Genomic DNA, 115343 nt, shown 5'->3' on the forward strand with positions numbered 1-115343 from the left:
GTTCGACTCCGATATTCTCCACGGACCACAGAATGGCGCAGATTTTTTGCCGATCCTGTACATAACGAAAAAGGCCACCTAGCTGAGGTGGCCTTTTTGTTTCCAGGCTGAGCCGGTTTGCCGGACGGGCAGATTATTCTGACCGCCCGGCGTTTACGAAATCCGGGAAATCCGAAATCACCCCGTGCTGATCCGTGATCAGGAGAACAGGCCCTCGACCGACAGGTACCGCTCGCCGGTGTCGTAGCAGAAGGTGAGCACGCGGCTGTTCTGGGGCATGTCGGCCAGCTTCTGGGCCACGGCGGCCAGGGAGGCGCCGGAGGAGATGCCGACGAAGATGCCCTCCTCGCGGGCGGCGCGCCGGGTCATGTCGGCGGCATTCTGCTGGCTGACGAGGATGGTACCATCGAGCAGGTCGGTGTGCAGGTTTTCGGGGATGAAGCCCGCTCCTACTCCCTGGATGGGGTGCGGGCCGGGCGCGCCGCCGCTGATAACCGGTGACAGCTCGGGCTCGACGGCAAACACCTGCAGGTTCGGGAATTTGGGCTTCAGCACCTCGGCAACGCCCGTCAGGTGGCCGCCGGTGCCTACGCCCGTAATGTAGTAGTCGAAGCCTTCGGGGGCATCGGCCAGAATTTCGCGGGCCGTGTGCTCGACGTGCGTTTTGATGTTGGCGGGGTTGTCGAACTGCATGGGCATCCAGGCATTAGGGTCGGCCTGCACCAGCTCGTGGGCGCGGGCAATAGCCCCCTTCATGCCTTGCTCGCGGGGCGTGAGTTCGAGGTTGGCCCCGTAGGCGGCCATCAGGCGGCGGCGCTCTATGCTCATGCTTTCGGGCATCACGAGCGTAACCTTGTAGCCTTTCACGGCGCCCACCATGGCCAGGCCCACGCCGGTGTTGCCCGAGGTGGGCTCGATGATAACGCTGTCGGGCGTGAGGGTGCCGTTCTTCTCGGCTTCCTCAATCATGCCCAGCGCAATACGGTCTTTGATGCTGCCGCCGGGGTTGGCCCGCTCCAGCTTCATCCATACTTCCACATCGGGGCGGTCGGCGAACAAGCGGTTGAGGCGCAGCAGCGGCGTGTTGCCGATGGTATCGAGAATGGTGTTGGCTTTCATTGTTGAGAAGTTAAAAGTTAGGAGCAAAGAGTTAGAATCGAGAGTAGAAAAAACGGCAATTCTGGCTTTGAATTAATGACGTTCGATTCTAGCTCCTGGCTTCTAACTGCTGGCTCCTCAAATAGAAAACATGATATCCCCGGCCGGGTCTTCGGCGCGGGTGACGTGGATGTGAGCCTTGTGGTAGACGCGTGAGTGCGAGGGTACGCTTTCGGTGAGCCAGACGTTGCCGCCAATGATGCTGTAGCGGCCGATGGTGGTGTTGCCGCCCAGAATGGTAGCCCCTGCGTAGATAACTACGTCGTCTTCGATGGTGGGGTGGCGCTTAATGCCCTCCAGGTGCTTGCCCACGCTCAGGGCGCCGAGCGTAACGCCCTGGAAAATCTTCACCCGGGCCCCGATAACGCAGGTTTCGCCAATAACCAGGCCCGTACCGTGGTCGATGCAGAACGAGGGGCCGATGCTGGCGCCGGGGTGGATATCGATGCCGGTGCGCTGGTGAGCGTACTCGCTGAGCAGGCGCGGCACCCGCGGCACGCCCCGCCGGTGCAGGCCGTGGGCGAAGCGGTGCAGCGCCGTGGCATAAAAGCCGGGATACGTGGTGATGACTTCCGCCAGATCCTGGGCCGCCGGGTCGGCGGCCACGATGGCGGCGGCGTCGAGCAGCAGCGTGGCGCGCAGGGCGGGCAGCGCCTGCATCGAGGCGGCCGCGAGCCGGGCGGCCTCGCTGGGCGCGGCAACGGCCCGCAGCAGCTCGCCCAAATCGTCCTGGAGCAGGCGCAGGGTGGCGGCCAGCGCATCGGCGTCGCGCAGCGGGCGGGCCGACCGCTCGGGGAACAGCAGCTCCAGCAGCTGGTCGGCCAGCTGGCAGAAGCCGGCGGCGGGCAGCGGGGCGGCCGTAGTCTGGTGGGCGCGGGCCAGCTGGTCAAGAAAATCGGGGTCGTAGGAAAGAGCCATGCGCGGAGTTGGAAGCGGGCCACCGGCCGAGAGGTAGCGTTGGGGCCCGGGGGAAGTAACCGCCGGCCGGGGCCGAAGGTTTGGCCTGGCGCCCGCGCCGGCCGGCAGCAACCCCGGGTCGGCGGGCTGCGTTAGCGGGTAAGTAAGCGCAACTTTTCCACTTTTCTATTTACCCCCTATCATGGCCGATACCACCATCACCAAAGTAGACTCCCAACATTCGCCCAAAGGCCCCGAGGGCGAGAAGTACCTGGCCTCCGGCGTACACGTTTCCATGCGCATGTGGGAAAACGAGCAGCCCGGCGAGCCGAAACAGCCCTCAGCCAGCGCCTACGAAACCGTAGGCTACGTGCTGAAGGGTCGCGCCGAATTACACGTTGAAGGCCAAATGGTGCTCCTGGAGCCCGGCAACTCCTACGTAGTGCCCAAGGGCGCCTCGCACACCTACAAAATTCTGGAGGCCTTCTCGGCCGTAGAAGCCACCACGCCCCCCGCCCAGGCCCACGGCCGCGACGACAACAAATAGCTGTTAGCTGTTAGCTGTTAGCTGTTAGCTGTTAGCTGTTAGCTGAAAAAACGAAACCCCGCTCTGGCAGTTGCCGGAGCGGGGTTTTTGGTGGGTGGCGCGGGAACTGAGGTGGTCTAGCAAGATAAACGCGCTTCGTTTGGTGAAAGGAGCATGTATCTTTGTGAGCCTGACTTACTGACCCATCATGCACCAGATTCGGCTACGCCCGCGTTTCTACCGCTGACCAGACGCTGGAACTGCAACTCAACGTTCTGATCCAGACCCAGCTTACGCTTGCTGGCTGCGCTGGGGTAAAGGGTCCCAGGAAAACCTACTCACCGGGTCAGCAGGAAGTTTGTAGCGGGTGGATGAGCCACCATATGCCGGAGAAAGGTATCTTTGGGCAGAACTCAACTTCTTTTTATATGACGACCAAAACCACCAAGGCCGACACCACCCCGGCTGCTACGCCTCAGCAGACTAACCTCACCCGTGAGACCATCCACCGCCGCGTAAAGCAGGCTCAGGAGCGTCGCCGCCGGAAGCTCAAGCACGTGAACCCCTAGTTCCCGCTGGCTTTCGCCGCAAAAAAAGCCCCATCTACACGAGTAGGTGGGGCTTTTCTATAGCAGCCCTGGCCCCATCCCGCCAGTGCCGTCTCCCCAACCCTCGCGCTTGCTTCATTGCGCGCCTATCGTCCCAGCCGGTCCGTGAAATCGGATATCCGGTAGCCGCTCACGAATACTTAGTGGTGGGACGTGGGAATCAGTTCCAGCCTGAGGTCGACAGCCGAATAAGCCGGCACGGTGCGGATGGCGGCCGAATGCACCTACAGCAATTTTCAGGTTGCGGTTCAGAATGTATAGACGCAACATCTTGCGTCTCGTCGTTGCTGACGTTGTGCTACTGAGCTGTTCAACGACGAGACGCAAGATGTTGCGTCTATACATTCTGTTCAGGGACTCGAAATTTGCTTTAGTTTTCGTAGTTCACGTATTTTTCCAGCTTGTCATTGACGAAGAGCAGGTTCCATTCTTTACCCTGGAAGCGGGAGTAGTACCAGGTGGTGAAACGGCCCTCCTCTTCGAGGCTCTCGGAGCGGCTGCGGGGCTTGCCCATAATCTGCTCCACCTCCCGGGTGCTCATGCCTTTCACCAGCGTGCCCTGCTGAATGGCCTTCCAGTTGGAGTCTTTGCTCTGGCTGTTCTGGCTGCGCGGGTCGGTAAAGCTAAACGACTGCTCGAACGTATTGTCGAGGGGTTTGCCCCCCATGTAGGTCAGTTGGCTGTTCGTACCGCTCAGGATGTAGTCCTGCTCCTGCACCTGGCGCGGGTTCACGCCCACATACTCGAACGTGAGCCGCACGGGGGCCAGGCCGGCGCCCATCTCCACTTTGGTGAACTTCACGGGCACGAACTTGGGCAGGTACTGCACATCGTCGCGGGTGGAGGCCTGCCCGATATACGACTTGAGGACGTAGGCCGTGCGGCCCAGCAGCAGCTTGCGCGCCTTCTCGACCTCGGCGGTGTATACCAGGCAGGGGGCGCCCACAAAGTTGCCCCGGCTTTTCACCTCGGCCATGGTGTTGTTGATTATGTAGGCGTACTGCTTGCCATTGGCTGCTTTAAACACCACGGCCACCTTCTCGTAGCCGTTGCGCTGGTTGTCGTGGCCTTTATCCTGGAAGGGTTGCAGCCCCACGAACGTGAAGCTGGTGCCGGCCAGCTTTTTATCGTCCGATTGTTCGCCATACAGGTCGGTTCCCTTGAAAGTCGGCCCCTTGAGCGGCCGAAACTGGCATTCTGCATGGATGCTGGCTTCCTTAACGGGCATCTGAAAGCGCATACCCGGCTTCCAGTCCAGGAGTTTCTGCTGCGGAAACTCCCGCTTCATATCAATACTCTGGGCTCCGGCCGCAACCGTGAAGCCCAGCAGAGTGAGGGAAAGTAAAAGGGTTTTCAGCATAAAAAGAAGGTTGGAGAAGAAGAAAGGAGAAGTGGCAGATAAAGGCCGGCGGCTTACCGGATACGACCGGAGCCACCATATATCAACGGTCAGGCCGGTGCATTCCGCCCTACTTCACCAGCTCCACCTTATCAATCCGGTCCCCGATTTCCAGGCGGCTCACCACGTCCATGCCCTCAATAACCTGGGCGAAGATGGTGTAGCGGCCGTCGAGGTGGGGCGTGGGGCTGTGGGTGATGAACCACTGGCAGCTTTCGGTGTCCTTGCCGGCCGAGGCTAAGCCCACGGCCCCTTCGCCGTAGTGCAGGTCGGCAAATTCGGAGCGCAGGTTGTAGTCGGTGCTGCCCCAGCCGTCGCCGCGGGGGCAGCCGCCCTGAGCCACGAAGTTGGGCACCACCCGGTGGAAGTTCTTGCCATCATAGAATCCCTCACCAACGAGCTGCACGAAGCTGGCCACCGAGCCAGGCGCCTCGTTCAGGAGCAGGCGCAGCACCACGTTGCCCTTGCTGGTGCGCACCACCGCGTGCGGGGCGGCCGGCAGCGCCATCACCACGTCCCACGGAATGGGGTGGCTGGCGGCCCGCGCCACCGGCACCGGCGTAGGCTTGGCCCCGCGCAAGAAGTCAATGGTCTGCTGCAACGACTGCCAGGCCTCCAGGTCGCGGGGCAGCACGAGCTTGGCGCGGGCCGCCACCAGAAAATCGGTGTTGGGCAGCAGGCGGCGCAGGTTCAGCTTGGGGTCGCGGATAGCTTCGGCGGCCAGCCCCAGCTGGGCCACGTCGCCGCCGAGCACTGCCTGGCGCAATGTCAGCGCGAAATCGGGCTGACGGGCGGCCGGGAAATCAGCCAGCCGGCGCTGGGCAATGAGGGCCTCCATGCCGTAGGTGCCCACCACCAGCGCGTGGCCGGGGGCGAACGTGGCTTCGCGCACAAAGTCGAAGGCGGCCGGGTCTTCGCCCAGCGCCTTCAGCAGGTAGCTTTTCTCATAGGCATCGGTGGCAGCCGTGTAGCGCTCCTGCACGGCCCCACGGATGGCCTCGCGGCCGGCGCCGGGCTGGCGCAGGGCGGCGGCCAGCAGCGTGGCCCGCACCCGCCACTCGGGTAGGGCCTGGGCTTTTTCGAGCAGAGTCGGGCCGGGCTCGTTGGCGGCATTGGCCAGGAAAAACTCGGCCGCCGTGAGGGCCACCTGCGCATTTTCATCGGTCAGGGCTGCCCAGGCCGCCTCCTTCACCGGCGCAAACATGGGCCCCGACATAGCCCGCAACGCACTCAGGCGCACCCGGTAGTCGGGGTCGCGGCGGGCCAGGGCAGCCAGGGTGGCGGGCACGCTGGGGTCGGCGGCGGCTTTGGCCAGTGCCTGGGCCGCGCCCGCCCGCACGGCGTAGTGCCGGTCGTGGCGGGCGGCCGTGGTGAGGGCGGCGGTGTAGGGCGCCAGGTTGAGGCCGCGGGTACGGGCCAGGGCATTGGCGGCGGCCAGCCGGGCGCTGGTTGTGTTTGGGGCGGCCAGCAGCTGCACCAGTCGGGCCACGGCGGCTTCCGAGGTGAGGCCCCGCAGCCCGGCCCGGTACAGGCCCCAGGCCTGCCCGCTGAGCGCGGCCGTATCGGTGGCCAGGGCGGGCGGCAGTTTAGTGAGGCTGGGCAGGCCGGCGCGACTGGTGCAGCGGCCCAGCGCTTCGAGCACGTAGTGGCGGGTGGCCGCGTCGGTTTCGTGGGGCAGCTGCTGGTACAGCCCGGTTTCGGCCGTCGAGTCGGCCGACTGGCCCAGGGCGTAGGCGGCCAGCTGGCGGACCCGGGGCGCGTCGTCTTCCTGCAATAGCAGCAGCAGGCGGGGCGTGGCGGCTTTGTCCTGCACCGAGGCCAGGGCTTCGGCGGCGGCCTGGCGGTAGCGGGCTTCGGCGTGGCCCAGGTAGGGCAGCAAAGCAGAGGTGCGGCGCTCGTCCTGCAGGGTGGCAATGCGGCGCAGGGTGCTGTCGAGGGCGAACTGGTTGGCCGGGGCGGTGGCAGACGAAGCGGTGGCCGGGGCGGTGTTAGCCGGACGAGTTGCGCAGGCGGGCAGCAGCACGGCGGCCACGGCCACGGCCGCCGTGGCCCGGCAAAGAGCGGAGTAGGTCATGGTAGGCCCAAGATAGAAACTCCGGCCCCGAAGGCAACCCCGGCCGGCCGAAAAGCATCTGCCCTGGCACCTGCAGCCGGGTTCGGGCCTGGTTGAAATTTCGGTCAAACCAGCCGAACGGGTGCCGCGGCGGCGGGCAAAGCGGCGGCCCGGCCGGGGCGGTGGAGAATAAAACCGCGCCGGGGGCTGGTGAAACTTATTAATCCTCGCATATTTACAGCGTTATGCTATTGATCCTAATGGTTCGCCGCGTACCCCTGCTCCTGCTCGCGGGTATGCTCCTGGCCAGTCTAGCCGGTCGGGCGCAGCAAGCGTCCAGCCCCCGGGCACAGGCCCCTAAACCGGCCCTGCCCCCTCCTCGCCAGCAGCGGACGCTCACGGTGCATCTGCCACTGCCCACTCTGGTAGCCCGCCTGGGCGAGGCCACCGGTTTGCTCGAACGGCCGGCCGCCAAAAACCGCCGCGCCGGCGCCGCCGAACCTGTACCCGACGACCCGGTGCTGGTGTTCACGCTGCCGCTGCCCAAGCTGTTCAGCTCGCGGCCCGCCGCCGCGCCGACCACGGCCACTGCTCCCTGACGCTGTTTTTAAACCTGCTTCCTATGGCCCAGCCCACTGACACCATCCGCATCCGCAGCAAGTTTTACAGCAACGACATCGTCATCACCAAGCAGGACAGCAACAACGCAACGGTTTCGTTTGTGCCCACCGATTCAACCGAATCCAACTACCGGATCGGGCCCAGCGCGGGCAAGAAGGCTGTTCAGTCGGGCGGCAGTGTGTTTTTCCTGGTGGTGCTCAGCATCGTGGTGGTGCGGTCCGTCAGTCGCTTCGCCGATCTGCCCGCGCGGCTGCCGCGCTGGAGCTGGTTCTACGTCCGGCTCTGGATGCTGGGCGGCCTTTACTTTCTGGGCCTGCTGGCGCTGCGCATTCACGGCGGGCAGGTGGTCAACCTGTATCTGCTGCTGATGCTGGGCTCTACCGTGGCCGTGCTGGCGCTGGTGCGCGACTACCGCCCGGCCCGCACCCTGCTGGTGGCCTTCCTGCCCTGGACGCTGCACACGGCTGCCGAGCTGCTGATGTCTGCCCTGGTGCCCAACACGCTGCACTACTACCGCGACGAATTTGACTCGGCCCAGGGCTTTAGCGTGCTGTGGCTGATTGCCTTTGCCTTCGTGGCCCGCAGCCACAAGCGCCAGGCCGAGAAGGAACGGCTGGAACGCGAGGCCGCCGCCCTCGAAAAGCAGCGCATCGAGGCCCAGAACGCGGTTCTGGAGCAGATGGTGGCCGAGCGCACGGCCACGCTCACCCGGCAGGCCGAGGAGCTGCGCGAAACCCTGGAGGAGCTGCGCGTGACCCAGGACCAGCTTATCCAGAGCGAGAAGATGGCCAGCCTGGGCGAGCTGACGGCCGGCATTGCCCACGAAATCCAGAACCCGCTCAACTTCGTCACCAACTTCGCCGATGTGAGCACCGAGCTGCTGCACGAGCTGGAAGAAGAGCAGCAGCGCCCCACCCGCGACCTGGCGCTGGAAACCGAGCTGCTGACCGACCTGCGCCAGAACCTGACCAAGATAACCCACCACGGGCAGCGGGCGGCCAGCATCGTGCGCGGCATGCTGGAGCACTCGCGCGCCAGCACCGGCGAGCGGCTGCCCACCGACCTCAACCAGCTCGCCGACGAGTACCTGCGCCTGGCTTACCACGGCCTGCGCGCCAAAAACAAAAGCTTCAACGCCAAACTAACCACCTTCTTCGACCCACAGCTCAAGCAGGTAGAGGTAGTGCCCCAGGACCTGGGCCGGGTGCTGCTGAACCTGTTTACCAACGCCTTTTACGCCGTGCAGCAGCGCCAGCTGCTGGGCGAGCCCGGCTACGCGCCCACCGTGGAGGTAAACACGCTGCACCGCGCCTCGGGGGAGGTGGAAATCCGGGTGCGCGACAACGGCACGGGCATTCCGGAGGCCGTGCGCCAGAAAATCTTCCAGCCCTTTTTCACCACCAAGCCCGCCGGCCAGGGTACCGGCCTGGGCCTCTCGCTCAGCTACGACATCATCACCAAGAGCCACAATGGCACGCTCAGCCTCGAAACCGAGGAAGGCCAGGGCACCGAGTTCATTATCGAGCTGCCGGGCTGAGTGAGGCGCCCGGCGGGCCGTCATCAGCACGAGCCGGCTGGCTGTTTCAGGTCATCAGCATCCCTGCCTTCTTTCTCCCGTGCCTGCTCATGAAACTGATTATTTTTCCGCCCATCCCCAGCATTCTTGTTTCGCTGTTCGTGTTTCTGGCGCTGCGGCACTTTCTGGAGCTTCGCGAGCGGGCCCCGCGGCTCAACTGGCTGCTGAAGTATCTGTGGGTGCTGGCTTTGCCGCTGCTACTGGTGGTACGAATTACTGGCAGCCGCTGGGATACGGGCGTTTTTTGGCAGATTGATGCCGTTTACGTTGTGTTGATGGTAGCACTCGCCGGCGTGGTGCTGATCCGGCTGCGGGCCCTGCAGCCAGCCCGGACACTGCTGGTAGCCCTGGCCCCTTTCGCCCTCTATGCACTGGCGAAAGTGCCCGATGTGTTCCTCGACAATCTTATGGTTTTCAGCTTCGGAAATCCCGCCGATATCTACTGGCTTTTCAGCATCGCGTGGCTGGTAGGGGGCACGCTGGTGGCCTACAAACAGCAAACCCTTCTGCAGCAGCAACGGCTGGAGCACGAGCTTGAAGCCCGTATAAAGGCCCGCAACCAGGAGCTGGAGCAATTGGTAGAAGAGCGCACCGCCTCGCTCGTGCGGCAGGCCGGGGAGTTGCGCGAAACCCTGGAGGAGCTGCGCGTGACCCAGAACCAGCTCGTGCAGAGCGAGAAGATGGCCAGCCTGGGCGAGCTGACGGCCGGCATTGCCCACGAAATCCAGAACCCGCTCAACTTCGTCACCAACTTCGCCGACGTGAGCACCGAGCTGCTGGGGGAGCTGCGCGAGGAGCAGCAGAGGGGCCAGGAAGCGGACCCGGAGCTGGAAGCGGAGCTGCTGACCGATCTGGAGCAGAACCTGACCAAGATAACCCACCACGGCCACCGGGCAGCCAGCATCGTGCGCGGCATGCTGGAGCACTCGCGCGCCAGCACCGGCGAGCGGCTGCCCACCGACCTCAACCAGCTCGCCGATGAATACCTGCGCCTGGCTTACCACGGCCTGCGCGCCAAAAACAAAAGCTTCAACGCCACGCTCGACACCGACCTGGCCCCCGACCTGCCCCTGGTTGAGGCCGTGGGGCCTGATGTAGGCCGGGTGCTGCTCAACCTGTTCACCAACGCCTTCTACGCCGTGCAGCAACGCCGCGAGCAGCAGCCCGGCCCCGATTACACGCCCACCGTGCGGGTGCGCACCCGCCTGCTGCCCGGTGGCAGCGTGCAGATCAGCGTGCGCGACAACGGCACGGGCATTCCGGAGGCCGTGCGCCAGAAAATCTTCCAGCCCTTTTTCACCACCAAGCCCACCGGCCAGGGCACCGGCCTGGGCCTATCACTCAGCTACGACATCATCACCAAGGGCCACAACGGCACGCTCAGCTTCGTAACCGAGGAAGGCCAGGGCACCGAGTTCATCATCGAGCTGCCGCTGAGCGCCCGGAACAGTCCGGCGCCCACTCCGGGCGGGCCGGCGGTTAACCCGGCCCCCCAAACCGAACGGTCTTCGGGGTAAGCTGCTGCCTGCCTGGGGCGCGGCTGGCGCCGGGCGGCATGCTTTCTAGCCAACAACCCGATATATTTACTTGCATGAACATACTGGTAGTGGATGATGAGCTGGATGTGCGGGCGCTGTTCGAGCAGCGGTTCCGGCGCGAGATTCGGGGCGGGCAGCTGCGGTTTGCCTTTGCCCACTCGGGCGAGGAGGCGCTCGACTACCTGCACGAGCACGCCTCGGAAGTGGTGCTGATTCTGTCCGACATCAACATGCCCGGCATGAGCGGGCTGGAGCTGCTGGGCCACATCCGGCAGGAGTACGCCGCCCCGCCGCCCCCCGCCCCGCCCCAGGTGATGATGCTGACCGCTTACGGCGACGACGACAGCCGCCGGCAGGCGCTGGAGCTGGGCGCCAGCGACTTCCTGACTAAACCCGTCGATTTTGTCGCTCTCAAGCAGAAATTGCTGCAACTTGCCGCCCACGACGATGCCCCGCCCCTATGAAAACGAAGATTCTGGTAGTTGACGACGAGGCCGACCTGGAGCTGCTCATCAAGCAGAAGTTCCGGCGCAAAATCCGGGAAAACGTGTACGAGTTCGTGTTTGCCCACGATGGCCAGCAGGCCCTCGACCGCCTCGGCGAGCAGCCGGATTTCGACATTATTCTCTCCGACATCAATATGCCGGTGATGGACGGGCTGGAGCTGCTCAGCCGCCTGCCGGAGGTCAATCCGGTCATCAAAACCGTGATGGTGTCGGCCTACGGCGACATGCACAACATCCGCACGGCCATGAACCGCGGGGCCTTCGACTTCGTGACCAAGCCCGTCGATTTTCAGGATCTGGAGCTGACGGTTGATAAAACGGCCCAGCACGTGCAGCAGCTGCGCCAGACGCTGCGCGCCATCCAGGAAAACAACATCCTGCGCATGTACGTCGATGAAACCGTGCTCAACTTTGTGGGCCGGCCCGAGTTCAAAAACACGCTCATGGCCTCCGAAACGGTGCAGGCCACGGTGGTATTCATCGACATCTGCGGCTTTACCTCCCTCTCGGAAGTGCTGCCGCCCACCGACATCGTGACGATGCTCAACCGCTACTTCGACCAGATGGTGAAGGAAATTATTGCGCAGGGCGGCTACATCGACAAGTTTATGGGTGACGCCGTGATGGCCGTCTTCCGCAACGAGTACCACCTCGACCGGGCCGTGGATGCGGCCCTGGCGGCCCGCGCCGCCGTGCAGGCCAACCACGACACGCTGCCCGACGGCCGCCCCTACCAGCCCCAGGTGAGCATCGGCATCAACACCGGCGAAATGGTGTCGGGCAACATCGGCTCGGCCTCGCTCAAGCGCCTCGATTACACCGTTATCGGCGACAACGTGAACGTGAGCCAGCGCCTGCAGGCCGCCGCCCAGCCGGGCCAGATTGTGGTAACCGAATCCACCTACGAGCACCTGAAAGAGTCGTTCCAGTGCCGCCCGCTGCAGGAAGTAGCCCTCAAGAACAAGGCCGAGCCGGTGATGATTTACGAGGTGGTAGCTTGAGGTGAAATGGTGAAATAGTGAGATGGTGAGTTGATGTTCTGAGGCCCTGATTGCGCCACTTGCGCCGATAGGACCTCAGAACATCAACTCACCATTTCACCATCTCACTATTTCACCACTCCCGCCTCGTTCTGCCTTCTCAGGCGCTGGCAGAGCACGCGCAGGATGTTGCGGAGCACCTCGGGGCGCTCCTCCATCACGTCGTAGAAATCCTCTTGGTCGAGGCGGAAGGCCAGCGTGGGCGCCAGGGTGCGGGCGGTAGCCGAGCGGGGTTCGGCATCGAGCAGGGCCAGTTCGCCGAAGAAGTCGCCGGGGCCGAAAGTGGCCAGCTGACGGGCCCCGGTGAAGATGCCGACTTCGCCCTCATGCACAATGAAAAGCGAGGTCCCCAGGTCGCCTTGGGCAAAAATCTGCTTGTCGGCCGCCAGCGGCACTTCCTGCATAATGGGCACAATGGCGCTGAGCACATTGGGCGGCGTGGCGGCAAACAGGGCGGTGCGTTGCAGCACGGCCACTCGGTCGGCGGCAGAAACGTGGGCGGCGGCAGCGGCGTGGTCCATAAGCTGGTCGGCTAGGGCTGGAGTTTGGGTGAGGGCCGCCTGGTAGGCGGCGGGGCGGCTGGAGGCCCAGCGTATCAGCGCGTTCAGGGCACTTTCGCGCACCAGTTCGCTGGCCGAGGCCAGGTGGGGGCGTAGCAGTGCAAACCGGGCCTGCGTGGGCGGCAACTGGCGCAGCGCCAGGCTCACGGTCCAGTCGGTAAAGGTGGTTTCGCCGCGCTCCACCACGGCCATGGGCAGCGCCGTGGCCATTGTGGGGGCCGGGGGCAGCAGCCGGTCGAAACGGGCCGCTTTGGCCGCGGGCGAACCCACTTCGAGCAGGGTTTGCAGGGCCTGGTAAGTGGGGCGGTCGATGAGGTTATCGAGGATTTCGAGGGCGTTGGCCTGCCGCTCGCGGGCAGCGTGGGCCACGTGGCGCTGGGCGTCGCGGATGGGTTGGGGCGGATAGAGTTGCTGTAGCAGCCCGAACAGCCGCTCTTCCACCCGTTTGAGCTCGTAATCGAGCGCCAGATGCAATGGGCCGGCCGCCAGCCGGGCCTGGCCGTGCAGCAGCTCGCGGGCCAGCTGCAGCTCCTGCCCCAGTACCTGGCGCAGGGCGGGCTCGTCGGCCGGGTTGGGGGCATGGAAGCGCAGGGCGCGCAGAGCAGCTTCACGATACGCCAGGGTGGGCTCGCAGGCCAGCTGCACCAATGCCCGGCGGCTTTCGGGGCCCGTCAGCTGCCCGCAGATGTACGCCACGCGCCGCACAACCGCTTCTCCGGCCGCGCCGGCCTGCAGAACTTCATGCAGCACAGGCAGGGCCGTTTCGCCCAGGGCCAGCAGCTGAGTGGTGGCCGCGGCGCGGATCTTTTTGTCGGCCAGGGCCGCTACCAGCGCCGCTACTTCCGCTTCGGCAGCGGCGGCTTGGGCGGGGGGGCCGGCAGTGGCTGCCGTGAGCGGGCGGCCGGCCGCCAGCGGGTCGGGCAGGTCGGCGGCGCCGTCGCCGAACCGGCGGCCCACGGCGTGGTGCAGCTCGGCCAGGTAGTGGCCGTAGGTGCGGAAGAGCAGCAGGCCACCCCCCGCCGTGAGCAGCAGCATCCAGCCGATCTGCCAGCTCAGGCCGGCGGGCAGGCCCAGCAGCAGCAGGGCCCCGAGGCCCAGGCCCAGCGGCTCGTACACGCCCTTGGCCAGCGTGTGGGCCTGCAGCCGCTCGGCGGCGGGCAGCGGCTGAAACAGCACCAGAAACACCGGGTCGAAGAAGGCGCGGCGCAGCACTTCCTGCACCAGAAACAGCCCGCACAGGTACAGCAGCAGCCCCGAACTGCCTAACTCGTCGCGCAGCCCAAACAGGGCAAATCCGGCCAGCAGCACCAGCGGCAGCGCCAGCAGCACCGGCCGCGGCCCCAGCCGGTCGAGGGCCCGGCCGGTGGCCGCCAGCTTCAGCAGCATGGCCACCAGGTAGGTCAGGGCCAGTACGGTGCCCACGTAGCGCATCACCTGGGCCTGGTCGTGGAACTGCTCCTTCACGTTGATGAAAAAGACGTACTCGATGCCCGTGGTAACGGCCGCCAGCAGCAGCATGCTCAGGCACATTGCTCCCACCAGCCGGCTGCTGCCCAGCCAGCGCCGCAACGGCGCGGCCACGGCCTCGGCCCGCACGGCGCGGGCCGCCGAGCGCACCTCCACCAAATGGCTGCGGCCGGTGGCCTGCACGACCAGCAGCGCGCCCGCATAGGCCCCGAAGGCCAGCAGCAGCAGCCACAGCAGCTCGGTGTGGTGGTGCACCAGAATGGCCAGCACGGCGCCCAGGGCCTTGGCCGGCATATCGCCCGAGCTGATAACGCTGAACAGCCGCCGCCCCTGCCGCACATCGAACACCACCGCCGACACACCCCAGAATTCGAGGTTGGTGAGCAGATAGATAACGCGGTAGCCGGCCATAATAGCCACTGCCGCCGCCACCGAGCGGCCAAACGCCACCAGGAAGCCAATGACCACCATCAGCACCACCACCGCCAGCAGCACCCGCACCGCTACTTTCTGCAGGCCCAGGTGGTGCTCGTAGTGCGCGTACACCTGCCCCGCCCCCAGCATCGCCAGCGCCGAAGCCCCGTAGGCCAGCGGCAGGCTGGTTTCGGGGTGGTTTTCGAGCAGGATGACGTTGGCCGCCACGTACACCAGAATGGTGCCGATGCCGAGCAGGAAGTTGTGCAGGAAGAACAGCCCTACCGAGCGGCCTTCTTCCGGCCGAATCCCTAGTAGTTGCTGCCAGCGGGCAAGAAGAGTCATTTGGTTTTAGGAGCTGCAAGCTACAAGCCGCAAGCTACAAGCTTTGGGCTACATGCTGCAAGCCGTTCGCCGGAATCTTAGGCCACGGCAAACGGCAAGTACACGCTAATTTCGGCTGCTATCCTCGCTGTCAATTAGCCCGAAGACTTGTAGCTTGCGGCTTGTAGCTTGCAGCTCCCTAACTCATGGATTGCCTCCGCGCCGAAACCTACGTGCTCGACCTCCTGCGCCGTCACCTTGCTCCCACGCTGTTCTACCACGGCCCGCACCACACGCTCGATGTAGTGGAACAGGCCGGGTCGCTGGCCCGGGCCGAGGGCATTACCGATACGGAGGAGCTGGCCCTGCTGCGCACGGCGGCCTTCTACCACGACGCGGGCTTCCTGAGCGCCTACCAGGGTCACGAGGCCGCCGGCTGCGCGCTGGCCCGGCAGGTACTGCCCGGTTTCGGCTACTCCGCCGAGCAGATTGAGAAGATCTGCGGGCTCATCATGGCCACCCGGATGCCCCAGTGCCCCGGCGACTCCCACCTGGCCCAAATCCTGTGCGATGCCGACCTCGACTACCTCGGCCGCCCCGCCGACTTCTGGCCCATTAGCCAGACGCTGTTCGAGGAGCTGACCACCCGCGACCTGATGAGCGACGAAACCGCCTGGCTGGAGTTGCAGGTGCGCTTTCTGAGCAGCCACCGCTACTGGACGCCCACCGCCACCGCCCGCCGCGAAGCCGCCAAGCAGGAGCGGCTGGCGGAGGTACGGCAGCAGTTGGAACGTTTGTAAGCCGGGAATCCGCCTGTCATCCGGATTCACTTACTTATTCACCCCGGCCAACACCTCTTCCAGCGCCGCAAACAGCTCCTCGTTGCCACGCTGCTCATAGGTTTGCAGGGAAGCTTCGAAGCCCGATAAGTCGTAGAGGAAGGCCTTGAGGTTGTCGGGCGTGAGGCTGGCGAAGTGGCGGCCGTAGCCGAGCTTTTCGACCTGGGCGGCGTTGAGAAACTGCTCGAACTGGGCCGGAATGGGCACCGCGCAGATGGGCTTGCGCAGGTACACGGCCTCGCTGATGAGCGAGAAGCCGCCGTTGGTGACTACGGCCCGGGCGCTGGCCAGATCGGCCAGGAAGCCGCCTTCGCTGAAGGCCCGCAGCTGCACATTGCCGTGGCTTTCCTCGCGGTTGAAGCCGTACACCCGGAACTCCTGGCCCGGCAGCTGCTGCAGCTGGGCCACCAGGTTCTGCTGGGTGGTGGCCGACTGATACACCAGCACGTGCCCCCCGCGGGTGGGCTCCAACGCCAGCACTTCGGGCCGCAGGATAGGTGGCACCAGCGTGCTGCGCTCCTTGCAGAGCGGCAGCCGGAAAAACGTGCTGATGAGGTAATGGTGGCTGCGCGGCAGCTTGGCCTGCACAATGCGGCGGGCCAGCAGCAGGTTGCCCCGCTCGCTTGCCGGCACGGCTACGTCCAGCGTCGCCCGGCTGATTATCTGCATGTTATCGATGCTGACAACCGGCAGGCCCTTCCACTGGGCGTAGTAGTAGCTGAACGACTCGAAGTCGGAAATCACCACCTCGGGCTCGAAATCGCGCAGCAGTTCGCGGTACTTGCCGAAGTTGACGCGCAGGCTCTCCGGTGCCGAGCGCAGCGTCAGGGCTGCCGTGCGCGACTTCGATACCGTAATGTTCTTGTAGGCCAGGTGAAAGCCCCGGATTTCGTGCACCAGCCCGCCCGGGAAGGCGGCGGCCAGCAGCTGGTAGGCGCGGGAGCTGCTCACCACCTGCACCTCGTGGCCCTGCCCGAGCAAGTGCCCGATAACCACCTTGCTGCGGGTGGCGTGCCCCAGCCCCTCGCCGGGCACTCCGTAGAGAATTTTCATTGAGTGACGAATATATAGCTGTCATTCTGAGCAGAGCGAAGAATCTCGCGTGCCATGCTAACTTTAACGTCAGGGTTACTGTGGCACGCGAGATTCTTCGCTCTGCTCAGAATGACAGGCTTTTTTTGCGCGAAAGAACGGCCTCCGGTTACCGCGCCGAGGAACCCGGGATGCGGAACTGCAGGCCCAGGCTCGGAATGAACGTCATGCCGCTGAGCTTGGCGGTTTTGTTGTTGAGCAGCTGATACTCGCCGTAGTTCTGGTAGTAAACCGACAGCGCCGGAATCACATACACGTAGCGGTAGCCCAGCTTAGCATTGAAAAAGGCGCCGTACGAACCGAAACTATGGCGCACCGTGGGCAGGTCGGATACCGGCACCGTCCCGTTGAACAGGCTGCCCGGCGTCAGGCCGTAGCGCAGGAAGGTATGGGCGTACACCAGCCCGTAGGAAATGGCCCCGATTTCCTCCTCGGCCCCGAGCGACTGGCTGAACACCAGCGGCACTAGCAGGTCGTGGCGCGAGGCCCGGAAGCCAAGCAGCGTGTTCAGGTCGTCGAGGAAGGGGACGCTGGGCAGCTTGGTGCGCTGGGTGGCGTACTGCAGGCCGATGCTGGCGTAGGTGACGCCGGGCTGGCGGGTGCCGGGGTTCTCAACGGTGCCCACCGGCCCCAGAAACTGGTACATGGCATCGAAAACGTGCGAGCCGAACGCGTACTTGTACCCCACATCGAGCCGGTCGATAACGCCGTAGCGCAGGTACAAATCGGAGGAAGGCCGCACCGGGTCGAGGGCGTAGGCCAGGGCCGCCACCTGCAGCTTCTCGATGGTTCCGTTGTAGCGCACCGTGTCTTTGCGGGCCAGGTCGCGGGCGGCCGATTTGAGCGTGGAGCCGGCCTTGTCGATGGTTTCGGTGGGCACGTTGAAGGCCAGGTTGCCGCCCACCCGAAACTCGCCCCGGGGCGTTACTTTGCCGGTGCTCACAATGGCCCGCGGCGCGGTGCAGGAGGCCGTGGCCAGCAGGCCGGCAGTGCCCGCCAGCAGCCCGGCGACCCAGCGCCGGAAAAAAATCGTCTTCATAAAGGGGCGCAGAAAAAGTCCGTTGACCCGCGGGGCCAAAACCGGGCCGAAGGTACTTTTTATTGCGCAGAGCGAAAATTCAGCGGCCGCCCCTACCGCCGGCGGCCTGGCTACGCCGCCACCCGGGCCGGCCGGGACTCCCGGGCCGTGGCCCAGGCCCCTGCCCCCAGCCGCCGCAACACCCGGCGGTGCGACTGCAAGGCGCCCACAAACGTGGGGTTTTCCAGGTAAGGCAGGTCGAACTCGTGGGCCGTTTCGCGCACAATATGGGCCAGGGCGGGGTAATGGATGTGGCAGACCTTGGGAAACAGGTGGTGCTCAATCTGGCGGTTGAGGCCGCCGCACAGGAAGCTGGCCAGCCGGCTGTTGGGCGAAAAGTTGGCGGTGGTACGCATCTGATGCACGGCCCAGGCCTCGCGCATGTCGCCCTGCTCGTCGGGCAGCGGGAAATCGGTGCCCTCCACCACGTGGGCCAGCTGAAATACCAGTCCCATCGTCAGCCCCTTCACCAGGTGCAGCAGCAGAAAACCCAGCGCCCACTGCCACCACGTAATATCGAGCACCAGCAGCGGCAGCACAATAAACAGCGCGTAATAGATGGCTTTATAAAAGAACAGGTTGAAGTACTCGCGGCGCGGATGGTTGGCCACCTGCTGCCCGATTTTGGGCTGGAAGAACTTTATGTAGTCCTTGCGCAGCACCCACGAGAGGGAGGCCAGCCCGTACAGCAGAAAGGCGTACCAGTGCTGAAAACGCTGAATCCAGCGCACCGGCTCACTTTCGTCCAGCCGGATCAGGCCGGGAGCCACTTCAATGTCCTCGTCGTGGCCGGCAATGTTGGTGTAGGTGTGGTGCACCACGTTGTGGGTGATGTTCCACACGTAGGAGCTGGCCCCAATCAGGTTGAACAACCACCCCAGGCCCTTATTCACGTTTCGGTTGGCCGAAAACGAGCCGTGCAGCGCATCATGGCAGACATTAAACCCAATGAAGGCGCACAAGGCGCCCAGCAGCGCCGCCAGCCCGGCCATAACGGGCACGCTGAACTGATTGGAAATAATCAGCCCGTAGGTGAGCACGAAGGAGGCCAGGAAGAACACCGTTTTGGCCCACATGGCGCCGTTGGCGTGGCGCGAGAGGTGGTTGTCGCGGAAATAAGCGTCGGACCGCTCGCGCACCGTGGCAAAAAACGTGGAGCGCTGGATGTTGGTAAACTTCAGGGGCCGGGCCATGCAGGTGCATTGCTGCGGTATAGCAGCGGGGGCCACTCTGCCACAAGGGTGAGGTTAGGCGGCCGCCAATGGGCGGGCCGTTGCGAAGGTAGTGCTATTCCCCCGGCCCAATGGCCGGCGTACTGGGCGCCTTCTGGTATTCGGGCCCGGGCCGTATCCGGCCTCCAAGCTGAACCTTAAACCAGCAACCCGGGAGTTTAGTTCGCCGGCCGGAGTCGGGGCGCTAGTCTTCGTCGAGTCCGGCGGGACTCTGGCCACTCAGGTAACCGGCCGTAAACACGTGGTACTGGTCGAAGATGGAGCGCACCGAGCGGCGCAGCACCACCTCGCCCCGGGGGCCGGCCGGCACGCTCACGCCCGAGGCATAGCCGTTCCAAATGGCCCGGTGCGAGCGGTTGTCGATGAGCGTAACCAGCAGCGTACCTTCCGAAAGCAGCAGGCGCACCGGCTGGTAGCCTTTGCGGGCCTCCCTGGGCGTGTCCTCGTCTTCGGCCGAGCCGTTTGCTACCCACTTCGTAAAATCTTCCTGCTGATAGCCGCGGAAGCGCATGTCGCCCTCAAACAGATGAAAGTTCACCAGCAGATCGGGGCGGCGGCGGGCCAGGTGGTAGCCCTGCACCTTCAGGCGGGTGCGGATGGCGTCGCGCACGGCCGCGCCCAGCCGGCTGGTGTCGGAGTTGAGGCCCTCGCCGCGCACGAATTCGTAGCTGCGGTAGCGCCGGAACTGCCCGCTGTAGCTATAGTCAGATTCGACGCGGGCCTCCTGCGAGAGCAGGCAACCCGACAGCAGCAAAGTGCCGCCGGCCAACAGTGTACTGGTCCATTTCATAAGCGTAGAAAAAGTTGGTGAGTCGTACGTACTAAAATACGAAACCCAACCCGCTTATCGATTGACTGTCAGCCTAAAAAGCCGGTATTTTATCATCACCCTGCCGCTTCTCCGCCTGGGCAGCTACCGGCCCGCAGGCAGCCGGGTACCTACCGGCCGGAGCGGGCGTGGTAGCGCAGCTGCAGCGCCTTTATCTGCCCCAGCAGCTCGCCGCTACCGGGGCCGCGCACCTCCAGGCCGGCCACCAGTTCCTGCACCGGCAGAAACGTAATGGGCGCGGCCGGGGCGCCGGCTTCCTGCAGCCACTGCTGCAGCTGCCCAGCCGAGCTCAGGTACACAATGGGCCCCAGGCCCAGCCAGCCGTGGGCGGCCGCGCACATCGGGCAATGCTCGCCGCTGGTGTACAGGGTCGCCCGCCCCCGCTCCTCTTCCGACAGATTTTCGCCGGCCCAGCGCACCAGCTCAATTTCAGGATGGGCCAGGTTGTTCAGTTCATTCACGCGGTTACGGGCGGTGGCCAGCACCTCGCCGCTGCTACTCACCAGCACCGAGCCGAACGGCTCGTCGCCGGCTTCCAGCGCCTGTTCGGCCAGCGCAAGGCAGTGGCGCAGGTGGGGCAGGTCGGTTTCGGTGAGGGGCTGGGGAGTGGTAGGCATGACTGGTAGTAGATAGGTGCGCTATAGGGACTTACTGGGGCCGTGTGTGGGTGTTTTATGTGCAGCAGGCATAACGCACCTACCTCGTACTGTCGCCGCTAACGGGCAGGGCTTTGTGCAGGTGTGGAATTAGCATTCCGTCCGCCCGGAACCGCTGCCTGGCTTTTTGATAAAGTTAAATAGTTAGTACCAAAGCTGGGCTTTATTCGTCAAGCCACGAACTGAAGTACACGAAAGTTACTGCTGCTGATTGTTATTCCGTCAAGCCACACTTGCACAAAACCCAATGTAAGCTGCAGTTTTGGTCGCACAAACCGTCATGCTTTTTGTCGTACTTTTTCAATTAATGCCAATTGTCCTTCAAGTCTCTCTGTCGTTATATTTTTGTCCCAATAAGGTTTGTTAGAAATGAAATTAATCCAATTGTCTGTATGTTTAGAAACCAAATTGGTCTGATTTATTCTGTCAAGATAAGTCAAGGCTTCCATTGCTTCTCGTTGGTCGAACCATAAGTCTGGTTGTGATAAATAATATGTCAAATAGCGGTCTAAATAATCAATGCTTTTGTCCGTGTTGAAAGATGCAAAAGTGTAAGCATAGACTTGTCCAGCGTAACAAACCTCACTTTTTAGAAAATGAATTCCAATAATGTCGGTCAAGTCTGTGAAATTTTTTATAGCGGCAAAAAAAGCGCCTGCTTGTCGTGTCCGCCAATTAAAGTCGCCAAGTAATTTTACAATGACGTCTTTTGTTATTTTGTCATTTGCCTGTAATAGTTGGTTCGCCCAATTTTCGTCTGTGTCACCAATTCTCATGTAAAATGGAGCAGTCCAAGTGTCAATAAAATCCTGCGATAATTCGTCAACGTTTTTATAGGAAGGCAAATCTGCAAAAGTCGATTTGTGTCGAACTGTTGCACCTGCCGAATGAAGTCTTATCTGTTCGTTGAGGTCGTCCATAAAATTGCAGCTTACATTATAATACCCGCTACTCAGTGGGTCGTTAGTTGCGTAAAGCATACCACCGTTGGTACGCTTTACGCAACTTAGCCTCATTTCTCGGTTTCGCCAACCGGCTACTGATACCCGGCCGCCTGCAACTTAAACAGCTCGGCGTAGCGGCCGCCTTTGGCCGTATTACTCCCGCGGAATAAGCAGGTTGCGGTTCAGCTCCACGAAACTATACTCCGCGAAAAGGAGCAGGATAACAGGCAGCTGGTCGGACAGGAGTTGTAGTAGCTCGGAGTTGCTGATGTTGCCAGTGGTGATAAGCAGTAGTTGCCGAGGCTGCTTATTGGCCAGGTAGCTGTATAAAAAGTCGCTGTCCTTGGTGATGACGATGCGGTCAGTTTCCGTTGCCAGCCGGCGAATTTCCGTGTCAGTAGTTCGCTCGGCGTGCGGCAAATCGTCGGTATGCAGGCAATCGAGGCCCCGGTAGCGGAGCAGATGCGCTACCCGGATAGGTAGTTGAGCATCCACTAAGAACTTCACGAAGCAGCGTAGGGCAGCGTTTTCAGGTCGCTCAGGCGCGCTCCGTACACCAGACATGCCCGGATGTCGGCCTCTTCCAGCGCCGGATAATCGGCCAGAACTTCGGCGTGGCTCATGCCAGATGCCAGCAATTCCAGCACTAATGATACGGGGTAGCGCATACCCCGAATGCAGGGTTTACCGTGGCAGATATCAGCCTGAACTGTAATGCGGGGTGTTTCCATAGAGGTGCGGCTAATTGGATGAGGCTGGCTAAAATACGAAATGCCTACTGATACCCGGCGGCCTGCAACTTAAACAACTCGGCGTAGCGCCCGCCCTTGGCCAGCAGCTCCTCGTGGCTGCCGACTTCCACGAACTGGCCGTTTTCGATGACCAGGATGCGGTCGGCCATGCGCACGGTGCTGAAGCGGTGGCTGATGAGGACGGCGGTTTTGCCCAGGGTCAGGTCCTTGAAGCGCTGGAACACCTCGTACTCGGCGCGGGCGTCAAGGGCGGCGGTGGGCTCGTCCAGGATCAGCAGCTGGGCGTCGCGCATGTAGGCGCGGCCCAGGGCGATTTTCTGCCACTCGCCCCCGCTCAGGTCCACGCCGCCGTTGAAGCGGCGGCCAATCATCTGCTCGTAGCCGGCGGGCAGCTTGGCAATTACCGAGTCGGCCAGGCTTTGGGCGGCAGCCTGCTCGATGCGGGGGCGGTTGTGCTGCTGCTCGATGCGGCCCACGGCCAGGTTCTGGCCGGCCGGCAGCTGGAAGCGCACGAAATCCTGGAAAATGACCCCGATTTCCTGGCGCAGCTCCCGCGGGTCGTACTCGCGCAAATCGTAGCCGTCGAGCAGGATGCGGCCCTCGGTGGGGTCGTAGAGGCGCGAGAGCAGCTTGACCATCGTCGTTTTGCCGGCCCCGTTTTCGCCCACCAGCGCCAGTTTCTCGCCGGCCCGCAGCCGGAAATTGAGGTGGCGCAGGGCCCATTTCTCGGCGTTGCGGTACTGGAATCCCACGTTTTCAAACGTGAAGCCCTCCCGGATAGGATTCGGGAAGGGCCGCACCGGCTGGCTCTCGTCGCGGCGGATGCGGGGCTGGAGCTGGAAAAAGTCGAAGAAATCCTGCAGGTACAGCGCCCCCTCGGCCACGGCGCTGAAGCGGCTCAGGATGCCTTCAAGCAGGCCGCGCATGCGGGCAAACGAGCCGGCCAGAAACGTGAGCTGGCCAATACTGACCGCCCCGGCCACGGCCTGCATAATAATATACACGTAGGCCGCGTAGTAGCCGGCCGCGCCCACCGCCGCGAAGAACGTGCCCCAGCCGGCCCGCTTCACTACCAGGGCCTTGTTCTTGGCGTAAAAATCGTCGGAGAGTGTGCGGAACCGGTCGGTGAGAAAGGTCGAGAGGCCGAAGATTTTCACTTCCTTGGCCGTGTCGTCGGAGGCGCCGGTCTGGCGCAGGTAGTCCAGCTCGCGGCGCTCGGGCGTCCAGCCGTGCACCAGCGAGTAGCTGCGCTCGTTGAAGTGCGACTCGCCCAGAAACGCCGGCACCACGGCTACCAGCAGCAGCACCAGCAGCCAGGGGTTGAACGCCACCAGCCCCACGGCCAGAAAACCCATCGTAATGGCATCCTGGGCCTGGCTCAGCACCTGTGACATAAGCACGGTGCGCGAAAGCGTCTGGCGGCGGGCTCGCTCCAGCTTGTCGTAAAACGTGCTGTCCTCAAATTGGTCGAGGTCCAGCTCGGCGGCGTGCTCCATCAGCCGGATGGAGGTCTGGTTGGCGAACAGGTCGCCGAGCAGCGAGTCGAGCAGGGCCACGCCCCGGCCCAGGGCATCGGAAAGGATGGCCAGGCCGAACTCCAGGGCCACCAGCGTGAGGACGGGCGTCAGTTCGCGGGCTTCGGCCGGCTGGCGGCTCAGGCCGATAATGGCGTCGAGGATGAGTTGGGCCACGTAGAGCATGGCCACGGGCAGGGCCGCCCGCAGCAGGCGCAGCGCCACGTTGCCCAGCGTCAGGGCCGGACTGGTCTGCCAAATCAGGCGCAGAAAGGCGGGCAGGTTTTTAAGCGCCGAAAACCGCTCCCGCACCGAAAGAGCGGGCTTACCGTCGGCGCGGGGCTTTTTAGCAAAAAAAGAATCAGAAGGAGAAGCCATAGGCCCGGTGTACGGCACACTTCGGGCCGGGGTGCCGGGGCGGCCGTTTTGGCAGGCATGCGGGTCATCGTTTCGGGTTGTGGTTCGTACATTTCCGGCTCTGTTCGTCGTTTGCTTCTTTTTGGGCTGCAGCCACCGTTCCGGCCATTCGCCTTCCTGCCCCCTATGCTCCACCGCCTCACCTTCGCCCCCTTCCCCGATGCCGCCGCCGCTACCTGGTTCGCGGACCTGGGCGACGCGCTGGAAGCCGATGGCACCACGGGGCTGCTGCTGGCTAACCTCACGGTTTCTGAAGGCCAGGCGCTGGCCGCGGTGGCCGTGCTGCCGGGCCGGGTAGTGGTGCTGCAACCCGCCGCCCCGGCCGGCACCACGGCGCCAAAGCAGCAAACCACGGCGCTGGCCACCTGGCTGGGCACCTGGCCCGAACTGCCGCCGGTACCGGCCGCCGCCATTGCGGGCTTTGTCATCGGGGCCGATGCTGCTGGCACCGCTTGGCCCGCTACCACGCTCGATGCCCTGCCCCGGCAGCTCCGCGAGTTGCCGCAAACCCTGCCACTGCCCGCCGCCGCGCTGGAGAGCTGGGCCAGCAGCCTCATCGACGACGAGGAAGACCCCGAAACTTACCGCACGGGCTTTTGGGAGCAGAAGGCCCGGCAGCTCTGGAGCTGGCTCGGCGCCGCCGATGTGCCCGCCGACCCGCCCTACGGCGTGGCCCCGCCGGCCCCCGCTCCAGCTACCGACACGGCGGCCGAGCAGCGGCGCCTGGAGCAGCTGCGGCAGCAACTGTTTGCCGAGTTGGAGCAGCAGCGCCTCCAGATGGAAGCCCGCGAAGAGGCCCGCGAACAGAGCATCGCCCAGCTCCAGCAGCAGCTGGCCGCTACGCCCACCGCCGCCGCCGAGGTAGCCGCCCTGCAAGCCCGGCTGGCCGCCGAAACCCAGGAAAAGAACGCCCTGGCCGCCGCCATTACCGCCTCGCGCCAGGAAGCCGAGGCCCGCAACCGCGAGCTGGAAGCGCGCATGCAGCAGCTGGGCCGCCAAGTGGAGCAACTGCAAACCCGCCCGGCTACGGCTGGTCCGGCCGCTACCGTTCCGGCACCGACGCCGGGGGCGTCCCCTGCTTCGGCGGCTCCACCAATGCGCCAACGGCCTGCCGGCGGCACTCCGGCCAGGCCACGGGCGGCGGCGCCCTGGCGGCTGCAATGGCCCCGGGTGGCGCTGGTGTTGGGGCTGCTGGCCGGTATCGGGGCCGGCGGCTGGGCCGTGCAGCACTACGCGGGTTCAGCCGCCCGGCCAGCGCAGGCCCCGGCTCGCCAAGACCGCCCCACTGATAATGAAGTCGACGAAAATCTGGAAGCGGCCGCCCCTACCCTGTTTGATATTCAGCCCGACACAATTCGGGTGGAGGCGGATAAGGCCGATTCGGCCGCGGAAATTGCCCCGGAGCCGGCCGTGCCCGAGCCCGGCGAAACAATGGATTCGGTGACGGCCCCAGCCGAAGGCATCTAAAGGGTGTAGCAGGTTGTAGAGACGCGACCCATCGCGTCTCGGCGTTGCTGATGTTGAACGACCCATGCTATTGTTCAACGCTGAGACGCGAAGGGTCGCATCGCTACAACCGACCATTCCAAGCAAAAAGCCCGGCCACCTTACGCAGGTGGCCGGGCTTTTCAGGCTTCAATCAAGGGTGCAAAGCCCTAATATGGCTTGGCCTCGTGGGATATTTCTTCCGCTTCTTCTACAGCCTGCTCGTCCTTCATCATCATCTCCTTAGCATGAGCAATGCCTTCGCGCAGGCGCTGGCCCCAATCCGGGTCGCAGTTGGTGCACAGCTCCAGCATCTTGGTCTGGATGACCTCGGCCGCGCCGGCCAGCGCCCCCGACATGTTGTTGATGAGGTCGTCACGCTCCCAGTCTTCGTGCTGGCGGTACCGCTCGCCGGCCTGCTCGAAGTTGTTTTCGCGGTCGAGGGTCTGGCGCATCAGGCGGCCGTTGTACTCGGGCATGTGGTCGGGGCCGGCCGGTTTGGCTTCGGTCAGGCCGTTGAGCGAGGAGGGCTCGTAGTTGGTGTGCAGGTTCTGGCCGGGCGCGGCATCCACGTGGTAGGCCATCTGGCCGTCGCGCTGGTTGGTGGCCACCCGCACTTTGGGCGCGTTGATGGGCAGTTGCAGGTAGTTGGGGCCCACGCGGTAGCGCTGGGTGTCGGAGTACGAGAAGGTGCGGCCCTGCAACATCTTGTCGTCCGAGAAATCGAGGCCATCCACCAACACGCCCGTCCCGAAGGCCACCTGCTCCACCTCGGCGAAGTAGTTTTCGGGGTTGCGGTTGAGCGTCATCATGCCCACGGGCAGGTGCGGGAACTGGTCTTCGGGCCAGATTTTGGTGTCGTCGAGCGGGTCGAAGTTTAGCTCCGGGTGCTCGTCGTCGCTCATCAGCTGCACGCGCAGCTCCCACTTGGGGAAGTTGCCCTTCTTGATGTTCTCGTACAGGTCCTGGGTGGCGTGATTAAAGTTCTTGGCCTGAATCTTCTCGGCTTCGGCCTGGGTCAGGTTCTTCACGCCCTGCATGGGCTCCCAGTGGTACTTCACCAGCATAGCCTCGCCCTTATCGTTCACCCACTTGTAGGTGTTCACGCCCGAGCCCTGCATCTGGCGGTAGTTGGCCGGAATGCCCCAGGGCGAGAACAGAAACGACACCATGTGCATGGCCTCGGGCGTGTTGCTGATGAAGTCGAAAATCCGCTCGCCGGTCTGGCGGTTAAACACCGGGTCGGGCTTTTGGGAGTGAATCAGGTCCGGAAACTTCATGGCGTCGCGGATAAAGAACACCTTCAGGTTGTTGCCCACCAAGTCCCAGTTGCCGTCTTCGGTGTAGAATTTCACCGCGAAGCCGCGCGGGTCGCGCAGGGTTTCGGGCGAGTGGCCGCCGTGGCCCACCGTAGAAAAGCGCACGAACACGGGCGTTTCCTTGCCCTTGGTGTTGAACAGCTTGGCGCGGGTGTACTTGGCAATGTCCTCGTCGCCCACCTTGCCGTAGGCCTCGAAGGTGCCGTGGGCCCCGGCCCCGCGGGCGTGCACCACGCGCTCGGGAATCCGCTCCCGGTCGAAGTGGCTGATTTTTTCGATGAACTGGTAGTTCTCCAGCGTGGCCGGGCCGCGGTTGCCCAGCGTGCGCAGGTTCTGGTTGTCGCTGAGCGGATGGCCCTGGCGGGTGGTGAGGGTGCGGGCGTCCTCGCCGGCGGCCTTGTCGTGGCCATTATGGCCGTTGCGGCCATTCGGGGCGGAATGCTTCTCGTCGTGTGCCATGTGGTATGGATAAGTTGGTGGATTCCTGAAAGAGTAGTCGGCAGTAGACTACCGCTAAGGTAGGCAGATGTTCCGTCTAGTGGAGAATTATTCTCCACTAGAATTTTGGCTTTTGCCTTTCACCGCACTTCCGCCGGCGGCCGACCGTTGTTCTGATTACGCAAAAAGGGTGGCTTTTCCAACTTTCCTTTCCGGCCCGACGGTGGTAACTTTACTCTAGCCGAAGGCCGAATCAGAAAGCCCAGAATGCATCCCAGGCCAACAGCATTCTTAATTTCTAATTCTTAATTATTAATTAAAAATACATGCCCGTTTTCTCGCACCTGCACTCGCACACTCAGTATTCGCTGCTCGATGGCCAGGCCTCGATTTCGGGTCTGATGAAAAAGGCCCAGGCCGACGGCATGCCGGCGGTGGCCCTCACCGACCACGGCAACATGTTCGGGGCATTCAACTTCGTGGCCGAGGCCAACAAGTACAACGTGAAGCCCATTGTGGGCTGCGAGTTTTATATGGTGGCCGACCGCCACAAAAAGGCCTTCAGCCGCGAGAAGGGCGAGCGGGACAAGCGCTACCACCAGCTGCTGCTGGCCAAAGACCAGGACGGCTACCACAACCTGAGCAAGCTCTGCTCGATGAGCTTCATCGAGGGCGTGTACAGCAAGTTCCCGCGCATTGATAAGGAGCTGCTGCTCAAATACCACAAGGGCCTGATTGCCACCAGCTGCTGCATCGGGGCCGAGATTCCCCAGGCCATTCTGTTCGAGAGCGAGGCCCGGGCCGAGGAGCTGCTCAAGTGGTGGATTGACGTGTTCGAGGACGATTACTACATTGAGATTCAGCGCCACGGGCTGATGAACTTCGATGGCACCGGCAAAAGCCAGGAAGACGTGAACCAGGTGCTGCTCGGGCTGGCCCGCAAGTACAACGTCAAGGTTATCTGCACCAACGACTCGCACTACGTCGACCAGACCGACTTCGCGCCCCACGATATTCTGCTGTGCGTGAACACCGGCGAGGAGCACAGCATCCCGGTCGGTGACTTCCAGACCCAGTATTTCCGGCTGATTTCCCAGGACAACAAGGTCCTGTATGACCACCTCGACAACCTGCGGCCCCTGGCCGGCCAGGACGCCGCCGTGCGCCGCCAGCTCCAGCGCATCGACGAGGAGGCCCAGGCCCCGCGGCCCAAGTCGCGCTTCGGCTTCGCCAACGACCAGTTCTATTTCAAGAGCCAGGCCGAGATGAACGCCCTGTTTGCCGACGTGCCGGAGAGCGTGGACAACACGAACGAAATCGTGGACAAAATCACGCCGCCCAAGCTGCAGCGCGATATTCTGCTGCCCAACTTCCCCATTCCGGCCGAGCACGCCAACGCCGACGCCTTCCTGCGCCACCTTACATATAAGGGCGCGTTTGAGGGTGACAAGCGCCGATACTCCGACCGCACGCCCGAAATTGAGGAGCGCCTGGACTACGAGCTGCGCGTGATTGAGACGATGGGCTTTGCCGGCTACTTCCTCATCACCCAGGATTTCATCAACCACGGCCGCAACAATGGCGTGGCCATCGGGCCGGGCCGGGGCTCGGCCGCCGGCTCGGCCGTGGCCTACTGCGTGGGCATCACCAACATCGACCCCATCAAGTACTCACTGCTGTTCGAGCGTTTCCTGAACCCCGAGCGCGTGTCGATGCCCGATATTGATATCGACTTCGACGACGTGAACCGCCAGCGCGTGATTGACTACGTGGTGGACAAGTACGGCAAAACCCAGGTGGCCCAGATTATCACCTTCGGCACCATGGCCGCCAAAAGCAGCATCAAGGATGTGTCGCGGGTGATGGACTTGCCGCTGCCGGTGGCCAACGACCTCGTGAAAATGGTGCCCGACCAGGTGGGCACCACGCTCACCAAGGCCTTCGCCGAAAACCAGGAACTGGATATGATCCGGCGCGACGATTCGCCCGACAACCTGCGGGGCCACATTCTGCGCCTAGCCACCCAGCTCGAAGGCTCGGTGCGCAACACCGGCATCCACGCGGCCGGCGTCATCATCGCCCCCGACGATATCACCAAGTACATCCCGGTTTCGACGTCCAAGGATTCGGACCTGCTCATCACCCAGTTCGACGGCAAGGTGATTGAGAGTGCCGGGATGCTGAAAATGGACTTCCTGGGCCTGAAAACGCTCACCATTATCGTGGACGCCATCAACCTGATCGAGAAAAACCACGGCATCAAAATCGACATCGACGAGATTCCGATTGACGACCTGAAAACCTACGAGCTGTACCAGCGCGGCGACACCATCGGCACGTTCCAGTTCGAGAGCGAGGGCATGCGCATGTACCTCAAAGACCTCAAGCCCACCAACATCGAGGATTTGATTGCCATGAACGCCCTGTACCGGCCGGGCCCCATGCAGTTCATCCCCAACTTCATCAACCGCAAGCACGGCCGCGAAGTAGTCGACTACCCGCACGAGCTGCTGGAACCCATCCTGAACTACTCGCAGGGCATTATGGTGTATCAGGAGCAGATTATGCAGGCGGCCCAGATTCTGGCCGGCTACTCGCTCGGCGGCGCCGACCTCCTGCGCCGGGCCATGGGCAAGAAGGACATGAAGAAGATGGCCCAGGAGCGGGAGAAGTTCTGCGAGGGCGCCAAAACCCTGCACGGAATCGCGGCCAAAAAGGCCAACGAGGTGTTCGACGTGATGGAGAAGTTCGCCGCTTACGGCTTCAACCGCTCACATTCAGCAGCTTACAGCCTCGTGGCCTACCAGACCGGCTACCTCAAGGCCCACTACCCGGCCGAGTACATGGCGGCGGTGCTCACCAACAACATGGGCGATATTAAGAAGGTGACTTTCTTTATCGAGGAAGCCCGCAAGCAGAACGTGGCCGTGCTCGGGCCCGACGTGAACGAATCCATCCTCAAGTTCAACGTGAACAAGCAGGGTCAGATTCGCTTCGGCATGGCGGCCGTGAAGGGTGCGGGCGAGGCGGCCGTGGAGGAAATCGTGCAGGAGCGCGACCAGAACGGACCCTACGGCGACATTTTCGACTTCTCGCGCCGCGTGAACCTGCGGGCCGTGAACAAGAAAACCTTCGAGAGCCTGGCCCAGGCCGGGGCCTTCGACTCGTTCGACCGCTACCACCGCCGCCAGTTTATGGAAGCGCCCGGCAACGACCAGAGCCTGATTGAGAAGGCCATGAAAGTGGGCCAGCAGCACCAGGCGGCCAAGGAGTCGGCCCAGCAGAGTCTGTTTGGCGGCGGCGGCGGCGAAATGGCCATTCCGATGCCCAAAATCCAGGATATGGAGCCCTGGAGCCCCACCGAAAAGCTGCGCCGCGAAAAGGAGGTGGTGGGCTTCTACCTCTCGGGCCACCCGCTCGACGACTTCAAGCTGGAAATTGACTCGTACTGCACCTGCGGGCTCGATAAGATTGAGACCTATAAGAACCGCGACGTGACGGTGGCCGGGCTGATTTCCAACGTGCTGTTCAAAACCACCAAAACCGGCCAGCCCTTCGTCAGCTTCAACATCGAAGACTACGACGCCAGCCTCAACCTGGCGTTGTTCCGCGACGATTACTCCAAGTTTTCGGCCCTGATAAACCCGCGCAACTACGACAAGGAGCAGGTGCCGCCCATGTTCATCCGCGGCAAGTACGCCCAACGCTTCCGCGACTCCGACCAGTTCGAGTTCAAGATTATGACCATGGAGCCGCTGTTCAACGTGGCCGAGAAGCTTTCCAACGGCGTGCGCGTGCAGCTCGATCTGCGCACCATCACCGAGCCCTTCATGGACCGTTTCATGGAGGCCGTGGAAGGTGCCGCCGGCTCGAAAAAGCTCGAAATCAAGTTCGCCGAGCCCCACGAGCATCTGGCCGTCGACACCTACTCGCGCCGCTACCGCATCGAGCCCAAGGAGTTCATCCGCAAGATGCGCGAGATGGAAATCGACGCCTGCCAGCTCATTTGATAACAGATTGCGTTGGTTACGCTGATTCATTCATGGCCCGGTTCATAGCAACCAGATCAAGCCGCTAAACGCAACAGCCCCGCCCGGATAAACCGAACAGGGCTGTTGCGTTTGTAACTAAGCGGCAAAGTGTTGCTTAGCTATTTTTGCGGTCGTCGTTGCGCACGTCCTTGGCGCCGAGCTGCTCGACGTCCACTTCGGTTTTGCGCACCGTGTCGCGGATGGTTTCTTCGCGCTCGGTTACTTCTTTGCCCAGCGTTACTTCTTCCACCACGCGGGCTTCTTTGCTCACTACGGCCCGCTCGGCCCGCTCAGTTACTTCCACATCCCCTTCCTTGAAGGCGTTGAAGTCAGCCTCGGTAGCCGGACGGTTTACGGGTGTGCGCTCTACGTTTACGTGCTCCTCGCGCAGGCGCACATTGGCCTCTACCGGACGCTCCACGATGCGGCTGCGCAGGCGGGCACCGCCCGTTTGCTCCACACGCTTGCCCACTTGCAGGTTCTCCTCTATTACCTTGGCCGACACCTCGTTGTTGCCAGTCTGGTTTGTGTTGGCAGCAGCACCGGCGGCCATGTTGTTGGCCTTGTAGCCCGTCTGCTGGGCCTTTTCGTTTACATCAATAGCGCCGGCATTGTCCAGGATTTCGGCGGCCTTATGGGCGTGGTCGGCCGATTTGCAGTGCACAGTTACCATCGAGTGGCTGTTGCGGGCGGCGTGCGAGTAGCGGCTGGCATCGTCGGTATCGTCGCCGAACAGGTTGCTGAAGAAGTTGCTGATACCGTCGCCGGTGCGGCCGGCGGCGTCGCCAACGGCTTCGGTGGCAGTACCCGTGCTGTTGTAATAATTGCTGCTGTTCTCCGAGTCGCGGGAAATGGTATCTACGTCATCAAGCGAGAAGCCGGCAGCTTTCAGTTGCTGAGCAGCCATTTTAGCCTGGTCGGCATTATCGAAAATTCCTACTACGGTCTGATTCATCTGGTCCATGATAAGTAATTGAAAGGTTAGAAAAAGGAAAGGAAAAGAAAAGAGTAATCGGTAAGTCAGGGTTGATTGAAAGGGCATTACGGCTGGTCGGTAGCCGGGCCCGAAACTCCGGGGCCGGCTACATTCAGGCGCTCTACCTGAATCTGCTCCTGGCGCAGATTGACGGTACTGGTGTGCGTTTCTTCGACTACGCGCTTGCTGATGCGCAGCTCTTTCACTATCAGCACGCGGGTAACCACTACTTCGCGCAGCACCGGCACAATCAGCACATCGCCCTCCTGGCGGCTACCCGGCAGCGGCGCGTCGTCGGCCACAAACTGGTTGATGGCCACGTGCTCCACCTGCACTTCATCGTGCTGGAGCGTTACATTCACCGCCTGCTCGTGCTCCTGCACGGTTTTGCTGATGCGCAGCCGACCGGTTTCCACCACTTCCCGACCCACCACTGCCTGCTCTTCTATCACGGGCAGCACCATCGGCCGGCTGGCCGCAGTGGCTAACCGGGCGGGGGTATTTGGTTCGCCGTCGGGAGGAAAGATGCCGGGGTTCGGGTTCATCAGGAAGGGAAAGTCGCAGATTGAAAAACACTGGGTTTGCCTGCTTCTTTACGCCGTTTGCCCGTCTCTGTTATTAAAAACTGCCAACGCCTGGGCTCTGGCCCTGCTGAAGGAATAGTATTATTCACTAACGGACTATTTATATATAACATTCATATATAGCGCCTTATCCGGACGCGTTTACAGTATTCAAGTGCCAGCGCTGCGCCCACAGCAATCTGAGCTATTACACTCTAAGCAGTTTGCAATAAAATTTGGGCCAGTACTTTTCTATCCGGGCATTGTTCAATTTGTGTTGCTTTACTACTAGCCGGGCCGGGCGCATCTCGGGGGGCAATCCGGCAGCTACGGCCGCTTGCCCCTGTTGCCTCCTCGGCGTTCCACCATGGACGCCGGCTCGACATTGGTTACAGACGCGGTCGGGCAGTTTACGAGCCTTCGCCGTTCTACGCCCCCATTGCTCCCAGCCTTTCAGGTTGGCTGAGGCGGCCAAGGAACCGAGCCAGTGATTTGCAGAAAATAAACTTTCAATTTTTATTGAAAGTTTGAAATCTTCCTCTACATTTGAGGCATGCAACTCGACGAAGCTAAAAGCAGATTCATTGAAGGCTGGGGCACCCTGGGCTCGGCCTGGGGGGTGAGCCGGACAATGGCCCAGGTGCACGCCCTGCTGCTGGTGTCGGCGGGCGCGCTGAGTGCCGAGGATATCATGGAGCAACTTCAGATTTCGCGCGGCAACGCCAACCTCAACGTGCGCGCCCTCATGGACTGGGGCCTCGTGCGCAAGGAACTGCGGCCCGGGGAGCGGCGCGAGTTTTTCTCGGCCGAAAAGGATATTCACCGCGTGGCCACCCTCATTTTGCAGGAGCGCCACAAGCGCGAGCTGGCGCCCATTATGCGGGTGCTGGGCGAAATCCGGCAGGTGGAGCCCTCCCCCGCCGCCTCGCCCGAGGAAACCCAGGCCTTCACCCAGATGATTGGCAGCATCCAGAGCTTCGCCGAATTCGCCGACCGCGCCGCCGCCACGCTCATTAAAGCCGATGAGAACTGGTTCCTGAGCACGTTCATGAAGCTTATGCGGCCGCGTTCCTGAGGCCGGCTTATTTTTTTGCCTATATATTTCATTATTTATTGAAAGTTCGAAAATAAACAAAGCGTCTGCTACTCCCCCATCCTTTTCTCTTCCCCCAACCTCCTTTTACACTGCTTATGGAACGGCCCAAATTGGTTCTCGCGGGTGGCAGCGGCTTTCTGGGCCGGCATCTGGTCCGGCATTTCAGCCAGCTGGGCTACGCCGTAGTGGTGCTGGGGCGCAAGGCGCGGCCGGGCGTAGTGCAGTGGAACGGGCGCACCCCGGGCCCCTGGGCGGCCGAGCTGGAAGGCGCGGCGGTACTCATCAACCTGGCCGGCAAATCGGTGGATTGCCGCTACCACGCCGCCAACCGCCACGCCATCGTGCGCAGCCGCACCGATAGTACCCGGGTGCTGGGCGAAGCCGTAGCGGCCTGCCGCACTCCGCCGCCGGTGTGGCTGAACGCCTCTACCGCCACTGTTTACCAGGACACTCCCGGCCCGCAGCCGGCCAACACGGAAGCCGGCGGCCGGCTCGGGCGCAACTTCTCGGAGATGGTGGCCCAGCGCTGGGAAGCCGAGTTCAGCCTGGCGCCGGTGCCCGCCACGCGCCGGGTGGCGTTGCGCGCGGCCATTGTGCTGGGCGCCGATGGCGGGGCGCTGCCCGTAATGGCCCGCCTGGCCCGGTTCGGCCTCAGCACTCCGCAGGGCAACGGGCAGCAGTGGGTCAGCTGGCTGCACGTCGTCGATTTCTGCCGGGCCGTGGAGTTTCTGGTGGCTCATCCGCAACTGGAGGGCGCGTTCAACCTGTGCGCTCCCGAGCCGCTGCCCAACCAGGCCCTCATGGCCCTGCTCGACGCGCACTACCGGCCCCGCTGGCACCTGCCGCAGCCCCGGTGGCTGCTGGAAGTCGGCGCCTTCCTGCTGCGCACCGAAACCGAGCTGATTCTCAAGAGCCGCAAGGTAGTGCCCGACCGCCTGCTGGCCGCGGGCTTCCAGTTCCGCTACCCCCGCTGCCCCGCCGCCCTGGCCGACTTACTGCCGCAGCTTACCTGATGACGGCCGCCCCCGGCAGCTTCTACCGTCCACTGTTTTTCTTCACTTTTTTCCTTCATTTTTCACTTTTCAACCTTATTGCCATGAACTTCCACCTCCTCGTTTACGGCGTTTACCTCCCCGCCACGGTTGCGCTTACGGTCTGGGTCGCCCGCACGCTGTTCACCAACGGCCGCACGTTTCTGGTCGACATCTTCCACGGCAATGAGGCCCTGGCCGACTCCGTGAACAAGCTCCTGCTGACAGGCTTTTACCTCGTCAATATCGGCTACGCCATGCTCACGCTCCGCAGCACCGGCCCCATCAGCAGCTACCAGCAAACCGTGGAAATGCTCAGCGTGAAGGTGGGCACCATCATCCTGATTCTGGGCGCCATGCACTTCTTCAACCTCTACGTTTTCTACAAGCTGCGCAACCGCGCCCAGCAGTACGCCAAGGCCTACCACTCTTAACGTCGGCTGATTAGCCCGCGGTAATCTGAGCCGAATTCCGGCCCCGGTACCCGCACCCGGCGTAGGAAACGGCTACCGGGGCCTGGGCGGTATTGGGCGGCAAAACTGCCACTCTGGCCGAAGTGAACTTTCCGGCCTACTCCTTGTTGGAACGCAATCTGCTACCTTGCGGGCCGCTTGCCCGTATAGAAGCACCACACCTTTCAACCAAATCTGACTACCATGGCACATAAAGCAATCGAAATCACCGACGCCAACTTCGACGAAATCATCAACTCCGACAAGCCCGTCCTCGTGGACTTCTGGGCGGAGTGGTGCGGCCCCTGCCGCATGGTTGGGCCGGTGGTAGAAGAGCTGGCCGGCGAGTACGAAGGCAAAGCCATCATTGGCAAAGTCGACGTGGACGCCAACCCCCAGACTTCGGCCAAATTCGGCATCCGCAGCATTCCCACGCTGCTCGTGTTCAAGAACGGCGAGGTAGTGGACAAGCAGGTAGGCGCGGTGCCCAAGCACGTACTCGCCCAGAAGCTCGATGCCCAGGTAACGGCCTAGTCCGCTACCCAAGCAATAAACGCTGAAACCTCCGTTCTGCCGGCCTTATTGGCCCGGCAGAACGGAGGTTTCTTTGCGTAGCTATGCTACCCGGCAACGCTACCGCCGCGCCTGGCCCCGGTGGCTCAATCGGTGGCTTCGGGGGCGGCGGCGCGGGCTTCGGAGGGCGGCGTCTGGGTAGGCTTCAAGCCCGAGGCCAGCGAAAAGCCCGGCCCGAAGTAAATAGGGATGGTAAAGGTCATGGCCGTGGGCAGGTTGTATTCGCGGCCGGGCTCAAAGCGGGGCAGACTCGCTACCACGCGCTGCGCTTCGCGGTCGGCCTCGGCGGCCAGGCTCTGGGCCACCCGCACCTGGCTTACGCGGCCATCTTCGCCCACCGTGTACGTTATCAGTACGGTGCCTACAATGCCCTTGCGGCGCACCTCGCGCGGGTAAGTGGTGTTGCGGGCCACCAGACTGAGCAGCGCCGCCTCGCCGCCCGGAAAGCGCGGCAGCTTGCGCACCTGCACCGGCTGCATGTAAGGCGAGCCGTCTTTGTTGAAGAAAGCCAAGGCCAGCGGCCGGCCCTGGCGGTCGGGCATCTCGATGGCGCTCAGCTCGCCCGTATCGTAGTAGTAGCGCCACTCGCCCACCGGCCGGCCGGCGTTGTAGTGCCCCTCCGAGCGTTTCTGGCCGTTGCGGTGCACCGAAATCCAGCGCCCCACGCGTTGCCCATTCGCATAGTCGCCGCGCTGGCTGACGCGGCCGTCTTCGTACCAGCCCACGTACAGGCCGTTGGCTTCATCGTCGCGGTAGTGTACCTGGGCGGCGCGGCTGCCTTCGGGGTGGTACCAGGTTAGCAGGCCGTTGCGCACCGGCGGGTCGATGGACGAGAGGGTGCCTTTCAGCAGCAGCTCTCCCAGAAGCGAAAACTCGCGCATGGCATGGGTGCCCAGCAACTCATTGCGGCGCTCCACCACCCGGTAATGGGTGGCGCTGTCGGGCACCGTGGGCCGGTTCTGGTCGTTGAGATACACAGCGGGCAGGCTCTGGCCCTGGGCCAGGCGTACCGTACCCGCGGCCAGCAGGAGAAAAACGTAGCGAATTCGCATAAGCAGCCAGGGTAAAGCGCTAGTTACTGGCTACTAAATATAGATTAGCTACCATAAAACGGCAACCAATCGGTTGTTTTTCTTTTATAAATACCATTCCAGCTTACCCGCGGCCAATTGATTCGGCTGCGGGTAAGCTGGAAGGACGGTCTGGCGGCCGTTAGTCGTTGTCTTCCTTGATTTCCGGCAGTTGAATGGGCCGGTTAAACGCCTCCTCGAGCGAGATGAGCGTTTCGGTGCGCTCAATGCCGTCGATGAGCTGAATCTGCCCGTGGAGCACCTCGCGCAGGTGGTTGGTGTCGCGGCAGATCAGGCGGGCGAAAATGCCGTAGGCGCCCGTGGTGAAGTCGATGCTGACAACCTCCGGAATCTCGCGCAGGGCTTTCACTACGCCCTCGTACACCGAGCTTTTCTGCAGGTAAATCCCCAGAAAGGCCCGCACTCCGAAGCCCAGCTTCTGGTAATCGATTTTAAGCGTTGCGCCCTGCACAATGCCCAGCTCCTCGAGGCGGGCCATGCGTACGTGCACCGTCCCGCCCGATACGTGCACCTTGCGGGCTATCTCGGTATAAGGGGTTTTAGCGTCTTCGATAAGCAGCGCCAGAATTTTCCGGTCGGTGTCGTCAAGTTCGTAATTACGTGCCATTATTTTAAACTTTGATTATGTATATTCCAATCAAACGAGTTTTTGTTTAAAAATAGTGTAAATTTTTACCCAAAATATCTTAACTTATTTCATCATACTGATATGATTTCTACATTTGTCGCAATCCAACGCAACTGGCGGCGAGCTGTTTACTACTGCAGAACGATGAAATTGGTAGACTTGCCCTCCGCTTCCAGGAGTGAGGACAGGGTAAAAATTGGTCCGGTGGCCGGCTAACTACTTCGCGAAGGTTCGATTCCTTCTTCTACAGCAACAACGATTTGGTGGGACTAAGTGGGGAAGGGAATACCGGGACGTATCTGGGTGGGTACGTTCTGAATTGAGAGGCGGCATCTGGGTGGGTGCCGCCTTCTTTTTTGCCATTTTTCGGCTTCACGGGCTGCTTTTCAGCAAATCTGGCACCATAGTACCGAAACCGGCCGCAAAGGTCAGGTATTTTAATTGCAAATCCGCTGGGCCTTTCAAAATAAAAGCTCCCGACATACCGTCGGGAGCTTTTGGAATTTGCCGGGCGGCGCGGGGCCAGCAGCTAGCGGCCGGCAACGCGCTGGCGGTAGCGGGCCAGGCCGGCATCGAGGAAGCGCACGAAGGCGGCGGCATCGGGCTCGTAGCCCAGCGGCGGGGCCAGCACGCCGGCCTGGTTGGCGGGCACGTTGGGGTCGAGCAGCACGTAGTAGGGCTGGGCATTCACGTTGAAGCCCGTTACCTGCAAATCGGCGTTGCGCTTGCCAATGGTGGTTTTTGATTTACCGTCGTGGGCGGAGGTGTACACTTCACTAGCCGGCAGGTCGGTCTTGTCGTCGACGTACAGCGCCACTACCACAAAATCTTCGCGCAGGCGTTTGAGCACCTGCGGGTCGCTCCAGACGGTGGCCTCCATTTTGCGGCAATTTACGCAGGCGTGGCCGGTGAAATCGATGAACAGCGGCTTGTTCTGGGCCTGGGCGCAGCGCCGGGCCTGCTCCAGATCGAAGTAGCCGGGCAGGCCGTGGGGCAGTTCCAGAAACTCGCTGTAGCGGGGCGGCTCGCAGCCGGCCACGGGCACCACATCAACCGCGCTGGCCTGCGTGGTACCGGCAGTGGCCACCATAAAGTCGGTGCGGCTCTGGGGGGGCAGGTAGCCGGCCAGCAGCGGCAGCGGCGCCCCGAACAAACCCGGAATCAGATAGGTCATGAAGCTGAAGGCCAGCACGGCCATCAGCAGCCGGCCCACGCTCAGGTGGGGGAGGTCGGAATCGTGGGAGAGCTTGAAACGGCCCAGCAGGTACAGGCCCAGCAGGCCCGAAAGGGCAATCCAGAGCACCAGGTACAAGTCGCGCGGCAGCAGGTTCCAGTGGTAGGCCAGGTCGGCCATGCTCAGGAACTTGAGGGCCAGCATCAGCTCCACGAAGCCCAGCGTTACCTTCACCGTGTTCAGCCAGCCGCCCGAGCGGGGCAGGCTTTTCAGCCAGGTGGGGAAGATGGCAAACAGCGTGAAGGGCAGCGCGAAGGCCAGCGAGAAGCCCAGCATACCCACCACCGGCGCCACCCGCTCGCCCCGGGCCGCCAGGCCCAGAATGGTAGCCACAATGGGGCCGGTGCAGGAAAACGACACCAGCACCAGCGTGAGGGCCATGAAGAAGACGCCCGCCCAGCCGCCTTTGTCGGCCTGGGCATCAATCTTGTTTACCATGCTGTGGGGCAGCGTGATTTCAAACAGCCCCAGAAACGAGAGGCCGAACACCACGAACACGGCGAAGAAGATCAGGTTGGGCAGCCAGTGGGTGGCAATCAGGTTGGGGCCGTCTTCGCCCAGCAGCGCCGACACGACCACGCCAATGAGCACGTAGATGACGATAATGCTGAGCCCGTACACGGCGGCCTTGAGAATGCCGCGCTTCCGGCTGTCGGCGCCGCTGGTGAAAAACGAAACCGTCATCGGAATCAGCGGGAACACGCAGGGCGTGAGCAGCGCCCCGAGCCCGAACACGAAGGCCGCGAAGGCAAAGCCCCACAGCCCGCCCGCCGACTCGACGGCCGTGGCCGCTACGGCGGCCCCGCTGGTGGCCGGCGCCCCCGCCGTCGGTGCCACGATGGCAACGCTGTTATCAGCAGCCACCGCGAGGGGGGTGTCATGGCCAGCCACGCTGGTTGGCGCAACGGCAGGAGTCGGCTGAGTAGCTGAGCCGGGAGCGGGAGCGGCAGGAGTTGCCGACAGGGCTTCGGGGCTGGTGGGCTTGACGGCCGGCGGGGCCGTTGCGGGCGTTTGGGTGGCGGCCGGCGCGGCGGCCACGGTAGTACCGCTCACCTGCAACGGGCCGAAACTCAGGCTGGCGTCGCCCGGAATGCAGCGGCCGTCCACATCGGTGCAGCTCTGGAACTCGGCTTCGGCTTTGATGGTAAGCGGGCCGGGCTGCAGCACCCGGATGCGCTGGCGGATCTGGCCGGTTTTCTCGAAGTAGGTGACGTCGCCTTTAAATACGTCGTCGTAGTGCTTGGTTTCGCCCACCGATTTGGGTGGGCCGACCAGCTCGTAGGCGGGGCTTTTGGCAAACTGTAGGCTGAAGATGGTGGGGCCCAGGTCGGGGTCGAAGTTGGTGGCGTACAGGTGCCAGGTGGCATCGATGCGGGCATTGATAATCAGCTCCACCTGCTCGCCCACTTTAGCAGTGGGCTGGCTTAGGGTGGTAGTAAGCTTGGTGGGCTGCAACACCTGGGCCCGCAGGCCCAGGGGCAGCAGCAAGGCCAGCAGCAGCGGCAACAGTAAGAAACGACGGATCATGGGCAGATAAAAGCGGAGAGTGAGGCCGAACTGATAACAAAGGTCGGCAGAAACGGCAACAGGCAGGCGGCAGTCAGGTTTGAGCCGGCTTGCGGGGCCGGCTTGCGGGCGGTAGCGGCCGGGCCCGGGCCCGCCGCCGGCTCCTCTTGCCCCCCATTTGCCGGCTCATCCCAACCCCTTGGGGCGAATGTCGTACTTTCGCAGTACAAAGGATGGCCGGGCCGGTTGAGCCTGCCTCCGTACCTATGGGCTTAAACATTTTACTGACTATTCTGCTGGTAGCCGCCAACGGATTTTTTGTGGCTGCGGAATTCGCCTTCGTGAAGGTCCGTATTTCCCAGATCGAGTTAAAAGCGCAGAGCGGCAACCGCATCGCGCAGCTGCTGCTGGGCATGCTGCACGAGATGAACCACTACCTCTCGGCCTGCCAGCTCGGTATTACGCTGGCCTCCCTGGCCCTGGGTTGGATTGGCGAAAGTGTGGTGGCCGAAGTTATTCTGGCCATCATCGCCAAGCTGGGCATCGTGCTTTCCGATACACTGGTGCATCAGATATCGATTGTTACCTCGTTCTCGCTCATCACCATCCTGCACATTGTGCTTGGCGAGCAGGCGCCCAAGGTGCTGGCCATTCAGAAGCCGGAAACCACCAGCATGGCCATTGCCATTCCGCTGCGCGCCTTCGCCTTCATCACTTTCCCCTTCATTTGGGTGCTCGACCGGATGTCGAATGTTGTGCTGCGCCTGTTTGGGGTAGGCTCGCTGCACGAGGCCGAGGTGCATACCAGCGAAGAGCTGCGCATGCTGCTGGGCCAAAGCAAGCAAAGCGGCGAAATCCAGGAGTCGGAGCACGAGCTGCTGGAAAACGTGTTCGAGTTCAACGACCGGATGGTGAAGCAGATTATGGTGCCGCGCACCCGGATTTCAGCCATCGACGTGAATACGAACGAAGACACGGTGCTGGAAATGGTGTACAACGAGGGCTACTCGCGCATCCCGGTCTACGAAGGCAACATCGACAATATTGTGGGCGTGCTCTACGTGAAGGATTTGCTCCAGATTATCCGCCGGCACGAGCCGCTGGAGCTGGCCAAAACCATGCGCCCGGCCTACTTCGTCCCCGAAACCAAGAAAATCAACCGGCTGTTGCGCCAGTTCCAGCGCAAGCACATGCACATGGCCATCGTCTCCGACGAGTTTGGCGGCGTGTCGGGCATCGTCACGATTGAGGACATCATGGAGGAGCTGGTGGGCGAAATCCAGGACGAGTACGACAACGAGGTGCCGGTGGTCGAGAAGGTGTCGGAAACCGAGTACCGCGTGAACACCGCCACGCCCATCCCCGACGCCAACGAGCACCTGCCCTACCCCCTGCCCGAGGGCGACGACTACGAAACCGTAGGCGGCCTGCTCAACGTGCTTTACGGCAACATTCCCGAGGTAGGCGACGTGGCCACGCTCGACAATTACGAGTTCCGGGTGCTCAAACGCTCCCGCCGGGCCGTCGAGCTGGTGCAGCTGCGCCTGCTCGACGGGCAGGAGCAGGAAGCGGAAGCCGGCGAGATGCTGGATTTGTAGCGCCCCGCAGCATATCCCCACTACAAAAAAAGCGCTTCCCTGATCCGGGGAAGCGCTTTTGCTTTAGAACTCGGGTAGCTCTTCCTTATTCGGCCTATTTCTCGGGTGAGGTAGCGTCGGGCTGAAACCAGCTGGCATACAGCACATAGTTGTCGGCCGTCTGGCTGATGTTGGCGCGCTGCTGCTCCGTAACGGGCTTGATGCGGCGGGCCGGCACTCCGGCGTAGAGGTAGCCCGGCTCGCAGTGCATGTTTTCCAGCACCACCGCCCCCGCCGCAATAATGCAGCCGGCGCCCACCACGGCATGGTCCATCACAATGGCGCCCATGCCAATCAGCACGTCATCCTCCACGGTGCAGCCGTGCACGATGGCGCGGTGGCCGATGCTCACGCGGGCCCCAATGGTCAGGTCGGCCTTCTGGTAGGTGCAGTGCAGCACGGCCCCGTCCTGAATATTGGTCTGCTCGCCGATGCGGATGGCGTTGACGTCGCCGCGCACTACGGCCCCGAACCACACGGTGCAGGCGCGGCCCAGCGTCACGTCGCCCACAATGGTGGCGTTGTCGGCCACGAAACAGTCGGGGCCCAGCTGCGGGTGTTTTCCCTGAACGGGCAGGATGAGGGGCATAAGGTGAGATGGTGAGATGGTGAGTAGTGAGTAGTGAGTAGTGAGATGGTGAGTAGTGAGTAGTGAGTAGTGAGTAGTGAGTAAGGTACGCGGAGGGGCCTTATTTATAGATATCTATCCATATTATTTCGGCACGATAAGCGTTTGATGTACCAGCGCATGGAATTTAGAACGTCAACTCACCATTTCACTAGCTCACCATCTCACCTGGTCAGCATGCGTTTCCAGGTGCCTTTGTCCCAGTTGTATTTGAGGGTGCTGGGCAGGGCCTGCCAGAAGTATTTGCTGGTTTCGACGGCGAAGCTGGGCTGCATGTAGCAGTTGATGGTACAGCCTTCGCAGGCGGGCAGGCGGCCTTCGAGGGCGGCCAGCTGCTGCACTTCGGCCGAGTTGTAGAGGTCGAACAGCCGGCCTTCAATCGGAAATTTCTTTTCGCCCAAATGGTAGCAGGGCAGCACCAGCTCGTTGGACGGCGACACGACCAGCGTGGTGGAGGCTGCCCTACACACCGGGTCGGCCACGTGGTTGCCCCCATCGCGCCGCAGCTGAATGAAGGCCTCGTTGAGGTACACGCCCGGCCGCTTGCCGAAAGCGGAGAGGTAGTCGAGCTCCCCGGCCGTCAGCTGCTCGCCGGTTTCCACCTCGCCGTACTCAAAGGCCGGATTGAGGATGAGCACCAGCTTGTTGGGCCGCGTAATCTGCTCGTACACCCGTTCCAGGTCGGCCAGGTTCTGGCGGAACACGGTGAACAGCACGTCGGGCCGCTCGCCCAGCTCGCGCGCCACCCGGATGCTTTCGAGCACGAAATCGAAGCAGGCCACCCCCCGACCCCGGTCGTGCACCTCTTTCTCACTGGAATCGAGCGAGAAATGCAGCATATCTACCTTGCCCCGCAGCCGCTCGGCGTACTTAGGATACAGCAGGCAATTGGTAGTAAGCGTCGTGATGAAGCCCATGTCGTGGGCCAGCCCCACGAACTCATGAATCTGGCGGTGCAGCAGCGGCTCGCCCCCCGTAAAATCCACCACCGACACGCCCAGCCGCTTTAAGTCGCGCAGGTTGCTGGTTACGTCGTCGAGCGTGATGTAGGGCGAGGGTTTCTCCCAGATATCACAGAACGAGCATTTGGCGTTGCACCGGTAGGTAACGTAATAATTGCACAGAACCGGATGACGAACAAGGCGCATAGTTGGGGAGCTGCAAGCTTCAAGCTGCAAGCTACAAGCTTTTGTTCTGGAGCCCAGACCTACAAGTAACGGACTTTATGAACTTACTTGTAGCTTGAAGCCTATAGTTTGCGGCTTTTCAGTGTTGTAGCTCGCCCCAGGCCAGATCCCAGCGCTCGGGCGTGGCGGCCAGGGCCTCGGGGGTGGCGGGGCCGTAGTGTTCGAGGTAGTAGTTGCAGAAGCCCTTGAGCGGGCAGCGCGGGCAGTCGGGCTTGGCGTAGAAGCACACCTTCTGGCCGTGCCAGTAGTTGTGTTTGTGGAAGTTGAGCAGCACCAGCGCATCGGCCGGCAGTTGGGCCAGCAGCAGCTGGTGGGCCTTGTCGGCCGAGGCTTTGGGCGGAATCATGCCCACGCGCTGGGCAATGCGGTGCACGTGGGTATCGACGGGCAGTACAGGCTTATGAAAGTTGAAGAGCAGCACCAGCGAAGCCGTTTTCAGGCCGATGCCGGGCATCTCGTGCAGCCACTGCATGGCCTGCTCGGTAGGCCACTCGGCCAGAAAATCCAGCGCGAACTCGCCCCGCTCGGCTTTTATGCGGCGCAGAATTTCCTGAATCCGCGGCGCCTGGGTGTCGGGCCAGCGGGTGGTGCGGATGGCGTGGGCCAGCTCCGGCGTGGGGGCTGCTTCCACCCCGGCCCAGTCGCCAAAGGTTTCCAGCATCCGGTCGTAGGCCAGTTCCTCATCGGCATGGGTGGTGCGGTGCGACAGGACCGTGGAAATCAGCTCGCGCATGGGCGAGCGGCGGGGCTTGTCGAGGGTTAAGGGCGGGTAGAAGCGCTGGAGCGCCTCGTAGTTCTGGCGGGTTTTCTCGGCGGCGGCGGCAGTGTAGTTGGTAGGCATAGGCGGTTGTACCGCCGGGCCGGGCGGCGGGTTACGCCGGCCGGGCCACAAAAAAGCAGGAGCCTCCTTGAAAGGAAGCCCCTGCTTTTCGAAAGACAGAAAACCTGGTTTAGATGGTGCCTTTTTCGGCGGCCTTCTTCAGCTTTTCGTTGGCAAAAATGGCTACCTCTACCCGGCGGTTGGCCACCCGGCCGGCCTCGGTCGAGTTATCGGCTACCGGCTGTTTCGAGCCGTAGCCCGTTACCGTGAAGCGCGAGGCATCTACGCCCTGCTGCTGCGTGTAGTTGGCCACGGCCTGGGCCCGGCGCTGCGAAAGGGGGTTGTTGATGGCATCGGAGCCGCTGGTGTCGGTGTGGCCTTCCACAATTACGTTGGTGTCGCCGTACTTTACGAGCGTCTTGGCCAGTTCCTGGATGTTGTTCTGGGCGGCGGCCGTCAGGCTTGCCGAGTTCTTGGCAAACAGCAGGCCCGAGTCGAAGGTAATTTTGATGCCTTCGCCCACCCGCTCGACAGTGGCGCCCGCCATTTCGCGCTGCAGCTCGGCGGCCTGCTTGTCCATGCGGCGGCCAATCAGCGCGCCCCCGGCCCCCCCCACGGCGGCCCCGATAATGGCGCCCTTGGCCGTGCCCGACTTGCCGCCAATCACGCGGCCCAGAATGGCCCCGCCGGCGGCTCCGCCCAGGCCGCCGATTAGCCCGCCTTTAGCGGTTTTGCTCCAGGGCTTTTTCTCTTTGGTGGTTTGGGCTTCGGCAAAATTGCCGCCCAACAGCAGCACGGCCAGCAGCACCACGAATAAGGAGCGAAGATTGGTCATCGGGAAAACAGGAAAGATGAGGAAGTGAAGAAAAAACGGGCCCGCCAATTGGCCTTGGGCCGGCAAAGCTACCCGCCGGAGCGCGCTTTACAACCATCCTGCCAAAAACAGCCCGGGCCCATCCGCTGGTTGCGAATGGGCCCGGGAATCAGCACGAGCAGTTTTCAAGGCAGCCTCACTTTATTTGGGCTGGCTGTTGCGGCGCGCCTACAGGTTGGGGTTGTTGGCCTCGCGGGCCCGGCGGCGCTCATCTTTGCGCTTCTGCTTTTCGTTGCCGATAACGGCCCCGGCTCCAGCGCCCACGGCGCCCCCGATAATGGCCCCTTTGCCGCCACCAATCACGGCGCCGGCGGCCGCGCCGCTACCACCGCCGATAATGGCGCCCTTGCCCGTGTCGTTGGCATTACGGTAAGTGGAGCAGCTCATCATCAGGGCGGCAATCAGCAGCATAAAAGTCCATCGGAACATCTTCATGGTCGGTCGATTTTAGTGAAGGGAGAAATAAACAAGCGGGCTGTTCACCGGATCGGACGCCCCGGACAAGGGGCCGCGGCCAGCCGCTGATGAGCGTTTTAACGGTTGCCGGCAGCGGCAGGTTGGCAGTTTCCGGTAAGCCGGGCGGCAGCTATTGCACTTTTCGCCGGCCCGATTCTGTCCTCATCCGGCTCTCCCGAACACCGGCGCCGCGGCCGTTCGCGGAGGGGTAGCTACTTTCCGCCAATTTCAATCCTTACCCGAACTATCCCGGATAGGATATTTCAGGGCCATATTTTTCCGTTCGAACCCGGCGTACCTGGTCAGAGTTTCCGACCAGTGCTTTCGCTTAGCGCAGCAGGGCACAAAAAAAGCCCCCTCAACGAGGGGGCTTCTTCTGGTATGGCCGGCAGATTAAGCCGGGCTTTTACTTACAGCGTGCCGTTTTCAGCAGCTTTCTTCATCTTCTCGTTGGCGAAGATGGCTACTTCTACCCGGCGGTTGGCCTGCTTGCCAGCCTCGGTGGTGTTGTCGGCAATCGGCTGGCTCGAACCGTAACCTTTGGTGGTTACGCGGCCGGCATCAACGCCTTGGGCGATGGTGTAGTTGGCTACCGACTGAGCGCGGCGCTCCGACAGGGGGTTGTTGATGGCGTCCGTGCCCGAAGCGTCGGTGTGGCCTTCCACCAGAATGTTGGTGTCGGGGTACTTCTTGAGGGTTTCGGCCATCTTCTGGATTTCGGTCATCGAAGCGGCGCGCAGGTCGCTCTTGTTGGTGTCGAAGAGGATGCCCGAGTCGAAGGTGATTTTGATGCCTTCGCCTACGCGCTCTACCTTGGCGTTGGCCATGTCGCGCTGCAGTTCTTCGGCCTGCTTGTCCATTTTGCGACCGATCAGGGCGCCGCCCGTGCCACCGACAGCAGCGCCAATGATAGCACCAGCGGCCGTACCGCCTTTGCCACCAATAACGCGGCCGAGTACGCCGCCTACTACGGCACCACCGCCGGCGCCCAGCAGGCCACCTTTAGCAGTTTTGCTCATGCCCGTTTTGCGGGCGCCGGAACCATTGGCATCAGAAAGGCCGCCGCTCGGCTGCGTCGTAGCGCAGGAGGCCATGAACATAACCAGGGCCATGAGCAGCGAGTAAAGGGAGGTGCGAGAAGTCATAAAATTCAACAGCTTGGTGAGAGAAAGAGTCAGTTTACCTGGTCAGAGGTACTTACTAGGTTTGAGAAAAAAAGTTCGGCAAATATAGGCGCTTATCTATGCCTGCGCTTCGGAGCGGCTCCTCAAAACAGGCGGAAGCCCGCCGGAAGCGCCTGCAGCGCATCTGGCGGGCTTCTTTCCAAAAAGCTTGCCGAAAATTGGGCCCGATGGCCGGCGCAGTGGCTAGCCGGCCGTAGCCGACTCTGTCTCAGCGCCCTTACCAGCCTGCAGCATGGAGAGCAGCGCGTGCAGCCGCCCCTTCAGGTCCTTGCGGTCGACGATGAAATCGAGGAAGCCGTGCTCCAGCACAAACTCGGCGCTCTGGAAGCCTTTGGGCAGGTCTTTGCCAATGGTTTCCTTGATAACGCGCGGGCCGGCAAAGCCGATGAGCGCGCCGGGCTCGGCAATATTAAAGTCGCCGAGCATAGCGAACGAGGCCGTAACGCCGCCGGTTGTTGGGTCGGTGAGCAGCGAGATGTAGGGCAGGCCGGCTTCGGAGAGCAGCGCCAGCCGGGCCGAGGTTTTGGCCATCTGCATCAGGGAGAAGCCGGCTTCCATCATGCGGGCGCCGCCCGAGCGCGAAATCATGAGGAAGGGCAAACGGTGCTCGCGGGCGTAGTCGATGGCGCGGGCAATTTTCTCGCCCACCACCGAGCCCATCGAGCCGCCGATAAACTTGAAGTCCATGGCCGCCACGACCAGGCCCAGGCCGTTGAGCTGGCCGTGGGCCGTGCGCACGGCGTCGCGCAGGCCGGTGCTTTTTTCGGTGGCTACCAGGCGTTGCGGGTAGGCCTTGGTATCCACGAAGTGCAGCGGGTCGGCCGAGTGCATGTCGGCGTCGAGCTCCTCGAAGCGGCCGCCGTCGAAGAGGAAGCTGAAGTACTCGGCCGCCTCAATCCGGTCGTGGTAGCCGCAGTTGCCGCAGGTGGAGAGCAGGCGCCTGTGCTCGACCATGGTGGCCACCGTTTTGCACTCGGGACACTTGTACCAGAGGCCGTCGGGGGTTTCCTTTTTCTGGTCGGTGGGCGTTACGATGCCTTTTTCTTTGCGATTAAACCAGGACGACATAAGTAACAGAAAGGCGTGGGTTCAGAAGGAAGTACGGGCCCGCGCCGGCCACAGGGGCGCGGGTTGGGAGGTGCAAGTTACGGCGGAATCCAGAAGCGTGAAACGGTGGGCTAAAACGCGCCGGCCGGCCGGGCGGGGACCGAAGCGGGCGGCAGGGCGTATCTTGCCGGAAGCCGGCGGGGGGCCGCTGGTATTTTCCTTTGGCTTTCTACTCCTTTCTGCGGTGAAGAACTTCTCCCCTGCTGCCCTGGTTCTGGGCGCTTTTCTGGCCTCGGCGGCGCTGCCCGGCTGCGTGGCCTCGAAAAAGTACGACGACCTGCGGGCCCGCCAGTCGGCCACTGAGCAGGCCAAAACCGAGGCCGAGCGCCAGAACCGCCAGAACGTGGCCGAGCTGAAAAAAGCCGCCGACGAGCTGAGCCGCCTGCGCCTGCAGAACCGCCGCCTCACCGACGACTCGACCGAAACCGGCCGCAACCTGGCCCGCACCCGCCAGCTCTACGAGCAACTCACCGACAGCTACGACCGGCTGCTGAAGAACTCGGACCGGACGCTGGCCAACAAAACCACCGACTACAACAAGGTAGCCCAGGACCTGGCCCGCCGCGAGGCCGAGCTGGGCGAGCTGGACCAGAGCCTGAAAAAGAGCCGCGCCGACATCGACCGCCTCAACCAGGACCTGACGGCCCGCGAGGCCAAGCTGGGCGAGCTGCAGAAGGCGCTGGCCGAGAAAGACCGGGCCGTGGACGCGCTCCGGAACAGCGTGAGCAACGCCCTGCGCGGCTATAAGGGCACCGAGCTGCAGGTGGAAATGCGCAACGGCAAAGTGTACGTGTCGCTTTCCGAGCAGCTGCTGTTCAAAACCGGCTCGACCAAAGTCGACCCCAAGGGCCAGGAGGCTCTGCGCCAGCTGGCCACCGTGCTTCAGCAGCAGCCCGACGTGAACGTGGTGGTGGAAGGTCACACTGACAACGTGCCCTTCAGCCGGGCCGTGGGCTCGATGACCGACAACTGGGACTTGAGCGTGCTGCGGGCCACCGAAATTGCGCGCCTGCTCACCGGCGGCGGCGTGGCCCCCGAGCGCGTGACGGCCTCAGGCCGCTCGCAGTATGTGCCCGTGGCGCCCAACACCACGGCCGAAAGCAAGGCCCTCAACCGCCGCACCGAAATCATCCTCACGCCCAAGCTCAACGAGCTATTCAAAATCCTCGACTCCAATTCGACGGGAAAGTAGCAACAAGTAGAAAACGGGGTTGAGGCCTTGAGGAAAAGCCCTGGCTACGAAGCAAGCCAGGACTAGCGCTAAGCTTCGTTTCAGAAAGCGGGCAATAAAAAAGCCGTCCGCTCTTGATTGAGCAGACGGCTTTTTTGCGCTTGAAGGCGACTATTTTACCAGGGCATCCTTATTGCATCCTCCAGCCTGGTCAGCACGCCGAACCGGACTTTGGCGCGGCTGTAGCGGAGCGTACCGCGCGGTACGGCCCGGGCAACGTCTTCCAACGTTCGGAACGCCGTTTTATTCGGCGCGCTTTCCAACCCCAGGTACTGGGCCGGAAAGCCGGTAGCACTGTTTAAAGGGCCCTCAATGGTGTACAGCGCGGTCAGCCGCCACCCAGCGGGCGTTTGGCAGGCCCTGATTTTCATTTGCTGGGCCAACGTGCGCGCAGGTACGGCCACGGTGGTAGTCAGCAGGCCTTGCCCGGCATCTATGCTATCGAGTAAAAAGCCCCGCTCCGTTAGGTAGTGCCGCAGGATTCGCAGCACGGAATCAGACGGAGCAGTCGTCTGCACCAGCACCACATTGGCCCGCGAAAAAGGTGCCAGGGCAGTTTCCGGCTGTTGGGCTGCCGCCGTCAAAGCAGGCAGCAGCAGTGCCAGCAGGAAGCTTAGCCCGGCCCGCCACATTACCCGATGGCCTGCTTTAAATCGGCCAGCAGGTCCTCAATATCCTCGATGCCCACGCTCAGGCGGATAAGCGAGTCGGACAGGCCGGACTTGCGGCGCTGCTCGGCCGGGATGCTGGCGTGCGTCATGGTAGCGGGGTGGCCCGAGAGGCTTTCGACGCCGCCCAGGCTTTCGGCCAGCGTGAAGAGCTCGAACTTTTCGAGCACCGCAATGGCGTCGGCCTGCTGGTCGCCCTTGAGCACAAACGACACCATGCCGCCGAAGTCGCGCATCTGCCGGGCAGCTACGGCGCGGTTGGGGTGGCTTTCGAGGCCGGGCCAGTACACCTTGCCTACTTTGGGGTGCTGCTCCAGGTACTCGGCTACGCGGCGGCCGTTTTCGCAGTGGCGCTGCATGCGCACGTGCAGGGTTTTGAGGCCGCGCAGTACCAGGAAGCAGTCCTGGGGGCCGGGCGTGCCGCCGCAGGAGTTCTGGTAGAACGCCAGCTTCTCGTTCAGCTCGTCGTCGTTGACTACCAGCGCGCCCATTACCGTATCGGAGTGGCCGCCCATGTATTTGGTGAGCGAGTACACGACGATATCAGCGCCCAGATCGAGCGGATTCTGCAGGTAGGGCGTCGAGAAAGTGTTGTCGACGGCCAGCAGGGCCCCGGCCTTTTTGGCCACAGCGGCAGCGGCTTCGATGTCGATGATGTTGAGCAGCGGATTGCTGGGCGTTTCCACCCAGATTAGTTTGGTGCGCTCGGTTACGGCGGCCTCCACGGCGGCCATGTCGTGCATGGGCACGAAGTGGAAGTTGATGCCGTAGGGCGCGTACACCTTCGTGAAGAGCCGGTATGAGCCGCCGTACAGGTCGTCGGTGCAAATAACTTCGTCGCCGGGTTGCAACAGCTTTACCACGCAGTCGATGGCAGCCATGCCCGAGGCGAAGGCCAGGCCGTGCCGGCCGTTATCGAGGGCCGCCAGCGCGTCCTGGAGCTGGCTGCGGGTGGGGTTGTGGGTGCGCGAGTATTCGTAGCCCTTGTGCTGGCCGGGCGAAGTCTGAACGTAAGTAGAAGTCTGGTAGATGGGCGTCATGATGGCCCCGGTGGCGGGGTCAGGATGCACGCCGGCGTGGATAGCCTTGGTTCCGAATTTCATGCGTGAAGAGCAGTAAGCAGGTGGAAAATCAGTTACCCGTCAAAGGTACGAGCCTTTAGCGGAGTGCCTTTCGGGCCGAACCACCCGGGACAAATCAGCTGTTGGTACCTTTCTTACGTTCTTAGCGGCGGACCGGCCACCCAGCGCCGAGCCGCCGTCTGCTGCCCCTGCTTATGTCGTTTCTGAAAACCCTCTTTCGCCAGAACAAGTCCACGCTTACCGCCTTGGTCCTGCTCACGGTGCTGCCCATTATCGGCGACAGCGTGCTGACGTGGACCCTGCACGAGAACCAGCACTGGCTGCGCAATCCCAGCCTAGGTTTGATGGTGCTCTACTTTGTGGTAGTGGCCGCTACCATGACCCTCTCGCTTACCCACACCACGGTGGTGGTCCTGATTACGGCCTTTTTCTTCGGCTGGCCGGGCTTTCCGGGCATGCTGCTTACCTACATGCTGGCCGCCTACGGGGGCTACCTCATCGCCCACAGCCTCGACCAGGGCAAGCTCATTAAGCTGCTGGAGCAGTTTCCGAAGGCCCACGCCGTAATGGGCGAGATGCGCGCCGACAGCTGGCGGCTCGTCCTGCTCACGCGCCTCTCGCCGGTGCTGCCCTTCGCCATGATTACGTTTATCCTGACTGTGATGGGCGTGCCGAAGCGGCAGTTCCTGACGGCCTCGGTTATCGGCATGCTGCCCCGCACCCTGTTCTTCTACTGGCTCGGCACCAAGGCCCAGGACGTGCTGCTGCTCATTCAGAACCCCGATACCGGCACGGCGGGCAAGGTACTGGTGGTGGCGCTGCTGGCCATATCGGCCTTCGGGCTGTATTTCGTGTTCACGCGGGCCCTGAAACGGACTTTGCAGCGGGGCGAGGCAGCGGAATAAAAAAAATCGGGCTGTCATTCAGCCGTTTGCAGGCTGGCAGCACACTTTTTTTACCTGCCGGTTTGCGGGGCCCGGATTTTAGCTGCTATCTTTGCACAACCAAAACGGATAAACGCATCCGCACAACGGTAAAAAGGTTGCGTAGCTCAACTGGATAGAGCATCTGACTACGAATCAGAAGGTTTAAGGTTCGACTCCTTACGTGACCACATAAAACGCCCTCAGCAATGCGCTGAGGGCGTTTTTGCTTTTGAGTCAGTTGTGTCTGCCAAAGTAATCTGCGCAGCCCCGCTGCAACGCGTTCCTGTCCTGGAGTCCGCCCGCAACTTTAATGCCCTGCCGGCTATCAGGACGGGGACATCAGCCCCATGCTGGAGCGGAGCTGCCGGCTGCTGAGGGCAGAAACGTTCCTGTGGTTATTGCACGCAGCTGAGCTTTTCGGCTTTACCTCCCCGATGAGTGGCGGCGCGGCCAGGCTTCCCCCAAATATCCTCAGAATTAAGCCGGATTTTCGCGGTCTGCTTTTTTTACCTGGTGGTAGTAGTCGTAGCGCGTGTCGGATAACCGAACCGGTGGGCCGTTGCAGGGTCGTCATTGTTGGATGTAGCTTATGCCGTTGTTTACCCGCTCGTTTTGGTTGGTTTTATTTATTGGGTGGGGCAGCACTCTGGGCGTGCGGGCCCAAACAGGCACGGTGCGGGGCCGGCTGCTGGAAACCGGCACCGGTCAGCCCGTATCGTTTGCCAACGTAGTGCTCCTGCGCGGGCCTGATTCGGTGTTTGTGGCCGGCACCCAGGCCGACGCGATGGGGGCATTTGCAGTGGAGAAAATGGGTTTGGGCCAGTACGTGTTGCGGGCTACCGCCCTGGGCTATCGGCCGGGCCAGCGCACTATTACGCTCACGGCCGCCACGCCCGACCTCGACCTGGGCACGTTGCGCCTGCGCTCTGCCACCACCCAGCTGCGCGACGTGCTGGTAACGGCTGAGCGCCCGGTGGTAAGCGGCGGCCTCGATAAGCAGGTGATTGACATGAGCAAGGACCTGACGGTAACCGGAGGTACGGCCATCGACGCGCTGCAAAACGTGCCCTCGGTGGTGGTCGACCAGAACGGCGCAGTAAGCATCCGCGGGTCGAGTGGGGTTACCATCTTTATCGATGGCAAGCCCACCACTACCACGCTGGAGCAGATTCCGGCCAGCAGCATCCAGTTGGTGGAGGTCATCACCAACCCCTCGGCCCGCTATGATGCCAGCGGGGCCGGCGGAATTCTCAACATCATCCTCAAGAAAGAGCAGCGCGACGGCCTCAATGGCCAGGCCAGCGCCACAGCCGGCACCGGCGACAAGTACAACGCCGCCCTGAGCCTCAACTACCGCCGGGGCAGGCTGAACGTGTTTGGCAGCTACGATTTCCGCCAGGACCGGCGCCGCACCAACGCCACCCTCGACCAGACCACCAGCACCCGCGACACTACACTGCGGCTGCGCCAGACCCGAAGCGGCCTGAGCTCCCGCACCACGCAGGCCCTGCGCCTGGGCTTCGATTATGCCCTGACGCCCGAGCAAACCCTTACGCTGGCCGTGCAGCCCCGCCTGAACCCCGGCCGCGAAACCGAGTTTTTGGATTCGCGGCAGGTAAATGAAACCGATGGCGGCCAGCCGGTGCCAGCCGGTACCAGCCAGCGCACTAACGCCACCACCGGCACCTTCCGCACGGCCGACGTAACGCTGGATTACCGACGCACCTGGGCCGAGCGGCAGGGCCGGGAACTGACAGCCAGCGCCGTGTACACGCCCTTGTTTTTTGCCAGCGACGTGGCCTCGGTTATCCGCTACCCGCTGGAAAACACGCTGGCCACGCAGCAGCAGCGCACCGTAAACCGCACCACTCAGGGTACCGCCCAGCTCGACTACGTGCATCCGCTGGGGGAGCACCGCCGCTTCGAGGCGGGCTTGCGCAGTTCGGTGCGGCGCTACGATGTGGATTACCGCCTGAGCCGGCAGCCGGCCCTGGCCTTCGATCCGTCGAACCGCTTTATTTACCAGCAGTACGTGCAGGCCGCCCACGGCATTTATGCCGACCGCCGGGGCAAGCTCAGCTACCAGCTCGGGCTGCGGGGCGAGCAGACCAACCTGAACGGCAATCAGCAAGCCACCCAGGCCCGGTTTGCGCAGCATTACTTCAACCTGTTTCCGAGCGCCACGCTAGCCTACGAGCTGCCCCACGAGCAGCGGGTGCAGCTGAGCTACTCCAAGCGCATCGAGCGGCCCGACGCCGAAGACCTCAACCCGTTTACCGACCGCTCCGACCAGTTCAACCTCACCACGGGCAACCCCCAGCTGCTGCCCGAATATGTGCATGCCGTGGAGCTGGGCGGCGAACGGGATTTTGGGCAGGGCCGCAGCCTGAGCATCAATACTTTTTACCGGCTCGAAACCAACACGGCCCAGGCCTTCCGCCAGGTGCTCACCGACTCGCTCACCGGCAACCAGGTCACGAGCATTACTCGCCAGAACCTGGGCCGCGAAACATCGGTGGGCCTGGAGTTGGTGGGGGCGCTGCCGCTCACGGCTTTCTGGAAGCTGAACGCCAATGCCTCCACGTTCCGCCGCCTGATCCGGGGCTCGGCCGGCGGCGTGGCCATCAACACCAACAGCCAGGTGTACACAGCCCGAATCAACAATGTGTTCACGCTCAGCAAGCGGCTCGATGCGCAGCTGGCCTTCAACTACCGCTCCCCTGTCAACACGGCCCAGGGCCAGCGCGGCCCCCGCAACAATGTCGACGTAGCTACCCGCTACACCCTGTTCGGCGACCGGGCCACGCTCACGCTCCGGGTGGCCGACGTGTTCAACACGCTCCGCTACAACAACACCTCCTCCGGCCCCGATTTCAACACTAATTCGCGCTACAAGCGGGAATCGCGCATTGCCTACCTGGGGTTTGCCTACCGTTTCGGCAGCAACCAGCCCGGCCGCTCCAAAGACCGCAAAGAAGCGGATGATGCGGGCGGCAGCGGGTTCGAATAGCAACCCCAATCAGGCCCTAAAGCAAAACCACCAGCCAGGCTCCGGTGGGGTGTTTGTTCTGGCTGTGGCAAGCAGAACGGGCCGGTACCGGTGCTGGCAACAGGTTGCCGCATGGTAGTCCGGAGTTAAGAAAACAGCCGGCAAGACTCCGTAAAGCCGCCTTAACGCTGTGCTGAAGGTGCTTTTTTATTGTTGAGCCCAAATGTTCGTTTCCGCTTTCAGTAACGGGGCCTTTGGCTGATGCAGAGCAGGTGCCGGAGCAAGTGGTAGGCGATTGGCGGATACTTGCCTGTCATGGTAGGCTTTAGGCGAGCTGCCTGCGTATCTTTGCGGCCGCGTAGCGCCCGGCGCGGGCAGTTACCGGGCCTTTCGGCCAACGATTTGGCCGGTTTCGTTGTTGTGCGTACGGTCCCGTCGGGGCTGTATAGTTCGTCTTTAGCTTACTCCATGACCAATTCCATTTCGACCGATATCTGCATTATCGGGGCTGGCCCGGTGGGGCTGTTTGCCGTATTTGAGGCCGGGCTGCTTAAGCTGCGCTGCCACGTGGTGGATGCTTTGCCACAGGTGGGCGGGCAGCTGTCGGAAATCTACCCCAAGAAGCCGATTTACGACATTCCGGGTTTCCCCGAAATTCTGGCCGGCGACCTGGTAACCAACCTGATGCGCCAGATTGAGCCCTTCCACCCCACCTTTACGCTCGGCGAGCGGGTGGAGGAGTTCCGCAAGCTCGACGACGGCTCGTTTGAGCTCAAAACCACCGACGGCACCCAGATCAGCTGCAAGGCCGTGGCCATTGCCGGCGGCCTGGGTTCGTTCGAGCCCCGCAAGCCGGCCATCGACGACCTGACGACTTTCGAAAACGGCAAGGGCGTGCATTACATGGTGCGCGACCCCGAAACCTTCCGCGACCAGCGCCTGGTAATTGCCGGCGGCGGCGACTCGGCCCTCGACTGGACGATTTTCCTGGCTAACGTGGCCAAGGAAGTAACGCTGGTGCACCGCGGCACTACCTTCCGCGGCGCCGCCGACTCGGCCGAGAAGGTGCAGAAGCTCCACGAGGCCGGCAAGGTGAATCTGGTGCTCAGCAGCAACGTCACGCACGTGCACGGCAACGGCCGCCTCAACGCCGTCACCATCACGGCCAACGGCGGCGAGGCCAAGCAGGTGGAGGTCGACTCGTTTATTCCGCTCTTCGGCCTCACGCCCAAGCTCGGTCCGATTGGCGAGTGGGGCCTGGGCATCGACGAAAACGCGGTGGAAGTGAACACCGTCGACTACTCGACTTCCGTGCCCGGCATCTACGCCATCGGCGACATCAACACCTACCCCGGCAAGCTCAAGCTGATTCTGTGCGGCTTCCACGAGGCCGCCCTCATGTGCCAGGGCGCCTTCAAGTACATCTACCCCGACAAAAAATACACCCTCAAGTACACCACCGTAAACGGGGTACCTACTCTTTAAAATAGAGCTACAAGCCGCAAGCCGCAAGCTACAAGTATGTTCGACTTAGTCCGGATACCGGTAGCTTGCAGCTTGCGGCTTGTAGCCTGAAGCTTACGACATGACCGACGAAGTACGGGTGTACGTGGAGGAATCTCCCGGCCACCGCCACGAAATTGTAGGCCCTACCGACATGGGGCTGAGCCTGATGGAGCTCATGAAGGCCGATGGCTACGACATCCAGGCCACCTGCGGCGGCATGGCCCTCTGCGGCACCTGCCACGTAGAGGTGCTGGCCGGCCCCGAGCTGCCCGAACCTTCCGACGATGAGCTGGCCATGCTCGAAAGCCTGCCCGTGATGACGCAGGGCAGCCGCCTCTCCTGCCAGATTCGCCTCAATTCGCGCATTGACGGGCTGGTGGTGCGCCTGATGCCCCAGGAGGCTTAAAAAATCAGGGTAATAGTGAGAAAGCCGGCCTGTGGGTCGGCTTTTTTTATGGGCATTACACTGCGGGCGCGGCCGTGGCGTTTGGGAGGATACGCCCACTGCCGGGGCGGCTTTCCAGGTGATTTCCAACTGTCCTTACCGCTTTAACCCATGGCCCTGTACCTGTACCGAATAGCCGGCGGGGTGCTGGTAGGCCTGCTCCCGCTGGCCGGTGCCCGGGCCCAGGCGCGGCCCCAGCTTAGCTGGAGCGCCGGGCCGGCGTACTCGCTCACATCTATCAAACGTTCGGCGGGTACGCCCAGCGCGTTTCGGGCCGACGATGCGTTTGGACCCGGGGGCGAGCTGCGGCTGGCCTGGCCGCTCGCGCCGCAATGGGCCCTGGAAACGGCCCTAGGGCTTACCGAACTGCAACCCGGCATTGGGTACCGCACGCGCAACAGCAAAGCGAGCTCAGGGATTGGAACAGGCCCTGTCTGGCAAACGGGCCTGGCGCTGCGCCGCCTCGACCTGCTGACGCTCGGCGCCCGACTCAGCCTCGACGCGACCCTGGGCGCCGCCGCGGCCTGGCTGGCCCGCCCCTATCCTACCGGCGGGCCGCGCGAGTTCAACCCGGGCCAGCGCCAGCCCGCGCCGGGCCGGCCGCTGACGGTGTACACCAGCAGCCAGCGCAACCGCAGCACCTGGCTGCTGAACGGTGGGGTACGCCTGCGCTACGCCCTCGCCCCCGCGCATAGCCTGCTGCTCAGCCTGGATTACTGGCAGGGGCTGCGCCCACTGGTTGAGACGCGCACCCAGCGCCTAGCGTACCTGGCCGCCAACGGAACGCCGCAGGAAGGCGGCTTCGTGCTGCGCGACCGGGGCTCGCGGGCGGCCCTGCAACTGGGCTACGGCTGGTTTCTGGGCCGAAGCGGAGAGCGAGCCGCTGCGCGCACGCCCCGCTACGGCCGCTTAGCCACCCCGCCGGAAGACGAGGCCGCAGACGAAACGCCCACCCTCTCGGAGCCGCCCACCGAATAGGACTGCTACCCAGAGCAGGTTTTGAGTCGGTGTGCCGGCTGTAGCGCCGCAACCTGAAAACCACTATAGCAACTGACCTGCACCCTGCATACGCAACGCGCCGCCCGACAATAGCCGGGCGGCGCGTTGCATTTGGGACAAACCAACCTTAACCTAGCGGCGGCCGGTTTTGCGCTTGACAACCGTTTTGCGCTCCTCGGCCGGAGCGGGCAGCGGAGCCGGCGGGGCATTTTTTTCGGCTTCTATCTGGGCGGCTAGGCGGGCGGCTTTGGCGGTAGCTTCGGCAGCGGCTTCGGCGGCGCGGGCCTTCTCTTCTACGGCTTCGATGGCAGCGGCGCGCTTGCGGCGGGTGGGCATCAGAAAATCGCGCTCGGCGCGCTCCTGAGCCGACAGTTCTTCTTCGCCGGGCAGGCTGGTAGGCGTGATGGTGGCGGCGGCTTTGGCATCATCCTGCGCCCAGGCCGAGGCGCTGCCCAGCAGCAGCGCGGAGAGTAGCATTATGAGTTTACGCATCAACTTTTCCTTTCTTTTCCTTCAGTAAACGAGAGGACAAAGGTAGGGCTTCAGCCTGCCAAACTCAACCCTAAAGTTCGAATTCAGCCCCAAAACGGGCCTGCAAGCCTCTAGGCCGCCATAACAAGCCGCCGGCCACCAGCTGACCGCCAGCCCGGCCGGCATAACCGGCCGGGCCTGCGCCAGTTCCGGCTACCGCTACTTCTGCCCGGCAATGCTTACCCGCGTACCAACCGAATGAGTGGTGAACTCGGGAGCGTAGAGGCACTGCAGCTGCGAGAGGCCGCCGCTGAAATTGCCCGCCTGCGCCGCCCGCAGCCGGTACTCGAAGGTGTGCGTACCCTTAGGGAAATAGCTGATGAAAAAGTTGGTGGCCGCATCGCGGGGGCTCTCGTAGTAGCCCAGGCCGCTCTGGTAGCGGTAGCCGCTGGTCTGGCCGATGAGCTCCAGGCCGGCGGCGCGCTGGTCCTTGAGGTGCACGTATTCCAGGTCGCGGTCGGCGCGCAGCACCAGGCGCACCACCAGCACGTCGCCCACGCGCAGCGGGCTGGCGGGCCTGAGGGGCTCCAGCACGGGGCCGGCGGCGGTGCGCTGCTCGCGGTAGAGGCGGCGCTCCAGCTGCAGGCCGGTAGCGGCGGGCGTTATTTTATCGAGCTGCTCGAAATACTGCCAGTACAGGGCACCCCAAGCCACCCCGGCATCGGGCTTGCGCACCGTTACGCGGCCCTGCGCGGGCTTGATTTCGGTGGCGGGCCAGGTGATTTTGTAGTAGCCGGTGACGGCCTGCTGGCCCGTGGGTTGGGCAGGCTGGCCGCCCACCGTTACCACGAGCGGCTCGGCGGCGGGCTTCAGCCAGTCGGAGCCGCGCAGCAGCAGGGCGTAGCAGGCGTCGGCGGTGGCGCGGGTGCTGGCCCAGCTCTGCACCTGCTTCTGCTTGAGCAGCCAGAGCTTTAGTTCGTCCACGGCCCGCTGGTCGTTTTTGATTTCGTCGTAGGCTTCGATGAGCGTGGCCTGGGTTTCGGTGGGGGCCTCGCGCCAGTAGTAGCCGGGGCGCACGTCTTTCCAGTACATGCCCAGCTCGTCGCTGTGCAGGGCGTTTTCGCTGAGCGCGGTCATGATTTGCGCCGTGACGGTTGGCTGGATTTTGGCGCGGTGCAAAGCCAACGCCGTTTGCGCCTGCAGGTAGCGGGTGCGGCCGGACCAGTAGGTAGCGGCCTGCTGCCGGTAGTACGCCTGCGCCGGTTGGGCCGCCTTGGGCACGGCCGGAGCCGGCCAGAAGCTGCGGGCGTACAGGGCCTGAATCTGCAGGTCGTTCAGGTTATCGGCCTTTAAATCAACCTTGGGCTGCTTGCGCAGGCGGGCGTAATCCTGCTGCAGCTCGCCATCGAGGTAGGCCAGGGCGCTTTGCAGCAGCGGCCGGGCCTGCTCGTCGTTCAGGGCATCAAAGGCGCCCAGCTTCTGCAGCTTGCCGAAGCCGGCCACGATGAGCTGGGTGATGTAGCGGTCGGCGGGCATTTTTTCAAACCACGGGAAGGCGCCGTCGGGCAGCTGCTGCTGGCGCAGCTTGGCCAGAGCGCGGGCGGTTTCGGCCTTCAGGCGGGGCTCGTCGAACAGCTCGGTCAGGCGGCGCATGCGCTCGGTTTCGTTCTGGGCGTCGCGCACCCAGGGCGTTTCCTGCAGCAGCAGGCTTTTTAGCTCCGGATTCTGCTCCAGCTTGCTGCTCAACGCCGCCGGGTCGCCGGCCCGGGCGGCGCGCTGCCACTCGGCCAGGGTGGTTTTCAGGGCCGGACTGCTCTGCAGGATTTTGGCCGCCAGCAGGTTGGCGTAGAGGCGGCTGAATACCTGTTCGGAGCACTCGTAGGGGTACTCCATCAGGTAGGGCAGCGCCTGCACGGCGTACCAGGCCGGGTTGGGGGTCATTTCCAGCGTGAGCGAGTAGTTGCGCCGGGTGGCCGAGGTGGTGCTGGTCAGCTTCTTCAACTCGAACTCGCGGGTGGCCGGCCCCACGATGGGCAGCGGCAAACTCTCGGTTACCAGCAGCCGGTTGGGCAGCACCGGCAGCGTGTTCTGCTCGCCATCTTCGATAGTTGCTAGTTGTTGGTTATTAGTTGTCGGGCCGTTTTTGCGACGCTGGCGTTTCTGCTTACCTGACAACCGGGAACTGGCCACTGGCAACTGAGCCGAGGCTACCACCTTGTAGGTAACGGCCTCCAGAGGCAACTGGCCTTCGATATTTTCGGGCAGCATGATGCTCCAGCTGAGGGCCTGGCTTTGGTTGGCAGGCAGGTTGAAGGCGAGCTGGGCGGGGCTTTGCAGCAGGCGGGCCTCCAGGGGCTGCTGGGTGCGGGCGTCGAGCAGCAGCAGCTGGGCAGTGCCGGCCAGGGCCTCGTTGGTGAGGTTGCTGAGCTTGGCTTGGAAGATGAGCTGGTCGCCCTCGCGGAAGAAGCGCGGGGCGTTGGCCGTTACCTGCAGCTTTTTCTGGGTGACCAGCTCGCGGCGCAACTGGCCGGTGCGCAGCTGCCGGTCGTGGGCCAGGGCCAGCAGCTGCCAGCGCGTCACGGCCTCGGGCATCTGGAACTCCAGCACCGTTTCGCCCTGGGCGTTGGTGCGCAACGCGGGCAGCCAGAAGGCCGTTTCGCGGAAGTCGGTGCGGGCCTGCACTTGGCTTAGGTCGGCAGGCGGAGGAATTGTCCCGACACGTTGCATCTGAGTCTGCCGTGTCATGCTGCCCGCAACGACCACTTCGCTGAGTTGCGAATTGGCCATGGCCACCGGGGCAGCGGCCGCGCGGGCACCCCGAATCATAACCCGCGCTGGCGCTCCAGGGCGCATGGTAGCTGCATCAGCTACCACATAAGCCTTGGTCTCAATCACCGTTTCAACTGCCTCCATCCCATCACCTGAGCCAAAGCCCCATAGATTCAGCTCGGGATACAGAACGGGCAGGATGGATATTGTACCGGGGTGGTCAGTTAGCAAATAGCGGCCGTCCTCCGTCCCGAAGCTACCCTGCCAGGCCAGCATGGGCTGAAAATAGCGCTGCGGGAAGTTCAGGGGCTGGAAATCGTGGGGCCGGAACACGTCGAGCGACTGGTCATATAGCGTGGCCAGCAGCTCGGCATCGGCCGGTTTTCCACCGGTTTGCTTGATGGTGACGCGCCAGGTTTCCGGCTGGCCGGGCTGCAGCTTGTCGCGGAAGGTGGCAATATCGAGCAGCAGCGGGGCGGGCGGCGGGGCAATTTGAACGGGGGCCGTGTGGGTGTACAGGCGGTTGTCGCGCACCTGCGTGAGGTGCACGTAGAGCTGGCCTTCGCCGGGGGCAGCAGGCACGGGCACTTCCACCACGCGCTGCTCGCCGGCGCGTAGTGTCAGCCACTCGGCGGGGCGCAGGGGCTGGCCGTTGGCTTCGGCGGCCAGCAGCACGCGGGCGTCGGGTAGCGAGCTGCCCACCAGGAAGCGCGCCACGCCGCCGGGTGTCACGCTGCTTTGCAGGGGCACGAACCAATCGGTGGTAGGCACCGGCAGACGGGTGGCGGCCGGGTCGAAGAGGGTGAAAAACTGCCCGGTTTTGGCGGTTGGCTGGCCGGCTTTGGCGGGCGTGGCGCTGGCTTCGAGCAGGTAGCGGCCGGGCTCCTGGCGGGCCAGCTGAGCGGCCAGTTCGGGCAGGGCAGGTGCTTTTTCGGTGTTGAAGGGCAGCGTGGCTACCAACGTGCGGGCCCAGGTGCTGTCGTTGTCCTGCTGCCCGTAGGCATCAAGCGGAAACTGCCGGCCAAACTCCTCGGGGCTCAGGGCCTCGCGCTCGGGCCGCTCCCAGAGGCGGGGCCGGAAGGCGGTAGCGGGCGGCGTGAGGCGGTACAGGCGCAGCTCGCCCGTAGCGGGCAGGGCCTCGCCGGCGGCATTGGTGCTCAGCAGCTGCAGCCCGGTTTCTTCCGTTTTTTCAGCCTTGTCAGCCGTACCAGCCAGCGCGGCGCGGTTGAGCAGCGCGGGCAGCTGCAGGCGCAGCACCAGCGCCGCAGTGCCGAGGCTGACGCGCTGCTGGCCGGTGCGGGTTTCGCCCGCCGCGTCGGTTACGTCGGCCGTTACCTCGAACACGTAGCCGGGTCCGCCGGGCCCGCGCTTGCCGCCGGAGCCGGTTTCGCCGGGCTGGGCCACGAAGGTTACGGCAAAGCTGCCGGCCGAATCGGTACGGGCCGTGCCGCTGGCAATTTCCTGCTCGGCCGGGCCGCCGCCCCCGTAGTAGCCGCGCCCGAAGTAGGGCCAGAACGTGCGCCGCACCACCCGGTAGCTCACGGCCGCGCCATCGACGGGCTGGCCGGCGTAGGCCGTAGCCGTGCCGCGCACCGTTACTTCCTGCCCCAGCACGGGCGTGCCCTGTACCGGGGCCATGGTCACCTGGAAGGTAGGCCGCTTGTAGTCTTCAACGGCGAAGTCTACGCTGCCGTGGTCGGTTTGCAGCTGCATCTGGCCGTTCAGCAGGCCCGTAGGCAGCACCAGCGAGCTGTGGAAAGAGCCGAAGTCGTTGGTCGTAAAAGGCAGCGTCTGCACGGTTTGCCCGTTCACATCAATCAGCCGTACTGAAACCGGCGTGTTGGTCAGCAAGGTAGATTTGCCGGCCAGGGTTTCGGTCAGAATGCCTTTAAAGTAGAGTGTCTGGCCGGGCCGGTAAATGGCGCGGTCGGTGTACAGGAACGTTTGGCGCTGGGCGCGCTCTGCAGATTCATCGCGCGGATGGGACAAGTGGTACAGATAGTCGTTGATCAGCAATGAATCGGCGCCCTTCGAAAATAGCAGCGACCTGATTTGCGTAACGTCGCCGGGCAACTTCCCGACTATAGGGCTCACCTTACCCTTTTCATCGGTGTTCTGAGGCTCCTGGCGGACGTAGTTCGTTGCTCTGCGAATATTATCGAACTGATTGTATTTCTGCGCAGAAGCCACTACCCGCACGCCGGCCAGCGGTGCGCCTGTCTGGCGGTGCAGCACCAGCAGCTCGGGTCCGTTGGTGTTCGCGGCATTGCGGCGCAGGTAGCTCAGCTCGCTCACCTGCACCTGATTGTAAGTTGTAACAGTGCCGGGTTGCTCTTTAGTGGGGTTGGCGGGCGCGGTGCTGAGTACGATGAGGTACTGGCCCAGCGGCAGCGCCGGACCAGCCTGCTGCACGGTGTGGCTCCGGAAATCGGTGGGGCCGGCCTGCTCCAGCGTCCAGGCGGCGGCGGGCTTGGCGGCCAGGGCGCGGGCGTAGCGCTGCTGCAGGGTTTTATCCTGGTACTGTACCGGCTGTTCCAGCTGCCGCAGCACCTGGGCGCTGCTCAGGCGGTAGGCCGTGGCGTACAGGCGCGGGGCGTTGCGCACGGTCAGCTTCAGCAGCCAAGGCCGGCCGGGCAGCAGCACGTCCTCGGTCGTGAAACCGATTTCCACCCGCTCCAGCTGCCCGCGCAGGACAGCCGCCTGGCTGGCGCCACGCGACTTGGCGTACGCTTTTTCCACATCCAGCGCCAGGGCGTGGGCTTTGCCGGGGTCTTCCTCCTGCCAGCTGGCAGCTTCGGCGGCTCCAAACTCGGCGGCAATGGGCGAGGCCCGGTAGGTGTCGGCGGCCCGGCGCAGGGCGGCGCGGTACAGCTCGGTTTTGTTTGCCAGCTCGGCGTGTTGCTGCACGAACTCCAGCCGCTGCAAATCGGCGTCGGCCAGGGCCTCGGGGGCGGTGGTGGCACTTTGCAGCCGGAAGGCCAGCAGCTGCTGCACCACCTGTAGGGCATGGAACTGGCCGTTGAGCGAGTCGGGGGCCGGGGCCTGCAGCGGCAGGCGGGCAAACTCGGCGGCGGGGCCGAATAACTTAGGGTCAATCAGCCGGAACTGCTGGGCGGGCTTCGTGAGGTAGAGCTCGTCGTTGCCCAAACCCTCCACGGCCCGGAAGGCCAGCAAATCGAACAGCGTGGGGCGGCGGGCGCGGCCGGCGGCATCGGCCCCGCGGCTCAGGTAGCCCAGGTTGGATAGCAGGGTTTGCTGCTGACGCCGGGGCTCGTCGGTTACCGAGGCCTGGTAGTGCCCCACGATGGCCGCGGCCAGCTGGGCGGCGTCCCAGGTTTGCAGGTCGGCGCGGCTCGCGTCGGCCGTATCGGGGCGGGCGGCGTTGGTACGGTCGTAGAGCTGGTAGCGGTGTTGGTCGTAGTAGCGGGCGTAGAGCTGGGCCAGCAGGCTGTGCAGCACCGGCCGGGCCGGAAACTGGGCCGTCTTCAGGTCCTTCTCCAGCAGCTCAATGCCTTTCACATCGGCCTCTTCCTCCTTGTTTTCGAGCAGCCGCAGCTTATAAAGCAGGGTGCGCACGTATTCGGGTGCGGCCTGGGGCCGGCGGCGGGCCTGCTGGTACAGGGGCTCCAGCAGCCGGGCGGCCGAAGCCGTCTGGCCCTTGGCCAGCAGCTGGTCGATTTTGAGCCAGACAGCCGGGTTGGGCCCGGCGTCGGGGCGGTCGGCGGGGTTGGTTTGCGAGGAACCGGGAGTCAGCAGCATCAGCAGGGCCAACAGGCTAAGCAGGAATGGGCGCATAGGGCTAAAACGGAGGAAATGCGTGTTCAGATACCTGCCTGATGCCCGCCGCAGCCGGATTCCACACAGTCAACCAGTAAAAAAGACCAATACGGGGGTTGCCGCGCGCCTGTTCCGAACGCTCGGCAACCCCCGTATTGGTCTTCTTCGTCCTCGTTACTCGTTTCCGACCAGCCCGTCGAGCACGCGTTCGGCCTGCTGCAGGTGGCGCTTGATGTGCTCGACCAGCAGCTCGAAAACATCGGGCAGCGGGGGCAGCAGCAGCGGAATTATCGGGTTGGGAATGCGAACGGCGTTCATGTTGATGCGGCGGGCCTGGCTGAGCAGGTTGCTCAGCTCGTCGAGCTGGCGGGTGAACACCTCCACCACCGTGCGCGGCAGCCGCGAGCCGCTGGGCGCGTACTGCTGGGGCGACTTGAGCGGTTTTTCGGTGGCCGGTACGCGCATGGCGGCCGTTAGTTTCTGGCCGAAGTAGCCGTGCTTTACGGTATCAGCCGGGCGGGTGCCGCGCTGCTGGGCCGCCTGAATTTTGCGGCTCATCACCGGCAGATACAGCCCGCCAATGAGGTTGAGGTGCTCCAGGCACTGGCCCACGCTCCAGCGGCCCGGGCCCGGCCCGCGGTTGAGCTGGTCGCTGTCGAGCGTTCGGAAACGGCGGTTGGCCACCTCGCGCACCCGCTCCACATCGGCAGTGAGGGCATCCAGAAATTCGGCAGTAGCAACGGGGTAAGCAGACATAGCAACGGGCAGCGGTGGGCGGATTTGCACCGTAATGATACGCCAAGCCGGCCGGTTCGGCAACGGCCGCCGGCCAATTTAGGCCCCAATTGCCGCGAAATTGCCGGCCGGGCGCTACTTTCGAACTATGCTTTCGTTCTTTCCGCGCTTCGTTCTGCTTTTTCTGCCGCTGCTGGGCGCGCTGCTGCTGCCTGCGGGCCGGGCCCGGGCTCAGGCTGCGCCCAACCCCGGCGAGAACATCCCCTTTCTGGTTACCTTCGGGGCCCAGGCCGACCCCAGCTGGGGCGACGACGACTTCAGCCAGACCTTCTTTTTCCTGGTGCCCAAGGAGCGGCGCCAGCCGGTGTACATCCGCGTGTTCGACCCCGACTGCGGCGGCCGCCACGACGAGGCCAAGGGCGGCTGGAACACCACTACCAGCTTCAGCCTCTACGGCGGCCCCGAGGCCCACTCGGCCCCCGAGGCCCGCGCCACCACGCCCAAGGGCAAGTACCGCGCCGGCACGCTGCTGGCCCAGAAAACCTTCGGCGCCGAGCCCACCTACGACAACCGCTGGTACACCTTCGGGCCCCTGAACCCGCTTGAAGGCGAGCTGACGCCCGAGTTCGACGGCTACGTGTTCAAGCTCATTGCCCAGGGCCTGCGCGGCGACGACGGCAACCTGTACCGCTATTTCCTGAGCTCCTCGCCCACCGAGAACATCCCCGTCGAGGGCGGCAACGCCTTCACCTACGAATACTCGTTCCGGCTCACGCCCGTAGTGGGGGCCAAAACCCACCTCTACCCCTTCGTCAACGACCGGGTGGTGAGCATCCGGCAAAGCAATTTCGATGTGGATGGCGGCGTGCAGCTGAAGATTTTCAGCGTGGCCAAAAACGGCCACCCGGCCTCTGTGAGCGGTAATAACGCTTGGGCCGCCAGCACCCACCCGGTAGTGGCCAAGGAGCACGGCCTCTCGCTCGACTTCCAGCTTACCACCCTCTCCAAAGCCCCCAACGACCTGGTTTTCTACGTCACCGACCAGTACGACGTGGCCCTGCCCTTCTTCGCCATTCCGCTCGGCGGTCCGCCCCGCTACCGCTACGAGGTGGAAGTGAAGATGAAGGAGTAGTGGCTGGTAGTTGCTAGTTGCTAGTTGTCAGATTGACGTGCTATTATCATGACAACTAACAACTAGTTTGACTTTGTGCGGAATTCCGGTTAAACTGAGCGACTTATGCCATGCTAAGTCGTATCCGTTATGCCTTCCGCCGCTCCTGGGCCCCAGCCGCCTGCCCGTGCCCGTCGTAGACGCCAGAATTCCAGCGGGCCGCTGACGGGCCTGCGCCGGGTGGTGCGGCGCTACTTCGGCTTCTCGCGGCGCGAAACCTCGGGCCTGCTGGTGTTGCTGCTGCTACTGGGGCTGCTGCTGGCCCTGCCCCCGCTGCTACGCCCCGCCCTGCCCACCTACGACCCGGCCCCCGACCAGCGCCGCCTCGATGCCTGGGCCGCCGAGCTGGCCGCCCGCCGCACGGCCCGGCCCGCCTACGAAAACCGCTACGCCAGCCGCTACCCCCGCCGCTCCTACCCCACCCGCGAGCGGGTACCCCAGGTGCCGCTGGCGCCCTTCGACCCCAACACGTTTTCGGCCCGCGACTGGCAGGCGCGGGGGCTGCCCGCCTGGCTGGCCGAGCGCCTGGTGAAGTACCGGACGGTAGTGGGTGGTTTCCGGGCCAAGGAGCAGCTGCGCAAAGCCTACGGCCTCTCCGACACCACCTATGCCCGCCTCGCGCCCTACATCCAGCTGCCCGAGCAGCTGCCGCCCCGCGAGAAGCGCACGTTTGCCAAAAACGACCGGTTCCCCGAGCGTAAGCCTTTCGAAGCCCGGCCCGGGTTCATACCCAAACCTCGCAACCTGGCAGCCTTCGATCTGAACGCGGCCGATACCACCCAGCTGATGCAGATCCGGGGCATCGGGCGCGGCTATGCGCGGCGGGTGGTGGAATACGGCCAGCGTCTGGGCGGCTTCCGGCACGAAGACCAGCTAGCCGAAATTTTTGCCCTGCGCGACGCGCCCGACCTCATCGACAGCCTGCGCAAGTACACCTTTGTGGCCCCCGGCTTCGCTCCCGCCCGCCTCGATGTCAACACGGCTTCTTTCGAAGTGCTGCAGGCCCACCCCTACCTGGGCAAGCGCTTGGCCCGCGTGCTGGTGGCCTACCGGCAGCAGCACGGCCCCTTTCAGCAGCCCGCCGACCTACGGCAAATCCGCATCCTTGACCAACCAACCCTCGACAAGCTGCTACCTTATATAGTGGTGAGGTGAGATGGTGAAATGGTGAGTTTGATGTTCCAGAGGCCTGATTGCGCTATTTGCATTTGCGCCGGTAGGACCCTGGAACATCAAACTCACCATTTCACCATCTCACCATTTCACCTTGAGCCATCTCACTGCCTCACCACCAGCACAGCGCCAATGGCGCCGCCGGGCGCGTAGGTGGGTAATAGCAGCAGTTTCTGGCCCAGATGGCCGGGCAGCCGGCGGGCCAGCACCGGGTAGAGCCGCCACACGGTTTCGGCCGACAGAAAGCCGATGCTGGCCCCGGCCACCACGTCGGTGAGCCAGTGCCGGTCGTTGAGCATGCGCATGGCCCCGGTGGCCGTGGCCACCGTGTAGCCAGCCACCGACAGCCAGGGACGCCCCCGCCCGAACTGCTCGTGCAGCAGCGTAGCCGTCAGGAAAGCGTCGGCGGTGTGGGCCGAGGGGAAGGAGCTGAAATCGGTGGCTATATCCGGCCGGCGGGTGTGGCTGATGCGCTTGAGGTTGCTGACTAGGCCCGAGCTCAGGGCGTGCGAGAGGCCGTAGCAAACTGTAAACGGCACGATGCCCCGCTCTCCCTTCATGCCCACGGCAAACAGCCCGTAGGCCGCCACCACCGGAATGCGCCGGCTGTAATCGTCGAGCGTGGTCCGGAAATGCGGAAAGGTCTCGCGGGTTTCCTCGCGCACCTCCTCCTTCATTTCATCCAGAAAATTCTCGTTACTACTCGCGTAGCCCGCCGCCACCAGCACCACCGGCACGGCCACGCGCAGCACGGCGGGCCGCGCCAGCCAAGGCCGCCCGGCTGGCGCGCAAACCACCGAATCGGGTTGGGCAGTGGGCTGGGCCTTGCCCGACCTAGCCACACCCGCCAGCAGTAGCAGCAGCAGCAGAAGAAGCAAGCTATTCGGGCGCAGGCCGGCAGTCTTCATCATAAGGGGAATTTCGTCCCCGGAAGATAACCTATTTGGCACCGGATTACCAGCTGTCGGCACCGCAAACTTTGGCCCTCATACTGGCGGGCCCGGCTGGCCACGCCAAGGCTGTCGGCTACTTTTCGGGTGGGCCGGGGGCGGCGCCGTAATCCGGCGAGTCGGGGGCGTTGGTGCGCTCGTCGGAGGCCTGGCCGTAGTTGCGGGCCGCCTGCTGCTTGTCGAAGTCGCCCTTGGCAGGCGAGCCATCGGTGGCAGCCGGTTCGGGGTTGGCGTACTCGTCGTTGTAAGAGCCGCCTTTCGAGCCGAAGCCCTGCGGCTCGCTGCCCTCCGAGTTGGCCGAACCGGCGGCCTCGTAGCCGCTCCGGTCGGCGCTGGTGGGCGGGGTGGCGTCGGCCTCGCCGCGGCCGTAGCCGGCGTTGCCCTGGGCCTGGCCGGTGCGCTGGCCATCGGGGCCGCCCTCGGGGTGGCCGGGGATGTAGTCTTCGCGCTGGTTGCGGTGCTGCTCGTTGGGTCCGGGCTCGGTGTTGGACTGGCCGCCGAGCGAGGAGGAGCCGTAGTTCGGGGCGTAGGCTGAGCCAACGCCTTTCGGTGCATCGTTGTCGTTGCCAAACAGGGGGCCTACCGCCGATTCGGGGGCATCGTGGCCGGCGCCTACCGCCACGGTGCCGAAGCTGCCGTTTTCGGTCGAAGGAATACCGTCCTTGGTCTGGGCCCGCTCGCCCACGTAGCCCGAAGTAGCCGGGGCCTGCACCGGCGGGCCGGCATAGGTATCAACGCCGCGGCTGGCCTCGTTGCCGTAGCCGCCCTGGGTAGCACCCTGGTCCGACTGGCGGCCGAATTCGCCCCGGCTGGCACCGGCCACCTCGTTCTGCTCGTGGTTGAACTCGTCGTTGGCCACGGGCTGCTCGGCGGGCGTATTGGCCGGGGTCTGCAGCGCGGGTGGCAGCGCGTTTTCGGGGGTGGCGGGTGGGGTAGCGGGCTTCTGGGTATCGTCGGACATGAGCAGGGAAAGCTTAGGTGGCACTGCTGCTACATACGCAGCCGTGGCGGGCACGTTCCGCAGCCGGGTTTTTTTGTTGATTTGAAAAACCATGTAGATTTACCGCGCTTAGTCGCTGCTCATTGGCTAAGCGCTTTTCCCCTCCTTCACTTCCCCAACCATTCACCCCTTCTATGAAAACAGGAACAGTAAAATTTTTCAACGAATCCAAGGGCTTCGGCTTCATCGTGCAGGACGAAGACGGCCAGGAAATTTTCGTTCACCAGAGTGGCCTCGTCCACGAAATCCGCGAAAATGACCGCGTCAGCTTCGATATCATCGACGGCCGTAAAGGTCAGAATGCAGTGAAAGTAGAGCGGATCTGAGCAGCCGTTCTAATTAGCTGTTAGCTGTTAGCTGAATCAACGCAATACGGCACCAATAGAAGGGCCTTACCACCTGAGAACGAGTTGTTCCAGCGTGGTAAGGCCCTTTTATTGGTCCGGATGCCTTTCGGAATCCGGCGCATCTGGCAGCTTATTTTCCGGCCTGATGCAGGGCGACGCGCACGCCTACGGCCATAATGCCCGGCAGCTGGTCCTGGCGCATATACTGCTCCAGCTGAATGCGGTAGGTGCCGGGCTGGCTGAACTCCTGGTTGGGCAGGGCCAGCAGGCGGTGGTCGAAGATGTCGCCGCTGCCATTACCCAGGGGCTCGCCGGTTTTGGGGTCCATCAGGTTCATATCGTGCAGCTTGCGCGATATAATCTTACCATCGGGGCCTGTGAGCGTAACGCGGGCGTAGAGGTTGTAGTAGCTGTAGTCGGCCGTGTTACGAACGTTGAGGAACACGTCGTACCGGGGGGCCGGGTCGGTAATGTCGAACTCGAAAGTGGGCTTGTTCTGAACGGCCCACACGTAGGGGTCGCCGGCGGGCGAGGTCAGGTCGATGTTTTTCTCATAGACCTCGGCCGGGTCGCAGGCCGTCAGCAACAGCCCGCCGGCCAGGGCCAGAAATCCGCGCAGAAAAGTGTGCATAAAATCAGAAACGCTAAATATCAGGAATCGGCGGGAGGCGGAGTGCTGCCTTCGGCGCTGCCCCCGCGGCCCGACGAGCGGCCCGTGCGGCGGCTGCCCGAGCGGCCCCGGCGCTCGGAGCCCCGGCCTTCGCCGCCCTCGGGCCGGCCGCCATCAGGCGCACCTTCAGCAGAGCCGGTATTTCGGGGCGGGCGGCCGCCTTCGCGGGCGGGGCGGGCGGCATCGGGCGCGCCGCCTTCGGGGGACGGCCGGCCGGCACCGCGCCGGTTTTCGCCGCGGCCTTCGCCACTGCGGCTTTCGCCACCCCGGCCACGGCCGGAGCGGCGGTTGAGGGGCTTGGCGGCAGCGCCACGGGGCCGGGTACGTTCCTCGGCGGCTTCGCCTGCTTCGGTAGGTCCGCCGGTTTTGGCTGGAGCCGGCGCATCGGTGCCATCATCGGGCGCGGCGGGCCGGGCGGGCCGCTCGGTGGGCCGGGCCGCCCGGGGCGGGCGGACCGCGGGCGGGGCCTCCTCGGTGGGCTTCCTTTTGCCGCGCTTGGGGCGCTTGGCTGATGAAGACGTGATTTTATCGTCCAGGCGTTCGAGCGAGCCTTCCACGATGGCCGTTACCTCGGGCGCGCGCTCCTCCTCCCGCACCGGCACGAGGATGGTATCGGGCTTTTCGCCGCGCTTGTTCATTTCCAGCACCTCGCGCACGCGCTCCACGGGCAGCACCACCCAGTTGTTGTCGCCGCGCACGGCAAACCACATTTTGCGGCGGAAGATGTCGGTTTTCTGCAGCGTGTACTCGCCCTTCTCGGTGAGCAGCGGGCGCTGCACCTGCGGAATGTCCTTGAGGGCATCAAGGTAGGTATCGAGCTCGTAGTTGAGGCAGCATTTGAGGCGGCCGCACTGGCCCGACAGCTTGGCCGGGTTCAGACTCAGGTTCTGGTAGCGGGCGGCGGTGGTGCTCACGCTCTTGAAATCGGAAAGCCAGGTGGAGCAGCACAGCTCGCGGCCGCAGCTGCCGATGCCCCCGAGGCGGCCGGCTTCGTGGCGCAGCGAAATCTGGCGCATTTCCACCCGCACCCGAAACTCATCGGCCAGCCGCCGGATCAGGTCGCGGAAGTCTACCCGGTCGTCGGCCGAGTAGAAGAACGTGGCGCGGGTGCGGTCGGCCTGGTACTCCACGTCGGAGAGCTTCATGCGCAGGCGCAGCTCCTCGACCACGGCGCGGGCCCGGAACATGGTGCCCGTTTCGAGGTCGCGCACGGCCTGCCAGCGCTCGGCATCGTCGTCGGTGGCCACCCGCAGAATGGGGCGGATGTCCTTGGAGTCGAGGGGCACTTTTTTCTTTTTCATCTGCAGCCGTACCAGCTCGCCCTTGAGCGAAACGTGGCCCAGGTGCCAGCCGCTGCCGGCCGCCTCCACCACAATGGCGTCGCCGGTGATGAGGGGCAGGCGGCTCTGGTTGCGGAAAAAGTCTTTGCGGCCACCCTTGAAGCGGACTTCGACGATGTCAAACTCTTTAAAGTCGCTGGGCATGTCCAGATCCTGGAGCCAGTCGAATACATTGAGGCGGGTACAGCCGCTGCTGCAGCTACCCTTCGAGCCGCAGCCCGAAGTGGTAGTGGAGCAGCCGCCGCCGCCGGAAGAACAGGAGGAACAAGCCACAGCTTGGAGAATCTATATAGGTAAGTCCGCGGCCAGTCAGCCAACGGCACGAAATGGGTTATCGACAAAGATAGCCAAATAGCCGGGGCGGCTCAACCCGGCCCTGGCGACCCGGCAGGTATTGGAAAAGTGAAGAACGGGTAACTTTCTTTTTCTTCATACAATCCACATAAAGCCCTTTAATTCTATTAGACGGGACGCTTAGCGCTGTTTATGCAATGTATATCAACATAGTCCAATGTATATAATTCTGACAATCAAAGACGCTTTATTTTGAAATATCATCAATAAAAAGCTACGTTTGTCACATTGTTCCACCATCCTACCCTTCTACAACCAAACACCATGAAGAAAAACAACCTACTTGCTTCGCTGGCGCTGCTAGCCGCTACCGGCCTTGGTCTCTCGTCGTGCCAGGAAAAAGACAATGTGACGGTCAAAGACCAGGTATCGGAGGCAACCATCAACCAGATTAAAACGCTGGGCTTCACTGCCGCCGGCGCCATGAAGACGGCTGAGGGCGTAGTTGTGGAAGGCGACATTCTGCTGACCAACGAGATGCTGGCCAGCCAGCCCGAGCAGAACCTGCTGCGCGTGGGCCAGGACGAGCAGTACCGCACCACCAACCTCGTAGGCCGCCTGCCGCGGGTGCTGACGGTGAGCGTGTCGAGCCAGTTTCCGAACGGCTACGTGCAGGCTGCCGATGAGGCCATTCGCCGCTACAATGCGCTGGGCCTGCGCATCACCCTGCGCCGCATCACCTCGGGCACGGCCGATCTGCCCATCACGTACTCGGCCAACCTGGGCCCCGGCGTACTGGGGCAGTCGGGCGGTTTCCCCTCCAACGGTAACCCTGCGCCCGGCTTTAAGCTGGCTCCGAGCGTAATCGGCGGCCGTAGCATCAACAACGTGGCCACCATCATGGCCCACGAAATCGGCCACTGCATCGGCTTCCGCCACACCGACTACTTCAACCGCGCCTACAGCTGCGGCGGGGCAGCCTCCAACGAAGGCGCCAGCGGCATCGGCGCTATCCTCATCCCCGGCACGCCTTCCGGCGCCGACCCCAACTCGTGGATGCTGGCCTGCATCGGTTCAACCGGCGACCGTCCCTTCACCGCCAACGACCGCACGGCCCTCAACTACGTGTACTAGTATCTGTTAGCTGTTAGCTGTTAGCTGTTAGCTGTTAGCTGTTAGCTGTTAGCTGTTAGCTCAGAAACGAACAAGGCCCCGTACTCGGTTGAGTACGGGGCCTTGTTTTGTATATACTGTCCATCTTTTTCTGAACGGAAGCTAACAGCCAGTAGCTCTCAGCTACCAGCTCACAAGTCAGAGCACTGTTACGCGGCGGGTTATTTCGGGGCCGGAGTGCAGGCGGATGCGCAACAGGTAGGTGCCGGGGCGGAGCGCATCGGTGGCAATGCGCTTGATGACGCCCACTTCGGCCACTTCGGTGCGTAGCAGCCGGCCCGTCAGGTCGAACAGGCGCACATCGGCGGCTTCGGTGGGGGGCAGCACAATGCGCAGGGGCTCACCGGCCGGCAAGGGCACCGGGTACACCACCACCTGCGGCGCCTCGCTCACGCGGAATACCCGCTCGGGCTGGCTGTACACGGCCGCGCCGCTGATGAGCGTGAGCCGGGCCCGGTACTGCGAATAGCCGGCCGGAGCGGCCGGGTCGGCCAGTTCCAGTGCCAAACCAGGCACCGGACTCAGGCTGCTGATTTCGAGGAAGCTGCCATCGGGCTGCTGCCGCTCCAGCGCCACGGCCCGCAGCCGGTAGATGGAACCCAGCGCCAGGTCGAAGCGCACCGAATCGGTGACCAGCAGGCGGGGCGCGAAGGAGCGCACGTAGCAGCCGTGGTCTTCCTGCAGCACATCTTCGGTGGCTCCGCGCGGGCCGGTGCGGCCGGCCACAACCGGGGCCACGGCGAAGTAGCGGGCGGCCGTTTCGGCCGTAGTCAGCAGCAGCGTTGTATCGGAGAGGCGGCGCAGGGGCTCCAGGTGGCTGGTGCCGAGGGCATACACCTGGTACTGGGTGGCACCCGGCACCCGTCGCCAGGTCAGCAATGCTTCCTGCGGGCAGCTGTAGGCCACGGTCAGGGCCAGCGGCCGGGCCACGAAAAACGTGTCGGACAGGGCCGTGGTGGCCCCGGCTACCAGCCGCAGCTGGCCGGGCCGGGTGGCATCGGGCGCCGTCCAGCGGTAGAGTTTATCGGCCAGATTCACGCTGGCACTCAGCACCGTCCAGGCGGTCTGGCCCGTGGGCTTGTATTCGAGCCGGGCCGTAGTGGCCGGGCCCGCCCACTGCCAGCGCAGCAGCTGGCCGGCCGCACCGGCCTCCAGGCCCCGCGCTTTGGTGGGCGCCACCCAGCTCAGGCCCGACTCGAACTCGTAGGCCACGCTGAACGCCTGCGGCCCCTGGGGCACGGCGAAGCCGCGCACCCGCAGCTCGTAGGTGCCGGCCACGGGCACATCGAGGGTTATTTGCTCGGCATTGTCGCGGTGGTTGGGGCGGCGGCGGGCGGGGCGGGCCAGCGAGTCGCGGTGCGGGTAGGCGCTCAGCGTCCAGGGCAGCCAGGTCTGGTTGGTGGCGGGGCGGCGCAGGGTCAGGTCGAGGTCGTTGACTAGGGCCGGGGCGGCATTGGCGGCGGCCTCGGGGTCGGTCCAGGCCAGCGTAATTTTCAGGCGGTGCACGCCGGCGGGCACCGTCAGCGGAAACACCCGCTCCTGGCCGGCAGTGGCCGTGCCTTCCACAAACCGCCCGTCGAGCACCGTCTGCACGGCGCCCAGCGCATCGGCCTGGCCGTAGCCGGCCACAAAATCGACCTGGGGCCGGCCCACATCGTCGGCCGAATTCAGCAGCGCGGCCCGCACCAGCGCGGCGGTGGGCAAGGTGCCGCGCCGCTGCTGGTGGGCCTGCTGCACCAGCAAACTGATGCCCGACACCAGCGCCGCCGCATCGGAGGAGCCGCCGGCCCCGTAGGCCACCAGCTCGGGCTTGAGGCGGCCGTCGGCGGCCGGGCCGCGGGAGCTGCGGGGGTTCACCAGGCCAAAGGCGTCGGTAACGCCCACGCTAAGGCTGTTTTTGGCGTTTTTGAACTCCCCGGTGAGGTTGGCCAGACTGTCGAGGCCGGCGTAGGGACCGGCCGGAGCCGGCAGCTGGCCCGAGTTGCCGCTCGAAAACACGTGCAGCAGCGTGGGGTACTGGCGGGCCTGCTGGTCGTAGGCGCGGGCTTCGAGGCCGTAGAAATTCTCCACCTCTACCCCATAGGAGTGGTTTTGGACCGACACGCTCCGGGCCGCGAGCTGCGCGCCGTCGTCGGGCAGCAGGTTGTCGTAGCTGGCCTGGGCGATGCGCGCCCGCCAGGCCACGCCGCGGCCGTCGGGCGAGGTATTGCCGGCCCCGGCGATGATGGTGGCCATGATGGTGGAGTGCGAGTTGAGCATCGGGCCCAGCGGGCCGGGCTCCAGCAGCCGTCCTTTAAAATCGAGGTCGGCCACATCCAGCGGGCTTTCCTTCACCGATACCGTGAGGCCCTGCCCCGTGAGCGTGGGGTAGCGCGCGTGCAGGGCCGTCACTTTGTTCACCCCGAAATCGAGCCCGCCCAGCTCCCGCTCGGGCCGGGCCAGGCGGTCGGCAACCTGCACAAACTTCACCAGCGGGCAGTCGGCCAGCACGGCCGGCCCAACGCCGCGCACCCGCAACAGGCCCTTCTGGCGCGGTTCGGCCTCGGCCTCGGCGCCGGGCCGGGTGCGGGCCAGCCACTGCCGGAACGCCGCTTCGTCGGTCACGCTCACCCGCAGCAGCCGGGCAGCTCCGGGGCCGGCCGTTTGCACCAGGCCGGGGGCCAGCCGGGCGGCGGGCGGGCCGGGCCGGGCCGGGGTCTGGGCATTAGCCTGAAAAGAAAAAGTAGCGCTCAGCAGCGTGAACAGCAAAAAGCCCCCGACGCGGCGGAGCGGAGTAGTTGGCATAGAAGCGTGGTTGTGGCGGGGCGGAGTAGGCGGCGAACGGGACGGCGGCCACCGAAGCAGCCACTTCCAAATATAGCCAGAAATACCATCGGCTTCCGCGCCCAATTATCTACCTCGCAGGAAAAAGCCGGCCGCCTGGCTACGCCCAAAGCGCTTACGCTCAAACTGTCAGTGCCGCCCCCGCGCAGCCGGCACCGGCCCGGGGCACTATCTGCCCGGTATTTTGTACACCTGCACGCCGGCCTCCGTCAGCAGGTAGGCGTACTGGTCGCTGACCAGCACCTGCTGCACCCCGGTTATGGGCAGCGGCCGGGCGCGCTCGGTGAGGTGGTAGAGATGAAAAAAGCGCAGCTCGCCGGCCGGCCCCAGGTAGTACAGCTCGTCGCCGCGGAAGCCCACGTAGCTCAGGCCCGGCAGCGGCAGCTTCTTGCGGAAGTTGCCCAGGTTGTCGAACACGTACACGCCCCCCACCCTATCCACGAGGTACAAGTTGTTCTGGTACTCGCGCAGAAACCGGAAATCGGGCCGCGAGCGGCCAATCAGGATATCGAGCGGCGTGGTGATGGTGAACCGCTTCTGGCCGGCATCAAACTGCCGCAGCGTCAGGTCCGACTCGTTAAACAGCCAGTACCGGTCGTCGGGGGCCAGCGTGACGACGCGGGCCTGCCCGTCGAGCAGCTGGGGCAGCGGCAGCTCGCTGATGGGCGACAGAAACCGGTCGAGCAGCAGCACCTGCTGGCGGTCGTCGTAGAAAACCAGGATTTTGGCCGTGTTCCAGGCTTCTACCTGCATCACGTGGCCGGGCAGCGGTGGGGCGTACACGTTCAGCGCCTGCCCATCGGGGCCGAACTGGCGCAGGTTGTTCTGGCGGTCGGTTACGTAGAAGTTGCCGCGCCGGTCGAGCGAGGCCGCGCCCGGCTGGGGCAGCGCCACGCTGCGCACCAGCTGCCAGCCGCGGGCCACGCCGGCCGTGTCGGGCGGCATGCTTACCACGGGCGCGGCCTGCCCCGCCGGCGCCACCGAGCCGGCCGGCGGGGCCGTGGTTTGGGCGTTTGCCGGAAGGGAGAGGTGAGAAGTGAGCAGTGAGAGGAGGAGGAGACGAATATTATTATAGAAAGGCACGTCATGCAGAGCGGCGCGAAGCATCTGGCGTGCTGACGCTGTAAGTGGTTTTGCAACGTCAGCACGCCAGATGCTTCGCGCCGCTCTGCATGACGTGCCTTTACCTTTCTGCCGCTCCATATTCCCGTAACGCCAGTTGCTGCCCATCATACACGCCGTAGGTGCAATAATTGACCCATTCGCCGAGGTTGACGTAGCGGCTGCCGGGGGCTACTGCTACGTCGAGGGGCAGGTGGCGGTGGCCGAACACGTAGTATTCGTGCGGAAACTGCTGCTGCATTTCGCGGCAGTAGGAAAGCAGCCACTCGTCGTCGCCCAGGAAGTGGTCGTCGGAGGGGCCGTTCTGCAGGCGGCTGTGGCGGCTCCAGCGGTTGGCCAGCCCGATGCCGAAGTTGGGATGCAGCCGCGCAAACAGCCACTGGGCCACGGGCGAGGCGAATACTTTCTTCAGCAACTTATAGGTGTGGTCGCCCGGCCCCAGCCCGTCGCCGTGGCCGATATGGAACTGGTGCCCGCCGATGCGCTGGCTGACGGGGTGGCGCAGAATCGGGATATTCAGCTCCTGAGTGAAGTAGTCGAACATCCACATATCGTGGTTGCCGGTGAAGAACGTGACGGGCAGGCCCGCATCGGTCAGCTCGGCCAGCTTGCCCTGCAGGCGCGTAAAGCCCCGCGGAATGGCGTGGCGGTACTCAAACCAGAAATCGAAGATGTCGCCCAGCAGGTAAATGGCCGCCGCGTCGCGGGCCACCTCGTCGAGCCAGCGCACAATGCGCTGCTCCCGCTCGCGCGAGCGGGCGGCGTCGGGGGCACCCAGGTGGAAATCGGAGGCGAAGTATACCCGGCGGCCGGGCGGCAGCGCCAAATCAGGCAGTTGGATCGGGCGCGTCATCCAGTAGAAAGAGTGCGAGGCGGCGCGGACCGTGGGCTCCGAGCACCAGTGTTTTTTCGATATCGGCCGTGCGGCTCGGTCCCGAGGTCAGCGAAACCATCGAGGGCAGCTTGCCGGGGCCGTATTTGGTCTGCATCAGCTGCAGCGCGTCGCCGATGTCGGCTACCACCTGCGAGGTGCGGGCCAGCACCAGGTGCTGGTCGGGGTAGATGCTCAGGCGCCGGCCGCTGCCCGTAGCCCCCGACACCAGGATGCTGCCGGTGCGGGCCACCAGGGCCTCGCAGCTCGTCAGGCCCGCGTCGGCATGCTCCCGAAAGCCCTCCTCGTCGCCCCGGAAAACCAGGTCGCCGGCGTGCAGCAGTTTCTTCAGCTCGGGCTCCCACACATACAAATGTTCCAGCTGCTGTTCCTTCTTATACAGAAACAACTGGTCGTAGAAGTGCTCCTCCGACTCGCAGTAGTAGAACGCGCCGCCCACCCGCACGAAGCTCTGGGCAAAGGCCACGGCTAGGTCGTCGCCCTGGGCGGGGCGCGGATGCAGCGGGGCCGCGAAGTCGGGCCGGGGCGCGGGGGCCGGACCGGGTGTGCGCAGGGCCTCGCGGATGCGGCTTAGGATGAGGTCACGGGAGCTTTCGGCCATGCGGCAAAGGTACGCGGGTTTTGGCAGGCTGAAAATCCGGGGGCTTCTCAAAATGAACCTACGACTGTCCTTTTTCCCAGCCTGGCAACCGGTGCTGCTTCCGGACCCTGCCCCCCCCGCCGCGGTTTATAAAATTCGGGCTTATACCCGCTGCCCGGCAGCGGCGAAGTGCCTTTGAAGGTCCGCAGGCCACATTGCCCGCAGGCAATAAGCTGAGCTGTAACTTCCTAGGTTGACAATGGCATCTTTTTGGTATTTCCGCCGCCAACCTTCCATCCTTAACTTCGCCATGCAACACTCGCCTGCCGTCAGCCATACTTCCCCGACTGCGCCGGCCTCCCAGCAACACCCGGTTACCGAAGCCGATTTTCACAGCTGGCTACAGGAGCTGCTGCCCGGCCTGCGGGCGGCACTTGCCCGCCAGGGCTTCGAAAAAGCCCGTAACCTGAGCGCGTTTCAGCACTTTTTGCGGGAGCGGGCGAACCACTGATATTGGCTGGCGTGTTACTGTTTGCTTACCTTTAGCACTTTCACTCTTACTATATAACACATGAAAAATCTATTGCCAGGTGTTGGCAGCCTACTGCTGGCGCTGGGTTGCGTAGCCCTCAGCAGCTGTGATGATTCGGAGCCGTCGATAGCGCCCGTTACCCCTGCGGTACCAGTGAGCCTCCAGCTAGGCATGAATGGCTACTCGGCCGAACCCGCTACCGCCGCTCGTTTCGGTATAGCGGCCACTCAGGAAGATGCCCAGAAAGGCCGTGGCACTCTGCTGACCGGCAAAATAAATTATGCCGATACCAAAGGAGGCAAGGAAACCAAACCCTTCTCACTGGCCGACCAGCCTAAAGGAACCAAGCGTTGGGTCTATATTTCGTCGGCCCACAAGCCCACCGGTAACCAGACAATAACCCTCAGCTGGAACATTAGCGACATGCTGACCCTAAATGCCAGCTCGGCCGATACCATTGTAGTAAAGGAATTGCTGGTACAGTAAAGCTTAGCCCGGCAACCGGATGCCCTTTTTCAGCCAGTTCTGCATAAAAAAAGCCCGCCATTTGGCGGGCTTTTTTTATGCAGAACTGGCTGGCAACTACACTGGCGTTACGGCTGAGCCGCTCGGCTCGGTAGGCGAGCTGCCGTTTCCTTCGTTGCCCTGGTCCATACCGGGCAGGTTCAGGTCGGGCAGGTCGTTGCCCAGGGGCAGCGGGTGCTCCTGCTTCCGCTCGCTCAGGGTTTCCGAGCGGTCGGTGCCGGCCATATGGGCCTGGTAGCTGGTTTGGGTGTCGTAGGGGCGCGGGCCCACCAGGCGCTGCAGGTCGTCCTGGAGCAACACTTCTTTCTCCAGCAACTCCTTGGCAATCACCTCCAGCTCGTGGCGGCGCTCAGTCAGCAGCTCTTTGGTGCGGGTGTAAGCCTGCGCGACTATAGTGCGCACTTCCTCGTCAATCATCTGCGAGGTAGACTCCGAATACGGCTTATTGAAGCCGTACTGATCCTGACCCTTCGAGTCGTAGAACGACACGTTGCCCAGCTTCTCGTTCATGCCGTACATCGTGACGATGCTGTAGGCCGTTTTGGTGATGCGCTCCAGGTCGCTCAGGGCACCGGTCGAAATCTTGCCGAACACCAGCTCTTCGGCGGCGCGGCCGCCCAGCGTCATGCACATTTCGTCCATGAGCTGCTCGGTGTTATAGAGGAACTGCTCGCGGGGCAGGTACTGCGCGTAGCCCAGCGCGGCCACGCCGCGGGGCACGATGCTCACCTTCACCAACGGGTCGGCGTGCTCCAGGAACCAGCCGGCTACGGCGTGGCCGGCTTCGTGGTAGGCCACAATGCGCTTCTCGCCGGGGCTGATGATTTTGTTTTTCTTTTCCAGGCCGCCAATCACGCGGTCAACGGCGTCGGTGAAGTCCTGCATGGTCACCATCTTCTTGTCGCGGCGGGCGGCAATGAGGGCAGCTTCATTGCAGACGTTGGCAATTTCGGCACCGGCAAAACCGGGCGTCATGGCCGCCAGCTTGCGGTCATCCACATCGGGACCCAGGGTGAGGGGCTTGAGGTGGACGCTGAAGATCTGGGTGCGACCGTTGATGTCGGGCTTGTCGATGCTGATCTGGCGGTCGAAGCGGCCGGGACGCAGCAGGGCCGAGTCGAGCGTATCGGGACGGTTGGTAGCCGCCAGGATAATAACGCCGGAGTCAGTACCGAAGCCGTCCATTTCCACCAGCAGCGAGTTGAGCGTGTTTTCGCGCTCGTCGTTGCCGCCGGGCGTATTGCCGCGGCTCCGGCTCCGGCCGATGGCGTCAATCTCATCAATGAAGATGATGCAGGGGGCCTTGAGCTTGGCCTGCTTGAACAGGTCGCGCACCCGGGCCGCGCCCACACCCACGAACATTTCGACGAAGTCGGAGCCCGAGAGCGAGAAGAACGGCACGTCGGCTTCGCCGGCTACGGCTTTGGCCAGCAAAGTCTTGCCCGTGCCGGGAGGACCGACCAGCAGCGCTCCTTTCGGAATTTTGCCGCCGAGTACGGTGAACTTCGAGGGATTCTTGAGGAACTCCACGATTTCCTCCACCTCTTCCTTGGCTTCTTCGAGGCCAGCCACATCTTTAAACGTGATTTTCACCTTGTCGCCGCCGTCAAAAAGGGCAGCGCGGCTCTTACCGATGTTGAAAATCTGGCCACCGGGCCCGCCGGCGCCACTCATGCGGCGCATCAGGAACCAGAAGCCCACGAAGAGCAGAATCATGAAGCCCCAGGTGCCGAGGAAGTCGCCAAAGCCACGCTCCTCCGATACCTTGAGACCAACCTGCCGGTCAGTCGGCAAATTGGCCTGCAGCTTGTCGAGGTCCTCTTTGAACACTTTGCCCTCTACCACCCGGAACGCGAATTGCGGGCCGTTGGCCGACACGCCGGCACCCGGCAGGGCCAGGGGGCTGCGCTGGGTAGTGAGGCGTTTACTGTATTCGGGCTTCTGCAGGGCCTCCTTTTTAAGGGTTACCTGCACCTCCCGGTCGTTAACCAGCGCCACATCCGACACGTCGCCGGCCGTGAGCATCTGCTCAAAATCGCGCTGCTTGATTTCTACCAACCGGCTACCGCCGGAGAAATAGACCATCCCGAGGATGAGCGCCACCAACCCGGAGAGTACCCACAACTGCATACCAGGCTTGGGACCGGGGGTAGGCAGGGGGGATTTTTTCTTTTTGGGCGTCGTATCAGACATGAATTGCTAAGTAAGTATTTGAGGGTTAGCAGTGAATAGCTTGCATTGCGCCGTAAGATGACGGACGCCGGGCACAAATACCAGCGGCCCTTATCCAGTCACGCAATGCCAGTCACCCAATGCCAGGCTAAGGACACCGATACCCACCGTTTAGTTTGCCGTGGCCGACGCTTCTTCTTCCACGTGGGTGATGTCGGCGTCGCCCCACAGCTCTTCGAGCGCGTAGAACTGGCGCCGGTCGCGCAGGAAAACGTGTACCACCACATCCACGTAGTCGAGCAGCACCCACTCACGGTTGGTGCGGCCCTCGGTCTGCCAGGGGTTCTGGCCGGTGAGTTTTTCCACTTCTTCTTCCACCGAACGGGCAATGGCCTCGATCTGGGTATCGGAAGAAGCCGAGCAGATAACGAAGTAATCCGCTACGGCATTTTTAAGTTCTTTGAGGTTGAGCACCACGATATCGGACGCCTTTTTCTCCTGCATGCCGCGAACGACAACTTCTGCCAACTTGTCCGAATCCTGTCGAACTGAGGTACTTTTCATAAGGTCTTGGTAGGTTTGACTAGCACAAAGTACGAAAAACAGATGGCGGCACTTTCCCCCCAAACGCTCTTCACGGGCCAACAGCTTGTCTGGCTGCCCGAATGCGCTTCCACGAACTCGGAGGCGCAGCTACTGGCAGGCCAAAACCGGGCCACGGATGGCTGCTGCGTGATTACCGACAAACAGACTGCCGGCCGGGGCCAGCGCGGCAACCAGTGGGAGGCCGCGCCCGGCGAAAACCTGACGCTGTCGGTGGTCTGGAAGCCCACGTTTCTGCCCGCCGCCGACCAGTTCCTGCTCAGCCAGGCCGTGGCCCTGGCCCTGCACGACTGGCTGAGCACCCTGCTGGGCCCCACGCCCGCGCTCCGGGTGAAGTGGCCCAACGACCTGTACTACGGCCAGCAGAAACTGGGCGGCATTCTCATCGAGAACACGCTGAGCGGCCCAAAAATTCAGCACAGCATCGTCGGAATCGGCCTCAACGTCAACCAGCAGCAGTTCGGACTGCCCACGGCCACCTCGCTTAGCTGCCTGACGGGCCGGGTTTACCAGCTGGCCCCGCTGGCCGAGCGCCTGCTCGAAAGCCTGGAGCGCCGCTACCTGCAGCTGCGCGCCGGCCGGGTACGCGAGCTGCGCACCGAGTACCTGGCCGTGCTTTACCGTTTTGAAGAAGTGCACGATTATGAAGCCGACGGCCAGCGCCTGCGCGGCCGCATTGTGGGGCTGGATGAGGCCGGCCGGCTGGCGCTGGAAACCGGCGGGCAGGTGCGCCATTTTGACCTGAAGCAAATCCGCTACCTGTAGCCCGGAGCTTTACCCGCTGGTCCGCTACGGCCCTCAAGCACCGCCGCCCGATTATTTTTGGGCAGTCAGCAGGCTACAAGTCAACTATTTACGTATCTTCGAATCTGAAACGTTAAACTGCGGGCAACCTCCTGCATCCAACGCGTATCTACTGCTCAACTGCCAGCCGGCCACCGGGTGGGCACGGTAGTTGCAAATTGCGGCTCTGGCTGCCCGAAACGTACTTTATCCGGCCGCAGCCAGCCGCCTCCTCCCCTACGCCTCCCCGAATGTCATGAAATTTACCCCCCGCTTTTTTACCTTTTTATTCCTGCTCCTGTGGCAGCTGCCGCTGCTGGCCGCCGTTGGCTATGCGCCGCCCGTTGTACCCTCGGGGCAGGCGCCGGCCGCCGGAGTGCCCACGCTGGCCGCCCGCATGCTGACGCCCACATTTTCGCTGGCTCCTAACCCCGCCCACGGGCTGGTTACGCTCTCGATGAGTCAGTTTGCAGTCGGCACCGAGTACCGCCTGCGCCTGAGCAACATCATCGGCCGAGAGGTGCGCACCGTGGCCCTGCGCCCCGAAGCTGCCGACCGTGGCATGGCCCTGAACCTAGCCGATCTGCCTTCCGGCATGTACTTCTACAGCCTGCTCCAGAACGATAAAGTGGTTTCTACCAAGCGGCTGGTGCTGCAGAATTAAACTTTTTAAGCGCTACAAGCCACAAGCTGCAGGCTACAAGTTGACCGGCGGCCATCCTGAGCAAAGCGAAGGACCTTATCATGTTAGAACGATAATCGTAGCAACGACTCGTTTCAACCTGGTAAGGTCCTTCGCTTTGCTCAGGATGGCCGCCGGTCAACTTGTAGCCTGCAGCTTGTGGCTTGTAGCTGTTAAAAGCGACGTTGGTTGATTTGAAGGTGCGGCTCGGCAGTTATTGGCTACTTTTGAACTTTCGCTGAAATGCTTTCCCGATTCCCCTGCCCTTTTGCAAGTGGCGGGCCTCTCTTACTCACTATATGCGGAGTTACAAAAGCCTGAATAACCTCGTGGGCTGGCTGGTATTTGCCCTGGCCACCGTCGTTTTCCTGATGACCCTGGAGCCCACGGCTTCGTTCTGGGACTGTGGCGAGTTCATTGCCTGCTCGTACAAGCTGCTGGTGCCGCACCCACCCGGCGCACCCACGTTCCTGCTGCTGGGCCGGCTGTTTTCCATGCTCAGCTTCGGCGACGTGACCAAGGTATCGGTGCTGGTAAATGCGCTGTCGGCGCTCAGCTCCTCTTTCACGGTGCTGTTCCTGTTCTGGATTATCACCATGCTGGCCAAGAAGCTGGTGCTGCATCGCCCCGGCATGCACGACGACCGGCAGCTGGAGCCCACGTTTGGGCAGACGCTGCTGATTATGGGCGCGGGCGCCGTGGGCGCGCTGGCCTATGCCTTCTCCGATTCTTTCTGGTTCAATGCCGAAGAAGCCGAAGTGTACGCCATGTCGTCGCTGTGCACGGCCGCCGTGGTGTGGCTGATGCTGAAGTGGGAAAACCGCGCCGACGAGTCCGATTCGGACCGCTGGCTGGTGCTCATTGCGTACGTTATCGGCCTGAGCATCGGGGTGCACTTGCTGAACCTGCTGGCTATTCCGGCCCTGGGCTTCATCTATTACTACCGCCGCACCCAGAACCCCACGCTATGGGGCGGGGTAGCTACGCTGGCCATCAGCAGCGTAATCGTAGGCCTGATTCTGGCCGGTATTATTCCGGGCCTGCCCACGCTGGCCGGCGCTTTCGAGGTGTTCTTTGTGAATACCGTGGGCCTGCCCTTCAACTGGGGCATCATCATCTTTCTGCTGATTTTCGTAGGCCTGATCTGGTTCGGATTCCGGCAGTCGTTCCAGCGCCGCAACCGGCTGCTGAACACGGTGATGCTGAGCTTCATGTTCATTTTGATTGGCTATTCGAGCTACCTGATTGTTCCCATCCGCAGCTCCTACCACCCCACCATCAACGAAAACAACCCCGAGGACGTGCTCTCGTTTGTGAGCTACCTCAAGCGCGAGCAGTACGGCGACCGGCCCTTGCTCTACGGGCCCCAGCTTAACGCCCAGCCCATCGCCCAGACCGAGGGCGCGCCGCGCTACGTGCGCCAGGGCGACAAGTACGTGGTGGCTGAGTACCGCCCGGTGCTCGAATACCGCCCCGAAGACAAGATGCTGATTCCGCGCATCTACAGCCCCGACCCGCTGCATGTGTACAACTACCAGAAGTGGGTAGACGTGCAGAAGGACGTGAAGCCGACCATGGGCCAGAACCTGGCTTTCCTGTTCCGCTACCAAATGGGCCATATGTTCTGGCGCTACTTTATGTGGAACTACGTGGGCCGCGAAGGCGACCTGCAGCAGTCGGGCATTCTGTGGGGCAGCGCCGACGGCAACGGCCTGCCGGAGCGCGTGGCCGACAGCCCCGCCCGCAACGCCTTCTTCGCCCTGCCGCTGATTCTGGGTTTGCTGGGCCTGTTTTTCCACATCCGCCGCGACGGGCGCAACGCCTTTGTGGTGGGCCTGCTGTTCCTGTTCACGGGTCTGGCCATTGTGTTCTACCTCAACCAGCCGCCCATCGAGCCCCGCGAGCGGGATTACACCTTCGCGGGCGCCACCTTCGCCTTCGCCATCTGGATTGGCCTGGGCGTGCTGGCGCTGGCCGAGCTGCTGCAATCCGTCATCAAGGCCGATACCACCCGCGCCGGCGTAGTAACGCTGGTGGGCCTGGTAGTACCGGGCATTATGGTCACGCAGGGCTGGGACGACCACGACCGTTCCGACCGCTACCTGTCGGTTGATTCGGCCAAGAACCTGCTCAACTCCTGCGCCCCGAATGCCATTCTGTTCACCAACGGCGACAACGACACTTTCCCGCTCTGGTACGCCCAGGAAGTGGAGGGCATCCGCACCGATGTGCGCGTAGCCGTGCTCAGCTACCTGAACACCGACTGGTACATCGACCAGATGAAGCGCCGCTCCTACAAGTCGGCCCCGCTGCCGATTTCGATGGAGAATAAAGACTACAAGCAGGGCACCAACGACTACCTCCCCTACGCCGAAAACCCGGCGGTGCCGGCCGTGGATGTACGCCAGTTCATGCAGCTCGTGGAGGCCAACAGCCCCCTGCTGCAGGTAAGCTACGGCGACGGCAAAAACATGCTGTCCTTCCCCTCGCGCAACTTTTATTTGCCGATTGACACGGCGGCCGTAGCTAAGTCGGGCATCGTTCCGGCCGACCGGCGCAAGCAGCTGGTGCCGCAGATGGAGTGGAACGTGGGCAAGAGCGCCATCGAAAAGAAGACCCTGCTCATCCTCGATATTCTGGCCACCAACAACTGGGAGCGGCCGGTGTACTTTTCGAGCACCGTCGACTCGCGCGACTTTATGGGCCTGCAGCCCTATTTCCAGCTCGAAGGCATGGCCTACCGCATTCTGCCCGCCCGCAACCCCGACTACGACGAAAAAACCGGCGCCAACGAAGGTTTTGTGGAAACGGGCCTGATGTACGAGAAGCTCATGAAGACCTTCGCCTACCGCGGCCTCGACAACCCCACCATTTTCTACGACGAAAACAACCTGCGCTTCCCGGCCAACTACCGCGACAAGTTCTCGCGCCTGGCCGACGCGCTGCTGATGCAGGGCGACAAGGCGCGGGCCAAGCAGGTGCTCAACAAGGCGTTCGAGGTGATGCCCGACAAGGCCATTCCGTACGACTACTACGTGCCGCAGTTCATTCCGGCCCTGGTAGCGGTGGGCGAGCAGCAGCGGGCCAACGAAATCATGGACACCATGACCAGCCGCGCCGAGCGCGGCCTGGCCTACTACAGCACCCACAACCAGGCCCTGTTCGACCAGGAGTTCCAGACTTATTTGGCTACGCTCAACGGTATCGGCCGCGCCGCCGAGGAAATCGGCGACCGGAAACGGGCCGAGCGAGCCATCCGGCTGTTGCAGCAGTACTATAATCCGCGCCAGTAGTGCACGGTTTTTGAGCGGTGAAGCCGGCCCCGGCAGCGGGGCCGGCTTTTTTGCGTAAAGTCGTTTGCCCCGGCGCGGGTCATGCGCAATTTATCTATCCACTCACTTCCATTCAGTAGTATGAAAAACCCGGCCGCTCTCCTGCTATTGTTACTGACGCTACTTATTGCGGCCCCGCTGCAGGCCGCGCCGCGCCGCGACTTTGCCAGCCAGTACCAGCCGGGGCGCGCTGTTGAGGTAGACACCCGCCGCGAGGGCGACAGTCTGCGCGTATACCTGCGGTTCCCGAACCGGAGCGCGCTGCGGCGCCAGGTGCCGCTGCATGTGATGGGCTGGGCCAATTTCGACGACCGTAAACCTATCTGGCAGGATACGGTGCGCGGCGCCGCCCGCCGCCTGCGGTCGGATGGCGACATGGACCGGCTGAGCTTTACGCTGCCCCTGAGCCGACTGCAGCCGGGGCAGGCGCTGAGCATGGCCTTCGGGCCGGCCGAAGAGGCCATGAACGGCGACGCGGCCTGGCTGCGGCTGATGCCGGACAACCTCAACCGTGGCTTTGTGCTGATAGATTCGCTGAGCCGCCCCCTGATGCGCCGCTACGTGCGGGCCCGGGAAGTATTTGGGGTGGAAGCCTACACGCCCGGCCAGGCCCTGCAGGCCTACCGCTACCCGCTCAGCTCGCTGGCCGCCGCCCCACCCATGGCTTCCAGCAGCCTGCTGGGCGAGCAGCCGCGCACGCTCGGCCTCCAGGATTCGGCCCGCTTCAACGCCGACCAGCTGCTGCGGCTGCCCGCCGGTTTGTACCTGCTGCGCGTGGGCAACCGGGGGCCGCGGCTGGGGCTGCTGGTCGAAGAAAACAAGTTTCCCAAAATCACCTCGGCCGATGAGTTGATTGCCCCGTTGATTTACGTTTCGACTTCGCAGGAGCGCAAGCAGCTGTTCGATGCGCCCGACCCCAAAAAAGCCGTCGACCAGTTCTGGCTCGGGGTGGCCGGCAACGACCAGGACCGGGCCCGCCTGCTGATTCGCCAGTTTTACGGGCGGGTGGTGGCCGCCAACGACCTGTTTTCGGCCCACAAGGCCGGCTGGCTTACCGATCGGGGCATGCTTTACCAGGTACTGGGGCCACCCGAAACCGTGTACCGCAGCGGCAACGAGGAGCGGTGGGTGTATCGGGGCTACCAGGCCCAGAACAGCACGTTCGTCTTCCGCGCCAAACCCAGTACCTTTGCGCCCGACAACTACGAACTGGTGCGCCGTCCTGAGCATGAATATCTCTGGTATGCCGCCGTGGAGCTATGGAGAAAAGGACTAATCGCCCAGGCCGGCCGGTAACTGAACGCCGCCAATATTTCGATTCGCAGAACCGGCCCGTGCCCAACCGCCGCACCCCGCGCGAGGACCAGGGCCGCGACGAAGCCCCCCGCTTCGAGCGCAGCCGCGCCGACGACAGTCGCGGCGACGAGCAGTTCAACGAGCCGCGCCGCCGCGACGAAGACCGCCCCGAAGGCCGCCGGGATGAGGGTGGCTTCCGTGAAGAAGGACGACGTGAAGGTGGCCACCGCGAGGAGGGCCGCCGCCCGGCCTCTTCGTCCGACAAGCCCCGCTACCCCCACCGCCCGGCCCAGGACCGCAGCATCGACATGATTTTCGGGCTCCGGCCGATTCTGGAAGCGTTGAGCGCGGGCCGCACGCTAGACAAGATATTCCTGCTGCGCGCCACCAAGAACTCCATGACCCAGGACATCAACGCCCTGGCCCGCGAGGCCAGTGTGCCCGTGTCGATGGTGCCGGTGGAGAAGCTCGACAACATCACCCGCAAAAACCACCAGGGCGCGGTGGCCTTCGTGTCGCCCATCGATTACATGCCGCTGGACAATATTCTGGCCGGGCTGTACGAGGAAGGCAAAACGCCCCTGCTGCTGGTGCTCGACCGGATTACCGACGTGCGCAACTTCGGCTCCATTGCCCGCAACGCCGAGTGCCTAGGCGTACACGCCATTGTGGTGCCCAGCCACGGCGCGGCCCAAATCAACGGCGACGCGCTCAAAACCTCGGCCGGCGCCCTCAACCTGATTCCGGTTTGCCGGGAGCACAACCTCAAGCAAACCCTCACGTTCCTGCGCGAATCGGGCGTGCAGGTCGTCGCCTGTACCGAAAAGTCGGACGCCAGCCTGGAGGCCGAAACGGTGGACCTGACCGGTCCGCTGGCCATTCTGATGGGCTCGGAGGAAGATGGTATCAGCCCCGAGTACCTGCGCCTGGCCGACCACAAGCTCCGCATCCCGATGGCCGGCCAGATCAGCTCGCTCAACGTGTCGGTAGCCAGCGGCATTATGCTGTACGAGGTGCTCCGGCAGCGGCTGGGAGCAGTTAAGTAATAAAGACTGAAAAAGTAACAGAACCTGTCATCCTTCGCTGCGCTCAGGATGACAGGTTCTGTTACTTTTTCAGTTAACCTAACTCAGCAGCCCGGCCTGCTTGGCGGCGGCCAGCAGTTGCGGGGCGTTTTTGAGCGTGGCAGCCACGAAGCGCTTGCCCGACTCCTTCACTTCGTCGCGGCTCACTTCGTGCACTTCTTCGCGCACGAATTCAGTCAGCAAATGAAAGGCCTCGCGCAACGCCTTATGCCGGGGTTGCTCGGCGCGGAGCTGCTGCTGCACCAGGGCCAGCTGCTCGCGGATTTTCTCGCGACGGGAAGTGAACACGGAATCATGGCCAACGTGGGGGCGGATGCGCTCGACCAGCTCCAGCAGTGGGCGCAGCCGCTGGCTGCCGGCCAGGGCGGCATCGATCAGGTGGTCGCGTTTGCGCAGGGGCGCGGAGTCGGGGGGCATAAGAACGACGGGGGAATGCAGCGGAGCAGGAGCTAAAATAAGCGAAAAGCAGGCGTTGAATGCGTCGGTGCGCCGGCCCTTCCGTATGCCGCTTAGAGGCCTGTGCCTATCTTATGGCCGCAAAGCGCGGCTGACCTGATTGGCCGGGCCTGTTTTTCATTCTTTCTTATCCTCACCCCATGACTAAAATCAAGGTAGCCAATCCGGTAGTTGAGCTCGACGGCGACGAGATGACCCGCATCATCTGGAAATTCATCAAAGACAAGCTCATCACCCCGTACCTCGACCTCGACATTAAATACTACGACCTCGGCCTGGAGCACCGCGACGAAACCAACGACCAGGTAACCGTCGACGCGGCCAACGCCATCAAGCAGTACGGCGTGGGCATCAAGTGCGCCACCATCACGCCCGACGAGCAGCGGGTGGAGGAGTTCGGCCTCAAGCAGATGTGGAAGTCGCCCAACGGCACCATCCGCAACATTCTGGACGGCACCGTGTTCCGCGAGCCGATTGTGATGAGCAACGTGCCCCGCCTGGTCCCCAACTGGACCGCCCCTATCTGCATCGGCCGCCACGCCTTCGGCGACCAGTACAAGGCCACCGACTTCGTGACCAAGGGCAAGGGCAAGCTCACTATCACCTTCACGCCCGAAGATGGCGGCGAGGAGCAGTCGTTTGAGGTCTACAACTTCAAGGGCGACGGCGTGGCGCTGGCCATGTACAACACCGACGAGAGCATTCGGGGCTTCGCCCACGCCTGCTTCAACCAGGCCCTGAGCAAGGGCTGGCCGCTGTATTTGAGCACCAAGAACACCATTCTGAAGAAGTACGACGGCCGTTTCAAGGACATCTTCCAGGAGATTTACGAGCAGGACTACCTCGCCAAGTTTGAGGCCGCTGGCATCACCTACGAGCACCGCCTGATCGACGACATGGTGGCCTCGGCCCTGAAATGGCATGGCAACTTCGTGTGGGCCTGCAAAAACTACGACGGCGACGTGCAGTCCGACACCGTGGCCCAGGGCTTCGGCTCGCTGGGCCTCATGACCTCGACGCTGGTAACGCCCGACGGCAACACTATGGAGGCCGAAGCCGCCCACGGCACCGTTACGCGCCACTACCGCGACCACCAGAAAGGCAAGCCCACCTCCACCAACCCCATCGCCAGCATTTTCGCCTGGACCCGGGGCCTGGAGTTCCGCGGCAAGCTCGACGGCAACCAGGAGCTCATCGACTTCTGCCAAGCGCTGGAGCAAGTCTGCATCGAAACCGTCGAAAGCGGCAAGATGACCAAGGATCTGGCCGTCAACATCCACGGCAATAAAGTCGAACACGGCCGCGACTACCTCTACACCGAGGAGTTCCTGGCCGCGCTGGACGAGAACCTGCAAGCGAAGCTGGCGAAGTAGGTTTTAGGGCTTAATGAATTAGGGCTTAGGGAGAAGGTTTATCATCCTCAACAAAGGGTGACAGACCTTCTTCCTAAGCCCTAATTCACTAAGCCCTAAAACCTACTCAATTATATCCGTTGCCCTTCTTCGACTTCACGTCGGCCACGAAATCCTTGACGCGCTGCTCCTCGGTGCGCTTGCAGATGAGCAGCACGTTGTCGTACTCGGCCACGATGTAGCCTTCCAGGCCCTGCACCACCACCAGGCGCTCGGGGGGCGTTTTGATTACGCACTCGCGCGTGTCGTAGAGCAAGGCGTTGCCGTCGACGACGTTTTCATCGGCGTCGTGCTGGCCCATGCGGTGCAGCGAGTCCCAGGTGCCCAGGTCGCTCCAGCCGAAGTCGGCGGGCAGTACGTACACGTTGTCGGCCTTTTCCATCACGCCGTAGTCGATGCTGATGTTGCGGCACAGGCTGTAGGCACGGGTGATGAACTCCTCCTCGGCGGGCGTACCAAGCTGCTCGCGGCCCTCGTCGAACACCTCGGCAATGTCGCTCAGGTACTGGTGGAAGGCCTGCACGATGGCATCGGCCCGCCACACGAACAGGCCCGAGTTCCAGAGGAACTCGCCGCTGCTCACAAACATCTGGGCCAGCTCGGCATTGGGCTTTTCGGTGAAGGTTTTCACCTTGCGCAGCTGCTTCGGGAAGGCACCGTCGGCGTGGCCCGGCAGCTGGCGCACATGCTGGGCGGGCACCTCGTCATCAATAAACTGAATGTAGCCGTAGCCGGTATCGGGGCGCGAGGGCTGGATGCCGAGCGTGATGAGCACGTTGTGGCTCCGGGCCCCGGCCAGCGCGGTGCGGATGGTGGCGCGGAAGTTCTCCTCGTGCATCACGGCGTGGTCGGCGGGCGTGACCACCATCACGGCCTCGGGGTCGAGGCGGGCGATGCGGTAGCTGGCGTAGGCGATGCAGGGGGCGGTGTTGCGGCCGATGGGCTCGCCCAGAATCTGATGGGCCGCCAGCTCGGGCAGGTGCTGCTGCACCAGCTCCACATAGTCGCGGTTGGTGACGACAAACACGTTTTCGGGCGGGCAGATACCGGCGAAACGGTCCACGGTGAGCTGGAGCATGGAGCGGCCCAGGCCCAGCACGTCGTGGAACTGCTTGGGGTGGTGGGTGCGGCTGAAGGGCCAGAAGCGGCTGCCAATGCCGCCGGCCATCACCACTAGGTAGGTATGTTGGTCCATGTCGTCAAGCTTGTTTTCCGGAAAGTTAGGGCTTTAATGCAGGTGGGGCGGCCCTTACCTGTCATCCTGAGCATGTGGCGCATCAAGCCAGCGACGAAGGACCTTGCCACGTAAGCACGAGCCGCTCAAACGTGCTAAGGTCCTTCGTCGCTGGCTTGATGCGCCACATGCTCAGGATGACAGGTACAGGTTCTACCGCCCCTATACTAGCCCTTCGCGCAGCAAGTCGTGCAGGTGGATGAAGCCGCTGAAGCGGCCCTGCTCGGTTACCAGCAGCTGGGTGATGTTGCGGGCCTGCATCCGGGCCAGGGCCTCCACGGCAAAATCGTCTACCTCCACCGTTACGGGGCCGGGCGTGAGGATGTCGCGGGCCCGCACCTCGTCGAGGCGGCCGGCGTGGGCCGTGAGCATGCGACGCAGGTCGCCGTCGGTGATGATGCCGACCAGTTCGCCGGCCTCGTTCAGCACGGCGGTGGCGCCCAGGCGTTTGCCCGATATTTCGAGGATAATGTCGCGCAGTGGGGCCGACTCCGACACTTGGGGCTGCTGGTTCTGGCGGCTCAGGTCGCCTACTTTCAAATACAGCTGCTTGCCCAGTGTGCCGCCGGGGTGCAGGCCGGCAAAATCCTGGCGCGAGAAGTCGCGGCTTTCGAGCAGGCACACGGCCAGCGCGTCGCCCAGGGCCAGCGCGGCGGTGGTGCTGGTGGTGGGCGCCAGGTTGTGGGGGCAGGCCTCGCGCGTTACCGGCGCGTGCAGGATGTAATCGGCCTGCTGGGCCAGGTACGAGTCGGCGTTGCTGACCAGCGCGGCCAGCGGCACGCCCTTGCGCTTGAGCAGCGGCACGAGCACCTTTATTTCGGGCGTGTCGCCCGATTTGCTGATGGCAATGACGAAATCATCGGCCTGAATCATCCCCAGGTCGCCGTGGATAGCGTCGGCGGCGTGCATGAACAGGGCGGGCGTGCCGGTAGAGTTGAAGGTGGCCACCATCTTGCCCGCAATGTGGGCGCTCTTGCCGATGCCCGTAACCACGACCCGACCGCGACGGGCCAGAATTGCTTCTACGCATTGTGCAAAATCGGGGCGTTCGTCGAGGGCCGCGGCCACGCCCTGGATGGCTTCCGCTTCGAGCTGAAGCACTTTTTTTGCGAGGCTATGAAGTTCGGTTGGCAGTTTCAATCTAAATTTGATAGTGCGGTTCGAAATCGGGGCCGAAGCGAGAGGGGATACTTGGCCGCGGCCGGCCCCGCCGTTTCGCCTGCCCGGCCTCAAATCCCGGTAAAATCCTTAGATTGAGGAAGCGGCCCGAAGTAGCCGCTTTATCAGTCTATCAACTAAATAAGCGTACGTGCGGATGTCGATGTCAGTGGTAACCCCCGAAATCCAGCAGCCAGCTGATTTGAAGGGCAAGTTAAAGGAAGTTTTCGGCTACGGACAGTTCCGCGGCGTGCAGGAGGATATCATCAACAACGTAATTGCGGGCCACAACACGTTCGTGATTATGCCCACCGGAGCCGGCAAAAGCCTGTGCTACCAGCTGCCGGCGCTGGTGCTGCCGGGCACGGCCATCGTCATCTCCCCGCTCATCGCCCTGATGAAAAACCAGGTCGACCAGCTCAACGCCTTCGGCGTGAATGCCCAGTTTCTGAACTCCACGCTGAGCAAATCGGAGATGAACCGGGTGAAGCGCGACGTCATCAGCGGCGAGGTGCGGCTGCTGTACGTGGCCCCCGAAAGCCTCACCAAGGACGAAACCATCGAGTTTCTCAACAAGGCCACCATCAGCTTTGTGGCCATTGATGAGGCCCACTGCATTTCGGAGTGGGGCCACGATTTCCGGCCCGAGTACCGCAAAATCCGCGGTATTATTGATAACCTCGGCGCCAACGTGCCCATTATTGCCCTCACGGCCACGGCCACGCCCAAGGTGCAGCAGGACATCCAGAAGAACCTGCAAATGGATGATGCCTCGGTGTTCAAGACCAGCTTCAACCGCACCAACCTGTACTACGAGGTGCGGCCCAAGCACAACACCAAAAAGCAGCTGATTCAGTACGTGAAGCAGCACAAGGACCAGGCGGGCATCGTGTACTGCCTGAGCCGCAAAAAGGTGGAGGAAATTGCCGAGCTGCTGCGCGTGAACGACGTGCGCGCCCGCCCCTACCACGCCGGCCTCGACCCGCACGTGCGCATGGCCAACCAGGACGCGTTTCTGCACGAGGAGTGCGACGTCATCGTGGCTACCATCGCCTTCGGGATGGGCATCGACAAGCCCGACGTGCGCTTCGTGATTCACTACGACACGCCCAAAAGCATCGAGGGCTACTACCAGGAAACCGGCCGCGGCGGCCGCGACGGCATGGACGGCGACTGCCTGATGTTCTACAGCTACGACGACATCATCAAGCTGGAGAAGTTCAACAAGGACAAGCCCGTAACCGAGCGCGACAACGGCAAGCAGCTGCTCCAGGAAATGGCCAACTATGCCGATTCGGCGGTGTGCCGGCGCAAGCAGCTGCTGCACTACTTCGGCGAGGTGTACGCCAAAGACTGCGGCTTCTGCGACAACTGCCGCCACCCCCGCGAGCGGTTCGAGGCCAGGGAAGAGGTGCTGCTGGCCCTGAAGGCGGTGGTGCAGACCGACGAGCGGTTCGGCCTCGACCACATCGGCACGGTGCTCATGGGCATGTCGAACCCGCACGTGATCAGCTACGCCCACAACCAACTGCCGATTTACGGCCAGGGCAAGGCCCACGACGCCCAGTTCTGGCACTCGCTCTTGCGCCAGACGATGCTTAGCGGGCTGCTGGCCAAGGATGTAGAAAATTTTGGCGTAATTCGGATCACCCAGAAAGGCCTGGATTTCATTGAGAACCCGCATTCTATGAAACTCACCAAAGACCACAACTACGACGAGGAGGTGAAAGAGGAGCAGCAGCAGGAAGACGTGCAGCTGGCCGCCGGCCACGACGAAGCGCTGTTCGACATGCTGAAGGCCCTGCGCAAGAAGGTGGCCAACCAGAAGAACCTGCCGCCCTACGTGCTGTTCCAGGACCCGTCGCTGAAGGAAATGGCCACTACCTTCCCCACCAAGCTGGAGGAGCTGGCCCACATTTCGGGCGTGGGCCAGGGCAAGGCCCAGAAGTTCGGCGCCCCCTTCCTGACGCTGATTCAGCAGTACGTGGAGGACAACGACATCACGACGGCCGCCGACGTGGTAGTAAAATCGGCCGTCAACAAGTCGAAAATCAAGATTTACATCATCCAGCAAATCGACAAGAAGATGGACCTGGAAGAAATAGCCTCCTCCAAGGGCCTCGATATGCGCGAGCTGATGGAGGAAATCGAGCACATCTGCTATTCGGGCACCAAGCTCAACCTGGGCTACTACATCAACGGTGTGCTCGACCAGGAGCGGCAGGAAGAAATCTACGACTACTTTATGTCGGCCAGCACCGACAACATTGCCGTGGCCCTGAAAGAACTCGGTACCGACGACTATACCGAGGAGGATTTGCGCCTGATGCGGATTAAGTTTTTGAGTGAAGTAGCGAATTAGAGCGGCAAGCTTTGAGCGGCAAGCTTTGAGCGGCAAGCTTTGAGCGGCAAGCTGCAAGCCACAAGCTGCAAGCCACAAGCTGCAAGTTTCTACCGGCCGTCGATTAACAATTGGCCGTTGGTAGAAACTTGCAGCTTGTGGCTTGTGGCTTGCCGCTTGTAGCTTGTGGCTTGCAGCTCGTGGCTCTACAAATCCTCCATCTTCCGCTTCATGAAATCGGGGCGGCGGGTGGTTTTCAGGTTAATGCGGTAGATGTACTCGCCCAGAATGCCCAGGCCCAGCATGATGAGGCCCACGCCGAAGCCGATGGAGATGATGAGCGAGGGAAAGCCCAGCAGGTAATTGTCGTAGACCAGCTTGCGCACCAGCACGTAGCCCGAGTAGCCGCTGGTGATGAGGAACACGAGCACCGAAAGCGCCGTGAGCAGGCGGATGGGCAGGTTGGAGAAGGTGACGAAGATGTTGAGCGACTGGGCCACTTTCTTGCCCAGCGTATAGCCACTTTCGCCCACTGCGCGCGGCTGATGCGTTATCGGGGTGCTGGCTACGTGGGTCGTCAGCCAGGTCAGGTAGCCGTCGAGGAAGGTGTGGGAGTTGTGCATGGCCAGGCAGGCCTGGGCCATATCGGTTTTCAGCAGGCGGAAGGGCGAGTAGTGCGGGTGCAGGTCGGGAATGCCGAACCGGAGCAGCCAGCGCATGGCCCGCGAGGTAAAGTTGCGGAAGGGCGTGTGCCGCAGTTGCCCGGGCATACCGTACACCACGTCGAAATTGCCCTGCTGCTGCCGCGCAATCAGCTGCTCGATGTCGGCGGGGCGGTGCTGCAGGTCCTCATCGAGCGTGACGATGAAGCGGCCCCGCGCCTCGCCGAAACCGCACAGCAGGGCATTATGCTGGCCGAAGTTGCGCGTCAGGTGCACGGCCCGCACCAGCTCCGGCCCGTACTGCGCCTGCAGGGCCCGGATAACGGCCCAGGAGTCGTCGGGCCCACAATCGTAGACGAAAATGATTTCGAACGGACGGTGGGTATCCGTAAAAAAAGCGTGGAGTTGCGCCGTGAGGGTCGCTAGCGTGTCCTGCCCCTTATAAACGGGCACCACCACCGAGTAGTCGAGCATGGGGCAAAGTTAGTTGTTGTCTGGCAGCCCACCGGCCGAAGGTGGGTCCGGGCGTTACTCGTAGCCCAAACCAGTCGGCATACCGGGCCGATATGAACTGAACCCCGGGCCGCAACCACCTGTGCTCTTCTGCTTCAGGCGCTGGCCCGCCTCCTTGTGGCACGGGGGCGCACAACGTTGGGGGCAGGGGCTGTACTTTTGCCGGGTCTTTTGCCGTGGCCCGACCGTTGCGGTTGAGGCGTTCAGCCAACTTTCCGCAAACCTATGCCCAGCCCGCCCCCCGCAACGCCCGTTATTCTGGGCCTTAACTGTAGCGGCTTTCATTCCTCGGCCTGCCTGCTTACGCCAACGGGGCAGGTGCGCGTAGCCATTGCCGAGGAGCGCCTGACGCGGGTAAAGCAGGATAAATCGTTTCCGCGCCGGGCTATTGCGTACTGCTGCGCGGCGGCCGGCATCAGCGTAAACGACCTAACAGACGTGTTTGTCGGCTGGAACCCGGCCCCTTACCTGCTACACCCCCGCCAGAACCTACCGGAGGCGCTGCTGGACCGGGGCAAGCTGGCCCAGCTTGCCCTCAACGAAATGGCGGCCCTGCAAGGCGACGTAGCGCGGATAGAACAGCAGCTAACCAGTCTGAGTGGCAGCCAATTGCGGATTCAGTACGTCAACCATCATCAGGCCCACCTGGCCAATGCGTGGCTGTCGTCGGGTTTTGAGGAGGCTGATTTTCTGGTAGCCGACGGCTTTGGCGAAACGACCACTGGGCTGCTGGGCACCATCACCCGCCAGGGCCGGCAGGAGCTGGCCGCCAACCGCACGCCCCACTCCCTGGGCCTGTTTTACGCCACCTTTACGCAGTACCTGGGCTTCCGGCCCAACAGCGACGAATGGAAGGTAATGGCCCTGGCGGCCCGGGGCAATCCGGCCGTCCACTACGATGCCATCCGGTCGCTTATTCAGGTAGAAAACCTGCACTACGAGCTGGATTTGCGCTATTTCGAGTTCTTCCTCAGCTTCACCCCGCTCTACTACTCGCCCAAGCTGCTGGCGCTGCTGGGCCCGGCCCGCCAGCCGGAAACGCCCCTCACCCAGCACCACTACGACGTAGTAGCGGCCGTGCAGCGCGTAACGGAAGAAGTAGTATTTGCGCTGTTGCGGGCACTGCACGCCCATACCGGCCAAACGCGGCTGGTATTGGGCGGGGGCGTGCTCATGAACTCGGTGCTCAACGGCAAACTCAGGCAGCACACGCCCTACCAGGAGCTGTTCATCGGGGGCACGCCCGACGATACGGGCATTAGTGTGGGCAGCGCCCTGCACGGCTACCGGTACGCTTTGGGCCTGCCTTTAGCAGCTTCCGTTCCGGCTCAGCACAACTTTTTTGGCCGCGAGTACGCCGTGGCCGAGCTGGAGGCGGAGTTGCGCCGCCGCAAAGTCTCGTACGAGCGCCCCGCTGATATTGCCGCCGCTACGGCGGCTTTGCTCCACAGCGGCCACATCGTGGGCTGGTTTCAGGGCGGCTCGGAGCTAGGGCAGCGCGCTTTAGGGCACCGCAGTATTCTGGCCAACCCTACCCTGCCCGAGATGAAAGAGCGCGTGAATGCCAGCATCAAATACCGCGAAGCTTTCCGGCCCTTTGCCCCGGCCGTGCCCGAGGAGCGGCAGCACGAGTTTTTTGAGCTACCAGCGGGCGAAACGGCTTATTTCATGGAAAAGGTGTTTCCGTTGCGGCCCGCGGCCCGGCTTGCCCTGCCCGCCGTAGCCCACGACGACGGCACGGGGCGGCTGCAAAGCGTGCGGGCCGACCACAACGCCGGGTTCCACCGCCTGCTCCTGCAGTTCGAGCACCTCAGCGGCGTGCCTGTACTGCTCAACACGTCGTTCAACTTAAACGGCATGCCCCTGGTCGAGACGCCCGCCGATGCCCTGGACTGCTACTTCCAGTCGGGGCTGGACGCCTTGGCCCTGGGGCCTTTCCTGCTCCGCAAACAGTAGCGGCGCCTCTCGATTCTGGCCAACGAAAAAGCCGCCCGCAACATTTTGCTGCGGGCGGCTTCAGGCAAGAGTGTTCGAAAAGGGCTAGCAGTACTCCTCGAAGGCGCCCTGCAGGTTGTTGACGATGCGCATCAGGTCGTTGCCTTCGATGTGGTAGCGCTCAATCATGTGTACCAGCTCGCCGTCCTTAAACAGGGCGATGCAGGGGCTGCTGGGCGGGTAAGGCAGCATGTGCTGGCGGGCCTGGGCCACGGCCTCCGACTCCATGCCGGCAAACACCGTCACGAGTTTGGCGGGCTTCTTTTCGGAGCTGGAAACGGCCATTTTGAGAGCCGGGCGGGCTTTGGCGGCGGCGCAGCCACAAACCGAGTTTACGGCTACCAGCACGGTGCCGCTGTTGGCCGACAGGGCGTTATCAACTTCTTCGGGGGTCATGAGCTGCTCAAAGCCGGCCTCGGTGAGGTCCTGGCGGATGGGCGCAACCATGTATTCGGGATAGGTGGCCATAGGTGAAAGCTAGGCGTTGGAAAATGTACTGTTCGGCGGACACGTTGTCCGGCGGCGCCGTAAAATTACGCAACTGTTGCTGCCCGGCCGCCGCCAACCAGTAAAACCCCGGTTAGCCCTCATAAGTTTACTACCTGGCACATCCCGGTGCCACCCAACGCTGCCTCCATGACCTACCACGACTTCCTCGACTCCCAGACCCAGCACGAACCCCCCGCTGGCCTCTCGCCCCTGCTCGAAGCCCTGTGGTACGCCGGCCGCGACGAGTGGCACAAGGCCCACGCCCTTGCCCAGGAGCACGAAGACGCCCCGCTGTTCGACTGGCTGCACGCCTTTCTGCACCGCCAGCAGGGCGACCTGAATAATGCCGCCTACTGGTACCGTCGCGCCGCCCGCCCCGAATTCGACGGCTCGCTGCGCCACGAGTGGCAGGAACTGGTGAAGACCCAGCTACCTGATTAGCAGCCAGGTAAGCTATTAACTGACAGGTGTTAGGCATTGGCTTTCCGGCTTGGCATGGCCTTGGTTTGATTCTGCTGCCCGGTTAGCTAAGCGAGCCAGTATAGTCGGGATACTGCGGCTGATTTTTGATACTATTGAATCTTATTATAAAACAATAAACAGGCAATTAAACGACTTAATTAGCCATATTCAGCATTAAAAATTACATTTATCCCGCGCCTTTGAAATGGGCGGGATACGATGCGAAAAATTCCTGTTTTACTGCTGGGCCTGCTGCTGAGTGCGGCCGCAGCCCGGGCCCAGGTGGACAGCGTGCGGGCCTCTACCCTGCCGCCCGACCAGCAGGCCGAGCGCCTCTACAACAGCGGGCTGGCCAAGTTCAAGCAGCAGAGCTACCGGGCCGCCGTGCTCGATTTTGATAAGGCTCTGGCCGTGAAGCCCGATTTCGCCCGCGCCTACGCCAACCGCGCCGCCGCCCGCTACGAGCTGAAGGACTACCAGCCCGCCGTGCAGGACTACGACCAGGCCATCAAGCTGGAACCCAACGCCTTTGCAGCTTACTTCGGAAAGGCCCGGGCCGAGGAGGCGCTGCAGCAGCCCGCCGAGGCTGAGGCCGACTACGGCCGCGCCACCGAGCGGCAGGCCGACTACGCCCCGGCCTGGTACTACCGGGGCGCGCTGCGCTTCGAAAAGGCCGACTACGCCGCCGCCAAGGCCGATTTCGATGCCGCCATCAAGGCCGACCCGAGCTACGCCTACGCCTGGCACGACCGGGGCAGCGCCCAGCGCCGCCTTGGCAACCTGCCCGCCGCCATCCATGACTACAGCCAGGCCCTCACGCTGCAGCCCGAGCTGCTGCCGGCCCTGCTCAACCGCGCCGGCACCCGCCGCCGCGCCGCCGACCTGAAAGGCGCTTTGCAGGACTACGACGCGTATCTGGGCAAGAAGCAGGACAACGCCCTGGCTTACACCAACCGCGGCGCCACCCGCTACGAGCTGAAGGATTACAAAGGCGCCGTGGAGGACTTCGGGCGGGCCGTGGCCCTCGATGCCGGCTACGCCTTCGCCTGGAACAACCGCGCCGCGGCCTACCTCAAGCTCGAAGACTATAAAAAGGCCGAAGCCGATGCCAGCAAGGCCATCAGCCTGAACAAGGATTACGCCGAGGCCTACCTGAACCGGGGCCACGCCCGCGAAATGCTCCGCCAGCCCGACGCCGCCTGCCAGGACTGGCGCCGCGCCGCCGAGCTGGGCCTGGAAGTAGGCCTTACCCACGCCGCCAACTCGGGCTGCCCGTAGCGCGACCTGCCTGCGCCCTCCCGACAGCTGTCTGTAAGGCGGAATAAACCAGCCGACCGGAATCCAATTACCCGATACTCAGTACTCCCTACTGACTTATGCACAAGTACTTAATTGCCTGCTTATTGCTCACGGCTTCCGGGGCGGCTTCGGCCCAGAGCGTGGAGTTCAGCAAAGACCGGTTCGGCAACGACAAGGACGGGCTGAAAGCGGCCCAGAAGGATTTGAAGGCCGGCGACGCGTTCTACGAGTCGGACCCGCCGCGCTACGAGCAGGCGCTGGTGTTCTACCTGAAGGCCCAGCAGTTCAACCCCGGCAACGACCAGCTCAACCTCAAAATCGGCGACTGTTACCTGCATTCGGGCTTTAAGCCGCGGGCGCTGGAGTATCTGCAGCGGGCCTACCAGCTCAACCCCGATGTGAGCCCGCGCATCCATTACCTGCTGGGCCGGGGCCTGCACCTGAACGCGAAGTGGGACGCGGCCATTGCCGAGTACAAGCGCGCCATTCCGGCCAGCGGCACCAAAAACACGGCCGGGTTAGTGCTCGATATTCAGAAGAAGATAAAGGAGTGTGAAAACGGCCGCCGCCTGGCCGCTAAGCCCACCCGGGTGTTTATCGACAACGCCGGCCCGGGCGTGAACTCGCCCTACCCCGACTACGGCCCCGTTATTACGGCCGATGAGTCGGTTATCCTGTTCACCTCGCGCCGCGAAGGCTCGACGGGCGGCAAAACCGACCCCGAGCTGGGCGGCTATTTCGAGGATATTTACCAGAGCACCCGCGAGGGCAAAGACGGCTGGAGCGCGGCCCGCAACCTGGGCGAGAACATCAACACCGACGGCCACGACGCCACCGTGGGCCTCTCGCCCGACGGCCAGCGCCTGCTGGTGTACCTGGAAAACAACGGCGGCGACCTGCACCAGGCCGAATTGCGCGGCACCGAGTGGCGCAAGCCCCAGCAGCTGGGCTCACGCATCAACTCCAGGTACCACGAATCGTCGGCCTCCTACACGCCCGACGGCCGCCACCTGTTTTTCGTGAGCGACAAAGAGGGCGGCCTGGGCGCGCGCGACATTTACCGCATCGAAATCGAAGGCCGCGGGCCGGCTCAGAACCTGGGTCCGGTCATCAACACCCAATACGGCGAGGAGGGCGTGTTTCTGCACCCCGATGGCAAAACGATGTACTTCAGCTCGGAGGGCCACGACGCTATGGGCGGCTACGACATCTTCAAGTCGGTGTTTGAGAACGGCAAGTGGAGCAAGCCCGAAAATCTGGGCTGGCCCATAAATACGCCCGACGACGACGTGTTCTTCGTGATTTCGGCCTCGGGCCGGCGCGGTTACTATTCGTCGTTCCGCGAGGATGGGCTGGGCTCGAAAGACATTTATCAGATTACGTTTCTGGGGGCCGAAAAACCGCCCGTGCTCAGCCAGGAAGACCAATTGCTGGCCAGCAGGGTGCAGCCGGTGAAGGAAACCCTGCTGGCCCCGCCGGTGGCCATTGTGGCGGCGCAGGTAACCATTCTGAAGGGCGTGGTGAGCGAGGAAGCCAGCCGCCAGCCGCTGGAGGCGACTATCGACGTTATCGACAACTCGCTCAACCAGGTCATTGCCTCGTTCCAGTCGAACGCCAAGTCGGGCCGCTACCTCGTGTCGTTGCCGTCGGGCGTGAACTACGGCATTGTGGTGCGCAAGGAAGGCTACCTGTTCCACTCCGAAAACTTCGATTTGCCGGCCGGCGCGGCCTATTCGGAAGTCGTGAAGGACATTGCCCTTAAAAAGCTCGATGTGGGCGTGAAGGTGGTACTCAACAACATCTTCTTCGATTTCGACAAGGCCACGCTGCGCAAGGAAAGCACCGGCGAGTTGGAGCGCCTGCAGAAGCTGCTGACCGAAACGCCCGCCCTGCGCCTCGAAATTTCGGGCCACACCGACAACGTGGGCAACGACGCCTACAACAAGGACCTCTCGCAGCGTCGCGCCAAAGCTGTGGTTGATTACCTCGTGGGCAAGGGCATTGATAAGGGCCGCCTGACCTTCGCCGGCTACGGCGACACCCAGCCCGTGGCCCCCAACACCACCAAAGCCAACCGCCAGCTCAACCGCCGCACCGAGTTCAAGGTGACGGGCAAGTAAGTTTTAGTTAGCCCAAGCGGCGGGGTGAGCACCAGGGTTTCCCGGTGCTCACCCCGCCGCTTCATGTATGGACTAGACGCCCACGCAGACGGCTTCACCGAGGAAAGGCCCCGGCTGAACGCAGAAGCCGGCGGCGGTCCGCCACTGCGTGTATCTTGCCGGCCTGATGCGTCGCCTGCTCGTTTTTTTCTTTCTGCTCACGCAGTTTGCCGCTGCCCAGCCGCTGCCCGCGAAGCTGGCCCTGAAGCAATTCGGGCCGGCCGAGGGGCTGCCGCAGCCGTTCATCTACGCCCTGGCCCAGGACCGCGCCGGCTACCTCTGGCTGGGCACGGCCGAGGGCCTGGTACGCTTCGACGGCACCACGTTCCGCACCTTCACCACCCGCGAAGGGCTGGCCGAGGATTTCGTAACCCGACTGGTCCTGGACCCACGCACCGGCCGGCTGGCGGTGCGGCATTTCCAGGGCGGGCTTTCCATTGAACGGGGCCCCGGCTTCCGGCCGGCCACGCCCGCCGAAACCGGCCTGACCGCCGCCAGGGGCCTATCGGCTCCCGACACGGCCCGCCTCGGCCGGTTCCGCCGCCGCTACCGGCCGGCGCTGCCCGCGGGGCTGGTGCTGACCGATGTGCTGCGCGACGCCGAAGGCACCTACTGGCTGGCTACCGCCGGGCAGGGTCTGTGGCGCCTGCTCGACCCGCACGTTGCGCTGCTGCCCCTCCCCGACCTGGCTTCGCTGATCCGGCGCGGGCCCGCGCTGCTGGCGGCCACCCGCACCGGGCAGATACTACAGCTGACCGCCACGCCCACCGGCCACATCAGTCCGCAGCCGGTACCGCCCACCGCTACTGGCCCGATGGCGCCCGACGGCGCCGGCTGGGCCGTAGCCGGAGCCGAGGCCGCCGCCGTCTGGAAGTTGCGGCTGCCGTTGCTGCTGAATTCCGGAACTGCAGCCAGCCGATCCGCGCTGGCGCAGCTGCCGGCCGGCCTGTCTGTAAATGCCCTGGCCCAGGACGCGGCCGGCGGCCTGTGGGTGGGCACGGTGGGCCAGGGTGCCTTTTACCTGCACCAGGGCAGCCTGCGCCACTACACCACCGCCACCGGCCTGCTGCACAACGACATCTACGCCATCCTGCCCGACCGCCAGGGCCGCGTGTGGTTCGCCACCCACGGCACCGGGCTGGCGGTGCTCGAAGCGGGTAAATTCCGGGTGTATCGGGTGCTGGCCGGTGGCATAGAGGCTTCGGCTTTGAGCCAGGATGCAGCCGGTCGGGTGTGGATCGGCACCGAGGGCGACGGGCTGCTATGCTTTGAAAATGACCGGTTCCGGCAGTTCAGCACCCGCAACAGCGGGCTGGCCAGCAACTACTGCTACGGCCTGCTGCCCACGCCCGCCGGTTTGGTGGTGCAGCATGCCGAGGCGCTGAGCCTGGGCCGGGGCGCAGGTTTCAGCCCGCTCACCACGCCCGGCAACCCGCTGGTGCAACAGCTGCTGCCCAACGCCGCCGTGCTGCTGGCCGGCCCGGTGCCGGCCGTGCTGCTGGCCAGCCGGGCGGGTTTGCTGCGGGTAGGACTGCCCGCACTGCCCGCCGCGGCCCGGCCCCGGGTGGCGCTGGCGGGGGTGGAAGTAGACGGTACCCGCCACCGGCCCGACTCGCTGGCCGAGCTGCCGGCGGGTGCGCACCAGCTTACCTGGTTTTTCCGCACGGCCAGCCTGGCGCCGGCCGGCACCTGGCAGTACCAATACCGGCTGCGCGGCTACCAGCCCGCCTGGAGCCGTCCCGGCAGCCTCGACGAGGCCGATTTCCCCCGACTCGGACCCGGCCGCTACACGTTTGAGGTACGCGCCCGCCGTGGCGCCGAAAGCGCCTGGGGTCCGGCCACCACCGCTGGCTTCGGCATTGCCACGCCGTTCTGGCAAACCGGCTGGTTTGCGCTGCTGAGCGTGGCAGTGGCAGTGGGCGGCATCTGGGGGTTTCTGCGGGTGCGCACGGCCGCGTTGCGCCGCCAGAAGCTGCAGCTCGAAACCACGGTACGGGAACGCACCACCGAGCTGCGCCGCCAGAAGGAAGCCACCGAGCTGGTAAACGCCGATTTGCTGGTGGCCCGCGACGCGGCCGAGGCCTCGCGGCGGGCCAAGGCGCAGTTTCTGGCCAACATGAGCCACGAAATCCGCACGCCGCTCAACGCCGTTATCGGCCTAACGCACCTGCTGCGCGGCACCCGCATCGATGCCGGGCAGCAGGAGTACCTGGAGGCCATTCAGTCGTCGTCACAGAACCTGCTGGTTATTCTCAACGACATCCTCGACTCCTCGAAGATGGAAGCCGGCAAGCTCACGCTGGAGCGGGTGCCGTTCCGGCTGCCGGCGCTGCTGGCGCGCGTGCAGGCCATGTTCCGCTTTGCCCTCGATGCCAAAGGCCTGTACCTGCGCACCGAAATCGGCCCCGACGTGCCCGAGGCCATTACCGGCGACCCGGTGCGCCTGCAGCAGGTACTGGTGAACCTGGTGGGCAACGCCGTAAAGTTTACGGCCCACGGTGGCATCACGCTGCTGCTCGAATCCGGTCCGGCGGCCGATGGAGGGGACGAACAGATTCTGCGGTTTGGAGTGCGCGACACGGGCATTGGCATTGCCCCTGAGCAGCAGGAGGCGATTTTCGAGGATTTCTCGCAGGCCAACGCCAGCACTACCCGCCAGTACGGCGGCACCGGGCTGGGCCTGAGCATTGCCCGCAACCTGGTGCAGCTGCACGGCGGGCGGCTGTGGGTGGAAAGCGCCGAGGGCCAGGGCAGCACGTTCTGGTTTGACCTTCCGGCCCGGCCCGCCGACCCAGCTGCCATTCCGCCCGAAGCCAGCGCCAGCCTGCCGCCCTTCGAGCCGGCGCTGCGGGTGCTGGTGGCCGAAGACAACGTGCTCAACCAGCTGGTGGCCCGCCGTACCCTCGAAGCCTGGAACGTGCGCGTTACGGTGGCCGACAACGGCCGGCTGGCCGTAGAAGCCGCCCGGCGGCAGCCGTTTGATGCCGTGCTGCTCGACGTGCAGATGCCCGAAATGGACGGCTACGAGGCGGCCCGCCAGCTGCGGCAGCTTTTCCCCGACCCCCAGCGCCTGCCGCTCATCGGCCTCACGGCCTCGGCCCTGCCCGAAGACCGGGTGCTGGCCCTGGCCGCCGGCATGAACGACACGCTGGCCAAGCCCTTCGACCCGGCCGTGCTCTACGCCCGCCTCGCCCACTACACCGGCCGTACCCCCGCCAGCCCCACTACGCCCGCCGTAGGCGCCCCCACCGCTTCCAGCGAGCCTACCGGGGCCGCCGGGCTTATCGAGCCCGGCGGCCCCACCGCCGAGCAGCCCGACTGGACGCTGCTGGAGGAGCTGGCCGGCGGCAGCCCCGCTTTCGTGGGCCAGCTGGTAGGCACGTTTCTAAGCCAGGCCCCGCCGCTGGCGCAGAAGCTGCCGGGGCTGTCGGGGCCGGCGCTGGCCGAGGCCGCGCACAAGCTGCGGGGCCAGGTGGCTTATTTTGGCCTGCCGCAGCTTTGCCAGCTGCTGGAAAAAATGGAAGAAACTGCCCGTCAGCAGCCGCTGCACCCGGCCTTGCCCGCCCAACTCGCCGACGTTGCGCGCCGTTTGCAGGCCCTGTACCCGTTGCTGGAACTGCGGCTGGCAGCCGGTTAGCAGCGGCAGCTGCCAGTTGGTGCTGATAAGCAGTGGGGTTGATGGAATTCTGCCATGAAAGACTGTAGCTTTGCCACCATGGCCGAAACTCCCGCTTCCCTCCGCTGCCTGGTGGTCGACGACGACCCGCTGGCCGTGCAGATTGTTGAAAACTGCATTGCCAACACGCCCTTTCTGAGCCACGCCGGCAGCTGCACCAGTGCCCTGGCCGCCGCCGAGGTATTGCGCGAGCAGCCCATCGACCTGCTGTTTCTTGACGTGGAGATGCCCCTGATGTCGGGCCTCGATTTGCTGCGCAGCCTGCGCAACCCGCCGCTGGTCGTGCTTATCACCAGCAACAAAGGCTACGCCGTGGAAGCCTTCGAGCATGCCGTGCTCGACTACCTGGTGAAGCCCATCAGCTACGCCCGCTTTCTGCAGGCGGCCCAGCAGGCCCGCGAGGCGCTGGCGGGCCAGGTGCCGTCGGCCCCGGCCGAGGAGTCGGCCTTTACCTTCGTGAAGGTGGACAGCAAGCTGGTGAAGGTGCTGTTTGAGGAGGTGCTGTTCGTGGAGGCCCTGGGCGACTACGTGCACATCGTTACCAAGCGCAGCAAGCTGATCGTGTACAGCACGCTGCGGGCCATTGCCGAGAAGTTTCCGGCGGCGCTGTTTATGCGGGTGCACCGCTCGTTTATCGTCAACATCCGCCAGATTCAGACCATCGAAGACAACGCCATTCTGCTGGCCGACAAGCTCGTGCCCATCGGCCAGACTTACCAGAAAGAGGTTTTCCAGCGCCTTAACCGGTTTTAGCGGCCCCGGTTGGCCGCTTATTTCCCCAGTTCTTAACCTGTTCGTTCCTGTGCTGCTTCGCGTATTCTGCCCCGGGCGCCCGCTGCTGTTACTGTTGCTGGCGCCGCTGCTGCTGCTGCTGCTGCTAACCAGACCGGCGGCAGCCCAGCAGGCCGGCGACACCACCAGCGTAGCCTGCCCGCCGCCGCGCGTACCCCGGTTGTGCGTCGAGCTGGATGCGAGCCGGGCCGTAGACCCCGCCGCCGGGCCCCTCCTCTTCCGTTGGGATATGGGCGACGGCACCCAGCTGACCGGCGCTACCGTGGCCCACTGCTACGCCGAGCGCCGCCGCTACACCGTGCGCCTCGACGTGGTCGACGAGGCCAGCGGCGAAGTGCGCGAAGCCGAAAAGCTGCTCGATGTTGATTTCACCAAGCAAACCGTGGTCAACTTCCGGGCCGCCGACACGGTGCGGGTGGGCCAGCCGGTAGCCTTCGATGCCGCCGACTCGCAGCTGCCTGCCTGCCAGAATATGGTGGTCATCTGGGACTTTCGCGACGGGGCCACCGGCACCGGGCCGAAGACCGAGCACCGTTTCCGCCGGCCCGGCCGCTACGCCGTGCGCATGGCCCTGCGCGCCAACGGCCCCGGCGCCTGCCCCGACAGCCACTGCGTAAGCCGGACCGTAGTGGTGCTGCCCTAGCGCCGCTCAACGAGCTTTTCGGGTCCTTGGCCGCGGCGTTGCGGCTACTCGCCCGGCAGGGGTTGGTCGGGAAGCACGGGCGGTTTACTTTCGGTTGGCCTGCAATCCGTCGGCCATAGATCCTGCGTATAGGTGCAGGATTTTTCTCCGTTAAATCCCTTGTAATGAAAAACCTACTCTTGGCGCTGCTGAGCCTGGCCAGCCTGCTAGTGTTAGGGCCCACCGCCGCCCGTGCCCAGGAAGCTGCCCCGGCCCTGCGCGAGCAAGCCACCGCCGCCACGCGCACGCTGGCCGCCTTTATTTCGCTCGATGATGCCCGCCAGCTGCCCGTACGCCGCCTTGTGCACCTGCGCCTGAGCCAGGAAGCCGAGGCGCGCACGCAGTACGCCGACGACCCCGCCATGCTCCAGAACAAGCTGACGGCCATCGGCCACGAATACACCACGCAGCTGCGCGCCATCCTCAGCCCCGCCCAGTTCGAGCGGCTGCTGGCCGCGGCCCCCGAAGCACTGCCCGCCACGGTGGCCGCTGTCCGGCAGCCCGAACCAGTTCCGGCTCCGATAGTGATCCAGACACCAGCGCCGGCACCGGTGAAGGCCCCGGCAGTGCGGCGGCCGGTGGCAGCGCCGGCCCGGCCGTCAGCGGCCAGGCCCTTGTCAAAAAGAACCGTGCGCCCGGTGGCACCCACCAACAGCACGATTCGGCACTAGAAAGCTGGTGCAGAGGCCGCCTATTTCGCGGCTCTGCCCGTGCGCTGAAGTCCCGCGAAAGCAACTCATACAAGCTTTTAAGCATCCCGCTCGGCCTGTTTGGCCACTAAGGCAATGCCTTCGGCCAGCGTGTGGGGCCGGTAACCCAGCTCGCGCACCGCTTTATCAAGCACGAAGCCCGTGCGCAACGGGCGGCGGGCCGGCTGCGAAAACGTATCGGCATTTACCCGGCTGATGAGGTTGGCATTGAGTTGAAAATAGTCGGCGACCTGCAGCGCCAGCTGGTAGGGCGTGCGCAGCTCGGCCCCGCTGATGTGGTAAATGCCGATAGCATTCTGGCGGGCCACCAGCCAGCAGCCCTGGGCCAGGTCTTCGGCCAGCGTGGGGGTGCGCAGCTGGTCGTCGACTACTTTGATGGGCTGGGCCTTTCGGAGCGCATTGCGCACCCACAGCACCAGGTTGGTGCGGCTGTAGTCGTGGGCCACGCCGTACACGAGCACCGTGCGCACAATGGCCCAGGGGCCGCGACTCTGGCGCACCAGCTGCTCGGCGGCCAGCTTGCTTTCCCCGTAGAAATTCACCGGCCCCGGCGCGGCGTCCTCAGCCAGCGGCCCAATTTCTCCGCTGAAGATAAAATCGGTGCTCAGGTGCACTAAATGCACCTGATGCTGCTCGCAGGCGGCCACCAAGTGCGCCACGGCCGTCACGTTCTGGCTCCAGCAGCTGGCCTGGTGAAGCTCGCATTCGTCCACGTTGGTAAGCGCGGCCGTGTGGATGAGGTGCGTTGGTTTTTCAGCTTCGATTACCCGCATCACCTGGGCCGCATCGGTTACATCGAGCGGCACGAAGGGCACCTGCGGGTACAAGGCGGCCAGCTTGTTGGGCCCGCGTGAGGTAGCCACCAGCGCCACGCCCGTTTGCCGGCTCAGCAGAGCCACCAGCTTCTGCCCCAGCAGGCCATTGGAGCCGGTTATCAGGATTTTCATGCGTAGGGGCTGGCTATGTCGAGTAGTGGTGATGGGGTGAGCCGGCTGTCATTCTGAGCATGTGCCGCATAGAGCCAGTGACAAAGAATGACAGCCGGTTCACCCCATCACCATTTATTTCACATCTCCATACTGATAGCCGAATTGCTCAGTGATTTTCTTCTTTTTGAGCTTTTCCACTTTCACCGTCATTCGGATGTCGGTGAGGGGGCGGTTGGCGGGGCCGGTGGGCTGCTGGGCAATCTTATCCACCACTTCCTGGCCGCTGATAACCTGGCCGAACACGGTGTACTGGCCGTTGAGGTGGGGCGTGCCCTGGGGGTTCTGCACGATGTAGAACTGCGAGGCGCTGCTGCGGCGCTCGGGGTTCATGAAATCGCCGGTGCGGGCGGCCGCCACGGCCCCGCGCCGGTGGGTCAGTTCGGGGCGGATTTCGGCCGGCAGCGTCTGCTCGTCGGCCGGGCCCTGGCCGTCGTTGCCGGGGTCGGCGTCCTTGGAGTTCGGGTCGCCGCCCTGAATCATGAAGTTGAGAATGACGCGGTGAAACGTGGTGCCGTTGTAGAACCCGCTGCGGGCCAGCTTCAGGAAGTTGGCCCGGTGCACCGGCGTGAGCTCGGAAAGCACCAGCCGGATGTCGCCCAGCGAGGTGCTGATGGTTACCAGCTCGTCTTTTTTGGTTTTGCGGGGCTTTTTGGCCGCCTGCACAGCAGGGATGGCCAGCGTCAGCACCAGGCCCAGGAGCACGGTGCGGCGAAAGAAATGTTTCATGCGGCGGGGTAAGCGGGCAGAAATAAAAGCGGAGTACAACGCAAATTTACGCGGTTTCTCGCTGGGGCAGCGCGAAAAAGTCGGCCCGGATCATCCCGCTTACCACCGAGTCGACCAACTCTCCGTCGCCGACGCGGTAATTGTGGCGCAGCAGCCCCTCCGGCCGCAGGCCCAGCCGTTGCACGAGGGCCAGACTCCGCGTGTTCTGCGGCCCGATGTAGCAGTACAGCCGCTGCAGCCCGACCCGGCGAAACGCCCAGCGCACGGCCGCGTGGCCGGCTTCCGTCATCAGCCCCCGGCCCTCGTAGCCCGCCGCCACCAGGCCCACCAGCTCCGCCTTGGGCACCGACCAGTCGAGGTTGGTGAAGCTGATAAAGCCCAGGCAGTCCCCGTCGGCGGCCGGCTCCCAGATGCTAAGCTGAAAATTGGTTCGGGCGGCCCATTCGCGCAGCTTTTCCGCAATAAAGTCCGCCGCGGAGGCCAGATCCCGAATGGCGGCGGTGGTGGCAGGAAAGTCGGGTTGCAGGCGGGCGCGGTTGGTGTTCATGAGGGCCAGCAGGGCCGGCGCGTCGGTGGGTTGCCAGGGACGCAGGCGCAGGCGGGCCGTGGCAAGCTCGAATTCGGCAGGCAGCATACGGTTGGCGGCGGTTGAGCCCGAAAGATAGGCGCTGGCGGCCCGCGCGCGGTTCCGCCTGGTTTGCGTAGGTTGCCGCGTCTTTTCGTTTCTTTCTTCCCTTATGCTTGCTCCTTCGGCTTCGGCCCGGCCCTTCCACTGGTTTCCCGCCCTGCTGCTGGCGGCCTACCTCATCGAGTTTGTGGCCCTGGGCCTGCACCCCGCCGACCGGGCCACCTGGTGGGCCGAAAACATACCCATTCTGCTGCTGGCGGGTTTGCTGACGGTGCTGTATGGGCGAGGCGTACGGTTTTCCAACCTGGCCTACGCCCTCATGAGCGTGCTGATTTTCCTGCACACCGTGGGCGGGCACTACACCTTCGAGAAGGTGCCCTTCGACTGGTTCAACCACCTGTTTGGCTTCAAACGCAACATGTTCGACCGGGTGGCGCACTTTTCGGTGGGATTCTACGCCTACGCCCTCATCGAATACACCGATTCGCGCCAGCTCATCCGCAGCCGGGCCATCAGCTACCTCTACCCGCTGTGCGTCATCGGCACGGTGGCCATGAGCTACGAGCTGATTGAATGGGTGTACGCCGAGCTGGCCGGCGGCGACAGTGGCGCAGCCTTCCTGGGCAGCCAGGGCGACATCTGGGACGCCCAGAAGGATATGCTGGCCGATACCAGCGGCGCCATTTTCGCGCTGCTACTGTACGCGCTGTTCAGGCGGGGTAATAAGGTAAGGTAAGCGAGGGATAGGGATGGAGTATTTATAGGGCGGTGAGGTGAAGATAAAAGAATGGTCATTCAGAGCATGCTGCGCTTAGAGCAGGGACGAGGAATCTCGCGTGCCACAGTAATTCCTGACGTCAGGGGTTAGTTTGGCACGCGAGATTCTTCGTCCCTGCTCTAAGCGCAGCATGCTCTGAATGACCGTTCTTTTATTGCCCCATCGCATCGCTACCTCATTACCACCCAATTACTTACCGCTTCGGATTTCTTCCAGGATTTCGCGGCCGCCGCGGGCCAGGATGCTTTCGGCGATGGTGTGGCCGAGTTGGGCGGCATCGGCAACAGCAGCGGTTTGCGTTTCTTCGAGCAGCTGGGCGCCGTCGAGGCTAATGAGGCCGGCGTGTAGCTGCACCGTCTGGCCATCGGGGCTGAGGGTGGCCAGCGCGAAGCTGGGGATGCTGCAGCCGCCTTCCATGGTGCGCAGGTAGGCCCGTTCGGCCCGCAGGCACACGTGGGTGGCGGGGTGGTCGAGCAGGCGGTGCAGCTCGGCTTTAAGGGCCGGCTCCAGGTTGCGGGCGCACTCCACGGCCACGCTGCCCTGGCCGGTGGCGGGCACGTAGCGGGTTTCGGGCAGCACGTGCCGGATCAGGCCGTCGTACTCCATGCGGTGCACGCCGGCGTAGGCCAGCACCAGCCCGTGGAACTGGCCTTCCTCAAGCTTGCGCAGGCGGGTTTGCAGGTTGCCGCGCACATCGGCGGCGGTGGCGTGGGGCATAAAGCGGCGCAGCATAGCCCGGCGGCGGGTGCTGCTGGTACCCAGCACCAGGTCCGGCCGGTTCAGGTCGAGGTCGGCGTCGAAGCTCAGCACCACGTCGTTCACTTTTTCGCGCTCCATAAAGGCCAGCAGCTCCAGGTCGTCGGGAATGGTGCTTTGCACGTCTTTGGCGCTGTGCACGGCTATGTCTATGTGGCCGGTGCGCAGGCCATCTTCCAGCTCCTCGGTAAACACGCCCTTCGAGCCAATTTTATCCAGCGAGCGGTCGAGCACAATGTCGCCCTTGGTGGTAATGATGACGATTTCCGGCGCCAGCCCGGCAGCTTTCAGCCGGTCGGCTACGTGGTGGGCCTGCCACAGAGCCAGCTTGCTGCCCCGGGTGCCGATGCGAATATCTTTTTTCACTAGGAATTGACGTCAGAATACAGGAAAATCGAACTCCGGAACGGTGCGGCGAGTCCGTTTGCAAAGATAACCCCCGGGGTGAAGCGGCCGAGCCTATAGCAGTTTTAACAGCTGCTATAGCAATTTAGCAAAGTATATTTTCTGCTTTTCAGGTATCTGAGGCAGCATTTTCGCCAATTCTTTTCCCAAAGAAGTCCCAAACCTAACCACCCTCAGCCGTAAGCCAACCGCTCCTGAATCAGGGTCGCAGCAGTTCTGCCAGGCGGAGCGAGGCATCCACGAACACCATGCGCGGGTTGGCGTTGCGCTCGATGTGGTAGTGAGCCTCGTTGATTTCCTGGGTCAGGGCGTCGGCATTGCGGGGCGTCACGAAGGGGCTGAAGCTTTTGATGAAGCCCTGCTCCTGGGCCGGCAGGTGGGGCACTAGCTGCGGGTCGAGGCCGAAGAGCAGCACTTTGCGCAGCAGGGCCAGCGCGTACTGGAAAAACTCCTTCTGGTTTTCGCGGCCGAGCTTCTGGAATTCGTCGCTCTTGCTCAGCATGTCGGCTACTTTGTTGCCGT

At 63.3% G+C, this 115343-nt stretch carries 95 protein-coding genes and 2 tRNA genes (2 of these 97 only partly in view); 45 read left to right on the plus strand and 52 right to left on the minus strand.

Annotated elements, in window-relative coordinates:
* Positions 1 to 21: transfer RNA gene (locus tag BMY67_RS13055), tRNA-Ala, on the plus strand (it extends 53 nt beyond the left edge of the window).
* A 177-nt stretch (positions 22 to 198) separates the two neighbouring features.
* On the opposite strand, the gene cysK is transcribed toward BMY67_RS13055, so the two are convergent.
* Both cysK and BMY67_RS13065 read right to left on the minus strand, forming a co-directional pair.
* Positions 199 to 1119, minus strand: a complete 921-nt coding sequence (cysK, locus tag BMY67_RS13060) for a cysteine synthase A (protein WP_092772272.1) — start codon at positions 1117 to 1119, stop codon at positions 199 to 201.
* A gap of 117 nt (positions 1120 to 1236) precedes the next feature.
* Positions 1237 to 2076 carry a serine O-acetyltransferase gene (locus BMY67_RS13065; protein ID WP_092772274.1) on the minus strand — a complete coding sequence of 280 codons (840 nt, stop codon included), beginning with the start codon at positions 2074 to 2076 and terminating at the stop codon, positions 1237 to 1239.
* Between the two features lie 181 nt (positions 2077 to 2257).
* Here BMY67_RS13065 and BMY67_RS13070 point away from each other — a divergent pair, with 181 nt between their 5' ends.
* Together BMY67_RS13070 and BMY67_RS19360 are read left to right on the plus strand one after the other, a co-directional pair.
* A complete protein-coding gene (locus BMY67_RS13070) occupies positions 2258 to 2602 on the plus strand; it encodes a cupin domain-containing protein (RefSeq protein WP_092772276.1) in 345 nt (114 codons plus the stop codon).
* Between the two features lie 407 nt (positions 2603 to 3009).
* Positions 3010 to 3150: a hypothetical protein gene (locus tag BMY67_RS19360; protein ID WP_177189822.1), complete on the plus strand. Its 141-nt coding sequence runs from the start codon at positions 3010 to 3012 to the stop codon at positions 3148 to 3150.
* 409 nt (positions 3151 to 3559) lie between these two features.
* Here the strand turns inward: BMY67_RS19360 and BMY67_RS13075 are convergent, their stop codons facing one another.
* Together BMY67_RS13075 and BMY67_RS13080 are read right to left on the minus strand one after the other, a co-directional pair.
* Positions 3560 to 4549, minus strand: coding sequence for a hypothetical protein (locus BMY67_RS13075; protein WP_092772278.1), 990 nt, complete (start codon positions 4547 to 4549; stop codon positions 3560 to 3562).
* 109 nt (positions 4550 to 4658) lie between these two features.
* The gene (locus BMY67_RS13080; protein ID WP_092772280.1) at positions 4659 to 6662 is read right to left on the minus strand and encodes a peptidylprolyl isomerase; all 2004 of its coding nucleotides are present in this window, start codon (positions 6660 to 6662) and stop codon (positions 4659 to 4661) included.
* 275 nt (positions 6663 to 6937) lie between these two features.
* Here BMY67_RS13080 and BMY67_RS13085 point away from each other — a divergent pair, with 275 nt between their 5' ends.
* The 5 genes from BMY67_RS13085 (at position 6938) to BMY67_RS13105 (ending at position 11883) form a co-directional block, all read left to right on the plus strand.
* Positions 6938 to 7240, plus strand: a complete 303-nt coding sequence (locus BMY67_RS13085; protein WP_143069819.1) for a hypothetical protein — start codon at positions 6938 to 6940, stop codon at positions 7238 to 7240.
* A gap of 23 nt (positions 7241 to 7263) precedes the next feature.
* A complete protein-coding gene (locus BMY67_RS13090; RefSeq protein WP_092772284.1) occupies positions 7264 to 8799 on the plus strand; it encodes a sensor histidine kinase in 1536 nt (511 codons plus the stop codon).
* An 89-nt stretch (positions 8800 to 8888) separates the two neighbouring features.
* On the plus strand, positions 8889 to 10355 hold the full coding sequence (locus BMY67_RS13095) for a sensor histidine kinase (protein ID WP_092772286.1): 1467 nt from the start codon (positions 8889 to 8891) through the stop codon (positions 10353 to 10355).
* A 74-nt stretch (positions 10356 to 10429) separates the two neighbouring features.
* Positions 10430 to 10840, plus strand: coding sequence for a response regulator (locus BMY67_RS13100; protein ID WP_092772288.1), 411 nt, complete (start codon positions 10430 to 10432; stop codon positions 10838 to 10840).
* Positions 10837 to 11883 (plus strand): adenylate/guanylate cyclase domain-containing protein, encoded by a 1047-nt coding sequence (locus tag BMY67_RS13105; RefSeq protein WP_092772290.1) that lies wholly within the window; start codon positions 10837 to 10839, stop codon positions 11881 to 11883. The genes BMY67_RS13100 and BMY67_RS13105 overlap by 4 nt, the downstream gene beginning before the upstream one ends.
* Positions 11884 to 11990: 107 nt before the next feature.
* Here BMY67_RS13105 and BMY67_RS13110 read toward each other — a convergent pair whose 3' ends face one another.
* Positions 11991 to 14708 (minus strand): cyclic nucleotide-binding domain-containing protein, encoded by a 2718-nt coding sequence (locus BMY67_RS13110; protein WP_092772292.1) that lies wholly within the window; start codon positions 14706 to 14708, stop codon positions 11991 to 11993.
* A gap of 185 nt (positions 14709 to 14893) precedes the next feature.
* Between BMY67_RS13110 and BMY67_RS13115 the strand changes: the two genes are divergently transcribed.
* A complete protein-coding gene (locus BMY67_RS13115) occupies positions 14894 to 15487 on the plus strand; it encodes an HD domain-containing protein (protein WP_092772294.1) in 594 nt (197 codons plus the stop codon).
* 30 nt (positions 15488 to 15517) lie between these two features.
* On the opposite strand, the gene BMY67_RS13120 is transcribed toward BMY67_RS13115, so the two are convergent.
* The 9 genes from BMY67_RS13120 to BMY67_RS13155 form a co-directional block, all read right to left on the minus strand.
* Complete coding sequence (locus BMY67_RS13120) at positions 15518 to 16579, minus strand: MJ1255/VC2487 family glycosyltransferase (protein WP_092772296.1); 1062 nt, start codon at positions 16577 to 16579, stop codon at positions 15518 to 15520.
* A 148-nt stretch (positions 16580 to 16727) separates the two neighbouring features.
* Positions 16728 to 17657, minus strand: a complete 930-nt coding sequence (locus BMY67_RS13125) for a hypothetical protein (RefSeq protein ID WP_092772298.1) — start codon at positions 17655 to 17657, stop codon at positions 16728 to 16730.
* 110 nt (positions 17658 to 17767) lie between these two features.
* A complete protein-coding gene (locus BMY67_RS13130) occupies positions 17768 to 18889 on the minus strand; it encodes a fatty acid desaturase family protein (RefSeq protein WP_092772300.1) in 1122 nt (373 codons plus the stop codon).
* 223 nt (positions 18890 to 19112) lie between these two features.
* Positions 19113 to 19718, minus strand: a complete 606-nt coding sequence (locus BMY67_RS13135) for a DUF4136 domain-containing protein (protein ID WP_092772302.1) — start codon at positions 19716 to 19718, stop codon at positions 19113 to 19115.
* A gap of 149 nt (positions 19719 to 19867) precedes the next feature.
* Entirely contained in the window at positions 19868 to 20374 is a 507-nt protein-coding gene (locus BMY67_RS13140; protein WP_092772304.1) for a nucleoside deaminase, read from the minus strand.
* A 317-nt stretch (positions 20375 to 20691) separates the two neighbouring features.
* Positions 20692 to 21333, minus strand: coding sequence for a DUF6000 family protein (locus BMY67_RS19010; RefSeq protein ID WP_143069820.1), 642 nt, complete (start codon positions 21331 to 21333; stop codon positions 20692 to 20694).
* Between the two features lie 177 nt (positions 21334 to 21510).
* Positions 21511 to 21864, minus strand: coding sequence for a DUF5615 family PIN-like protein (locus BMY67_RS13145; protein ID WP_092772306.1), 354 nt, complete (start codon positions 21862 to 21864; stop codon positions 21511 to 21513).
* Entirely contained in the window at positions 21861 to 22088 is a 228-nt protein-coding gene (locus BMY67_RS13150) for a DUF433 domain-containing protein (RefSeq protein WP_092772308.1), read from the minus strand. Before BMY67_RS13150 ends, BMY67_RS13145 begins: the two co-directional genes overlap by 4 nt.
* A gap of 44 nt (positions 22089 to 22132) precedes the next feature.
* Entirely contained in the window at positions 22133 to 24001 is a 1869-nt protein-coding gene (locus BMY67_RS13155; protein WP_092772903.1) for an ABC transporter ATP-binding protein, read from the minus strand.
* Positions 24002 to 24166: 165 nt separating this feature from the next.
* On the opposite strand from BMY67_RS13155, the gene BMY67_RS13160 reads away from it, so the two are divergent.
* The gene (locus BMY67_RS13160) at positions 24167 to 25507 is read left to right on the plus strand and encodes a hypothetical protein (protein ID WP_092772310.1); all 1341 of its coding nucleotides are present in this window, start codon (positions 24167 to 24169) and stop codon (positions 25505 to 25507) included.
* 188 nt (positions 25508 to 25695) lie between these two features.
* On the opposite strand, the gene BMY67_RS13165 is transcribed toward BMY67_RS13160, so the two are convergent.
* Entirely contained in the window at positions 25696 to 27303 is a 1608-nt protein-coding gene (locus BMY67_RS13165) for a catalase (RefSeq protein ID WP_092772312.1), read from the minus strand.
* A 305-nt stretch (positions 27304 to 27608) separates the two neighbouring features.
* Here BMY67_RS13165 and dnaE point away from each other — a divergent pair, with 305 nt between their 5' ends.
* Complete coding sequence (dnaE, locus tag BMY67_RS13170) at positions 27609 to 31292, plus strand: DNA polymerase III subunit alpha (RefSeq protein ID WP_092772314.1); 3684 nt, start codon at positions 27609 to 27611, stop codon at positions 31290 to 31292.
* Positions 31293 to 31428: 136 nt separating this feature from the next.
* On the opposite strand, the gene BMY67_RS13175 is transcribed toward dnaE, so the two are convergent.
* Together BMY67_RS13175 and BMY67_RS13180 are read right to left on the minus strand one after the other, a co-directional pair.
* Positions 31429 to 32277, minus strand: coding sequence for a YsnF/AvaK domain-containing protein (locus tag BMY67_RS13175; RefSeq protein WP_245745042.1), 849 nt, complete (start codon positions 32275 to 32277; stop codon positions 31429 to 31431).
* Between the two features lie 77 nt (positions 32278 to 32354).
* Complete coding sequence (locus BMY67_RS13180; RefSeq protein WP_092772316.1) at positions 32355 to 32834, minus strand: YsnF/AvaK domain-containing protein; 480 nt, start codon at positions 32832 to 32834, stop codon at positions 32355 to 32357.
* A 571-nt stretch (positions 32835 to 33405) separates the two neighbouring features.
* Between BMY67_RS13180 and BMY67_RS13185 the strand changes: the two genes are divergently transcribed.
* The 4 genes from BMY67_RS13185 (at position 33406) to trxA (ending at position 35965) form a co-directional block, all read left to right on the plus strand.
* A complete protein-coding gene (locus tag BMY67_RS13185; RefSeq protein ID WP_092772318.1) occupies positions 33406 to 33927 on the plus strand; it encodes a GbsR/MarR family transcriptional regulator in 522 nt (173 codons plus the stop codon).
* Positions 33928 to 34043: 116 nt separating this feature from the next.
* Positions 34044 to 34961 carry a TIGR01777 family oxidoreductase gene (locus BMY67_RS13190; protein WP_092772320.1) on the plus strand — a complete coding sequence of 306 codons (918 nt, stop codon included), beginning with the start codon at positions 34044 to 34046 and terminating at the stop codon, positions 34959 to 34961.
* Between the two features lie 83 nt (positions 34962 to 35044).
* Positions 35045 to 35413, plus strand: coding sequence for a hypothetical protein (locus BMY67_RS13195; RefSeq protein WP_092772907.1), 369 nt, complete (start codon positions 35045 to 35047; stop codon positions 35411 to 35413).
* A gap of 222 nt (positions 35414 to 35635) precedes the next feature.
* On the plus strand, positions 35636 to 35965 hold the full coding sequence (trxA, locus tag BMY67_RS13200) for a thioredoxin (protein WP_092772322.1): 330 nt from the start codon (positions 35636 to 35638) through the stop codon (positions 35963 to 35965).
* Positions 35966 to 36090: 125 nt separating this feature from the next.
* Here the strand turns inward: trxA and BMY67_RS13205 are convergent, their stop codons facing one another.
* From BMY67_RS13205 to BMY67_RS13215, 3 genes are all read right to left on the minus strand, one after another.
* Positions 36091 to 37056, minus strand: coding sequence for a TonB family protein (locus BMY67_RS13205; RefSeq protein WP_092772324.1), 966 nt, complete (start codon positions 37054 to 37056; stop codon positions 36091 to 36093).
* A gap of 160 nt (positions 37057 to 37216) precedes the next feature.
* Entirely contained in the window at positions 37217 to 37702 is a 486-nt protein-coding gene (locus BMY67_RS13210) for an AsnC family transcriptional regulator (RefSeq protein ID WP_092772326.1), read from the minus strand.
* A gap of 550 nt (positions 37703 to 38252) precedes the next feature.
* Positions 38253 to 40484, minus strand: a complete 2232-nt coding sequence (locus BMY67_RS13215) for a thioredoxin family protein (protein WP_092772328.1) — start codon at positions 40482 to 40484, stop codon at positions 38253 to 38255.
* Between the two features lie 245 nt (positions 40485 to 40729).
* Between BMY67_RS13215 and BMY67_RS13220 the strand changes: the two genes are divergently transcribed.
* Entirely contained in the window at positions 40730 to 42061 is a 1332-nt protein-coding gene (locus BMY67_RS13220; protein WP_177189823.1) for a hemolysin family protein, read from the plus strand.
* A 94-nt stretch (positions 42062 to 42155) separates the two neighbouring features.
* On the opposite strand, the gene BMY67_RS13225 is transcribed toward BMY67_RS13220, so the two are convergent.
* The 7 genes from BMY67_RS13225 to accD form a co-directional block, all read right to left on the minus strand.
* Entirely contained in the window at positions 42156 to 42689 is a 534-nt protein-coding gene (locus tag BMY67_RS13225; RefSeq protein WP_092772330.1) for a gamma carbonic anhydrase family protein, read from the minus strand.
* Positions 42690 to 42892: 203 nt separating this feature from the next.
* Positions 42893 to 43876 carry a radical SAM protein gene (locus BMY67_RS13230; RefSeq protein ID WP_092772332.1) on the minus strand — a complete coding sequence of 328 codons (984 nt, stop codon included), beginning with the start codon at positions 43874 to 43876 and terminating at the stop codon, positions 42893 to 42895.
* 118 nt (positions 43877 to 43994) lie between these two features.
* A complete protein-coding gene (locus BMY67_RS13235; protein ID WP_092772334.1) occupies positions 43995 to 44756 on the minus strand; it encodes an endonuclease III domain-containing protein in 762 nt (253 codons plus the stop codon).
* 109 nt (positions 44757 to 44865) lie between these two features.
* Entirely contained in the window at positions 44866 to 45570 is a 705-nt protein-coding gene (locus BMY67_RS13240; RefSeq protein ID WP_092772336.1) for a YiaD family glycine zipper/OmpA-like lipoprotein, read from the minus strand.
* Positions 45571 to 45777: 207 nt separating this feature from the next.
* Positions 45778 to 46044, minus strand: a complete 267-nt coding sequence (locus BMY67_RS13245) for a YMGG-like glycine zipper-containing protein (RefSeq protein WP_092772338.1) — start codon at positions 46042 to 46044, stop codon at positions 45778 to 45780.
* A 431-nt stretch (positions 46045 to 46475) separates the two neighbouring features.
* Positions 46476 to 47210 (minus strand): YiaD family glycine zipper/OmpA-like lipoprotein, encoded by a 735-nt coding sequence (locus BMY67_RS13250; RefSeq protein ID WP_245745043.1) that lies wholly within the window; start codon positions 47208 to 47210, stop codon positions 46476 to 46478.
* A gap of 222 nt (positions 47211 to 47432) precedes the next feature.
* On the minus strand, positions 47433 to 48317 hold the full coding sequence (accD, locus tag BMY67_RS13255; protein ID WP_092772913.1) for an acetyl-CoA carboxylase, carboxyltransferase subunit beta: 885 nt from the start codon (positions 48315 to 48317) through the stop codon (positions 47433 to 47435).
* Between the two features lie 223 nt (positions 48318 to 48540).
* On the opposite strand from accD, the gene BMY67_RS13260 reads away from it, so the two are divergent.
* Positions 48541 to 49548 carry an OmpA/MotB family protein gene (locus tag BMY67_RS13260; protein WP_245745044.1) on the plus strand — a complete coding sequence of 336 codons (1008 nt, stop codon included), beginning with the start codon at positions 48541 to 48543 and terminating at the stop codon, positions 49546 to 49548.
* A 155-nt stretch (positions 49549 to 49703) separates the two neighbouring features.
* Here BMY67_RS13260 and BMY67_RS13265 read toward each other — a convergent pair whose 3' ends face one another.
* Complete coding sequence (locus tag BMY67_RS13265; protein ID WP_177189824.1) at positions 49704 to 50078, minus strand: hypothetical protein; 375 nt, start codon at positions 50076 to 50078, stop codon at positions 49704 to 49706.
* A 140-nt stretch (positions 50079 to 50218) separates the two neighbouring features.
* On the minus strand, positions 50219 to 51358 hold the full coding sequence (locus tag BMY67_RS13270; RefSeq protein WP_092772344.1) for a cystathionine gamma-synthase: 1140 nt from the start codon (positions 51356 to 51358) through the stop codon (positions 50219 to 50221).
* 173 nt (positions 51359 to 51531) lie between these two features.
* Here BMY67_RS13270 and BMY67_RS13275 point away from each other — a divergent pair, with 173 nt between their 5' ends.
* From BMY67_RS13275 to BMY67_RS13300, 6 genes are all read left to right on the plus strand, one after another.
* Positions 51532 to 52242, plus strand: coding sequence for a TVP38/TMEM64 family protein (locus BMY67_RS13275; protein WP_092772346.1), 711 nt, complete (start codon positions 51532 to 51534; stop codon positions 52240 to 52242).
* 135 nt (positions 52243 to 52377) lie between these two features.
* Positions 52378 to 52451: transfer RNA gene (locus BMY67_RS13280), tRNA-Arg, on the plus strand.
* Between the two features lie 401 nt (positions 52452 to 52852).
* Positions 52853 to 55273 carry a TonB-dependent receptor gene (locus tag BMY67_RS13285; RefSeq protein ID WP_092772348.1) on the plus strand — a complete coding sequence of 807 codons (2421 nt, stop codon included), beginning with the start codon at positions 52853 to 52855 and terminating at the stop codon, positions 55271 to 55273.
* 447 nt (positions 55274 to 55720) lie between these two features.
* Positions 55721 to 56737 carry an NAD(P)/FAD-dependent oxidoreductase gene (locus tag BMY67_RS13290; RefSeq protein ID WP_092772350.1) on the plus strand — a complete coding sequence of 339 codons (1017 nt, stop codon included), beginning with the start codon at positions 55721 to 55723 and terminating at the stop codon, positions 56735 to 56737.
* A gap of 100 nt (positions 56738 to 56837) precedes the next feature.
* Positions 56838 to 57164: a 2Fe-2S iron-sulfur cluster-binding protein gene (locus BMY67_RS13295; protein ID WP_177189825.1), complete on the plus strand. Its 327-nt coding sequence runs from the start codon at positions 56838 to 56840 to the stop codon at positions 57162 to 57164.
* Positions 57165 to 57314: 150 nt separating this feature from the next.
* Complete coding sequence (locus tag BMY67_RS13300) at positions 57315 to 58181, plus strand: hypothetical protein (protein WP_092772352.1); 867 nt, start codon at positions 57315 to 57317, stop codon at positions 58179 to 58181.
* A gap of 153 nt (positions 58182 to 58334) precedes the next feature.
* Here BMY67_RS13300 and BMY67_RS13305 read toward each other — a convergent pair whose 3' ends face one another.
* From BMY67_RS13305 to BMY67_RS13315, 3 genes are all read right to left on the minus strand, one after another.
* The gene (locus BMY67_RS13305; RefSeq protein ID WP_092772355.1) at positions 58335 to 58679 is read right to left on the minus strand and encodes a hypothetical protein; all 345 of its coding nucleotides are present in this window, start codon (positions 58677 to 58679) and stop codon (positions 58335 to 58337) included.
* A 213-nt stretch (positions 58680 to 58892) separates the two neighbouring features.
* Positions 58893 to 65237: an alpha-2-macroglobulin family protein gene (locus BMY67_RS13310; RefSeq protein ID WP_092772357.1), complete on the minus strand. Its 6345-nt coding sequence runs from the start codon at positions 65235 to 65237 to the stop codon at positions 58893 to 58895.
* A gap of 156 nt (positions 65238 to 65393) precedes the next feature.
* A complete protein-coding gene (locus tag BMY67_RS13315) occupies positions 65394 to 65975 on the minus strand; it encodes a DinB family protein (RefSeq protein ID WP_092772359.1) in 582 nt (193 codons plus the stop codon).
* A 127-nt stretch (positions 65976 to 66102) separates the two neighbouring features.
* Here BMY67_RS13315 and BMY67_RS13320 point away from each other — a divergent pair, with 127 nt between their 5' ends.
* Positions 66103 to 67086: a hypothetical protein gene (locus tag BMY67_RS13320; RefSeq protein WP_092772361.1), complete on the plus strand. Its 984-nt coding sequence runs from the start codon at positions 66103 to 66105 to the stop codon at positions 67084 to 67086.
* Between the two features lie 129 nt (positions 67087 to 67215).
* Positions 67216 to 68280: a ComEA family DNA-binding protein gene (locus BMY67_RS13325; RefSeq protein ID WP_143069822.1), complete on the plus strand. Its 1065-nt coding sequence runs from the start codon at positions 67216 to 67218 to the stop codon at positions 68278 to 68280.
* 122 nt (positions 68281 to 68402) lie between these two features.
* Here the strand turns inward: BMY67_RS13325 and BMY67_RS13330 are convergent, their stop codons facing one another.
* Entirely contained in the window at positions 68403 to 69209 is an 807-nt protein-coding gene (locus tag BMY67_RS13330) for a phosphatase PAP2 family protein (protein WP_092772365.1), read from the minus strand.
* A 115-nt stretch (positions 69210 to 69324) separates the two neighbouring features.
* On the minus strand, positions 69325 to 70209 hold the full coding sequence (locus BMY67_RS13335) for a hypothetical protein (RefSeq protein WP_143069823.1): 885 nt from the start codon (positions 70207 to 70209) through the stop codon (positions 69325 to 69327).
* Positions 70210 to 70382: 173 nt separating this feature from the next.
* Between BMY67_RS13335 and BMY67_RS13340 the strand changes: the two genes are divergently transcribed.
* A complete protein-coding gene (locus BMY67_RS13340; RefSeq protein ID WP_092772370.1) occupies positions 70383 to 70574 on the plus strand; it encodes a cold-shock protein in 192 nt (63 codons plus the stop codon).
* 151 nt (positions 70575 to 70725) lie between these two features.
* Here the strand turns inward: BMY67_RS13340 and BMY67_RS13345 are convergent, their stop codons facing one another.
* Positions 70726 to 71226: a gliding motility lipoprotein GldH gene (locus tag BMY67_RS13345; RefSeq protein ID WP_245745045.1), complete on the minus strand. Its 501-nt coding sequence runs from the start codon at positions 71224 to 71226 to the stop codon at positions 70726 to 70728.
* Between the two features lie 20 nt (positions 71227 to 71246).
* Positions 71247 to 72878 carry a PSP1 domain-containing protein gene (gene ricT / locus BMY67_RS13350; protein WP_245745046.1) on the minus strand — a complete coding sequence of 544 codons (1632 nt, stop codon included), beginning with the start codon at positions 72876 to 72878 and terminating at the stop codon, positions 71247 to 71249.
* Positions 72879 to 73223: 345 nt separating this feature from the next.
* Between ricT and BMY67_RS13355 the strand changes: the two genes are divergently transcribed.
* Positions 73224 to 74033, plus strand: coding sequence for a M57 family metalloprotease (locus BMY67_RS13355; RefSeq protein WP_092772374.1), 810 nt, complete (start codon positions 73224 to 73226; stop codon positions 74031 to 74033).
* Between the two features lie 177 nt (positions 74034 to 74210).
* Here the strand turns inward: BMY67_RS13355 and BMY67_RS13360 are convergent, their stop codons facing one another.
* The 4 genes from BMY67_RS13360 to BMY67_RS13375 all read right to left on the minus strand — a co-directional run bounded on the left by BMY67_RS13360 (position 74211) and on the right by BMY67_RS13375 (position 79510).
* On the minus strand, positions 74211 to 76856 hold the full coding sequence (locus BMY67_RS13360) for a S8 family serine peptidase (protein ID WP_092772376.1): 2646 nt from the start codon (positions 76854 to 76856) through the stop codon (positions 74211 to 74213).
* Positions 76857 to 77063: 207 nt separating this feature from the next.
* Complete coding sequence (locus BMY67_RS13365; RefSeq protein ID WP_143069824.1) at positions 77064 to 78002, minus strand: hypothetical protein; 939 nt, start codon at positions 78000 to 78002, stop codon at positions 77064 to 77066.
* Between the two features lie 76 nt (positions 78003 to 78078).
* Positions 78079 to 78870, minus strand: a complete 792-nt coding sequence (locus BMY67_RS13370; protein ID WP_092772380.1) for a UDP-2,3-diacylglucosamine diphosphatase — start codon at positions 78868 to 78870, stop codon at positions 78079 to 78081.
* Positions 78845 to 79510, minus strand: coding sequence for a LutC/YkgG family protein (locus tag BMY67_RS13375; RefSeq protein ID WP_092772382.1), 666 nt, complete (start codon positions 79508 to 79510; stop codon positions 78845 to 78847). Before BMY67_RS13375 ends, BMY67_RS13370 begins: the two co-directional genes overlap by 26 nt.
* Positions 79511 to 79799: 289 nt before the next feature.
* Between BMY67_RS13375 and BMY67_RS13380 the strand changes: the two genes are divergently transcribed.
* Both BMY67_RS13380 and BMY67_RS13385 read left to right on the plus strand, forming a co-directional pair.
* The gene (locus BMY67_RS13380; RefSeq protein WP_092772384.1) at positions 79800 to 80000 is read left to right on the plus strand and encodes a hypothetical protein; all 201 of its coding nucleotides are present in this window, start codon (positions 79800 to 79802) and stop codon (positions 79998 to 80000) included.
* A gap of 174 nt (positions 80001 to 80174) precedes the next feature.
* Positions 80175 to 80507: a hypothetical protein gene (locus BMY67_RS13385; protein ID WP_143069825.1), complete on the plus strand. Its 333-nt coding sequence runs from the start codon at positions 80175 to 80177 to the stop codon at positions 80505 to 80507.
* 96 nt (positions 80508 to 80603) lie between these two features.
* Here the strand turns inward: BMY67_RS13385 and ftsH are convergent, their stop codons facing one another.
* Together ftsH and rsfS are read right to left on the minus strand one after the other, a co-directional pair.
* Positions 80604 to 82739 (minus strand): ATP-dependent zinc metalloprotease FtsH, encoded by a 2136-nt coding sequence (gene ftsH / locus BMY67_RS13390; RefSeq protein ID WP_092772388.1) that lies wholly within the window; start codon positions 82737 to 82739, stop codon positions 80604 to 80606.
* A gap of 150 nt (positions 82740 to 82889) precedes the next feature.
* Entirely contained in the window at positions 82890 to 83282 is a 393-nt protein-coding gene (gene rsfS / locus BMY67_RS13395; protein ID WP_092772390.1) for a ribosome silencing factor, read from the minus strand.
* Between the two features lie 42 nt (positions 83283 to 83324).
* Between rsfS and BMY67_RS13400 the strand changes: the two genes are divergently transcribed.
* From BMY67_RS13400 to rlmB, 5 genes are all read left to right on the plus strand, one after another.
* Positions 83325 to 84086, plus strand: coding sequence for a biotin--[acetyl-CoA-carboxylase] ligase (locus BMY67_RS13400; RefSeq protein WP_177189826.1), 762 nt, complete (start codon positions 83325 to 83327; stop codon positions 84084 to 84086).
* A gap of 274 nt (positions 84087 to 84360) precedes the next feature.
* The gene (locus tag BMY67_RS13405) at positions 84361 to 84768 is read left to right on the plus strand and encodes a T9SS type A sorting domain-containing protein (protein WP_092772394.1); all 408 of its coding nucleotides are present in this window, start codon (positions 84361 to 84363) and stop codon (positions 84766 to 84768) included.
* A gap of 317 nt (positions 84769 to 85085) precedes the next feature.
* The gene (locus tag BMY67_RS13410; protein ID WP_092772396.1) at positions 85086 to 88079 is read left to right on the plus strand and encodes a glycosyltransferase family 117 protein; all 2994 of its coding nucleotides are present in this window, start codon (positions 85086 to 85088) and stop codon (positions 88077 to 88079) included.
* A 120-nt stretch (positions 88080 to 88199) separates the two neighbouring features.
* A complete protein-coding gene (locus tag BMY67_RS13415) occupies positions 88200 to 89414 on the plus strand; it encodes a GWxTD domain-containing protein (RefSeq protein WP_177189827.1) in 1215 nt (404 codons plus the stop codon).
* Between the two features lie 38 nt (positions 89415 to 89452).
* Complete coding sequence (gene rlmB, locus BMY67_RS13420; protein ID WP_177189828.1) at positions 89453 to 90460, plus strand: 23S rRNA (guanosine(2251)-2'-O)-methyltransferase RlmB; 1008 nt, start codon at positions 89453 to 89455, stop codon at positions 90458 to 90460.
* Positions 90461 to 90538: 78 nt separating this feature from the next.
* Here rlmB and BMY67_RS13425 read toward each other — a convergent pair whose 3' ends face one another.
* Positions 90539 to 90916, minus strand: a complete 378-nt coding sequence (locus BMY67_RS13425; protein ID WP_092772400.1) for a hypothetical protein — start codon at positions 90914 to 90916, stop codon at positions 90539 to 90541.
* Positions 90917 to 91095: 179 nt separating this feature from the next.
* On the opposite strand from BMY67_RS13425, the gene BMY67_RS13430 reads away from it, so the two are divergent.
* Positions 91096 to 92328, plus strand: a complete 1233-nt coding sequence (locus BMY67_RS13430) for an NADP-dependent isocitrate dehydrogenase (protein ID WP_092772402.1) — start codon at positions 91096 to 91098, stop codon at positions 92326 to 92328.
* Positions 92329 to 92434: 106 nt separating this feature from the next.
* On the opposite strand, the gene BMY67_RS13435 is transcribed toward BMY67_RS13430, so the two are convergent.
* Entirely contained in the window at positions 92435 to 93562 is a 1128-nt protein-coding gene (locus BMY67_RS13435; RefSeq protein ID WP_092772404.1) for a mannose-1-phosphate guanylyltransferase, read from the minus strand.
* Positions 93563 to 93763: 201 nt separating this feature from the next.
* Positions 93764 to 94741 (minus strand): KpsF/GutQ family sugar-phosphate isomerase, encoded by a 978-nt coding sequence (locus tag BMY67_RS13440; protein WP_092772406.1) that lies wholly within the window; start codon positions 94739 to 94741, stop codon positions 93764 to 93766.
* 181 nt (positions 94742 to 94922) lie between these two features.
* Between BMY67_RS13440 and recQ the strand changes: the two genes are divergently transcribed.
* Positions 94923 to 97121, plus strand: a complete 2199-nt coding sequence (gene recQ, locus BMY67_RS13445) for a DNA helicase RecQ (RefSeq protein ID WP_092772408.1) — start codon at positions 94923 to 94925, stop codon at positions 97119 to 97121.
* A gap of 185 nt (positions 97122 to 97306) precedes the next feature.
* Here the strand turns inward: recQ and BMY67_RS13450 are convergent, their stop codons facing one another.
* Positions 97307 to 98236, minus strand: a complete 930-nt coding sequence (locus BMY67_RS13450; RefSeq protein WP_092772410.1) for a glycosyltransferase family 2 protein — start codon at positions 98234 to 98236, stop codon at positions 97307 to 97309.
* 264 nt (positions 98237 to 98500) lie between these two features.
* Between BMY67_RS13450 and BMY67_RS13455 the strand changes: the two genes are divergently transcribed.
* Complete coding sequence (locus tag BMY67_RS13455) at positions 98501 to 100231, plus strand: carbamoyltransferase family protein (protein WP_092772412.1); 1731 nt, start codon at positions 98501 to 98503, stop codon at positions 100229 to 100231.
* Between the two features lie 84 nt (positions 100232 to 100315).
* On the opposite strand, the gene BMY67_RS13460 is transcribed toward BMY67_RS13455, so the two are convergent.
* A complete protein-coding gene (locus BMY67_RS13460) occupies positions 100316 to 100738 on the minus strand; it encodes a BrxA/BrxB family bacilliredoxin (RefSeq protein ID WP_092772414.1) in 423 nt (140 codons plus the stop codon).
* 168 nt (positions 100739 to 100906) lie between these two features.
* Here BMY67_RS13460 and BMY67_RS13465 point away from each other — a divergent pair, with 168 nt between their 5' ends.
* The 7 genes from BMY67_RS13465 (at position 100907) to BMY67_RS13495 (ending at position 110500) form a co-directional block, all read left to right on the plus strand.
* Positions 100907 to 101200 carry a hypothetical protein gene (locus BMY67_RS13465; RefSeq protein ID WP_092772416.1) on the plus strand — a complete coding sequence of 98 codons (294 nt, stop codon included), beginning with the start codon at positions 100907 to 100909 and terminating at the stop codon, positions 101198 to 101200.
* A 240-nt stretch (positions 101201 to 101440) separates the two neighbouring features.
* Entirely contained in the window at positions 101441 to 102499 is a 1059-nt protein-coding gene (locus tag BMY67_RS13470; RefSeq protein ID WP_092772418.1) for a tetratricopeptide repeat protein, read from the plus strand.
* A gap of 98 nt (positions 102500 to 102597) precedes the next feature.
* Positions 102598 to 104640: an OmpA family protein gene (locus BMY67_RS13475; RefSeq protein WP_092772420.1), complete on the plus strand. Its 2043-nt coding sequence runs from the start codon at positions 102598 to 102600 to the stop codon at positions 104638 to 104640.
* Between the two features lie 166 nt (positions 104641 to 104806).
* Positions 104807 to 108316 (plus strand): hybrid sensor histidine kinase/response regulator, encoded by a 3510-nt coding sequence (locus BMY67_RS13480; RefSeq protein ID WP_092772422.1) that lies wholly within the window; start codon positions 104807 to 104809, stop codon positions 108314 to 108316.
* Between the two features lie 54 nt (positions 108317 to 108370).
* Positions 108371 to 109108, plus strand: coding sequence for a LytR/AlgR family response regulator transcription factor (locus BMY67_RS13485; RefSeq protein ID WP_092772424.1), 738 nt, complete (start codon positions 108371 to 108373; stop codon positions 109106 to 109108).
* A gap of 49 nt (positions 109109 to 109157) precedes the next feature.
* On the plus strand, positions 109158 to 109790 hold the full coding sequence (locus BMY67_RS13490) for a PKD domain-containing protein (protein ID WP_177189829.1): 633 nt from the start codon (positions 109158 to 109160) through the stop codon (positions 109788 to 109790).
* Positions 109791 to 109954: 164 nt separating this feature from the next.
* Positions 109955 to 110500: a hypothetical protein gene (locus tag BMY67_RS13495; RefSeq protein WP_092772428.1), complete on the plus strand. Its 546-nt coding sequence runs from the start codon at positions 109955 to 109957 to the stop codon at positions 110498 to 110500.
* 77 nt (positions 110501 to 110577) lie between these two features.
* On the opposite strand, the gene BMY67_RS13500 is transcribed toward BMY67_RS13495, so the two are convergent.
* From BMY67_RS13500 to BMY67_RS13510, 3 genes are all read right to left on the minus strand, one after another.
* Positions 110578 to 111486, minus strand: a complete 909-nt coding sequence (locus BMY67_RS13500; RefSeq protein ID WP_092772430.1) for an SDR family oxidoreductase — start codon at positions 111484 to 111486, stop codon at positions 110578 to 110580.
* A gap of 114 nt (positions 111487 to 111600) precedes the next feature.
* Entirely contained in the window at positions 111601 to 112254 is a 654-nt protein-coding gene (locus BMY67_RS13505; RefSeq protein WP_092772432.1) for a peptidylprolyl isomerase, read from the minus strand.
* Positions 112255 to 112300: 46 nt separating this feature from the next.
* Positions 112301 to 112888, minus strand: a complete 588-nt coding sequence (locus tag BMY67_RS13510) for a GNAT family N-acetyltransferase (protein WP_092772434.1) — start codon at positions 112886 to 112888, stop codon at positions 112301 to 112303.
* Between the two features lie 103 nt (positions 112889 to 112991).
* Between BMY67_RS13510 and BMY67_RS13515 the strand changes: the two genes are divergently transcribed.
* Positions 112992 to 113618 carry a DUF2238 domain-containing protein gene (locus BMY67_RS13515; RefSeq protein ID WP_092772436.1) on the plus strand — a complete coding sequence of 209 codons (627 nt, stop codon included), beginning with the start codon at positions 112992 to 112994 and terminating at the stop codon, positions 113616 to 113618.
* A gap of 231 nt (positions 113619 to 113849) precedes the next feature.
* Here the strand turns inward: BMY67_RS13515 and hemC are convergent, their stop codons facing one another.
* Together hemC and BMY67_RS13525 are read right to left on the minus strand one after the other, a co-directional pair.
* Positions 113850 to 114782, minus strand: a complete 933-nt coding sequence (gene hemC / locus BMY67_RS13520) for a hydroxymethylbilane synthase (RefSeq protein ID WP_092772438.1) — start codon at positions 114780 to 114782, stop codon at positions 113850 to 113852.
* A gap of 238 nt (positions 114783 to 115020) precedes the next feature.
* Positions 115021 to 115343 carry the end of a DNA polymerase III subunit gene (locus tag BMY67_RS13525; protein WP_092772440.1) on the minus strand. 814 nt of this gene lie beyond the right edge of the window, so 323 of the gene's 1137 nt are visible here — the last part of the coding sequence; its start codon lies beyond the right edge, outside the window — the gene reads right to left on this strand; it ends in the stop codon at positions 115021 to 115023.

This window comes from Hymenobacter actinosclerus (genome assembly GCF_900111515.1).
Classification (GTDB): domain Bacteria; phylum Bacteroidota; class Bacteroidia; order Cytophagales; family Hymenobacteraceae; genus Hymenobacter; species Hymenobacter actinosclerus.

Bases quoted from the DNA above. Each gene is read 5' to 3' on its own strand.
- BMY67_RS13195 (WP_092772907.1), top strand. From the start codon at position 35,045: ATGAACTTCCACCTCCTCGTTTACGGCGTTTACCTCCCCGCCACGGTT.
- BMY67_RS13365 (WP_143069824.1), bottom strand. From the start codon at position 78,002: ATGCTTCGCGCCGCTCTGCATGACGTGCCTTTCTATAATAATATTCGT.
- BMY67_RS13225 (WP_092772330.1), bottom strand. From the start codon at position 42,689: ATGCCCCTCATCCTGCCCGTTCAGGGAAAACACCCGCAGCTGGGCCCC.
- BMY67_RS13125 (WP_092772298.1), bottom strand. From the start codon at position 17,657: ATGAAGACGATTTTTTTCCGGCGCTGGGTCGCCGGGCTGCTGGCGGGC.
- BMY67_RS13355 (WP_092772374.1), top strand. From the start codon at position 73,224: ATGAAGAAAAACAACCTACTTGCTTCGCTGGCGCTGCTAGCCGCTACC.
- BMY67_RS13270 (WP_092772344.1), bottom strand. From the start codon at position 51,358: ATGAAATTCGGAACCAAGGCTATCCACGCCGGCGTGCATCCTGACCCC.
- BMY67_RS13335 (WP_143069823.1), bottom strand. From the start codon at position 70,209: ATGTCCGACGATACCCAGAAGCCCGCTACCCCACCCGCCACCCCCGAA.
- BMY67_RS13115 (WP_092772294.1), top strand. From the start codon at position 14,894: ATGGATTGCCTCCGCGCCGAAACCTACGTGCTCGACCTCCTGCGCCGT.
- BMY67_RS13180 (WP_092772316.1), bottom strand. From the start codon at position 32,834: ATGAACCCGAACCCCGGCATCTTTCCTCCCGACGGCGAACCAAATACC.
- BMY67_RS13465 (WP_092772416.1), top strand. From the start codon at position 100,907: ATGACCTACCACGACTTCCTCGACTCCCAGACCCAGCACGAACCCCCC.
- BMY67_RS13110 (WP_092772292.1), bottom strand. From the start codon at position 14,708: ATGACTCTTCTTGCCCGCTGGCAGCAACTACTAGGGATTCGGCCGGAA.
- BMY67_RS13305 (WP_092772355.1), bottom strand. From the start codon at position 58,679: ATGCTACTCTCCGCGCTGCTGCTGGGCAGCGCCTCGGCCTGGGCGCAG.
- BMY67_RS13460 (WP_092772414.1), bottom strand. From the start codon at position 100,738: ATGGCCACCTATCCCGAATACATGGTTGCGCCCATCCGCCAGGACCTC.
- BMY67_RS13425 (WP_092772400.1), bottom strand. From the start codon at position 90,916: ATGCCCCCCGACTCCGCGCCCCTGCGCAAACGCGACCACCTGATCGAT.
- BMY67_RS13360 (WP_092772376.1), bottom strand. From the start codon at position 76,856: ATGCCAACTACTCCGCTCCGCCGCGTCGGGGGCTTTTTGCTGTTCACG.
- BMY67_RS13240 (WP_092772336.1), bottom strand. From the start codon at position 45,570: ATGACCAATCTTCGCTCCTTATTCGTGGTGCTGCTGGCCGTGCTGCTG.
- BMY67_RS13415 (WP_177189827.1), top strand. From the start codon at position 88,200: ATGAAAAACCCGGCCGCTCTCCTGCTATTGTTACTGACGCTACTTATT.
- BMY67_RS13300 (WP_092772352.1), top strand. From the start codon at position 57,315: ATGGCCCTGTACCTGTACCGAATAGCCGGCGGGGTGCTGGTAGGCCTG.
- BMY67_RS13290 (WP_092772350.1), top strand. From the start codon at position 55,721: ATGACCAATTCCATTTCGACCGATATCTGCATTATCGGGGCTGGCCCG.
- BMY67_RS13480 (WP_092772422.1), top strand. From the start codon at position 104,807: ATGCGTCGCCTGCTCGTTTTTTTCTTTCTGCTCACGCAGTTTGCCGCT.
- accD (WP_092772913.1), bottom strand. From the start codon at position 48,317: ATGTCGTCCTGGTTTAATCGCAAAGAAAAAGGCATCGTAACGCCCACC.
- BMY67_RS13090 (WP_092772284.1), top strand. From the start codon at position 7,264: ATGGCCCAGCCCACTGACACCATCCGCATCCGCAGCAAGTTTTACAGC.
- BMY67_RS13205 (WP_092772324.1), bottom strand. From the start codon at position 37,056: ATGCGAATTCGCTACGTTTTTCTCCTGCTGGCCGCGGGTACGGTACGC.
- BMY67_RS13105 (WP_092772290.1), top strand. From the start codon at position 10,837: ATGAAAACGAAGATTCTGGTAGTTGACGACGAGGCCGACCTGGAGCTG.
- BMY67_RS13470 (WP_092772418.1), top strand. From the start codon at position 101,441: ATGCGAAAAATTCCTGTTTTACTGCTGGGCCTGCTGCTGAGTGCGGCC.
- BMY67_RS13245 (WP_092772338.1), bottom strand. From the start codon at position 46,044: ATGAAGATGTTCCGATGGACTTTTATGCTGCTGATTGCCGCCCTGATG.
- BMY67_RS13515 (WP_092772436.1), top strand. From the start codon at position 112,992: ATGCTTGCTCCTTCGGCTTCGGCCCGGCCCTTCCACTGGTTTCCCGCC.
- BMY67_RS13410 (WP_092772396.1), top strand. From the start codon at position 85,086: ATGCGGAGTTACAAAAGCCTGAATAACCTCGTGGGCTGGCTGGTATTT.
- BMY67_RS13120 (WP_092772296.1), bottom strand. From the start codon at position 16,579: ATGAAAATTCTCTACGGAGTGCCCGGCGAGGGGCTGGGGCACGCCACC.
- BMY67_RS13230 (WP_092772332.1), bottom strand. From the start codon at position 43,876: ATGCGCCTTGTTCGTCATCCGGTTCTGTGCAATTATTACGTTACCTAC.
- BMY67_RS13285 (WP_092772348.1), top strand. From the start codon at position 52,853: ATGCCGTTGTTTACCCGCTCGTTTTGGTTGGTTTTATTTATTGGGTGG.
- BMY67_RS13510 (WP_092772434.1), bottom strand. From the start codon at position 112,888: ATGCTGCCTGCCGAATTCGAGCTTGCCACGGCCCGCCTGCGCCTGCGT.
- rsfS (WP_092772390.1), bottom strand. From the start codon at position 83,282: ATGAAAAGTACCTCAGTTCGACAGGATTCGGACAAGTTGGCAGAAGTT.
- BMY67_RS13500 (WP_092772430.1), bottom strand. From the start codon at position 111,486: ATGAAAATCCTGATAACCGGCTCCAATGGCCTGCTGGGGCAGAAGCTG.
- trxA (WP_092772322.1), top strand. From the start codon at position 35,636: ATGGCACATAAAGCAATCGAAATCACCGACGCCAACTTCGACGAAATC.
- BMY67_RS13325 (WP_143069822.1), top strand. From the start codon at position 67,216: ATGCCTTCCGCCGCTCCTGGGCCCCAGCCGCCTGCCCGTGCCCGTCGT.
- ftsH (WP_092772388.1), bottom strand. From the start codon at position 82,739: ATGTCTGATACGACGCCCAAAAAGAAAAAATCCCCCCTGCCTACCCCC.
- BMY67_RS13310 (WP_092772357.1), bottom strand. From the start codon at position 65,237: ATGCGCCCATTCCTGCTTAGCCTGTTGGCCCTGCTGATGCTGCTGACT.
- BMY67_RS13210 (WP_092772326.1), bottom strand. From the start codon at position 37,702: ATGGCACGTAATTACGAACTTGACGACACCGACCGGAAAATTCTGGCG.
- BMY67_RS13070 (WP_092772276.1), top strand. From the start codon at position 2,258: ATGGCCGATACCACCATCACCAAAGTAGACTCCCAACATTCGCCCAAA.
- BMY67_RS13075 (WP_092772278.1), bottom strand. From the start codon at position 4,549: ATGCTGAAAACCCTTTTACTTTCCCTCACTCTGCTGGGCTTCACGGTT.
- BMY67_RS13235 (WP_092772334.1), bottom strand. From the start codon at position 44,756: ATGCCTACCAACTACACTGCCGCCGCCGCCGAGAAAACCCGCCAGAAC.
- BMY67_RS13495 (WP_092772428.1), top strand. From the start codon at position 109,955: ATGAAAAACCTACTCTTGGCGCTGCTGAGCCTGGCCAGCCTGCTAGTG.
- BMY67_RS13430 (WP_092772402.1), top strand. From the start codon at position 91,096: ATGACTAAAATCAAGGTAGCCAATCCGGTAGTTGAGCTCGACGGCGAC.
- BMY67_RS13215 (WP_092772328.1), bottom strand. From the start codon at position 40,484: ATGATCCGTCGTTTCTTACTGTTGCCGCTGCTGCTGGCCTTGCTGCTG.
- BMY67_RS13330 (WP_092772365.1), bottom strand. From the start codon at position 69,209: ATGATGAAGACTGCCGGCCTGCGCCCGAATAGCTTGCTTCTTCTGCTG.
- BMY67_RS13135 (WP_092772302.1), bottom strand. From the start codon at position 19,718: ATGAAATGGACCAGTACACTGTTGGCCGGCGGCACTTTGCTGCTGTCG.
- BMY67_RS13130 (WP_092772300.1), bottom strand. From the start codon at position 18,889: ATGGCCCGGCCCCTGAAGTTTACCAACATCCAGCGCTCCACGTTTTTT.
- cysK (WP_092772272.1), bottom strand. From the start codon at position 1,119: ATGAAAGCCAACACCATTCTCGATACCATCGGCAACACGCCGCTGCTG.
- BMY67_RS13275 (WP_092772346.1), top strand. From the start codon at position 51,532: ATGTCGTTTCTGAAAACCCTCTTTCGCCAGAACAAGTCCACGCTTACC.
- BMY67_RS13380 (WP_092772384.1), top strand. From the start codon at position 79,800: ATGCAACACTCGCCTGCCGTCAGCCATACTTCCCCGACTGCGCCGGCC.
- BMY67_RS13295 (WP_177189825.1), top strand. From the start codon at position 56,838: ATGACCGACGAAGTACGGGTGTACGTGGAGGAATCTCCCGGCCACCGC.
- BMY67_RS13250 (WP_245745043.1), bottom strand. From the start codon at position 47,210: ATGACTTCTCGCACCTCCCTTTACTCGCTGCTCATGGCCCTGGTTATG.
- BMY67_RS13375 (WP_092772382.1), bottom strand. From the start codon at position 79,510: ATGGCCGAAAGCTCCCGTGACCTCATCCTAAGCCGCATCCGCGAGGCC.
- BMY67_RS19360 (WP_177189822.1), top strand. From the start codon at position 3,010: ATGACGACCAAAACCACCAAGGCCGACACCACCCCGGCTGCTACGCCT.
- BMY67_RS13435 (WP_092772404.1), bottom strand. From the start codon at position 93,562: ATGGACCAACATACCTACCTAGTGGTGATGGCCGGCGGCATTGGCAGC.
- BMY67_RS13150 (WP_092772308.1), bottom strand. From the start codon at position 22,088: ATGGAAACACCCCGCATTACAGTTCAGGCTGATATCTGCCACGGTAAA.
- BMY67_RS13345 (WP_245745045.1), bottom strand. From the start codon at position 71,226: ATGCACACTTTTCTGCGCGGATTTCTGGCCCTGGCCGGCGGGCTGTTG.
- BMY67_RS13085 (WP_143069819.1), top strand. From the start codon at position 6,938: ATGCTCCTGGCCAGTCTAGCCGGTCGGGCGCAGCAAGCGTCCAGCCCC.
- BMY67_RS13140 (WP_092772304.1), bottom strand. From the start codon at position 20,374: ATGCCTACCACTCCCCAGCCCCTCACCGAAACCGACCTGCCCCACCTG.
- BMY67_RS13160 (WP_092772310.1), top strand. From the start codon at position 24,167: ATGCTCCACCGCCTCACCTTCGCCCCCTTCCCCGATGCCGCCGCCGCT.
- recQ (WP_092772408.1), top strand. From the start codon at position 94,923: ATGTCAGTGGTAACCCCCGAAATCCAGCAGCCAGCTGATTTGAAGGGC.
- BMY67_RS13450 (WP_092772410.1), bottom strand. From the start codon at position 98,236: ATGCTCGACTACTCGGTGGTGGTGCCCGTTTATAAGGGGCAGGACACG.
- BMY67_RS13340 (WP_092772370.1), top strand. From the start codon at position 70,383: ATGAAAACAGGAACAGTAAAATTTTTCAACGAATCCAAGGGCTTCGGC.
- BMY67_RS13165 (WP_092772312.1), bottom strand. From the start codon at position 27,303: ATGGCACACGACGAGAAGCATTCCGCCCCGAATGGCCGCAACGGCCAT.
- BMY67_RS19010 (WP_143069820.1), bottom strand. From the start codon at position 21,333: ATGGACGACCTCAACGAACAGATAAGACTTCATTCGGCAGGTGCAACA.
- dnaE (WP_092772314.1), top strand. From the start codon at position 27,609: ATGCCCGTTTTCTCGCACCTGCACTCGCACACTCAGTATTCGCTGCTC.
- BMY67_RS13400 (WP_177189826.1), top strand. From the start codon at position 83,325: ATGGCGGCACTTTCCCCCCAAACGCTCTTCACGGGCCAACAGCTTGTC.
- BMY67_RS13185 (WP_092772318.1), top strand. From the start codon at position 33,406: ATGCAACTCGACGAAGCTAAAAGCAGATTCATTGAAGGCTGGGGCACC.
- BMY67_RS13505 (WP_092772432.1), bottom strand. From the start codon at position 112,254: ATGAAACATTTCTTTCGCCGCACCGTGCTCCTGGGCCTGGTGCTGACG.
- BMY67_RS13155 (WP_092772903.1), bottom strand. From the start codon at position 24,001: ATGGCTTCTCCTTCTGATTCTTTTTTTGCTAAAAAGCCCCGCGCCGAC.
- BMY67_RS13100 (WP_092772288.1), top strand. From the start codon at position 10,430: ATGAACATACTGGTAGTGGATGATGAGCTGGATGTGCGGGCGCTGTTC.
- BMY67_RS13065 (WP_092772274.1), bottom strand. From the start codon at position 2,076: ATGGCTCTTTCCTACGACCCCGATTTTCTTGACCAGCTGGCCCGCGCC.
- BMY67_RS13190 (WP_092772320.1), top strand. From the start codon at position 34,044: ATGGAACGGCCCAAATTGGTTCTCGCGGGTGGCAGCGGCTTTCTGGGC.
- BMY67_RS13475 (WP_092772420.1), top strand. From the start codon at position 102,598: ATGCACAAGTACTTAATTGCCTGCTTATTGCTCACGGCTTCCGGGGCG.
- BMY67_RS13220 (WP_177189823.1), top strand. From the start codon at position 40,730: ATGGGCTTAAACATTTTACTGACTATTCTGCTGGTAGCCGCCAACGGA.
- BMY67_RS13485 (WP_092772424.1), top strand. From the start codon at position 108,371: ATGAAAGACTGTAGCTTTGCCACCATGGCCGAAACTCCCGCTTCCCTC.
- BMY67_RS13320 (WP_092772361.1), top strand. From the start codon at position 66,103: ATGCTTTCGTTCTTTCCGCGCTTCGTTCTGCTTTTTCTGCCGCTGCTG.
- BMY67_RS13315 (WP_092772359.1), bottom strand. From the start codon at position 65,975: ATGTCTGCTTACCCCGTTGCTACTGCCGAATTTCTGGATGCCCTCACT.
- BMY67_RS13370 (WP_092772380.1), bottom strand. From the start codon at position 78,870: ATGACGCGCCCGATCCAACTGCCTGATTTGGCGCTGCCGCCCGGCCGC.
- BMY67_RS13080 (WP_092772280.1), bottom strand. From the start codon at position 6,662: ATGACCTACTCCGCTCTTTGCCGGGCCACGGCGGCCGTGGCCGTGGCC.
- BMY67_RS13095 (WP_092772286.1), top strand. From the start codon at position 8,889: ATGAAACTGATTATTTTTCCGCCCATCCCCAGCATTCTTGTTTCGCTG.
- BMY67_RS13175 (WP_245745042.1), bottom strand. From the start codon at position 32,277: ATGGACCAGATGAATCAGACCGTAGTAGGAATTTTCGATAATGCCGAC.
- BMY67_RS13405 (WP_092772394.1), top strand. From the start codon at position 84,361: ATGAAATTTACCCCCCGCTTTTTTACCTTTTTATTCCTGCTCCTGTGG.
- BMY67_RS13455 (WP_092772412.1), top strand. From the start codon at position 98,501: ATGCCCAGCCCGCCCCCCGCAACGCCCGTTATTCTGGGCCTTAACTGT.